At 61.4% G+C, this 109740-nt stretch carries 111 protein-coding genes, 1 tRNA gene and 1 pseudogene (1 of these 113 only partly in view); 52 read left to right on the top strand and 61 right to left on the bottom strand.

Going from position 1 to position 109740, the window contains the following annotated elements; translation table 11 throughout:
• Window positions 1–478: 478 nt before the first annotated feature.
• The 3 genes from erpA to clcA all read right to left on the bottom strand — a co-directional run bounded on the left by erpA (window position 479) and on the right by clcA (window position 3093).
• Entirely contained in the window at window positions 479–829 is a 351-nt protein-coding gene (erpA, locus tag AB5Y91_RS19840; RefSeq protein ID WP_025328177.1) for an iron-sulfur cluster insertion protein ErpA, read from the bottom strand.
• An 89-nt stretch (window positions 830–918) separates the two neighbouring features.
• On the bottom strand, window positions 919–1611 hold the full coding sequence (locus AB5Y91_RS19835; RefSeq protein ID WP_163147234.1) for a DUF6776 family protein: 693 nt from the start codon (window positions 1609–1611) through the stop codon (window positions 919–921).
• Window positions 1612–1698: 87 nt separating this feature from the next.
• Window positions 1699–3093 carry a H(+)/Cl(-) exchange transporter ClcA gene (clcA, locus tag AB5Y91_RS19830; protein WP_368170605.1) on the bottom strand — a complete coding sequence of 465 codons (1395 nt, stop codon included), beginning with the start codon at window positions 3091–3093 and terminating at the stop codon, window positions 1699–1701.
• Between the two features lie 222 nt (window positions 3094–3315).
• Here clcA and hemL point away from each other — a divergent pair, with 222 nt between their 5' ends.
• Both hemL and AB5Y91_RS19820 read left to right on the top strand, forming a co-directional pair.
• Window positions 3316–4602, top strand: coding sequence for a glutamate-1-semialdehyde 2,1-aminomutase (gene hemL, locus AB5Y91_RS19825; RefSeq protein WP_368170604.1), 1287 nt, complete (start codon window positions 3316–3318; stop codon window positions 4600–4602).
• A 210-nt stretch (window positions 4603–4812) separates the two neighbouring features.
• The gene (locus tag AB5Y91_RS19820) at window positions 4813–5628 is read left to right on the top strand and encodes a hypothetical protein (protein WP_368170612.1); all 816 of its coding nucleotides are present in this window, start codon (window positions 4813–4815) and stop codon (window positions 5626–5628) included.
• Between the two features lie 25 nt (window positions 5629–5653).
• Here AB5Y91_RS19820 and AB5Y91_RS19815 read toward each other — a convergent pair whose 3' ends face one another.
• Window positions 5654–6556 (bottom strand): sulfite exporter TauE/SafE family protein, encoded by a 903-nt coding sequence (locus AB5Y91_RS19815; protein WP_163147232.1) that lies wholly within the window; start codon window positions 6554–6556, stop codon window positions 5654–5656.
• A gap of 279 nt (window positions 6557–6835) precedes the next feature.
• On the bottom strand, window positions 6836–7519 hold the full coding sequence (locus AB5Y91_RS19810; protein WP_368170603.1) for a phosphatase PAP2 family protein: 684 nt from the start codon (window positions 7517–7519) through the stop codon (window positions 6836–6838).
• Window positions 7520–7730: 211 nt separating this feature from the next.
• On the opposite strand from AB5Y91_RS19810, the gene AB5Y91_RS19805 reads away from it, so the two are divergent.
• Window positions 7731–8246 (top strand): DUF2937 family protein, encoded by a 516-nt coding sequence (locus AB5Y91_RS19805; RefSeq protein ID WP_368170602.1) that lies wholly within the window; start codon window positions 7731–7733, stop codon window positions 8244–8246.
• 64 nt (window positions 8247–8310) lie between these two features.
• Here the strand turns inward: AB5Y91_RS19805 and AB5Y91_RS19800 are convergent, their stop codons facing one another.
• Window positions 8311–9192, bottom strand: a complete 882-nt coding sequence (locus AB5Y91_RS19800) for a LysR family transcriptional regulator (protein ID WP_163147229.1) — start codon at window positions 9190–9192, stop codon at window positions 8311–8313.
• Between the two features lie 158 nt (window positions 9193–9350).
• Between AB5Y91_RS19800 and AB5Y91_RS19795 the strand changes: the two genes are divergently transcribed.
• Both AB5Y91_RS19795 and AB5Y91_RS19790 read left to right on the top strand, forming a co-directional pair.
• Window positions 9351–9743: a multidrug efflux SMR transporter gene (locus AB5Y91_RS19795; RefSeq protein WP_262111704.1), complete on the top strand. Its 393-nt coding sequence runs from the start codon at window positions 9351–9353 to the stop codon at window positions 9741–9743.
• Window positions 9731–10051: an SMR family transporter gene (locus AB5Y91_RS19790; RefSeq protein ID WP_262111706.1), complete on the top strand. Its 321-nt coding sequence runs from the start codon at window positions 9731–9733 to the stop codon at window positions 10049–10051. The genes AB5Y91_RS19795 and AB5Y91_RS19790 overlap by 13 nt, the downstream gene beginning before the upstream one ends.
• A gap of 80 nt (window positions 10052–10131) precedes the next feature.
• Here the strand turns inward: AB5Y91_RS19790 and AB5Y91_RS19785 are convergent, their stop codons facing one another.
• From AB5Y91_RS19785 to hrpB, 3 genes are all read right to left on the bottom strand, one after another.
• Window positions 10132–10542, bottom strand: a complete 411-nt coding sequence (locus AB5Y91_RS19785; protein WP_234689796.1) for a VOC family protein — start codon at window positions 10540–10542, stop codon at window positions 10132–10134.
• A 41-nt stretch (window positions 10543–10583) separates the two neighbouring features.
• Window positions 10584–12905 (bottom strand): penicillin-binding protein 1B, encoded by a 2322-nt coding sequence (gene mrcB / locus AB5Y91_RS19780; protein WP_368170601.1) that lies wholly within the window; start codon window positions 12903–12905, stop codon window positions 10584–10586.
• 269 nt (window positions 12906–13174) lie between these two features.
• On the bottom strand, window positions 13175–15622 hold the full coding sequence (hrpB, locus tag AB5Y91_RS19775) for an ATP-dependent helicase HrpB (protein WP_368170600.1): 2448 nt from the start codon (window positions 15620–15622) through the stop codon (window positions 13175–13177).
• A 222-nt stretch (window positions 15623–15844) separates the two neighbouring features.
• Here hrpB and thpR point away from each other — a divergent pair, with 222 nt between their 5' ends.
• The 9 genes from thpR (at window position 15845) to AB5Y91_RS19730 (ending at window position 23106) form a co-directional block, all read left to right on the top strand.
• Window positions 15845–16390 (top strand): RNA 2',3'-cyclic phosphodiesterase, encoded by a 546-nt coding sequence (gene thpR, locus AB5Y91_RS19770; protein WP_368170599.1) that lies wholly within the window; start codon window positions 15845–15847, stop codon window positions 16388–16390.
• On the top strand, window positions 16387–17124 hold the full coding sequence (sfsA, locus tag AB5Y91_RS19765) for a DNA/RNA nuclease SfsA (RefSeq protein WP_368170598.1): 738 nt from the start codon (window positions 16387–16389) through the stop codon (window positions 17122–17124). Before thpR ends, sfsA begins: the two co-directional genes overlap by 4 nt.
• Before the next feature lie 125 nt (window positions 17125–17249).
• Window positions 17250–17699, top strand: a complete 450-nt coding sequence (gene dksA, locus AB5Y91_RS19760) for an RNA polymerase-binding protein DksA (protein ID WP_005329052.1) — start codon at window positions 17250–17252, stop codon at window positions 17697–17699.
• Window positions 17700–17806: 107 nt separating this feature from the next.
• A complete protein-coding gene (gene gluQRS / locus AB5Y91_RS19755; protein ID WP_368170611.1) occupies window positions 17807–18715 on the top strand; it encodes a tRNA glutamyl-Q(34) synthetase GluQRS in 909 nt (302 codons plus the stop codon).
• Between the two features lie 187 nt (window positions 18716–18902).
• On the top strand, window positions 18903–20375 hold the full coding sequence (gene pcnB / locus AB5Y91_RS19750; RefSeq protein ID WP_162627209.1) for a polynucleotide adenylyltransferase PcnB: 1473 nt from the start codon (window positions 18903–18905) through the stop codon (window positions 20373–20375).
• 10 nt (window positions 20376–20385) lie between these two features.
• Window positions 20386–20901, top strand: coding sequence for a 2-amino-4-hydroxy-6-hydroxymethyldihydropteridine diphosphokinase (gene folK, locus AB5Y91_RS19745; RefSeq protein ID WP_368170597.1), 516 nt, complete (start codon window positions 20386–20388; stop codon window positions 20899–20901).
• Complete coding sequence (panB, locus tag AB5Y91_RS19740; RefSeq protein ID WP_368170596.1) at window positions 20901–21695, top strand: 3-methyl-2-oxobutanoate hydroxymethyltransferase; 795 nt, start codon at window positions 20901–20903, stop codon at window positions 21693–21695. The genes folK and panB overlap by 1 nt, the downstream gene beginning before the upstream one ends.
• Window positions 21696–21883: 188 nt before the next feature.
• A complete protein-coding gene (gene panC, locus AB5Y91_RS19735) occupies window positions 21884–22738 on the top strand; it encodes a pantoate--beta-alanine ligase (protein ID WP_368170595.1) in 855 nt (284 codons plus the stop codon).
• A 20-nt stretch (window positions 22739–22758) separates the two neighbouring features.
• The gene (locus AB5Y91_RS19730; protein ID WP_368170594.1) at window positions 22759–23106 is read left to right on the top strand and encodes a putative quinol monooxygenase; all 348 of its coding nucleotides are present in this window, start codon (window positions 22759–22761) and stop codon (window positions 23104–23106) included.
• A 56-nt stretch (window positions 23107–23162) separates the two neighbouring features.
• Here the strand turns inward: AB5Y91_RS19730 and AB5Y91_RS19725 are convergent, their stop codons facing one another.
• The 3 genes from AB5Y91_RS19725 to hpt all read right to left on the bottom strand — a co-directional run bounded on the left by AB5Y91_RS19725 (window position 23163) and on the right by hpt (window position 25493).
• Window positions 23163–23936, bottom strand: coding sequence for an ABC transporter permease (locus AB5Y91_RS19725; RefSeq protein ID WP_139745436.1), 774 nt, complete (start codon window positions 23934–23936; stop codon window positions 23163–23165).
• Window positions 23933–24850, bottom strand: coding sequence for an ABC transporter ATP-binding protein (locus AB5Y91_RS19720; RefSeq protein ID WP_106885867.1), 918 nt, complete (start codon window positions 24848–24850; stop codon window positions 23933–23935). Before AB5Y91_RS19720 ends, AB5Y91_RS19725 begins: the two co-directional genes overlap by 4 nt.
• A gap of 112 nt (window positions 24851–24962) precedes the next feature.
• On the bottom strand, window positions 24963–25493 hold the full coding sequence (gene hpt, locus AB5Y91_RS19715; RefSeq protein WP_025328200.1) for a hypoxanthine phosphoribosyltransferase: 531 nt from the start codon (window positions 25491–25493) through the stop codon (window positions 24963–24965).
• A 201-nt stretch (window positions 25494–25694) separates the two neighbouring features.
• Here hpt and AB5Y91_RS19710 point away from each other — a divergent pair, with 201 nt between their 5' ends.
• On the top strand, window positions 25695–26309 hold the full coding sequence (locus AB5Y91_RS19710) for a TetR/AcrR family transcriptional regulator (protein ID WP_025328201.1): 615 nt from the start codon (window positions 25695–25697) through the stop codon (window positions 26307–26309).
• Between the two features lie 79 nt (window positions 26310–26388).
• Here the strand turns inward: AB5Y91_RS19710 and AB5Y91_RS19705 are convergent, their stop codons facing one another.
• Both AB5Y91_RS19705 and mpl read right to left on the bottom strand, forming a co-directional pair.
• A complete protein-coding gene (locus AB5Y91_RS19705; protein ID WP_368170593.1) occupies window positions 26389–27000 on the bottom strand; it encodes a flavin prenyltransferase UbiX in 612 nt (203 codons plus the stop codon).
• Window positions 26997–28361, bottom strand: coding sequence for a UDP-N-acetylmuramate:L-alanyl-gamma-D-glutamyl-meso-diaminopimelate ligase (mpl, locus tag AB5Y91_RS19700; RefSeq protein ID WP_368170592.1), 1365 nt, complete (start codon window positions 28359–28361; stop codon window positions 26997–26999). The genes AB5Y91_RS19705 and mpl overlap by 4 nt, the downstream gene beginning before the upstream one ends.
• 233 nt (window positions 28362–28594) lie before the next feature.
• On the opposite strand from mpl, the gene ppa reads away from it, so the two are divergent.
• A complete protein-coding gene (ppa, locus tag AB5Y91_RS19695; RefSeq protein WP_005329022.1) occupies window positions 28595–29125 on the top strand; it encodes an inorganic diphosphatase in 531 nt (176 codons plus the stop codon).
• Between the two features lie 26 nt (window positions 29126–29151).
• Here the strand turns inward: ppa and AB5Y91_RS19690 are convergent, their stop codons facing one another.
• A complete protein-coding gene (locus AB5Y91_RS19690; RefSeq protein ID WP_174218658.1) occupies window positions 29152–29502 on the bottom strand; it encodes a hypothetical protein in 351 nt (116 codons plus the stop codon).
• Window positions 29503–29625: 123 nt separating this feature from the next.
• On the opposite strand from AB5Y91_RS19690, the gene AB5Y91_RS19685 reads away from it, so the two are divergent.
• From AB5Y91_RS19685 to AB5Y91_RS19610, 16 genes are all read left to right on the top strand, one after another.
• A complete protein-coding gene (locus tag AB5Y91_RS19685; protein WP_111910454.1) occupies window positions 29626–30504 on the top strand; it encodes a hypothetical protein in 879 nt (292 codons plus the stop codon).
• A gap of 220 nt (window positions 30505–30724) precedes the next feature.
• On the top strand, window positions 30725–31267 hold the full coding sequence (locus AB5Y91_RS19680) for a YtfJ family protein (RefSeq protein WP_163147216.1): 543 nt from the start codon (window positions 30725–30727) through the stop codon (window positions 31265–31267).
• Between the two features lie 43 nt (window positions 31268–31310).
• Window positions 31311–31601 carry a hypothetical protein gene (locus AB5Y91_RS19675; RefSeq protein ID WP_368170591.1) on the top strand — a complete coding sequence of 97 codons (291 nt, stop codon included), beginning with the start codon at window positions 31311–31313 and terminating at the stop codon, window positions 31599–31601.
• A 35-nt stretch (window positions 31602–31636) separates the two neighbouring features.
• Window positions 31637–32245 (top strand): DUF2796 domain-containing protein, encoded by a 609-nt coding sequence (locus AB5Y91_RS19670; RefSeq protein WP_368170590.1) that lies wholly within the window; start codon window positions 31637–31639, stop codon window positions 32243–32245.
• 4 nt (window positions 32246–32249) lie between these two features.
• Complete coding sequence (locus AB5Y91_RS19665; protein ID WP_368170589.1) at window positions 32250–32936, top strand: ABC transporter ATP-binding protein; 687 nt, start codon at window positions 32250–32252, stop codon at window positions 32934–32936.
• Between the two features lie 79 nt (window positions 32937–33015).
• Window positions 33016–34263, top strand: coding sequence for an ABC transporter permease (locus tag AB5Y91_RS19660; protein WP_368170588.1), 1248 nt, complete (start codon window positions 33016–33018; stop codon window positions 34261–34263).
• A 33-nt stretch (window positions 34264–34296) separates the two neighbouring features.
• The gene (locus AB5Y91_RS19655; RefSeq protein WP_025328211.1) at window positions 34297–34770 is read left to right on the top strand and encodes a DUF3299 domain-containing protein; all 474 of its coding nucleotides are present in this window, start codon (window positions 34297–34299) and stop codon (window positions 34768–34770) included.
• A 137-nt stretch (window positions 34771–34907) separates the two neighbouring features.
• Complete coding sequence (locus AB5Y91_RS19650) at window positions 34908–35756, top strand: TIGR03899 family protein (protein ID WP_106885858.1); 849 nt, start codon at window positions 34908–34910, stop codon at window positions 35754–35756.
• 261 nt (window positions 35757–36017) lie between these two features.
• Window positions 36018–37646 carry a PAS domain-containing methyl-accepting chemotaxis protein gene (locus tag AB5Y91_RS19645; RefSeq protein WP_368170587.1) on the top strand — a complete coding sequence of 543 codons (1629 nt, stop codon included), beginning with the start codon at window positions 36018–36020 and terminating at the stop codon, window positions 37644–37646.
• 741 nt (window positions 37647–38387) lie between these two features.
• Entirely contained in the window at window positions 38388–38882 is a 495-nt protein-coding gene (locus AB5Y91_RS19640; RefSeq protein WP_368170586.1) for a hypothetical protein, read from the top strand.
• A gap of 86 nt (window positions 38883–38968) precedes the next feature.
• Window positions 38969–39361: a hypothetical protein gene (locus tag AB5Y91_RS19635; RefSeq protein WP_368170585.1), complete on the top strand. Its 393-nt coding sequence runs from the start codon at window positions 38969–38971 to the stop codon at window positions 39359–39361.
• Between the two features lie 332 nt (window positions 39362–39693).
• Window positions 39694–40191, top strand: coding sequence for a hypothetical protein (locus AB5Y91_RS19630; RefSeq protein ID WP_368170584.1), 498 nt, complete (start codon window positions 39694–39696; stop codon window positions 40189–40191).
• Window position 40192: 1 nt separating this feature from the next.
• Window positions 40193–40549 carry a hypothetical protein gene (locus AB5Y91_RS19625; RefSeq protein WP_368170583.1) on the top strand — a complete coding sequence of 119 codons (357 nt, stop codon included), beginning with the start codon at window positions 40193–40195 and terminating at the stop codon, window positions 40547–40549.
• 126 nt (window positions 40550–40675) lie between these two features.
• The gene (locus AB5Y91_RS19620) at window positions 40676–40933 is read left to right on the top strand and encodes a hypothetical protein (RefSeq protein ID WP_368170582.1); all 258 of its coding nucleotides are present in this window, start codon (window positions 40676–40678) and stop codon (window positions 40931–40933) included.
• Between the two features lie 278 nt (window positions 40934–41211).
• Window positions 41212–41559, top strand: a complete 348-nt coding sequence (locus tag AB5Y91_RS19615) for a YciI family protein (RefSeq protein WP_368170581.1) — start codon at window positions 41212–41214, stop codon at window positions 41557–41559.
• A gap of 417 nt (window positions 41560–41976) precedes the next feature.
• A complete protein-coding gene (locus AB5Y91_RS19610; RefSeq protein ID WP_368170580.1) occupies window positions 41977–42348 on the top strand; it encodes a GFA family protein in 372 nt (123 codons plus the stop codon).
• A 162-nt stretch (window positions 42349–42510) separates the two neighbouring features.
• On the opposite strand, the gene cysC is transcribed toward AB5Y91_RS19610, so the two are convergent.
• The 5 genes from cysC to cysG form a co-directional block, all read right to left on the bottom strand.
• A complete protein-coding gene (cysC, locus tag AB5Y91_RS19605; RefSeq protein WP_368170579.1) occupies window positions 42511–43104 on the bottom strand; it encodes an adenylyl-sulfate kinase in 594 nt (197 codons plus the stop codon).
• A gap of 159 nt (window positions 43105–43263) precedes the next feature.
• Window positions 43264–44988 carry an SLC13 family permease gene (locus tag AB5Y91_RS19600; RefSeq protein ID WP_368170578.1) on the bottom strand — a complete coding sequence of 575 codons (1725 nt, stop codon included), beginning with the start codon at window positions 44986–44988 and terminating at the stop codon, window positions 43264–43266.
• Window positions 44989–44992: 4 nt separating this feature from the next.
• Window positions 44993–46432, bottom strand: coding sequence for a sulfate adenylyltransferase subunit CysN (gene cysN, locus AB5Y91_RS19595; RefSeq protein ID WP_368170577.1), 1440 nt, complete (start codon window positions 46430–46432; stop codon window positions 44993–44995).
• A gap of 11 nt (window positions 46433–46443) precedes the next feature.
• On the bottom strand, window positions 46444–47352 hold the full coding sequence (gene cysD, locus AB5Y91_RS19590; protein WP_139745786.1) for a sulfate adenylyltransferase subunit CysD: 909 nt from the start codon (window positions 47350–47352) through the stop codon (window positions 46444–46446).
• Window positions 47353–47460: 108 nt separating this feature from the next.
• On the bottom strand, window positions 47461–48879 hold the full coding sequence (gene cysG, locus AB5Y91_RS19585) for a siroheme synthase CysG (RefSeq protein WP_368170576.1): 1419 nt from the start codon (window positions 48877–48879) through the stop codon (window positions 47461–47463).
• Window positions 48880–49077: 198 nt separating this feature from the next.
• On the opposite strand from cysG, the gene AB5Y91_RS19580 reads away from it, so the two are divergent.
• Window positions 49078–50001, top strand: coding sequence for an SPFH domain-containing protein (locus AB5Y91_RS19580; protein WP_025328220.1), 924 nt, complete (start codon window positions 49078–49080; stop codon window positions 49999–50001).
• Window positions 49998–50453 (top strand): NfeD family protein, encoded by a 456-nt coding sequence (locus tag AB5Y91_RS19575; protein ID WP_368170575.1) that lies wholly within the window; start codon window positions 49998–50000, stop codon window positions 50451–50453. Before AB5Y91_RS19580 ends, AB5Y91_RS19575 begins: the two co-directional genes overlap by 4 nt.
• An 84-nt stretch (window positions 50454–50537) precedes the next feature.
• Here AB5Y91_RS19575 and AB5Y91_RS19570 read toward each other — a convergent pair whose 3' ends face one another.
• The 3 genes from AB5Y91_RS19570 to AB5Y91_RS19560 form a co-directional block, all read right to left on the bottom strand.
• On the bottom strand, window positions 50538–50771 hold the full coding sequence (locus tag AB5Y91_RS19570; protein ID WP_025328222.1) for a hypothetical protein: 234 nt from the start codon (window positions 50769–50771) through the stop codon (window positions 50538–50540).
• Between the two features lie 309 nt (window positions 50772–51080).
• A complete protein-coding gene (locus AB5Y91_RS19565) occupies window positions 51081–52130 on the bottom strand; it encodes an oxidoreductase (protein ID WP_290070080.1) in 1050 nt (349 codons plus the stop codon).
• Between the two features lie 174 nt (window positions 52131–52304).
• Entirely contained in the window at window positions 52305–53471 is a 1167-nt protein-coding gene (locus tag AB5Y91_RS19560) for a multidrug effflux MFS transporter (RefSeq protein WP_162519103.1), read from the bottom strand.
• A gap of 236 nt (window positions 53472–53707) precedes the next feature.
• Here AB5Y91_RS19560 and rdgB point away from each other — a divergent pair, with 236 nt between their 5' ends.
• Window positions 53708–54304 carry an RdgB/HAM1 family non-canonical purine NTP pyrophosphatase gene (rdgB, locus tag AB5Y91_RS19555; protein WP_025328225.1) on the top strand — a complete coding sequence of 199 codons (597 nt, stop codon included), beginning with the start codon at window positions 53708–53710 and terminating at the stop codon, window positions 54302–54304.
• 161 nt (window positions 54305–54465) lie between these two features.
• A complete protein-coding gene (gene hemW / locus AB5Y91_RS19550) occupies window positions 54466–55611 on the top strand; it encodes a radical SAM family heme chaperone HemW (RefSeq protein WP_368170574.1) in 1146 nt (381 codons plus the stop codon).
• Between the two features lie 96 nt (window positions 55612–55707).
• Here hemW and AB5Y91_RS19545 read toward each other — a convergent pair whose 3' ends face one another.
• The 3 genes from AB5Y91_RS19545 to zntR form a co-directional block, all read right to left on the bottom strand.
• A complete protein-coding gene (locus AB5Y91_RS19545; protein WP_262111772.1) occupies window positions 55708–55923 on the bottom strand; it encodes a ribosome alternative rescue factor ArfA in 216 nt (71 codons plus the stop codon).
• 117 nt (window positions 55924–56040) lie between these two features.
• Window positions 56041–56583 (bottom strand): dihydrofolate reductase family protein, encoded by a 543-nt coding sequence (locus AB5Y91_RS19540; RefSeq protein WP_368170573.1) that lies wholly within the window; start codon window positions 56581–56583, stop codon window positions 56041–56043.
• A complete protein-coding gene (gene zntR, locus AB5Y91_RS19535; RefSeq protein ID WP_368170572.1) occupies window positions 56573–57019 on the bottom strand; it encodes a Zn(2+)-responsive transcriptional regulator in 447 nt (148 codons plus the stop codon). Before zntR ends, AB5Y91_RS19540 begins: the two co-directional genes overlap by 11 nt.
• Window positions 57020–57441: 422 nt before the next feature.
• Between zntR and purH the strand changes: the two genes are divergently transcribed.
• From purH to AB5Y91_RS19505, 6 genes are all read left to right on the top strand, one after another.
• Window positions 57442–59034: a bifunctional phosphoribosylaminoimidazolecarboxamide formyltransferase/IMP cyclohydrolase gene (gene purH, locus AB5Y91_RS19530; RefSeq protein WP_368170571.1), complete on the top strand. Its 1593-nt coding sequence runs from the start codon at window positions 57442–57444 to the stop codon at window positions 59032–59034.
• A 102-nt stretch (window positions 59035–59136) separates the two neighbouring features.
• Window positions 59137–60426, top strand: a complete 1290-nt coding sequence (gene purD, locus AB5Y91_RS19525; protein ID WP_163147195.1) for a phosphoribosylamine--glycine ligase — start codon at window positions 59137–59139, stop codon at window positions 60424–60426.
• A 368-nt stretch (window positions 60427–60794) separates the two neighbouring features.
• Window positions 60795–61169 (top strand): cytochrome b562, encoded by a 375-nt coding sequence (locus tag AB5Y91_RS19520; RefSeq protein WP_025328232.1) that lies wholly within the window; start codon window positions 60795–60797, stop codon window positions 61167–61169.
• Window positions 61150–61704, top strand: coding sequence for a cytochrome b/b6 domain-containing protein (locus AB5Y91_RS19515; protein ID WP_106885844.1), 555 nt, complete (start codon window positions 61150–61152; stop codon window positions 61702–61704). Before AB5Y91_RS19520 ends, AB5Y91_RS19515 begins: the two co-directional genes overlap by 20 nt.
• A gap of 290 nt (window positions 61705–61994) precedes the next feature.
• The gene (locus AB5Y91_RS19510; RefSeq protein WP_163137659.1) at window positions 61995–64571 is read left to right on the top strand and encodes an alpha amylase C-terminal domain-containing protein; all 2577 of its coding nucleotides are present in this window, start codon (window positions 61995–61997) and stop codon (window positions 64569–64571) included.
• 177 nt (window positions 64572–64748) lie between these two features.
• Window positions 64749–65219, top strand: coding sequence for a tetratricopeptide repeat protein (locus AB5Y91_RS19505; protein ID WP_163137658.1), 471 nt, complete (start codon window positions 64749–64751; stop codon window positions 65217–65219).
• 48 nt (window positions 65220–65267) lie between these two features.
• On the opposite strand, the gene AB5Y91_RS19500 is transcribed toward AB5Y91_RS19505, so the two are convergent.
• The 5 genes from AB5Y91_RS19500 to rpsU all read right to left on the bottom strand — a co-directional run bounded on the left by AB5Y91_RS19500 (window position 65268) and on the right by rpsU (window position 70154).
• Window positions 65268–65344, bottom strand: a tRNA-Ile gene (locus tag AB5Y91_RS19500).
• A gap of 179 nt (window positions 65345–65523) precedes the next feature.
• Complete coding sequence (gene rpoD, locus AB5Y91_RS19495) at window positions 65524–67419, bottom strand: RNA polymerase sigma factor RpoD (RefSeq protein WP_289976629.1); 1896 nt, start codon at window positions 67417–67419, stop codon at window positions 65524–65526.
• A 183-nt stretch (window positions 67420–67602) separates the two neighbouring features.
• Window positions 67603–69390 carry a DNA primase gene (dnaG, locus tag AB5Y91_RS19490; RefSeq protein ID WP_106885840.1) on the bottom strand — a complete coding sequence of 596 codons (1788 nt, stop codon included), beginning with the start codon at window positions 69388–69390 and terminating at the stop codon, window positions 67603–67605.
• A gap of 89 nt (window positions 69391–69479) precedes the next feature.
• The gene (locus AB5Y91_RS19485) at window positions 69480–69923 is read right to left on the bottom strand and encodes a GatB/YqeY domain-containing protein (protein ID WP_106885839.1); all 444 of its coding nucleotides are present in this window, start codon (window positions 69921–69923) and stop codon (window positions 69480–69482) included.
• 15 nt (window positions 69924–69938) lie between these two features.
• Window positions 69939–70154, bottom strand: coding sequence for a 30S ribosomal protein S21 (gene rpsU, locus AB5Y91_RS19480; protein ID WP_005309452.1), 216 nt, complete (start codon window positions 70152–70154; stop codon window positions 69939–69941).
• Between the two features lie 179 nt (window positions 70155–70333).
• Here rpsU and tsaD point away from each other — a divergent pair, with 179 nt between their 5' ends.
• Window positions 70334–71347, top strand: coding sequence for a tRNA (adenosine(37)-N6)-threonylcarbamoyltransferase complex transferase subunit TsaD (gene tsaD / locus AB5Y91_RS19475; RefSeq protein ID WP_368170570.1), 1014 nt, complete (start codon window positions 70334–70336; stop codon window positions 71345–71347).
• Between the two features lie 87 nt (window positions 71348–71434).
• Here tsaD and rpoS read toward each other — a convergent pair whose 3' ends face one another.
• The 14 genes from rpoS to rlmD all read right to left on the bottom strand — a co-directional run bounded on the left by rpoS (window position 71435) and on the right by rlmD (window position 86228).
• A complete protein-coding gene (gene rpoS, locus AB5Y91_RS19470; protein WP_043131996.1) occupies window positions 71435–72418 on the bottom strand; it encodes an RNA polymerase sigma factor RpoS in 984 nt (327 codons plus the stop codon).
• Between the two features lie 46 nt (window positions 72419–72464).
• Window positions 72465–73529 carry a LysM peptidoglycan-binding domain-containing protein gene (locus tag AB5Y91_RS19465; RefSeq protein ID WP_368170569.1) on the bottom strand — a complete coding sequence of 355 codons (1065 nt, stop codon included), beginning with the start codon at window positions 73527–73529 and terminating at the stop codon, window positions 72465–72467.
• 9 nt (window positions 73530–73538) lie between these two features.
• Window positions 73539–74120 (bottom strand): YqaA family protein, encoded by a 582-nt coding sequence (locus AB5Y91_RS19460; protein WP_025328241.1) that lies wholly within the window; start codon window positions 74118–74120, stop codon window positions 73539–73541.
• Entirely contained in the window at window positions 74117–74734 is a 618-nt protein-coding gene (locus AB5Y91_RS19455; RefSeq protein ID WP_005332743.1) for a protein-L-isoaspartate(D-aspartate) O-methyltransferase, read from the bottom strand. The genes AB5Y91_RS19460 and AB5Y91_RS19455 overlap by 4 nt, the downstream gene beginning before the upstream one ends.
• A gap of 4 nt (window positions 74735–74738) precedes the next feature.
• Window positions 74739–75500, bottom strand: coding sequence for a 5'/3'-nucleotidase SurE (gene surE / locus AB5Y91_RS19450; protein ID WP_139745771.1), 762 nt, complete (start codon window positions 75498–75500; stop codon window positions 74739–74741).
• Entirely contained in the window at window positions 75481–76539 is a 1059-nt protein-coding gene (gene truD, locus AB5Y91_RS19445) for a tRNA pseudouridine(13) synthase TruD (protein ID WP_368170610.1), read from the bottom strand. The genes surE and truD overlap by 20 nt, the downstream gene beginning before the upstream one ends.
• Window positions 76539–77015 (bottom strand): 2-C-methyl-D-erythritol 2,4-cyclodiphosphate synthase, encoded by a 477-nt coding sequence (ispF, locus tag AB5Y91_RS19440; RefSeq protein WP_025328244.1) that lies wholly within the window; start codon window positions 77013–77015, stop codon window positions 76539–76541. The genes truD and ispF overlap by 1 nt, the downstream gene beginning before the upstream one ends.
• Before the next feature lie 79 nt (window positions 77016–77094).
• On the bottom strand, window positions 77095–77805 hold the full coding sequence (gene ispD / locus AB5Y91_RS19435; protein ID WP_368170568.1) for a 2-C-methyl-D-erythritol 4-phosphate cytidylyltransferase: 711 nt from the start codon (window positions 77803–77805) through the stop codon (window positions 77095–77097).
• On the bottom strand, window positions 77798–78115 hold the full coding sequence (gene ftsB / locus AB5Y91_RS19430) for a cell division protein FtsB (protein ID WP_106885834.1): 318 nt from the start codon (window positions 78113–78115) through the stop codon (window positions 77798–77800). Before ftsB ends, ispD begins: the two co-directional genes overlap by 8 nt.
• 288 nt (window positions 78116–78403) lie before the next feature.
• Complete coding sequence (gene eno, locus AB5Y91_RS19425) at window positions 78404–79702, bottom strand: phosphopyruvate hydratase (protein WP_025328247.1); 1299 nt, start codon at window positions 79700–79702, stop codon at window positions 78404–78406.
• Between the two features lie 89 nt (window positions 79703–79791).
• Complete coding sequence (gene pyrG / locus AB5Y91_RS19420; RefSeq protein ID WP_025328248.1) at window positions 79792–81429, bottom strand: glutamine hydrolyzing CTP synthase; 1638 nt, start codon at window positions 81427–81429, stop codon at window positions 79792–79794.
• Between the two features lie 141 nt (window positions 81430–81570).
• On the bottom strand, window positions 81571–82368 hold the full coding sequence (mazG, locus tag AB5Y91_RS19415; protein WP_234677517.1) for a nucleoside triphosphate pyrophosphohydrolase: 798 nt from the start codon (window positions 82366–82368) through the stop codon (window positions 81571–81573).
• A 74-nt stretch (window positions 82369–82442) separates the two neighbouring features.
• Complete coding sequence (gene relA / locus AB5Y91_RS19410; RefSeq protein ID WP_163155815.1) at window positions 82443–84653, bottom strand: GTP diphosphokinase; 2211 nt, start codon at window positions 84651–84653, stop codon at window positions 82443–82445.
• A gap of 252 nt (window positions 84654–84905) precedes the next feature.
• On the bottom strand, window positions 84906–86228 hold the full coding sequence (gene rlmD, locus AB5Y91_RS19405) for a 23S rRNA (uracil(1939)-C(5))-methyltransferase RlmD (protein ID WP_368170567.1): 1323 nt from the start codon (window positions 86226–86228) through the stop codon (window positions 84906–84908).
• A gap of 272 nt (window positions 86229–86500) precedes the next feature.
• On the opposite strand from rlmD, the gene barA reads away from it, so the two are divergent.
• The 3 genes from barA to AB5Y91_RS19390 all read left to right on the top strand — a co-directional run bounded on the left by barA (window position 86501) and on the right by AB5Y91_RS19390 (window position 90726).
• Window positions 86501–89221: a two-component sensor histidine kinase BarA gene (gene barA / locus AB5Y91_RS19400; RefSeq protein ID WP_234567013.1), complete on the top strand. Its 2721-nt coding sequence runs from the start codon at window positions 86501–86503 to the stop codon at window positions 89219–89221.
• Between the two features lie 63 nt (window positions 89222–89284).
• Window positions 89285–89770, top strand: a complete 486-nt coding sequence (locus AB5Y91_RS19395) for a DUF1456 family protein (RefSeq protein WP_025328253.1) — start codon at window positions 89285–89287, stop codon at window positions 89768–89770.
• 137 nt (window positions 89771–89907) lie between these two features.
• On the top strand, window positions 89908–90726 hold the full coding sequence (locus AB5Y91_RS19390) for an N-acetylmuramoyl-L-alanine amidase (RefSeq protein ID WP_368170609.1): 819 nt from the start codon (window positions 89908–89910) through the stop codon (window positions 90724–90726).
• 65 nt (window positions 90727–90791) lie between these two features.
• Here AB5Y91_RS19390 and pdxJ read toward each other — a convergent pair whose 3' ends face one another.
• The 10 genes from pdxJ to rpoE all read right to left on the bottom strand — a co-directional run bounded on the left by pdxJ (window position 90792) and on the right by rpoE (window position 99668).
• Entirely contained in the window at window positions 90792–91529 is a 738-nt protein-coding gene (pdxJ, locus tag AB5Y91_RS19385) for a pyridoxine 5'-phosphate synthase (RefSeq protein WP_111910478.1), read from the bottom strand.
• A gap of 143 nt (window positions 91530–91672) precedes the next feature.
• Complete coding sequence (gene recO / locus AB5Y91_RS19380; protein WP_139745765.1) at window positions 91673–92380, bottom strand: DNA repair protein RecO; 708 nt, start codon at window positions 92378–92380, stop codon at window positions 91673–91675.
• Window positions 92381–92394: 14 nt separating this feature from the next.
• A complete protein-coding gene (gene era, locus AB5Y91_RS19375) occupies window positions 92395–93300 on the bottom strand; it encodes a GTPase Era (RefSeq protein ID WP_163137650.1) in 906 nt (301 codons plus the stop codon).
• A gap of 58 nt (window positions 93301–93358) precedes the next feature.
• A complete protein-coding gene (rnc, locus tag AB5Y91_RS19370; RefSeq protein ID WP_042648730.1) occupies window positions 93359–94030 on the bottom strand; it encodes a ribonuclease III in 672 nt (223 codons plus the stop codon).
• The gene (gene lepB, locus AB5Y91_RS19365; RefSeq protein ID WP_106885824.1) at window positions 94031–94954 is read right to left on the bottom strand and encodes a signal peptidase I; all 924 of its coding nucleotides are present in this window, start codon (window positions 94952–94954) and stop codon (window positions 94031–94033) included.
• A gap of 3 nt (window positions 94955–94957) precedes the next feature.
• Entirely contained in the window at window positions 94958–96751 is a 1794-nt protein-coding gene (gene lepA / locus AB5Y91_RS19360) for a translation elongation factor 4 (RefSeq protein WP_042648728.1), read from the bottom strand.
• A gap of 170 nt (window positions 96752–96921) precedes the next feature.
• Window positions 96922–97383, bottom strand: a complete 462-nt coding sequence (locus tag AB5Y91_RS19355; RefSeq protein ID WP_163137686.1) for a SoxR reducing system RseC family protein — start codon at window positions 97381–97383, stop codon at window positions 96922–96924.
• Between the two features lie 90 nt (window positions 97384–97473).
• Entirely contained in the window at window positions 97474–98454 is a 981-nt protein-coding gene (locus AB5Y91_RS19350; protein WP_025328262.1) for a MucB/RseB C-terminal domain-containing protein, read from the bottom strand.
• A 21-nt stretch (window positions 98455–98475) separates the two neighbouring features.
• Entirely contained in the window at window positions 98476–99063 is a 588-nt protein-coding gene (locus AB5Y91_RS19345) for a sigma-E factor negative regulatory protein (RefSeq protein ID WP_106885821.1), read from the bottom strand.
• A 23-nt stretch (window positions 99064–99086) separates the two neighbouring features.
• Window positions 99087–99668 carry an RNA polymerase sigma factor RpoE gene (rpoE, locus tag AB5Y91_RS19340; RefSeq protein ID WP_106885820.1) on the bottom strand — a complete coding sequence of 194 codons (582 nt, stop codon included), beginning with the start codon at window positions 99666–99668 and terminating at the stop codon, window positions 99087–99089.
• A gap of 181 nt (window positions 99669–99849) precedes the next feature.
• Here rpoE and nadB point away from each other — a divergent pair, with 181 nt between their 5' ends.
• On the top strand, window positions 99850–101457 hold the full coding sequence (gene nadB / locus AB5Y91_RS19335) for an L-aspartate oxidase (protein WP_106885819.1): 1608 nt from the start codon (window positions 99850–99852) through the stop codon (window positions 101455–101457).
• Between the two features lie 282 nt (window positions 101458–101739).
• Here nadB and AB5Y91_RS19330 read toward each other — a convergent pair whose 3' ends face one another.
• Window positions 101740–102114, bottom strand: coding sequence for a protein YgfX (locus tag AB5Y91_RS19330; protein WP_368170608.1), 375 nt, complete (start codon window positions 102112–102114; stop codon window positions 101740–101742).
• Between the two features lie 18 nt (window positions 102115–102132).
• Window positions 102133–102402: a succinate dehydrogenase assembly factor 2 gene (locus AB5Y91_RS19325; protein ID WP_025328266.1), complete on the bottom strand. Its 270-nt coding sequence runs from the start codon at window positions 102400–102402 to the stop codon at window positions 102133–102135.
• 113 nt (window positions 102403–102515) lie between these two features.
• Between AB5Y91_RS19325 and ygfZ the strand changes: the two genes are divergently transcribed.
• Window positions 102516–103427 (top strand): tRNA-modifying protein YgfZ, encoded by a 912-nt coding sequence (ygfZ, locus tag AB5Y91_RS19320; RefSeq protein ID WP_368170566.1) that lies wholly within the window; start codon window positions 102516–102518, stop codon window positions 103425–103427.
• 6 nt (window positions 103428–103433) lie between these two features.
• Here the strand turns inward: ygfZ and AB5Y91_RS19315 are convergent, their stop codons facing one another.
• Window positions 103434–104315: a LysR family transcriptional regulator gene (locus AB5Y91_RS19315; protein ID WP_368170565.1), complete on the bottom strand. Its 882-nt coding sequence runs from the start codon at window positions 104313–104315 to the stop codon at window positions 103434–103436.
• A gap of 131 nt (window positions 104316–104446) precedes the next feature.
• On the opposite strand from AB5Y91_RS19315, the gene AB5Y91_RS19310 reads away from it, so the two are divergent.
• Entirely contained in the window at window positions 104447–104884 is a 438-nt protein-coding gene (locus tag AB5Y91_RS19310) for a PACE efflux transporter (RefSeq protein WP_368170564.1), read from the top strand.
• A 77-nt stretch (window positions 104885–104961) separates the two neighbouring features.
• On the opposite strand, the gene AB5Y91_RS19305 is transcribed toward AB5Y91_RS19310, so the two are convergent.
• A complete protein-coding gene (locus AB5Y91_RS19305; protein WP_025328270.1) occupies window positions 104962–105303 on the bottom strand; it encodes a hypothetical protein in 342 nt (113 codons plus the stop codon).
• A gap of 194 nt (window positions 105304–105497) precedes the next feature.
• On the opposite strand from AB5Y91_RS19305, the gene cutA reads away from it, so the two are divergent.
• The 3 genes and pseudogenes from cutA to AB5Y91_RS19290 all read left to right on the top strand — a co-directional run bounded on the left by cutA (window position 105498) and on the right by AB5Y91_RS19290 (window position 108135).
• Window positions 105498–105815, top strand: a complete 318-nt coding sequence (gene cutA / locus AB5Y91_RS19300; RefSeq protein ID WP_111910485.1) for a divalent-cation tolerance protein CutA — start codon at window positions 105498–105500, stop codon at window positions 105813–105815.
• Window positions 105812–107587, top strand: coding sequence for a protein-disulfide reductase DsbD (locus tag AB5Y91_RS19295; protein ID WP_368170563.1), 1776 nt, complete (start codon window positions 105812–105814; stop codon window positions 107585–107587). The genes cutA and AB5Y91_RS19295 overlap by 4 nt, the downstream gene beginning before the upstream one ends.
• 130 nt (window positions 107588–107717) lie before the next feature.
• Window positions 107718–108135: pseudogene (locus AB5Y91_RS19290) on the top strand (hypothetical protein).
• Window positions 108136–108172: 37 nt separating this feature from the next.
• Here the strand turns inward: AB5Y91_RS19290 and AB5Y91_RS19285 are convergent.
• Window positions 108173–109477, bottom strand: coding sequence for an FAD-binding oxidoreductase (locus AB5Y91_RS19285; protein WP_262111840.1), 1305 nt, complete (start codon window positions 109475–109477; stop codon window positions 108173–108175).
• Between the two features lie 212 nt (window positions 109478–109689).
• Window positions 109690–109740: the final stretch of a class II fructose-bisphosphate aldolase gene (gene fbaA / locus AB5Y91_RS19280; protein ID WP_368170562.1), read on the bottom strand. Its footprint extends 1029 nt past the window's final position; the window shows 51 of its 1080 coding nt (coding positions 1030–1080); the start codon falls outside the window, past its right edge; it ends in the stop codon at window positions 109690–109692.

The raw sequence follows: 109740 nt of genomic DNA, 5'->3' as shown, positions 1-109740 counted from the left end.
TTCAGCGGCTCAATGAATTGCTGAAATAAACTGTGACAACCGAAGTTGTCTTGGTCACTTCACCAGACATTGAAAATCAACAAAATTGTTTGATGTTCGATGCTGTGAGTGCCCACACAGATTGCTTGATTCAAATTGTTAAAGAGCAGGGTCTGAAACTATAACCCTCACTGGTTTGCTTTGCAAGCCAGACCAGACGCGCACTGCGCCGTGCTGATGGAGGCGCATTATAGGGACTTGATTCTTTCTGACAAGCAAAAACTATGTGTTTTTTTGAGAAAAACGTTCAAGTGTTTAATCTGCAACCAGATCGTGCAAAATGCCATCATCAAGGGCTCATAAGAGGTCACTTCCGACTGCAACCGGGCCGATCAGGCCAGGCAGCCGACTCTATATAGAGAGGGTTCATATATAAGAGGGAGATGCACAAATAGAAAAGGGTCCTGCCGGACCCTTTCAAATGTGTGCCACTGACCAATCAGATGGAGAAGCTGGAGCCACAGCCACAGGTGGTCGAGGCGTTGGGGTTGGTCACGGTAAAGCGGGAGCCCTCCAGACCTTCGGTGTAGTCCACGCTACCCCCAACCAGATACTGCAGGCTCATAGGATCGATCACCATGGTCACGCCGCTCTTCTCGACCACGGTATCCCCGTCGTTGATCTTTTCGTCAAAGGTGAAACCGTACTGGAAACCGGAGCAGCCCCCCCCTGTGATGTAGACCCGCAACTTGAGCTCGGGATTTTCTTCTTCGGTAATCAAGGTCTTTACCTTGTTCGCCGCCGCATCCGTCATCTGGATTGGCAACGGGGCTTCTGCTACTGCACTCATTACTGACCTCACAACCATTAGATCCACAAACATGGAAACCGCGAAATTATCCAATACCCGACCATTTAGTTCAAGTATTCACCACTCTCTTACTGCACCACGGGCAAGGGGGCTGGTTGAGCCACCAGAGGCTTGAGTACCTCACTCCATTCCGCCAGCAACTCCTGGGCCGGCTGGCGCCCCTCCTTGGCGATGATGATCCTCACCCGATCCGGCACAAAGCCTGTCGGCAGTTGCCAGTTGCCTTCCAACAGCTGGAAGTAGCGCAGCGCATAGCGCCCCTCCCCGACCTTCATGCCAAGCTCACGCCCGCTGAGGATCTTGGGCTTGTCTGCCAGACTGCCTTCGACCCTGATCTGTACCTGGCCCCGAAACAGCTCCCGCTTCTTGGCGGGCTGGGTCAAGGCCAGACGATAGTGATAGCGACCCGGCACGCTGGTTTCCTGCAGGGTCAGGTTGTCGATGGTCACCCCCACCTGATCACCTGTTGGGCGCATGATCCGCTCGAAGAAGGCCAGCTGACGCTTCTGCTCCTGCACCTGGGCTTCCTGATCCTTGAGGGTCTTCTGCAACTGTTCGAAGGCCGCCTTCTGGGTCGCCAGCAAGGTATCCTTGACCCCCAGGTCCGTCTTGAGCTGACCTATGGCCTTGCTCTGCCGCTCCAGGGTCTCTTGCTGTACCGTCAGCAGACTGCTCTGGGCCAGTTCTTGCCGATTCCCGATGAAATAGCCGATGCAGGCCCCCACCGCCAGCACCACCAATACCTTCACGATTTGGGACATAGGGCCTCTTCTATTAGCACGCCATACCACGGCCTGTTTCCCTTCACTATACGCGACCTTGCCGGATTGATATGGATAAACAAGGAGTTAACTGGCAGCCACGCTGCCGTCTCCCCGCTTTTGACGCGCGGCGAGCCGTAAAGTTCGCTCCAGGATCTGGGAATAGATGGGGCGCCCTCCCAACCATTGCGCCACCAGGGTGGCCCCTATGGTGGTGATCATCATGGGCAGGATCAGCTGATAGTTGTCCGTCATCTCGGTCACCAGCACTATGCCGGTGATGGGAGCCCGCACAGTGGCGGCAAAGAGCGCCCCCATGCCGGCGATGGCGAAGGCGCCCGGCTCTATGCCCAGATCCGGGAAGGCCGCATGGAACAGGTGGCCGAAGATCACCCCGAACAGGGTGCCGAGTGCCAGAGTAGGGGCAAAGACGCCGCCGGGGGCGCCGGAACAAAAACAGATGAGGGTGGCGATCAGTCTCACCGAGAAGATGAGGAAGAGGGTCGCCATCGCATAGTCGCCCCCCACCAGGTGAGGGATCAGCTCGGTTCCCCCACCGGTCACCGAGGGGGCAAACAGCGAGAGCACGCCGAAGGTGCCTGCCACCAGCATGCCGATGGCGACGAAGCGGTGGCGTTTGTTCTGGTGCAGGGCCAGATAGCCGTCCTGACAGGCGAGCACCAGCTTGTTGAACACGAAGCCCAGCACGCCGAAACAGCCCCCCATGAAGAGGAAGAGCCAGAGCGCCTTCAGGGCCGGGGCATCGTAGTGGGGCAGGCTGATGACTGGCGCCTGCCCCTTCATGTTCTGCAGCATCAGGGTCGCCATGACGGCCGAGATCCCCACCGCCTTGATGGCGAGGAAGGAGTAACGAAACTGCGGCCGCATCTCCTCCATCACGAAGAGTATCCCCGCCAGCGGCGCATTGAAGGCGGCGGCCAGGCCCCCAGCTGCCCCCGCCGCCAGCAAGGCATGACCATGCTCCTTGGGAAGCCGGAAGATATCCGCCACCATCTTGCCGAGGTTGCCGCCAATCTGCACCGAGGGGCCCTCCCGCCCCAATACCATGCCGGAGCTCAGGGTACAGATGCCGCCGAAGAACTTGACCGGCAAGACCCGCCACCAACGCACCGGGCGCAGCTCGTCCATGGCCCCTTCTATCTCGGGAATGCCGGAGCCGCCCGCTTCCGGGGCGAAGGTATGAGTGAGGAAGTAGCCGACAAACCCCAGCAGGGCGCTGAAACCAAAGCCCAGCAGACAGAGTTGCCACCAGGGGCGGTCGGCCAGCAGCAGGACTCGCTGCTGAGCCAGCCAGTGCACACCGGATTCAAACAACCCGCAGACCAGTCCGGCCAAAACACCGACCAGGGCGGCCAGCAAGAGCACCAGCAGCGGCATCTTGTCCCGCTGGATCAGGCGCTGCAGGGCAGGTGGGCGACCTTGTGTGGTCGCCTCGCGAGGGGGGATAGCTTGTTGCACCATGGGTATTCACGCTCATCTAACGAGGGTCGGAAACACCCGGCCTCGGCTCGGCTGCCCAGCACAGGGCCTTTCTGCTATAGTCGGCCCGTTTCATTTATCACGGGTGCAGACCGGGAGTCCGGGTGGCGAGAGCGCAAAGCATACTCCTCCCACCGCAGCCTGCCGAGCCGCAATCGACCGCCTGCGCCCGGGTGACGACCAAAATCCCATTAAGGATGATCCATGTCAAAATCAGATCAGCTGTTTGAACAGGCCCGCCAGACCATTCCGGGCGGCGTCAACTCACCGGTCCGCGCCTTCAATGGGGTCGGCGGCACACCCCGCTTCATCGATCACGCCGATGGCGCCTACCTCTATGACGTGGATGGTCGGGCCTATGTAGACTACATCGGCTCCTGGGGCCCCATGCTGCTGGGTCACAACCATCCGGCCATCAAGGCCGCCGTCATCAAGGCCGTTGAGAAGGGGCTGAGCTACGGCGCCCCCACCGAGATCGAAGTGCTGATGGCCGAGAAGGTACGCCAGATAGTGCCTTCCATGGAGCAGGTGCGTATGGTCAACTCCGGCACCGAAGCCACCATGAGCGCCATCCGCCTCGCCCGTGGCTACACCGGCCGGGACAAGATCGTCAAATTCGAAGGTTGCTACCACGGCCACGCCGACTCCCTGCTGGTGAAGGCAGGTTCCGGCGCCCTGACCCTGGGCCAGCCCAACAGCCCGGGCGTACCGGCCGATTTTGCCAAACACACTCTCACCTGTGTGTTCAACGATCTGGACTCGGTGCGCGAAGCCTTCACCCAGTACGGCAGCGAGATCGCCTGCATCATAGTCGAGCCGGTGGCGGGCAACATGAACTGCATCCCGCCGGTGCCCGGCTTCCTGGAAGGGCTGCGCACCATCTGTGACGAGTTTGGCGCCCTGCTGATCCTGGACGAAGTGATGACCGGCTTCCGGGTCTCCCTGCGCGGCGCCCAGGGTTACTACAACATAGATCCCGACCTCACCACCCTCGGCAAGATCATCGGTGCCGGCATGCCGGTGGGCGCCTTCGGCGGCAAGAAGAAGGTGATGCAATACATAGCCCCGACCGGCCCCGTCTATCAGGCAGGCACCCTCTCCGGCAACCCTGTGGCCATGGCTGCGGGTCTGGCCATGCTGGACTTGCTGCTGGAGCCGGGTCTCTATGAGCAGTTGAGCGCCAAGACGGCCCGGGTGGCGGAAGGGCTGAAAGCCGCCGCTGCCAAGCATGGTATTCCGCTCGCCATCACCTATGTGGGCGGCATGTTCGGCTTCTTCTTCACCGAAGAGAGCGAGATCACCCGCTATGAACAGGTGACCCGCTGCGACATGGAACGCTTCAAGCGCTTCTACCATCTGATGCTGGAAGAGGGTGTCTATCTGGCGCCGAGCGCCTACGAGGCGGGCTTCCTGTCACTGGCCCACGGCGACAAGGAGATTGAACACACCCTGGCCGCCGCCGAGCGCAGCTTCGCCAAACTGGCGGGCTGAGCCCTGCCGGAATGAACCAAGGGCCCGTGAAGGGCCCTTTTTTGTTACCTCTGTCGTCTCGCCCTGCCAGAGCCCCCTTCTGGTGCAGACCCTTCTCTCTTCTCGCCGGTGTTTGCCACTTGCTGGTGCATCCGCCACCCCATTGGCTGTCATAAAGCTGGCCCACTATTTGCACTGCTTTATTCAGGAGCCCACTTGACCGAGGTCCATATGGCAGAGATGAGCCCCATCGATGTGCTGCGGCGCTATCAGGAGTACGAAACCGAGTTGACCCCCCTGTTGCTGGGGCTGCTCACCCTCCCCCAGGAGGCCCTCAAAGGCTATCCCTTCGTGCTGAGCGTGCAGATCCTGGGCCAGAGCCAGGCAAGAGCGGGGATCCTGCCCCCCATTCCGGCCCCGCAGGGGCAGCTGCGACTGAAGGTGCAGGGCCATGGCCGCGAGCTTGAGATCAATCTGCATCAACTGATCGCCTGGCTGATGGGGGACAGGGAGCGGCGCCGCGCCATCCCCTGGTTCAGGGCCGTCTACGTGATCCTGAGCCTGGCGCTGTTTCTCATCGTGGGAACCCTGATCTGGCATGGCCTAGAGCAGCTCTATCTGCTGCTGTGTGGCACCCAGCAGAACCGGCTCGGCGCCTTCAGCGCCATCATCTTCCTGACCCTGGCCCTAGCGGTGTTCGATCTGGGCAAGACCATACTGGAGGAGGAGGTGCTGCTGCATAAGGACATCTTCCGCCACAGCGCCATTCGCCGCACCATCACCCGCTTCATCGCCGCCATCCTGATCGCTGTCTCCATCGAGGGGCTCTTGCTGCTGTTCAAGGGATCCCTCGGCCAGAACGAACTGCTCTGGCCTGCGGTGGGGGTGATGGGCTGCGCCGTGGGATTGCTGCTGGCACTGGGGCTCTATGTCTTCCTCGGGGCCAAGGCCGAGGCCGCCCTGGTCGCCTCCAGTCAGCGGCCAGCGGCGGCCCCGCAGCAAGCGCCGCTCACCAGGCGGCATGGCAGGATCAGGCGGACCGGATAAGCCTTCGCCAGCCTCTGGCCGTCGACTAACTGGCGGCACCGGCCAGCTGAGACTCGGGCTGACGCCGCGCAGCCTGCCAGGAGGCGTACATGGTCCAGGAGGTGTAGATGACGATGAAGGCAACCAGCCATTTCAGCATCTCCATGTCCATGGACTGTACCAGCATGGCCGCCAGCACCACGCCGATGGGGCCGAAGAGTGCTACCGCCAGCACGGCCCTGGCATCGAAGGCCCCCTTGCGGATGAAGGTGCCCGCCGAGAAGACGCTGAGCACGGCGGTGGACCCCATCATGATGGGGAAGGCCGCCAGCGGGTTCATCCCCAGCAGATAGACCAGCGTCATGCAGGGGGCGAACAACCCTATGCCCACATTCATCAGCACCCCGAACAGGAAGTTGCCGAGCAGGGCTATTCCCAGCTTGTAGCCACTGAGCCCCATGGCCTCGCCGCCCAGGGGGAAGAGCCCCAGCAGCCCGGCGAAGATGAGCCCGGCCACCACCAGCAGGGAAACCGCCATCACCAGCCTGATGGTCTGGCGATCGAACGAGGCCACATGACGGGCACCCCAGGCGGCGCCCGCGGCGGCGGCGGCCATCATGCTGATGAGGGTGAGCGGATCCACCTTGACCACGCCGATGAAAATGAGGGACTGGGTCACGGTCGGCAGCACGCACTGACCGTTGAGGGTGCCCGGGAGCAGGCGATCGTCGATCAGCTTGAACTGCTTGTAGCAGGCGGTCTTGACCGCGAAGCTGCCGACCCCAAGGGTGTCGAGAAAGTTGGCGACGAAGCCGATGGCCGCCACCGGCCAGAAGGGGGTGGACTCCAGCTCGCCCCGGCGCCGCTTGTGCCACCAGGCGTGGACCAGCATGAAGATAAAGACCAGGGCGCAACCGATAAACAACAGGCGCAGAAAAGTGACTAGCATAGGGGGACCTCCAGCAACGGGCGGCGATTCTAAGGCAGCCCACAGAAAAAATCCTGGTCTGGATCACGCTTTTATCGGATGCAAACGTTTGGCCCCGTCAGTTTCTGATGGTAAAGCTCGAATGACTCTGCCAATACTTGTCGTTGAGGGCGCAAGCCCGCACTCATCGGGCGTAGTCCTGGTCATTTCGCGACGACCACAGCACCGATGGGCATAAGCAAAAGAAGGCGGTCACCCGCCTTCTTTTTATTGCCTTTCGTCACCTAGGCCGCCACGGCCTCAGGAGATCCAGCGCGGCAGCCTGGGAGCCAGGCGGTCGATCAGCCGATCCGACAATGGGGTCAGCAGCAAGGGCGGCAGGCAGATGAGGGCGAGGCAGAGGGCGCCGACATAGACGTCCGTCAGCCAGTGGGCACCGGCGAGGATGCGAGGGGCCGAGAACAGGGGCACCATCAGCACGGCGATCACGGCGACCCGGCGCGGCAGGTAACGCAGGGCAAAACCGGCGAAGATCATCAGGAACAGCGCATGATCTCCGGGGAAGCTGTCGCCGGCAGAGTCCTTGGTCGAGATGGTGCTGAGCTCGCTCAGCCGCAGCGCCCCGTCCACCATCAGGGTAGGGCTGGGACGGCTGACCGGCAGCAGGTGGCCGAGCTGATTGATCACCAGGGCCCCCAGCAACATGACGATCCCCATGGCCACCAGGCGACGGCGCGCCTCACCCTGGGCCCGGAAGAAGCAGGTGGCCAGGATCAGTCCCATGCAGCCCAGGGCGACCAGATCGAACAGGCGATTGTTGGTGATGGCCACCAGATCGGCCCAGCGGGCGGATTGGCCCAGCCAGCCATTGACCAGCTGGAAGGTGGCGAGATCCCAATGATCCCAGGGGCCATGACCCGGCAGGGCAGCCCAACTGAGGGCAATCAGGCCCCCGATCAGATAGAGAGGTATGAACTTGCTCATGCCGAGTCTTCCTTCAAAAAGCGGTGATTCTAGGTCAGCCTCCCGGTGACTTGAATCACAAAAATGTAAGAATTCATGTAACAAGTAATATCCTATTGAATCTTGTTTGAACCCGCTCTGCCACCCCCCGGATGCGGGAGCAACCAGCACCACCTTGGCGCGCCAGGGGCTTGCGGCTAGTATGAGACTCTTTTTACTCAGGATGATGGCTATGCGCAGCTACCTTCGCATGATGTTGTTTGCCCTCGGTTTGCTGGCGGGCGTGCAGATACCGGGGATCGTCGATCTCTACTACCAGCGGCTGGATGCGCGCCTGCAGCAGGCCAGCCTCAGCCTGGAACCCTTCCAGCGCACCGCGGATCAGCACTTTGGCGGCGATCTCGACGCCCTGATCGCCCATTACGGCGCCAGCCAGGATCCCGTCTTCACCCAGGATGCCACCAGCCTGCAGCAGCTGGTGAGCCAGCAGCGCCACCTGCAGCAGGAGCGCGCCTTCCAGGGTCAGCCCTGGTACCTGCAAGTCTCCCACCTGCTGTCGCAGGCGGACCCCATGCTCTGGCAGGACACCCTGCGCAACTACGGCTATGTGGTGCCCCTCAAGCAGGCCGCCATCTTCTGTGGTGTGGCGGTGGGACTGCTCGCCTCCCTGCTGGGGGATCTGCTGCTCAGCCTGCTCCTGCTGCCCTTTCGCCAGCGCCAGCCCTCCCCCCGTCACGCCCTGCGCTGATCTCCAGCCGTCTCAAACAACAGGGGCCAGCGGCCCCTGTTGTCGTTCTCCTCCCTGAAAGAGGCTACTCGAAGGGTTCGAGATAGGCCTCGATGGCCTTCTTCAGCCAGGCCAGCACCTTGCCGTGATGGGCGTTCTCCGACAGATAGACTCCGTAATCGCGCCACTGCAGGCTGAACTTGTGCTTCAGGGTCAGCAGCTCCCCCTGGCGCAGCTGGCTCTGGATCAGCGGTGAGGGCAACACAGCCCAGCCGAGGCCGTCCAGCACAGCATCCCGCATCAGTTCGAAGCTCGACAACCCTATGTGCTGACCGCCGATGGGGAGCAGGCTCTTGACCGAGAACTCGTCCACGTAGGAGAGGGTGACCTGGGTCTGATCGGTGAGATCCTGCTGCAGCACCCGCTTCAACCCCGCCAACGGGTGGCTTGGCGCCACCACCATCAAGGTGCGGATGGGGTTGAGCACCTCTATGTTGAGGCCGCTGCGCTCCTGATCCTCGGTGATGAGACCGAAGGCGGCATCCACGAACCCCTCCTCCACCAGGGAAGGCAGCTCGGGGGGCGAGGCCAGCACCAGGGAGATGCTGGTGCCGGGAAACTGGTGGCGCAGCGCCCCCAGCATCTCGCGCCAGACCGGCTCGGGGATGGCGTCATCCCGCGCCACCCTGAGCGCCACCTCGGCGCCCGAGGCGTAGTGCTCGCACTTGAGCTTGAGGCTGTTGGCCGCCTGCAGCAGTCGCCGGCAGTCGTCCAGCACCTGCTCCCCTATCTCGGTCAATCGGCTCTGGTTGGCCCCTCGTTCAAAAAGGTCGACGCCAAGCTCCACTTCCAGGGCGGCGATCGCCGTGCTGACGGCACTCCGGCTCTTGCCAAGGCGTCTGGCGGCATTGGCAATCGAACCACTGCCTGCTGATTCTACAAAGAGTTGTATCTGATAAAGCTTCATGATCGCGCTCTGGTGGCAGCTTGCTCCATCTTCACCTTACGCCGCGCCCCTCCCCCAAGGCAAACCGTCAGCGCCAGAATTATCGACGCTCAGCGATACCCGGACCTTGCCCAACCGCGGCTATCCTCTCCCTCGTCGTAGCAACAGAAGGAAACCCCATGTTATTCAGTCCCCTGCTTTTGGCCCGCCTCTTCCTGACGGGCGCCATCCTGACCGAGGTGGCAGGCACCTCCACCATGGCTCTGATCCCGGAGAGTGAGGCCGGCTGGCTCAACTACCTGCCGATGTGGCTCCTCATCGCCCTCTCCTACCTACTGCTGGCCAAGGCCGCCAAAACAATCTCCATTGGTATTGCATTCGCGCTCTGGGAAGGGCTGGGAATCGCCCTGATCACCGCCGTCTCAGTGCTGTTCCTTGGTTACGAGCTGAGTGTGCAGGAGTGGGTCGGGCTGGCGCTGGCAATAGTGGGCATTGTTATGGTGACCCTGGGGGAAACCCATGCCGAGCCGGTTGACGCCACCCCTGCCAAGGAGCTCCCATGCACCCGTTGATCATCGTCCTGAGCGCCGCCCTGCTGGATGTGGGGGCCAACATGGCCATCAACCGCTCCCTCGGTTTTCGTCACAAGGGCTGGGGCCTGCTCGGCATACTGCTGGTGCTCTGTGCCTTTACCCTGCTCAGTGAGGCGGTGAGCACAGGCAGGATAGATCTCGCCGTGGCCTATGCCACCTGGGGCGCCATCGGCATCCTGGGCACCGCCCTCGGCGGCCTGTTGCTGTTTGGGGAGCGTCTCAAGCCCGTCGGCTGGGTCGGCATCCTGATCATGGCCGTCGCCGTGGCGCTGCTGACCACGGCGTGATTAACACCTGACCCCCATGAAAAGCCGCCCGGTGTTCGCCGGGCGGCTTTTTTACGCACTCATGTTGCCGCAAAGCCCGCTCATGCCGACTCGGCATCGACCTCGTAAAGCTCCAGCGGCAGGCCGTCGGGATCTGCGAAGAAGGTGAAGCGACTGCCGGTCAGCTCGTCCACCCGCACCGGCTCCACGGCCACCCCGTGACGCTCCAGATGGGCGATGACGGGATCGAGCGCCTGCACCCGAAACGCCAGGTGCCGCAGACCGCAGGCCTCCGGCCTGGAAGGGCGCGCAGGGGGAGCGGGAAAGCTGAACAGCTCAAGCTGGCTGCCATCCGGCAGCGCCAGATCCAGCTTCCAGGAGTGGCGGGCCTCCCGCAGGGTCTCCGCCAGTATGGGCAGCCCCAGCACCTGGTGGTAGAAGTGGCGCGAGCGCTCATAGTCGCTGGCGATGATGGCCACGTGGTGAATGCCGCCGAGCAAGGGAAGTGTCATGGCAATCCTTGTAAAACGGGCAGCCAGGCTGCCCGTTCTCGTTAGTTGAAGAAGCCGCCGAACCACTGATCCAGCGCGTTGACCGGGTTGGAGACAGGGCTGGCGCAGCTCATGGGCTCCCCCAGCCCCGCCAGCTTGGCCGGCACCTGCAGGCTGCCGGGACAGTCGCTGGCGACACGGGCGCCGCTCGCGCGGGAGAAGCTGGCCCAGCTCACCCCTTCCGGCATCTTCAGCCCCAGGCTGTTGACGCCGCGCTGGCTCATGTAACCGCTGAACAGCTGCAAGGCACCGCTGGCACCGGTCAGCCCGGCGGGCTGGTTGTCATCCCGACCGACCCAGATGCTCACCAGCTCGTTGTTGTCCATACCGGCAAACCAGGAGTCCCGCAGCTCGTTGGTGGTCCCTGTCTTGGCGGCCATGGTGGCGCCGGGGAACTTGGCGCCGAGCGCCCGGGCCGTGCCCTGGCTCACCGTCTTGGTCATGGCGAACAGGGTCAGCCAGCTGGCCTGGGGATCCGTCACCCGCTTGGCGGTCTCGTCATGCTGATAGAGCTGGCTGCCATCGCTGTTTACCACGGCGCGAATGGCCGACAGCGGCTGGGTCAGCCCCTGGTTGGCGATGGGCAGGTACATCTGGTTCACCTCCATGGGCGAGAGCGCCACCGCCCCCAGCACCAGGGAAGGATAAGGCTGGATCTCCTGCTGGACCCCCAGCTTGTGCAGGGTGTCCACCACCTTGTCGAGCCCCACCTGCAGACCCAGGTTGACGGTCGGCACGTTGAGGGAGCTGGCGAGCGCCTCCATCAGCGGCACGCTCTGGCGGAACTTGCGATCGTAGTTCTGTGGCGTCCAGATCTGGCCATCCTGGCCGCGGATGCGGATCGGCTGATCCTTGAGCGGTGTGCCCAGGGTCAGGCCGTTGGAGAGACCGGTGAGATAGACAGCCGGTTTCACCAGGGAGCCTATCTGACGACGGGCATCCAGCGCACGGTTGAAGCCGGCGTAACGGGGATCCCGCCCCCCCACCATGGCGACCACCTCGCCCTTGTGCCAGTCGGAGACCACCATGGCCGCCTCCAGCTTCTTCTTGCCGCGCTGCTTCTCGATGGTGGCGAGGCCTGTCTCGACCGCCTGCTCGGCGGCGTGCTGGGCGATGGGATCCAGGCTGGTGAAGATCTTGAGGCCGGACTGCTTGAGCAGATCCGGGCCGAAGCGGTTCTGGATCTCCCGCTTGAGCAGCCCCATGAAGGCCGGGGTACGGCCGTAGCTCATCTGGCCCCGGGTGATGATGCCAAGGGGCTGCTTGCTGGCCAGCTCATACTCGGCCTGGGTCAGGCTGCCGTGCTCCATCAGCAGTTTCAGCACCAGATCCCGGCGCGCCTTGGCCCGCTCGGGGAAGCGCCAGGGATCGTAATAGGAAGGCCCCTTCACCATGCCCACCAGCAGGGCCACCTGATCGATGTCCAGCTCGTTGACCGGGATGCCGAAGTAGAAGTAGGAGGCGAGCCCGAAGCCATAGACCCCTTGCGAGAAGTTCTGCCCCAGGTAGACCTCGTTGAGGTAGGCCTCCAGGATCTCGTCCTTGCTGTAGCGGTAGTCGATGAGCACCGCCATATAGGCTTCCTGTGCCTTGCGCCACAGGCTGCGCTCCCGGGTCAGGAAGAAGTTCTTGGCGAGCTGCTGGGTGAGGGTGCTCCCCCCCTGCACTGTGCGACCCGCCAGCACATTGGCCACCATGGCACGCATGATGGCCACAGGCGAGACGCCGCCGTGCTGATAGAAATCGCGATCTTCGGTGGTCAGCAGGGTCACCAGCAGGCTGTCCGGCACCTCGGCGATGCGTACCAACAGGCGATCCTCCCTGTCCTCGGTGTTGAGGCGGTCCAGCAACACGGGGTCCATCTGGGCATAGCCTAGCTGACGCTGGTTCTCCAGAGACAGGATCCCCTCCAGCCGCGCACCGTTGAAGGTGAGACGCAGGCCACGGGCGCCGTCGGCGCCGTCATGGAACTCGAACGGACGGCGTACCAGCTCGATGCGATTGCCGTTGACCGCGTACTCCCCCGGGGTGTGGGGCTGACGCACCTGCTTGTAGCTCAGCATGTTGAGCTCGCGCAGCATCTGGGTCTGGGATAGACGCTGGCTGGGGTAGAGCTCCAGCGGGCGGCTATAGACCATCACGGGCAACTGCCACTTCTCGCCGTCGAAGCGCTCGCGCACCTTGGTATCCAGATAGATACCAAAGACCACCATAAAGGCCGCCACCACCAGGGAGAGCTTGAAGCCAAGCCAGAACAGCTTGCGCCAGATGGTGCGTTTGGGAGCTGCCTTCTTGGGAGGGCTCTTGCGTCGTTGGGTTGCCATAAATCCTCTTTGCTTTCCTTTCTACTTGTTATGCCGCATTCGCGAACGTCCGATCTGGCTTAACCAATCGAACCTGGATCCTGGGTTTCATTTCGCCAGACATTCGCCAGACAAATGGATGCCAACCCCTCATCCCCAACCCTTCTCCCATGCCTTTGAAAAAGGGAGAGGAGAAGGGAGCAAACACCAAGCTCGATCGGTTCCCTCTCCCTCTGGGAGAGGGCCAGGGCCGTCTGCTGGAGTTGGGCTTAGCTAGGCTCAGCACCAACCTAGATCCCCATCTTCTTCTTGGTGACCTTGGTCGGCATGGCCTCCAGGGGGTTGTCCGGCCAGTAGTGGCGGGGATAGCGCCCCTTCATCTCTTTCTTCACCTGCTCGTAGGATCCCGCCCAGAAGGCGGCGAGATCGGCGGTGATCTGCAGCGGTCGCTGGGCCGGAGAGAGCAGCTCCACCACCAGGGGCACCCGGCCATCGGCCACGCAGGGAGTCGTGCCCTGCCCGAACATCTCCTGAATGCGCACCGGGATCACCGGGGCCTGCCCCGGCTGATAGCGGATCCGCACCCGGCTGCCGGTCGGCGCGCTGAAGTGGCTCGGCAGCGCCTCGTCCAGCCGTTTTGGCAAGGGCCAGGGCAGGGACTGGCGCAGCAGATCGGAGAGGTTGATCCTCTTGAGCTGCTCCAGCCGGGTCATGCCGCTCAGGGCAGGCAAGAGCCACTCCTCCAGCCGGGCCAGCAGACTCTCGTCGTCCATGGCGGGCCAGCCCTCGTCGGGCAACCAGTCGCGGGCGCAGCGCAATCGGGCCAGCAAGCCTTCACTGCCCTCGTCCCAGGGCAGCACATGCAGCCCCTTGCGACGAATGCCCTGCAACAGGCAGCGCCCCTTCTGTTCGTCGGAGAGATCCGTCAGCGGTCGCTGGCCGAGCACCAGTTCGCCGATCACCTGCTGGCGCTCGGCGCGGACCCGCTCTTCCCGCTCGTCCCAGTCGAACCACTGGCGCTCGCTCACCAGCTCCGGCAGCTGGCGCACCAGCTCGTCCAGCGCCACCGGCTCGGCGATGAAGATGCGGCTGCCGCGATCGTTCTGCCCCATCTCTATGGCGATCAGGGCCCCTTGTCCCTGACATGGGTGACCTTCTACCAGATCGCAGCCGATCCCACCACTGAGTTGATAGCGGCTGCCACTGCGCAGCTTGCCGATCCGATCCGGCCAGGCGAGGGCGCACAGCAGCCCCAGCCACTGACCCTGGGCGGTCGCGGGCCTTGCGCCAAGGCGCTCGAACCAGCGGGCGGCCCCCTGACGCAGGGCCCCCAGACGACGATGGAAGAGCACGGAAAGGCGCTCGGATCCTCGCAGATCTTCTTCCAGCAACGCCACCAGGAAAGCCCCATCGGCGACAATCCCTGTCAGACCCTCGGCCTCCAGCTCCCGGGCCCGCAACAACATGCGCGCCAGACGGGGATGAGTGCCGAAGGCGGCCATGGTGCGGCCGGCCGGGGTGAGTTGTTGCTCACCCTCCGCCTTCATGGCCCCCAGGGCCACCAGCAGGCGCCGGGCGCTCGCCACCGCAGCCGCAGGCGGCATGTCGAGCAGCGGCAGGCTCTCCACCCTGGCGCCCCACTGGGCGGCGTCCAGCAGCAGACCGGTCAGCTCCTGGGTGAGGATGTCCGGCGGGCTCTGCTCGGCGAGGCGCTCCTGCACTTCGCTGCTCCAGAGCCGGTAGCAGACCCCGGGGCCGAGACGGCCGGCACGGCCTGCCCGCTGGGTGGCGGAGGCCCTGGCAATCTGACGGGTCTCCAGCCGGGTGACGCCGCTTCTCAGATCGAAGGTGGCGCGCCGCTCCAGCCCGCTGTCGATGACCACGGAGACCCCCTCTATGGTGAGGGAGGTCTCCGCCACATTGGTGGTGAGCACCAGCTTGCGACTCCCCGCCGGGGCAGGTTCTATGGCCGCCTGCTGGGCCGCCATGTCGAGGCGACCGTAGAGGGGGGCAAGGCGCACGTCATCCGGCAGGCGCCCCTCCAGCCACTGGGCGAGTCGCTCTATCTCCCCCTGTCCAGGCAGGAACACCAGGGCACTGCCCCCGTGGGCCGCCAGCGCCTCCAGCACCACGGCGCCCACCTGGGGCTCCAACCACTGCTGGCGATTGGCGGGGCGGTAGTGGTAGTCGATGGGAAAGCCGCGCCCCTCGGAGCGGATCACAGGGGCGTCTGGCAACAGGGCCTCCAGCGCCATGCCCTCCAGGGTGGCGGACATAATGAGCAGCTTGAGATCCTCCCTCAACCCCTGCTGGCTCTCGATGGCGAAGGCCAGGGCGGTATCGGCATGCAGGCTTCGCTCGTGGAATTCGTCGAAGATCACCAGGGAGACGCCGGTCAGCTCGGGGTCTTGCTGCAACATCCGGGTCAGCACCCCCTCGGTCACTATCTCGAGCCGGGTCACGGCACTGGTGCGACTCATCCCTCGCACTCGCAGCCCGATGCGCTCCCCCACCTTCTCCCCGAGCTGGCGCGCCAAGAAGCCCGCTATGTTGCGGGCCGCGAGGCGGCGGGGCTCCAGCATGATGATGCGGCCGGGCAGCCGGTTTAGGCGCACCAGCTCCAGGGGCAGCAGGGTCGACTTGCCCGCCCCCGGGGGGGCCTGCAGTATCACGCTGGCGTGGCTGTCGATGGCATCAAACAGCTCGGGCAGCACAGAGACGATGGGGAGTTGGGACAAAACGGCGAAGACCTTCTGTGATGATCAGGAAAACGGCGCCCATTCTGCCACAGCCAGCCGCCCACCGTCAGCAGCCGTGCCGGATGTACCCAACCGGTTGGGGCAGACCCGGGGAGCACTCAGCCCGCCCGGACAAGCGCGAGACGCGACCAGGAGACATCCGCAGACGAGCTGCCATAGAATGGCCCTTTCATGTGAGTACCACGAGGACCGACGCTGCGCATGCCCAGACTCTTCTTTGCCCTGCCCCTGCACCAGCTTGCCCCCGCCCTGATCGACTGGCGCGAACGGCGCCCCTGGCCCGGCCTGCCGGTGCCCGAGCGCAATCTGCATTTGACCCTGGCCTTTCTCGGTGAGGCCGACGAGGCCACTCGGGACAGGCTGATCGCCGCCGCCGCACAGCAGCGCTGCCCCCCTTTCAGCGTCCATCTGGATCAGACCGGCTGGTTTCAGCGTGCCAGGGCTGCCTGGGTGGGGCCCAGCGAGTGGCCAAACGAGCTGAACGTGCTGGCCAGGGCCCTGCGTCGCCACGGCGAGAAGCTGGGGCTTGGTAACGGGGAACAGGGCTACCGCCCCCATGTCACCCTGTCGCGCAAGGCCGGCGAGGCCCCGGAGGCGCTGCCCGCCCCCGATCTTGTGCTGCAGGCGGACAGCTTCTGCCTCTACCACTCCGTCAGCACCCCGCAGGGGGTCAGCTATGAACCCATCGCCTGCTGGCCCCTGCGTGCCCGCATCAAAGAGACCAACAGCGAGGAGCTGACCCCATGATCTTCGATCCCCCTTTGCAATCCGGTCTGCTCATCGCCCGCTACAAGCGCTTCCTCACCGATGTGCAGCTGGCCGATGGTGAGACCATCACCATCCACTGCGCCAATACCGGCGCCATGACGGGTTGTGCCGATCCGGGCACCCGGGTCTGGTACTCCACCTCGAACAACCCCAAGCGCAAGCTGGCCCACAGCTGGGAGATAGCCGAGAGCCCGGCGGGCCACTTCATCTGCGTCAACACGGCGCGGGCCAACCAGATCGCCCGGGAGCTCATCGAGCAAGGGGCGCTGGCGCCGCTGGCGGGTTATGCCAGGCTGCGCACCGAGGTGAAATACGGGGAGGAGAACAGCCGCATCGACCTGTTGCTGGAAGACGATCACAGGCCGAGTTGTTACATAGAGGTGAAATCCGTCACCCTGCTCGACGAGCGGGAACAAGCGGGCATGGGCTACTTTCCCGATGCGGTCACCGCCCGTGGCGCCAAGCACTTGCGTGAATTGATGGCCATGAAGGCGGCAGGGCACAGAGCCGTGCTGCTGTTCATGGTTTTGCACTCCGGCATCGCGAGAATGCGCCCTGCAGCCCATATAGATCCGCACTATAGTCAGCTTGTTGAGCAGGCGATGGCGGCAGGGGTTGAAATTTTATGCTATCGCCCCCATGTTGGGGTGCAGGGCATGGTGGCTCAAGATTTTATTCCATTTGAATCTGACCATCTGCTACCCGAGGGCTGAGAATAAATGCTGGAGTGGGTAACATTATTGACAAGGCTTGTTTGCCTCCCGTTGACCCTTCTGCTATAGATACCGCCCTCAATTTATGGATGGCACGGGTAGCGTGCTGAATTAGGAGACAGGGCATGCCAACAGGCGAAAACAGGAAATCTCTGGGCCCCCTGGCCATTGCGGGTGTAGAGCCTTACCAGGTAAAAGCCGGTGAGGAGTACATGAATGACCAACAAAAGGTACATTTTCGCAAGATCCTGGGAGCCTGGCGCAACCAACTGATGCAGGAAGTTGACCGCACCGTCGACCACATGAAGGATGAGGCTGCAAACTTCCCGGATCCGGTCGATCGCGCCGCGCAGGAAGAAGAGTTCGCACTCGAACTGCGCACCCGCGACCGTGAACGCAAGCTGATCAAGAAGATCGAAAAGACCTTGCTGCTGCTCGAAGAAGACGACTTTGGTTACTGCGAACATTGCGGTATCGAAATCGGTATTCGTCGTCTGGAAGCCCGTCCGACAGCCGACCTCTGTGTCGACTGCAAGACGCTGGCTGAAATCAAGGAAAAACAGATGGCTGGCTGATGCCGCCCATCGACATGGACAAAAAAAGGGAGCTCGCAGGCTCCCTTTTTTATTGAGCTTTTCCCACGACCATCCCAGAATGCAGCCTCAATGCATCGTCTACCCGAATTCCCATGGCCATGACTCCCTCCTCCCCTGTTCGACCCCATGTCGGTCGCTTCGCCCCCTCCCCGTCCGGTCCGCTCCACTTCGGCTCCCTGGTCGCCGCCCTTGGCAGCTTCTTGCAGGCGAGATCGCTGCAGGGGCGCTGGCTGGTGCGCATCGAGGACATAGATCCGCCGCGGGAGATGGCCGGGGCCAGCGGGCTCATCCTCCAGACCCTGGAGGCCCATGGCCTCGGCTGGGATGAGGAGGTGATGTATCAGAGCGCGCGCCACGGCCGTTATGACGAGATCATCGACCAGCTCTATCGGGCCGGGGATCTCTACTGGTGCCGCTGCACCCGGCGCGAGATCATGGCGGCGGGCGGCTTCTACAACGGCCACTGCCGCACCCTGGGGCTGACGGCAGAGGGCTGCGCCGCCCGCCTGCGCCAGCATAATCCCGTCTACCACTTCGAGGATGAGTTGCAGGGCCATATTGCGGTGCCTGCGGCGCTCGCCGAGGAGGACTTCATCGTGCGCCGCCGGGATGGCCTCTATGCCTACAACCTGGCGGTGGTGGTGGATGACATGGACAGCGGCATCACAGAGATAGTGCGCGGCGCCGATCTGCTGGAGCCCACTGTGCGCCAGATTGCCCTCTACCAGACCCTGGGGGCTGACGTCCCCGCCTGGGTGCACCTGCCGCTGGCAGTGCTGGCGGATGGCAACAAGCTGTCGAAGCAGAACCATGCGCCGGCGCTGGCACATGATGACGTCAGGCCCGCCCTGTGGCAGGCCCTCGCGTTCCTCGGCCAGTGCCCGCCGCCTTGCCTGAGAGAGAATACCGTCGACGAGATCATCGCCTGGGGCATTGCCCACTGGCAGCTGGCGCGGGTCCCCCGCCAGCAGAAGATAGTGCTGGGGGCCAGATAAGCAGGCCCCCGGAGCAAAAGCTGGCCGCCGCGCTTCTCATTTGAGCAGGCCAGAACCCGGGGAACTGAAAGCGTCGTTCCTTGTACGACCTGGCCCGAATCGGGGAAGCAGACCGCAGCGTTTCTCATTTGGTCGGGCCTGAGCTATGATAGGCCGCTATTTTTTGGCCTCCCGTCAATTTGAAGTCATGAAGAGGTGTACCATTTTTTCCCAGATCGCAAACTTTTGCCGCAAGGTGCTCGGCAAGGAAGACGGCGAGCAGTCGATGGAGTCTCCCATTCCAGCCCGTGTCGCCGGTCAACGCCGAACCTTGAGCCGTGACCAGCACCCCATCTCGCGCAAAGAGATCAGCGAGAATGCGCTCAAGGTGCTGTACCGCCTGAACAAGGGGGGCTACGAAGCCTACCTGGTGGGTGGTGGCGTCCGGGATATTCTGCTCGGGAGAACGCCAAAGGATTTCGACATCGCCACCGATGCCACGCCAGAGCAGATCAAGGCGTTGTTCAGCAACTGCCGCCTGATCGGCCGTCGTTTCCGCCTGGCCCACATCGTCTTTGGTCGTGACGTGATCGAAGTGGCTACCTTCCGTGGTCACCACCATCAGGTCAATACCAGCAAGCACGTGTCGGCCCAGTCTGATGAAGGCATGCTGCTGCGCGACAACGTCTACGGCACCATAGAAGAGGATGCCGAGCGCCGTGACTTTACCGTCAACGCCCTCTACTACAGCGCCAAGGATTTCACCCTGCACGACTTCGAGGGTGGCATCGAGGATCTTGCCGAGCGCAAGCTGGAGCTGATCGGTGACCCCGAGACCCGCTACCGGGAAGATCCGGTGCGCATGCTGCGCGCCGTGCGCTTCGCCGCCAAGCTGGAGATGACCATAAGCCCGCGCACCGCCGCCCCCATCCGGGAACTGGCGCCGCTGCTGCAGGACATTCCGGCCGCCCGTCTGTTCGAGGAGACCCTCAAGCTGTTCCTGGCCGGTGACGGTCTCGCCACCTACAAGCTGCTGCGCGAATACGGGCTGTTCCAGCCCCTGTTCCCCCAGGTCGCCGCCCTGTTTACGCCCAACGGCAACTCGCCCTACGAGCAGTTCATCGAACTGGCGTTGATGGACACCGATACCCGGGTCCGTGAAGACAAGCGTGTCACCCCTGCCTTCCTCTATGCCACCCTGCTGTGGGGCGCCGTCGAGGCCCGTGCCCGGGTGCTGGAAAACGAGAGCGGCCTACCCTGGCACGACGCCTTCATGCTGGCCATCAACGAGGTGCTGGATGCCCAGGTGCGGATCATCGCCGTGCCGCGCCGCTTCACCACGGACGTACGTGACATCTGGGCCCTGCAACAGCGCCTGACCCGTCGTCAGGGTCGTCACCCCGAGCGCGCCATGGAGCATCCGAAGTTCCGTGCAGCCTTTGACTTCCTGCTGCTGCGCAACCGGGTCGAGCGCGGCCTCGGCGAGCTGGCCAGCTGGTGGGAGCGCTATGTGGCCTCCAACCCGGATGTGCGTCCGCAACTGCAACGGGAAGCGACCCGCCGCCCGGCGAGCGGTGAGCGTGCCCCGGCGGCCGAGTCGCGCGGAGACGACGAGAAACGCAGCAGCAACAGCCGCAACCGCCGCCGCCCCCGTCGTCGCAAGCCGAAAGCGGCAGAATAAAGGCCACCCGATGATCGAGGTCTTCGTTGCCATCGGATCCAACCTGGGCAATCCCGTCGCCCAGGCCAGACAGGCCGTCGCCGCCCTGGGCAGGCTGCCGGAATCCGAATTGCAACAGGCCTCGCAGCTTTACGGCAGCCGCCCCATGGGCCCTGCGGATCAGCCGGACTACGTCAATGCCGTGGTGCGGCTTCATACCCGGCTAGGCCCTCTGGCTTTGCTGGATCAACTGCAGAAAATCGAGCGGGAACAGGGACGTGTGCGCAAGGACGAGCGTTGGGGTCCAAGAACCCTGGATCTGGATCTGCTGCTGTACGGCGAGCAAGTCATCCAGCATGAACGCCTGATCGTTCCCCACTACGGCATGAAGGAGCGGGAGTTCGTCCTGCTGCCCCTTGCCGAAATCGCCCCCGCCCTGGTGCTGCCCTGCGGCACCCCGCTCACCGAACTGGTTGCCCGCTGCCCGCGCAATGGTCTCGAGATCCTTGCCGCCCCACGGGTGAGTAGACGAGTAGGAGCAACGTAATGAGCAAGATCACCATCACCGACCTGCAGAAGATGAAGCAGGACGGACAAAAAATCACCGCTATCACCGCCTATGACGCCACCTTCGCCAAGCTGTTCGACGACGAAGGCGCCCAGGTGCTGCTCATCGGTGATTCCCTCGGCATGGTGCTGCAGGGAGGGGACGACACCCTGGCCGTCAGCATGGATGAGATGGTCTATCACACCCGCTGCGTGGTGCGTGGCACCAGCAAGGCGCTGGTCATCACGGATATGCCGTTCATGAGCTACGCCACTCCCGAGCAGACCTACCAGAACGCCGCCCGGCTGATGGCCGCCGGCGCCCGCATGGTGAAGATGGAAGGGGGCGACTGGTTGTGCGAGAGCATTCGCCACCTGACCCGCAACGGCGTGCCTGTCTGCGGTCACCTGGGGCTGACCCCGCAATCCGTCCACGTGTTTGGCGGCTTCAAGGTGCAGGGGCGCGACGAGTTCCACGCCCAGGAGATCTACCGTCAGGCCCTGGAGCTGCAAGCGGCCGGTATCCAGCTGCTGGTGCTCGAATGCGTGCCGGTCGCCCTGGCCGAGCGCATCAGCAAGGCGCTGCGCATCCCGGTGATCGGCATAGGCGCGGGCCCGGCCACCGATGGCCAGATCCTGGTGATGCACGACGCCTTTGGCATCACCTCCGGCTATGTGCCCAAGTTCACCAAGAACTTCCTGGCCGAGACGGGTGACATGCGCGCCGCCATCCGCCTCTATGTGAAGCAAGTCAGCGAGGGCACCTTCCCCGGTCCCGAGCACTGCTTCAACTGATCCAGGCCTCATGAACCGAAACGGGGGCTAAGCCCCCGTTTCGCATCCCTCTCTGGCCCTTTCAATCCCTGTTTCTTTGTTCTATCCGAAGGTGAACTGTTGGTGATGTTGCTCGTGAACTATCCCGTGCCATCCACGCTGGCCCTTTCAATCCCTGTTTCTTTGACCTATCCGAAGGTGAACTGTTGATGTTGGTTGTGAACAATCCTGCCGCTCTGCGTGAACAGATCGGCCAATGGCGCCGCGAAGGCCGCGCCATCGCATTCGTGCCCACCATGGGCAATCTGCACCAGGGCCATCTCACCCTGGTCGATGAGGCCCGCAGCCGCGGCGACAAGGTGGTGGTCAGCATCTTCGTGAACCCCTTGCAGTTCGACAAGGCCGAGGATCTCGCCAACTATCCCCGTACCCTGGAGCAGGACTGCGCCGCCCTGCAGGCCGCCGGCGTGGATCTGGTGTTCACCCCGACCCCGGAGCTGATGTATCCCCAGGGGCTTGCCAGCCAGACCTTCGTCGAGGTACCGGGTCTCTCCAGCCTGCTGGAAGGGGCGCTGCGCCCTGGCCACTTCCGTGGTGTCAGCACTGTCGTCACCAAGCTGTTCAACCTGGTGCAGCCCGACGTGGCCTGCTTCGGCCAGAAGGATTACCAGCAGCTGGCGCTCATTCGCAAGATGGTGGCCGACATGGCCATGCCGGTCGAGATAGTCGGCGTGCCCACTGTGCGGGCCGAGGACGGGCTGGCGCTCTCCTCGCGCAACGGCTACCTGACTGCCGCCGAGCGGGCCCTGGCCCCCGAGCTCGCGCGCACCATGAACTGGATTGCCGAGCAGATTGAGGCGGGGAACCACCACCTCCCCTCCCTGGTGGCCCAGGCCAGCCAGCGTCTCGACAACGCCGGCTTCAGGACGGATGCCATCGACATCGTCGACGCCGACACCCTGGAATCGGCCACCGCTGCCAGCAAGCGGCTGGTGATCCTGATGGCTGCCTATCTGGGCAAGGCCCGCCTTATCGACAATAGCGTCGTCACCCTTCAGGGTTGAGACACGGCAAGGAGAAACAGATGTCCAAGAAGGTTTATTGCATCGCCCAGTTCCAGCCCAAGCCGGGCAAGGAGCAGGCCCTGTTCCAGGTCTTGCAGGGGCTGGAGCCCAATACCCTGAGGGAAGATGGCTGCCTGCAGTACAGAGTCACCCGCCACATTGCCAGCCCCTTCGCCGAGGGGGAGAGCTTCCCCATCGTCTTCAACGAGATCTGGCAAGACATGGCCAGCTTCGAGGCCCACTGCCAGCGCGCCGAGATCAAGACCTTCTTCGAGCGTTACTGTCTGGCCGAAGAGGGTCTGGCGGCCAAGTGGAACGTCTGCGTCTACAGCGACGAGCCGGCGGACTATGACGCCCCTGCCCTCTGAGGCAGATCCTCAGCACATAAAAAGGCGCCCGAGGGCGCCTTTTTCATGGTTGCACCTCAGTGCCGCAGCCCTGTCCCGCGGGAGATCAGCCACCAGGCCAGCCCGTAGAGGGCGACGATGAAGCCGATGATGATGAGGTAGGCGGTGCCGAGCGGCACGTCGGAGATGCCGAGGAAGCCGTAGCGGAACGCGTTCACCATGTAGATGATGGGGTTCACCTGGGAGACCCCCTGCCAGAAGGGCGGCAGCAGGCTGATGGAGTAGAAGACTCCCCCCAGATAGGTGAGCGGCGTCAGGATGAAGGTCGGGATGATGCTGATGTCATCGAACGACTTCGCGAACACGGCGTTGATCAGCCCCCCCAGGGAGAACAGGATCGAGGTCAGCAGCACGGTGAAGCAGACGCTGAACAGATGGTGGATCTGCAGCGGCACGAAGAACAGCGAGACCAGGGTGACGATGAGACCGACACAGAGGCCCCGGGCCACGCCGCCGCCCACATAGCCGGCGATGATGATGTAGTTGGGCACTGGCGCCACCAGCAGCTCCTCCACGTTGCGCTGGAACTTGGCGCTGTAGAAGGAGGAGGCGACGTTGGAGTAGGAGTTGGTGATGACCGACATCATGATGAGGCCGGGCACGATGAACTCCATGTAGCTGAAGCCCCCCATGTCACCGATGCGCGACCCTATGAGGTTGCCGAAGATGACGAAGTAGAGGCTCATGGTGATGGCCGGCGGCACCAGGGTCTGGATCCAGATCCGGGTAAAGCGGCTCACTTCCTTGGCCAGTATGCTCTTGAAGGCGATGTAATAGGTCATGGGATTCATGCTTTGCGACCCTCCTCTACCAGGTTGACGAACAGCTCTTCCAGCCGGTTTGCCTTGTTGCGCATGCTCAGCACCTGCACCCCCTGGGCGGAGAGCTGCTCGAACAGGCTGTTGAGGGACTGGCTCTTGTCCAGCTCCACCTCCAGGGTGTGCTCATCCTGCATGCGGCCGTTGAATTCGGGCAGGGTCGGCACCTGACTGCCGGGCACCAGATCCAGCAGGAAGGTCTCCCGCCCCAGCTTGCCGAGCAGGTTCTTCATGCTGGTGTTCTCGATGAGGCGCCCCTTGTCGATGATGCCGATGTTGCGGCACAGCATCTCGGCCTCTTCCAGGTAATGGGTGGTGAGTATGATGGTGACACCCTGCTCGTTCAGATCCTTGAGGAAACTCCACATGGAACGACGGATCTCGATGTCCACCCCGGCGGTCGGCTCATCCAGGATCAGCAGCCTGGGCTCGTGCATCAGGGCGCGGGCTATCATCAACCGGCGCTTCATGCCGCCGGAGAGGGTACGGGCCGCCATGTCGCGCTTGTCCCACAGATCGAGCTGACGCAGGTATTTCTCGGCGCGCACCTTGGCCTCGGCACTTGGCACGCCGTAGAAACCGGCCTGGTGGGTGACAATCTGGCTCACCTTCTCGAACTGGCTGAAGTTGAACTCCTGGGGCACCAGCCCGAGCTGGGCCTTGGCCAGCTCCAGATCGGTGTCGATGTCGTAACCGAACACCTTGACCTTGCCGGCACTCTTGTTCACCAGCGAACTGATCACGCCGATGGTGGTGGACTTGCCCGCCCCGTTCGGGCCGAGCAGGGCGAAGAAATCTCCCTGCTTGACGGTGAGATCTATGCCCTTGAGGGCTTCGACGCCCCCCTGATAGGTCTTCTTCAGACCGCTGATTTCCAATGCGTTCATTGCAACCCCTGTGATGGATGAGCCCATCTCGAGACAGAAAAGGCGGCTTTAGCGCCGCCTGAAGACAGTCGATGGCGGGCGGCCAAGCAGCCCTGCCACGTCCGAGCCTTGCTTACTCTTGCGGAACTACCTTGCCGATGAAGGGCAGATTACGGTACTTCTGGGCGTAGTCGATGCCACAGCCCACCACGAACTCGTCCGGGATGGCGAAGCCAATCCAGTCCACCGGCACCTGGACCTCACGACGGGACGGCTTGTCCAGCAGGGTGCAGATGGCCAGGGATTTAGGTTCGCGCAGGGAGAGGATCTCGCGCACCTTGTTGAGGGTGTAACCGGTGTCGATGATGTCCTCGACGATCACCACGTCCTTGCCTTTGATGTCGTCATCCAGATCTTTGAGGATGCGCACGTCACGGGTGCTGTGCATGCCGGAGCCATAGCTGGAGGCAGTCATAAAATCCAGGGTGATGGGCAGCTGGCATTGACGGCAGAGATCGGCCAGGAAGACGCAGGAGCCGCGCAAGAGGCCAATCATCACGACTTCATCGGAGCCCTGGTAACGGGCGGTGATCTCTTCACCCAGTTTGGCGATCCGGGCGGCGACGTCAGCCTCGGAGATCATCACCTCGACGTTGTGTTTCATCACTTACTCCAATAATGGCCAAAGGGTTATTGGCCGTTCATTAACATCAAAACCGATGATTCTACCACTCCAACCGGAAGGCGTCAGGCATACGTGATGCTTTTATCGGCTTATTTTAATTGATAGAGTTAGCAAGCCTTCGGGCATTATCGGTGACAATACTATAAACACCATAATCAATAACTATTAGATGAAAAAACTATGGAACCACGCGCAGAAATAAGACGTCGGACCCGGCTGTCGCCGGAGGCTCGTCGTGATCAATTGATGGAATGTGCCATCGAGGTATTTTCCCGTCGCGGCATAGGCCGTGCGGGACATGCCGAAATTGCCGAGCAGGCCAAAGTCTCGGTTGCCACCGTGTTCAACTATTTCAACACCCGTGAAGATCTGGTCGATGAAGTGCTGGCCGAGATTGAAGGCTTTGTGCAGCAGATCCTCGAGCAGGCGTACAACGGCCAGGGCTCGGTCAGGGACAGCATCCACCGCCACGTGAAGCTGTTCGTTGACGCCGCCTATGACAAACCGGACCACGCCAGTATCTGGCTGGAATGGAGCTCGTCGGTACGGGAAGAGGTCTGGCCCCGTTACACCCGCCTGCTGGACAAGGCGCTGGAGCGCATCGCCCCCCACCTGCAAGCAGCCATGGACAGTGGCGAGATCCAGAGCGTGCTGTCGGCGCAGGATCTGGCCCGCTCCCTGACCGGGTTCGGCTACGTCATGATGCAGATGATCAATCAGCCACAGCGCCCAAGCCGGGAAGAAGTGACCGATTTTCTGTTCAAGTACGTGACGGCCCCCCTCCAGGTGGTCTGATCCTCCCTGCCAATGAAAAGCGGCGCCGGACTGTTCAGGTCGGCGCCGCTTTTGTTTGTCTCTCTTTCGTCTCACAGACTCAGGGCTTGGCATAGCCCCAGCGCTCGGTCAGCGCATGCTCGACGCCCAGATGATCCAGGATGCGGGCGACCATGAAGTCCACCAGATCCTCGATGCTTTTCGGCTCATGATAGAACCCCGGTGCGGCGGGCATTATGGTCACCCCGAGCCGCGCCAGTTTCAGCATGTTTTCCAGATGGATCGCCGAGAAGGGGCTCTCGCGGGGCACCAGAATGAGCTGGCCGCGCTCCTTGATCACCACATCCGCCGCCCGCTCCAGCAGGTTGTCAGAGGCGCCGTTGGCAATGGCCGAGACGGTGCCCATGGAGCAGGGACAGACCACCATCTGCCTGGGCGCCGCCGAGCCGGAGGCCACAGGCGAGAACCACTCCTCCTTGCCGCAGGCCAGTATCTGACCCTCTCTGGCGCCATATTGGCGACAGAGATAGGCCGACAGCTCTTTCGGCGAGCCCGGCCACTCCTGCTGCTGCTCGGTCTTGAGCACCACCCGGGCGGCCGAAGAGGCGAGCAGATAAACCTTGTAGTCCGCCTGCACCAGACACTGGAGCAGGCGCAGGGCATAGGGAGCGCCGGAGGCACCGGTCAGCGCCAGGGTGATCTGCTTGTTCATGATGTGCCTTGCCTGAGGCGGGCTATCAGCTTGTCGTGAATGCCGCCGAAGCCGCCGTTGCTCATGATCAGAATATGATCCCCAGCGCGGCTCTCGGCCACCAGCCGGTTGATCAGGGCCTCCAGATCGTCAAACACCTGAGCCGGACGGCTCATGTGGGCGGTCACCTCGCCAAGGTCCCAGCCAATGTTCGCCGGCTGGAAGAAGAACACCTCGTCGGCGCCGTCGAAGCCGCCAGCCAGCTCCTCCTTGTGCACCCCCAGTTTCATGGTGTTGGAGCGGGGCTCCAGCACCGCCAGAATGCGGGCCTTACCCACCTTGGCACGCAGGCCGCCGAGGGTGGTCTCGATGGCGGTGGGATGGTGGGCAAAGTCGTCATAGACGCTGATGCCCGCCACCTCGCCCTTGAGCTCCATCCGCCGCTTGGGGGATTTGAACTGGCAGAGGGCGGCTATGCCGTGCTCCACCATGACACCGGCATGGCGGGCAGCGGCGATGGCCATCAGGCCGTTGTTGACGTTGTGCTCGCCTATGCACTCCCAGTGCACCTCGCCCTGCTTGACCCCATCCAGCCACACCTCGAAGACGGAGCCGTCATCGGCCAGCTTGACCGCCTTCCACTTGGCGTCGTCCTGACCCACCAGCTCCACCTCGCTCCAGCAGCCCATCTTGCGCACGGCGGTGAGGTTGTCATCGCCCTGGGGGAAGAGCACCCGGCCGTTGCTCGGTACTGTGCGCATCAGGTGATGGAACTGGCGCTGGATGGCGGCGAGATCCGGGAATATGTCCGCGTGGTCGAACTCCAGGTTGTTCATCACCAGGGTACGCGGATGGTAGTGAACGAACTTGGAGCGCTTGTCGAAGAAGGCGCAGTCATACTCGTCCGCCTCGATGACGAAGAAGGGGGCTGAGCCCAGGCGGGCGGAGACCGGGAAGTTGCCGGGTACGCCACCGATGAGGAAGCCGGGCTCGAGCTTGGCGTATTCCAGCACCCAGGCCAGCATGCTGGCGGTGGTGGTCTTGCCATGGGTGCCCGCCACGGCCAGCACCCAGCGATCCTGCAGCACATGCTCCAGCAGCCACTGGGGGCCGGAGATGTAGGGCAGATTGCGATCCAGCACATACTCCACGCAAGGGTTGCCACGGCTCATGGCGTTGCCTATCACCACCAAGTCCGGCGCCGGATCGAGCTGGGAGGGGTCATAGCCCTCGGTCAACTCGATACCTTGCTGCTCGAGCTGGGTGCTCATGGGGGGATAGACGTTGGCATCCGAGCCGGTGACTCGATAGCCCAGCTGTTTCGCCAACACCGCCAGACCACCCATGAAGGTGCCGCAGATCCCGAGAATGTGAATGTGCATACCGCTGCCTTTTCCAGTAAGGGAGTGCGCATTCTAGGGTCTCTTGACCCGGTGGCACAAGCCGCGACCATGACCAGAGCGCAGCCAGGCCCGGCAAGGCGACAGAAATCGGACGGCCTCAGGCGACGCGGCATCCACCAGCACGCTCCCCTGCCTGCGAAATATGGTCATTTGACGGGACATCGCTATAATGTCGGCCTGCAAACTTGACTCCAACACTCAAAGGAAACGTCATGAGCCTGAACCTGGTACCGGCTGGCAAGAGCCTGCCTGACGACATCTACGTCATCATCGAAATCCCGCAGAATGCCGACCCGATCAAATACGAAGTCGACAAGGACAGCGGTGCCATCTTCGTTGATCGCTTCATGTCCACCCCTATGTTCTACCCGTGCAACTACGGTTACGTGAACGCCACCCTGTCTCTGGACGGGGATCCCGTCGACGTGCTGGTGCCGACTCCCTACCCGCTGCTGGCCGGCTCCGTCATTCGCTGCCGTCCGGTTGGCGTGCTGAAGATGACCGACGAATCTGGCGAAGATGCCAAGATCGTGGCCGTGCCGCACTCCAAGCTGACCAAGCAGTACGATCACATCCAGGATGTGAACGACCTGCCCGAGCTGCTGAAAGCCCAGATCCAGCACTTCTTCGAGCGCTACAAAGAGCTGGAAGCGGGCAAGTGGGTCAAGGTGGAAGGTTGGGGCGACAAGGCCGCTGCCGAAGCCGAAATCCTGACTTCTGCCGAGCGTTACGCTGCCAAGTAAGCGTCTCCCTCGCAAAAAAAGGCGCCTTATGGCGCCTTTTTTATTGGCCGTTGCGGGGACTGGCCGGGGGGATCCCCCTGGATATAGAGGTCGCGTCCGTTCTGTCGATAGGGGCGGTAATAGTTGTCACCACAGCGATATTCCTGCCCGGCGCCCCCCACCAGATCGCAGTTTACCGGCAGCACCTCCAGCCACTTGACGGCCTGCTGGAACCGCAACCACTCCTGCCATTCATGTTCCCGCGCCAGCTGATCCCGCAGGGCGAAGGTATCTGCCGTGGACATGCCCTGATTGACGATCACCTGACCCGCCAGTGCCGGCAGAGAGAGCAATATCAGCAAACACATTGAAACAGGCTTCATGGTTATTTCCCGCATGACTTATTTCCCTGATTAAATTTAAAGCTGGATCAGATAATTACCAATATTGTCATCACTAGACCAATCCAAATTCCGTCGGCTCACCTAGTTGTTTAGTATCACCCAAGCAGGATGCACACCATGAAACTGGCACAAGGCCTGATGTGGAGTCTACTCTTCGGCTCCGCGGCTATGGCCAACGAGGTCAACCTGAGCTGGCAGTGGCAATCAGCCGACGGTCAACGCAAGCACCTGCAACTGAGCACGGACGAGCGGGTCCTCTCGGCCAGCCGCCACGAGATGACGCTGCTCGATGCCTCCCTCAACTATCCGCTGGAGACCCTCTACTCCTACATCAGCCCCAGGCTCTACAACAGCATCAACCAGATCAACCAGAACAGCCCGGAGACGGCGACCAAGTTTCGCAATCTGGAGCAGGCCTTCACCCTGCATGACGACAGCCTCGAATCCACCCAGTTCTGGCAGGCCTATGAGCAGTATCAGGAAGATGCCTTCTACGAGATGCGGGTGCTGCCCTGTGTGCACCCGGCCAATCGCCAGCTCCCCTGCGTGAGGCCCAACTACTCCCAGCTGTTCTACCAGTTCAAGGGGGATCTCAAGCCCCTGGCCAGGCAGTTCTCGGCCAAGGATCTGGCCACCAGCGTCAACCTGTTGCAGGAGTGGTTAAGCGCCATCCCCACCCCGCCCGAACAGATGGATCACTTCGCCCCTCCCCTGCAGGCCCTGCAGGACAACAAGGCCGACAGCGACGAGAAGGCGCTGCTGATGGCCAGCCTGCTGGCCGAGCTGGCACCGCAATACAACCTCAGCATCATCTATCCGGGCATCAGCATCGGCAGCGTCTCGCCGGCCTGGCTCGCCATCACAGCCGACAGCGGGCTGGAAGGGGATACCCTGGTGATAGACAACCAGCGCCACGTGCTGCTGACCGGCTCCCCCCTGCTGGCCCAACAGATGACCATGGCCCAGATCCCCCTGATCAGTGAGCCACTCTATTGAGTCCACTGCCAGAGTGTATGGGCAAGCGGTTGATTTTTATCGACTCCATGCCATCCTTGCCGCCCCCATTCGCAAGTTAAGGGGCAGATTGCTTCTGCGACCGGGTTAACTCTCGTTTTTATTTAACACTTTTTAAACAGATCCGATCAGTTTAGGATGTGGGTTGTCCCATTCCCTCGATTCCAAAATCGTTATAACATAACAAAGGAGTGTCATACGGATGAAACATCTCGTACTTACCCTGGCGCTGCTGCCAACCCTGGTTCTGGCCCACAACATCAAGGAGTCGGCCCAGGTGCCGCTGGTCAACATCGGCGACAAGGGCGAGCTTGTGCTGAAAGAGAAAGAGATCAGCTACCAGCCCTGGCAAAGCAAGGTACTGACCGGCAAGGTCTTTCTGATCCAGCATATCGCGGGCCGCTCCAGCGCCAAGGAGCTAAATGCCCCCATGATAGAGGCGATCAAGGCGGCCAAGCTGCCCCATGACAAGTACCAGACAGTCACCATCATCAACAGCAATGACGCCATCTGGGGCACCTCCGCTTTTGTGAAGAGCAGCGCCGAAGACAGCAAGAAGGAGTTCCCCTGGTCCGCCATGGTGCTGGATGCCAAGGGCATGGCTCGCAACGCCTGGGATCTGGCGCCGGAGAGTTCGGCCATCATAGTGCTGGATAAAGAGGGCAAGGTGCTGTTTGCCAAAGATGGCCAGCTCGATGCCACCGAGATAACCAAGGTGATGGGGCTCATCCAGTCCCATCTCTGAATCAGAGAGAAGGGCGCTGATGGCGCCCTTTCCATAAGGGTCTATGGGTCGTTCCACGTTGACAATCTGGGTGTTGCTGCTGGGCTGGTTGTGGATGCAACCGGCGCTGGCACAGCACCCGCTTGAAGCCGACCTGCCCGACCATAGCCATGCCTGCACCCTCTGCGCCCTGCATCTGGATGGCAAGCTGGCACTGACCCCGACCCCCTTCGTCCCCACCCCGTCCTCTGCCATAGCGCTGTTTATCGGCGCCACCTTGCCGAACGTCACCCCCACCACAGCAGGTCATAGCCGCATCAGAGCACCGCCGCACCTTCATTGTTTCTTCCGTTGAATCAGTTTCTTATCAATTTTTCAAAAGGATTAACGATGAAAGCAGTCACCCTGTTGCTGGCCGCCGCCGCCTTCGGCGCCCAGGCAAATCACGACGAACACGAAAGTCACAGCCATGGCGCCCACGAGCACGGCCACGGCCACCTCAATCTGGTGGTCGATGGCGACCAGCTGATGATCGAGTTGCAGGCCCCCGCCGCCGATCTGGTGGGTTTCGAGCACACCGCCAAGAGCGATGAAGAGAAGGCGCAATACGCCAAGGCAGTCGCCCGCCTCCAGCAGCCTGACGCCCTGTTCCGCCTGGACCCGGCCGCCGGCTGCAAGCTGACCCAGCAGGAGCTGCAGGCCGCCAAAGAGGATCACGACCATGAGCACGATCATGATCATGATCATGACCATGACCATGACCATGACCATGACAAGGCTGCCAGCGACGAGCATGAACACCATCATGACGAAGCGGGTCACGCCGATCTCGGAGCCATGTATACCTACACCTGCGCCACCCCGGCCAAGCTCAATGGCCTGGAGGCCACCCTGTTCAGCCTCTACCCGAGCCTGGAGAAGCTGAGCGTGCAGGGGATACTGCCCACCGGCCAGACCGCGGCCGAACTGACCCCGTCCGCCAACAAGCTGAGCTGGTAACGCCATGAAAAACGCCGTGGTTGAGATCCGCGATCTGGCCTTTGCCTGGCCAGGTGGCGAGGCTGTACTCGATCTGCCCGCCCTGCGCATCAGCGAGGGGGAACGGGTGTTTATCAAGGGGCCGTCGGGCTCCGGCAAGTCCACCCTGCTCGGCTTGCTGGCCGGGATCCAGACCGCCAACCACGGCACCCTGGAGGTGCTGGGCCAGCCATTGGCCCGGCTCTCCGGCCGTGCCCGTGACCACTTCCGGGCGGCCAATCTGGGGTACATCTTCCAGCAGTTCAATCTGCTGCCATTTCTCTCGGTGCTGGACAACGTCACCGCCGCCCTCACCTTCTCCCCCAAGAAGCGCGCCCGCCTGCAGGGGAGCCCGGAACAGGAGGCGCGCCGCCTGCTAGGGGAGCTGCAACTGCCGGACGAGGCGCTGCATCGTCCCGTTCACGCCCTCAGCATCGGCCAGCAGCAGCGGGTCGCCGCCGCCCGGGCGCTGATCGGCTCGCCGCCCCTGGTGATCGCCGACGAGCCCACCTCGGCCCTGGATACCGACAACAGGGCCGCCTTTATCAAGCTGTTGTTCGAGGAGTGCGACAAACAGGGCTCGACCCTGATCTTCGTGAGCCACGACCCCTATCTGGAGCCCCTCTTCCCCCGGGTGGAGAACCTGCAACTGCTCAACCGGAGGGCCGCATGATGACAGCCGCAAACCAGCGCCTCTGCCCGGTCAGCCCTGCAAGGTTGGGTAAGCCACAAGCTAAAAAACGGAGGGCATCATGCTGAAACTTGCCCTGCAAAGTCTCTGGGCCCGCCGCCTCACCGCCGGGCTCACCCTGCTGGCCGTTGCCATCAGCGTCACCCTGCTGCTCGGGGTGGAACGGGTGCGAATGCAAGCCCGAGAGAGCTTCTCCAACACTGTCTCGGGTACCGATCTCATCGTCGGCGCCCGCTCCGGTCAGGTGAACCTGCTGCTCTACTCGGTGTTTCGCATCGGCAACCCCACCAACAACGTGGGCTGGGATTCCTATCAGGCCATCAAGACAAAACCTGGCGTCGCCTGGACCATCCCCCTCTCTCTGGGTGACTCCCACAAGGGGTTCAGGGTGCTCGGCACCAACGGCGACTACTTCACCCATCTGAAGTACGGCCAGCAGCAGTCGTTGCAACTGCGCGAGGGGCGGCCGTTCGACACGCCGTTCGAGGCTGTGCTCGGCGCCCAGGTGGCACAGAAGCTCGGCTACAAGCTGGGTCAGTCGATCGTCATCGCCCACGGCGCCGGCAACACCTCCTTCAGCCAGCACGACAACCTGCCGTTCAAGGTGGTGGGAATACTGGCACCGACCGGTACCCCCATAGATCGCACCATACATGTGCCGCTGGCGGGGATAGAGGCGATCCACCTCGGCTGGGACACCGGCCGCCACAGCAAGAATGTGACCCCGGAGCAGGCGCTGGCACTGGATCTCACCCCCAAGACCATCACCGCCTTTATGGTGGGCTTAAGTAACCGGATTCTGGCGTTCCAGCTGCAGCGCAGCATCAACACCTACTCCAGGGAACCGCTGATGGCTATCCTGCCCGGGGCCGCCCTGCAGGAGCTCTGGAGCCTGATGAGCGTGGCGGAGACGGCGCTCTCGGTGATCGCCGGCTTCGTGGTGGTGGCGGGCCTCATCGGCATGCTGACCACCCTGCTGGCGGGGCTCAACGAGCGGCGCCGCGAGCTCGCCATATTGAGATCCCTGGGCGCGGGTCCCTCCCACCTCTTCCTGCTGCTGGCACTGGAGGCGATGGCGCTGACCACCCTCGGCATCGCCCTCGGGGTGGCCGTGCTCTATCTCGGCCAGGGGCTTGCCACCCCCTGGCTGCTCAGCCACTATGGCCTGCAACTGAGCCTGGGGCTGCCGAGCGCCTACGAGTGGCAACTGCTGGGGCTGGTGTGGCTGGCGGGCATGGTGATAGGCCTGCTTCCCGCCGCCCGCGCTTACCGCTACAGCCTGAGCGATGGCATGAGCATCCGCGTCTAACGCCTCGGCCCCTGACAAAATAGAGAAGGACAGATGATGAAGTGGAAGATAGTGGCGCTGCTGGCCAGCCTGCTGGTGCTGCCTGCCATGGCTGCCGATTACAAGACCATCGACTGGGATGTGCTGATCCCGGAGGGGGAGAAGCTGCTGCCACCGCCCCAGGTCAATCACGAAGACCCCATGTCGGTGCCGCAGCCGGTGGGGGGCGTCAACAAGAAGCTGGACAATCAGGAGGTGCGGATCCCCGGCTTCGTGGTGCCCCTTGAGGGGGATGCCAAGACCATCACAGCCTTCCTGCTGGTGCCCTACTTCGGTGCCTGCATCCATGTGCCGCCGCCCCCCACCAACCAGGTGATCTACGTGAGCTACCCCAAGGGGGCACCGGTGGATGATCTCTGGGACGCCATCTGGGTCAAGGGCAAGATGCACACCGTCAGCTCCAGCCACGAGATGGCCACCGCCTCCTACTCCATGGAGGCGGTAGAGGTCAGCGTCTACGAAGAGTAAGCCACACCGATGGCCTCCTGCGGGAGGCCATTTTTTTATCCTGTGACAGCCCGGTGACGCCGCCCCCGCCTGAGGGATTGTTCATGGGCCAGGTTGGAGTAACATTCAACACCAGACCCTGCGATCACGGAGCCAGCATGGCTGACCTGCCCCCCAAGAAAGAGAGTGCCATCCTGAGCAGCCAGGAGCAGACCCTGCGCCTGGCCCGCAGTCGCGGCATAGACGGCATGCTGACCCGTAACAGCGACAGCACCTTCGAACAACGCGCCACCTTCCGCCATCTGGCGGATCAGGCCGCCCGCCAGCGCAATCTGGAGGCCATCATGGTGATGGCCGCCCGCCACTGCGAAGAGACGGCGGCAGGCGGCGAGATGGACAGCGACTGGCTGACCCGCTTCCTGCAACTGGCCGAAGACATCAGCATGGTGCCCATGCAGCAGTTGTGGGGGCGGATCTTCGCCCTGGAGGTGGCGACCCCAGGCCGCTTCTCCATCCGGGCCCTCAACACCCTCAAGGAGATGACCCAGCGCGAAGCCCAGCTGTTCCAGCGCATCTGCGCCCTCTCCTGTCACTACGAGGGCAGCGACGAGCAGCGCCTGCTGCTGGGCATGCACAAGGGGGCTGGCCTACTCAGCCGCGCCAAGGTCACCCGCATGGGACTTGGCAAATACCGGGTCCCCTACAGCGCCCTGCTGCTGCTGTGCGATCTCGGCCTGATGCACCGCGGCGAATTGGAATCCGGCCCCCTGCCTGCGGACGGGGTCGAGCTGGCCTTCGGCAACCAGCGCTGGCGCCTGCGCCAGCGCCAGAGCAACCTCACCCTGCTCTATTACCGCCTCACCCCCATCGGCAACGAACTTGCCCTGCTGCTGGAAGAGCCCCCCCTGGAGGAGTACCTGCAGGACTTGAAGACACTGCTCTCGACCAACCTGCAGATAGAGACTCTGATGCTGGCCCCGGCCGGCGAGCCTGATCTCCCCAGCTGATCCCGGCGGGCGCCCCGGCCCCGCCTTGCCAAATTGCGAAACCCGTCACGCCGTTGCCAAAACGGCTCCCAAAAAGCGAATCGATTCAGCAGGCGGAGACGCCAGGCCGGGCCGTTTTCGTCAATCTCCGGATTTTGAGCAAATAAGATTCATTTTGAACGCAATTTAAGCGTCCTCTGGCACTCTGGTGCACGGCTTGCAATGGGACTACTAGTCCCAAATTGTCGGGACTCATCATCCCCTCCACAGCCGGAAGCCGCCATGAGAGTCAATCAACCCGTTACCCAGCGTGAGCGCCTCTACCCGGAGCATCAGAACCTGATCTCCACCACGGATCTGGAGAGTCGCATCACCTATGCCAACGACGAGTTCTGCCAGATCGCCGGCTTCACCCTGGAGGAGCTGCAGGGCTCGCCGCACAACCTGGTCCGCCACCCCGACATGCCGCCCCAGGCCTTCGCCGACATGTGGGCCCACCTGCGCCAGAAGAAGAGCTGGATGGGCCCGGTCAAGAACCGCTGCAAGAACGGGGATCACTACTGGGTCAACGCCTTCGTCACCCCCATCCAGGACGCGAGCGGCAAGGTGGTGGAGTACCAGTCGGTGCGCACTGCGCCGGACGACACTGTCAAGCAGCGGGCGGAGCGAGTCTATGAGGGGATACGCAGCGGCAAGACACCACTGGCCCTGCGCCTGCCCCCCTGCTCCCACACGCTCGCGCTCAATCTCTGCCTGCTGCCTTGCCTGGCAGCCCTGGTTGCCCTCGGCTATCAGCAGGGCCCTGGCTGGCCCCTTCTGCTCAGCGCCCTCTCCTTGATGCTGGCGCTCGTCATCAACCAGGCCCTCTCCCGCCGTCTCGCGAGACTGGAGGCCCTGGCCCGCAGCCGCTTCGACAACCCGCTGATGCAGCTGCTCTACACAGGACGGGTCGATCGCCTCGCCGCCGTCGAGCTCGCCATGCAGATTAACCAGGCGGAGTTCAATGCGGTGCTGGCCCGTACCCAGCAGACCTGCCAGCAGATCCTGACATCCGCCCAGACGGATCTGCACAACGCCGAGACCATCACCGACAACCTGCAGCAGCAACAGGCCCAGACCAACCAGGTGGCGACTGCCATCACCCAGATGGCGGAATCCATCCGCGAGGTCTCCCACAGCTCGACCGCCGCCTCCGATCGGCTCGATGAGACCGCCGGCCTGTTCAGGGAGGGCAATCTGCGCGTGCAGGAGACCATCGAAGAGGTGGAAGGGATGCACGGCGAGCTGATGACCTCCAAGGGGGTGATCACCAGCCTCGCCACCCAGTGCCGGGCCATAGACGGCATCCTGGACGTCATCAACAACATAGCCAACCAGACCAACCTGCTGGCCCTCAACGCCGCCATCGAGGCGGCACGGGCTGGCGAGGCGGGTCGCGGCTTCTCGGTGGTGGCGGACGAGATCCGCACCCTGGCCATCAAGACCCAATCCTCCACCGGCGAGATCCAGAAGATGATCAGCCTGCTGCAGGCCAGTGCCGGGGATGCGGAGCAGGCCATGGCGCAGGGGGAGCGGCTCTCCGCCAGCTGCCGCCTCAAGGCCGCTGCCACCGGCGACGTGCTGCAACAGATCAGCGATCGCCTGCTGCAGGTGGCCGCCGGCAGCAACCAGATAGCCCAGGCGGTGCAGGAGCAATCCCAGGTCACCGCCGACATAGACCGCAGCGTGCTCAGCATCAAGACCCTGGCCGACGACTCCAGCCTGGGCAGCCGCCACGCCGTGCAGGGCATAGTCCAGCTGGTGCGCCAACTCGGCGAGCTGGAGAGGCTGGTACGCCAGTTCCAGCAGCATCCCGCCGCCCATACCGTCAGTACGTCCTTGCCTGACGGCCAGCCCCTGCTGGCCCGCTAAGCCTTCACGGAGCAAACCAGACCTAAAGACCGTGCGCTAATACAAAAAAGCATGGGCCCGTCTCTCACGAGACGGGCCCATCGACATTATAAGGCTGGGGCAGTAACCCTAGATCAGGCCTCGACGGCGCAAGGTAGCCAGCTGCTTATCCGCCCGCCCTCACCCCCACCCCAGTGACCGCTCAATTTATTGATCTTGCTCGATAAACTACCATCTCTTTCTTCCCTATCTGGCTTCGTTCGGTAACATGACCATCAGGACCAACTCGTGTCGGAGTCAGTCATGAACCAGACCAGAGCAGCACCGCAGGTAAACACCAGCAGACTGGAGGCTGTAATTCAGGGGCGGTAGCATTGCCGATGCTTTCCACGCCCCACCACCTTACTGTTTCTTTATTCGGTGGTAATGGTTGCGCAAAAAGAGGACGTCAAGCGAACACGTTCAGCTTCAAAATCAAGAATGTAAGCCATTGATTTAAAATATCATTTCTTATGCCCTGTATCAGGGTGGAGCGGAGTTAGATGGAAGGCGGTATTAACGTGTTAGTACCGCCTTCCATCTAATCACTGTTAGCTTTTTAAGAAAAATTTATGATAGAACCTAAAACCAATGATTGGCCAATCGTATATAGAGAAATACATCTATTGGGTGGAGCTTTCTTAGTTAATGATCCAGAAGACTCAAAGTCTGTAATACTACATCCGCATACGCTCGATAAAAAACAAGCCGTCTTCAAAATAGATGATTTTAAAAAAACTATATCGTGTAGTCGATAAGTACAATCTTGGAAAAATTGTTGGTGTTGATTTTATTCATCATGCTCACCAAATAGAAGGAAAAATGCCTATCGAGTGGATATTTAGTAACACTAATAACAACATATCTTGGGCAAACATTGAAGCATGTTGGACATGGAGCAATATCGGTAATGAGGCTTATACTCAACAAAACGGACATTTGTGGGACTTATCGAAGAGAATATCACATCAGGCAACACTACTAAATAAAACCCTTAGAGATCTATCTTTAGCATATAGAAATCAATTATTCTCTATTGTTGAGAGTTTTAAACCAGATAATAAGTTCATCAATGGTTTTTCCGATGATATATATGCCAAATTCCAACATTTTTTATACGATGCGTGTGTATTAAGAGATTATATTTCTGAATTTGTTTTTCATTATGTAGTCCCCTCTCATTTGAAAGGTGACATTTTAAACATGAATACAACATAAAAATATTTAATAAATTTTTTAAAGAAAGAACCGAGTTAACAGATTATGAGTTGTTTTATAAAGAAATTTGTAACGAAAATGGTTGGATGAACAAGCTCGGCATATATCGAGATTTAGTAATGCACGCATGCCCAATCGCCATATCAAACAAACGAAATTATATCCGAACAACTACACTACTACTTCCTAACGACCAGTTTTTACCATTAGTAGTTGCGCCAATACCAAAATCACCAGAATTTATTAAGATCGATAGAAATAACTTTAAATATTTTAGTGATTTTAAAAAGCAAACCGACTCATTTTTTGATCTTTCGAATGATGAATCATCATCTGTTGATATTTTAACTTATGCAATATTTGCGATGAGTGACTTTACCGAACTGTTATGGAGAACTATTTCTCAATCACCATTGCAAGGCAAAATTTTGACGTTTGGGCCTCACAACATCAAAGGTTCTGTGATAATAAAAAGCTAACAATAACTTGGTGTGGGACCGCTACGCGGCCCCACAAGTAAAAGTTATGTGGCAAGGAGCCATCTTGAACTTTCTTAGTGTTCTTAAATATTCGTTGATTCTCTTTGTAATCCAAACTGCAGTAAGTACTGCTTCAACGATATTAAATGGCGTAGATAACTTGGCGAGCCAATCTCCGTCCAATTTGTTGATGTACCAATACATCCCGACAATTCCAGTAATGGCGTTAACCAAATGGCCACATAACAAGTCAAGCAACACGGATGCGGCAAGCCGCCCAGATTCTTGAAGCGTTAAGAGTTTCGTGTATCAATTTATCAAAGGAGTTTTAGGTGTCATTAAAAGATATTAGTCATCCAATTCTATACTCAGCAATGACTACTCTTGCATTTAATATTAATAAGCAATATTACGGAGACAAGCATTACATGTGGTGCACTCCTTATTTCGGTTCTGATTTCGACTCACCTCATTTCACTGTACCACCAAGCTCATCTCCACTTGAAATATATAAATTGTTGAAAAAGGAAGTCGACGGAGCTGATTTGCATAATACAAAAATAGATTACAACAGAAGGGGGATTCGAAAAGGGGCATCTGTGATGCTTAAGCTAGGTAAAATTACTCAAGAAGCGCACGACGAGATAGTAACTATTACCAAAGTAGCAAAAGATCAACAGTTTAAACCTTTGTTGTGTGTTATTTCTAGGCTAGAGGCTGTACCGTTTTATCAAAAAATTGACGTTAAAGATAAGGCTAACCCATTATCGCATGAGTACATACTATCAGGTTTACCGCAGTCAGCATTTGATATAATTAGGATTGGTTAATATGAAAGAATTTATTGAACTAATAAATGGGGTAGAAACTTCGGATGCAAGAGCTGCGTTCTACTACCTTGGTCGTTATTTAAAACAAGCTGAACATTATTGGAGATATGAGAAAGATTTCTTTGAAGATGATTACCAAAGTAAACCTTCTGAAGTAGCAAAATCTTTAACTTTTTCACTAATTGATTTCATAGAAAAATATGAAGGTAGAAAAGCTGATGATTTTACTGATGAACAGTATATCTTTTGGGTTGATAAATTGAATGAAGTTGAATCAAAGCTTGATCCAGAGCCAACTAAAGAACAAATTGAAGTGGCAAGAGCCTTCATGTCTGACGATGACGATATCCCGTTTTAATGTAAAAAACTCCTAACAAGGCCTTTAAGTCGGAACAAAAACAGTTGGCTTTGTTGCGTTCCTCAACAAGTGTAGCTAACTATTTTTGTCCGCTTAAGGCGGCGTTAGGAAAAAAGGAGAACCTGAATGCCACTAAATAGCGAAGAAATCAACGAACTCAAGAACCTCATAAAAAAACGCGTAGAGAATTATCCAGATCTAGCTCAAATGGTTGCAGACGAAAAATTGAAATACAAATCCGGCTGGTATGAAGTAACGGACAAAGCATCCTATGAGGCAGTAGTACATTACGCAACTGCAATGAAAATTAATAACGACGGAAAAGCACAAGTAAAAATTTCAAAAATGAGTAAAAAACTAAAGAGCCTTGCAGAAAAAATCTGATCAATGTGCATCGCCTTACAAGACGTTCTAGTTCGCACGCTGTGCGTGCTGGACGATTTGTAAGTAGCCGTTTTTGCGCATTGGCTGCGCTAATTATTCGCGCAAAACCGTCAACTTACAAACCGCACTAAACTTGGCGCTCGGCTACTTATCAGATAAATCACGCAATATTGCTGTTTATATGCGTTCCAATATGGCGCAGTGCTGCCCGGACATATACGTATGGTGTTGGCGTTGTCACTGGTGCTCGTCACATCCTTCTGGATTAAAACAAGAGGTTGTCCTATGTAGTCTGTCACCCATTATCTGTACAAAATCCAACCCACGCGGCCGGAGATGCTGAGCCATGGTCCCCCCCCGAAGAGGCAGCAATCGTCTCCCAGCACTTTGCCTACCTGAAGCAGCTCACCGAGCAGGGGGTGGTCGTACTCGCGGGACGCTCGCTGAATACAGATGCGAGTAGCTTTGGGATCGTGATCTTGCAGGCCCATTCTGAGGAGGCGGCGCGTGACATCATGCACAATGACCCTGCGGTGCAACACCAGGTGATGCGCGCAGAGTTCTATCCATATCGCATTGCGTTAGCGGCCAAGGCGCCAGATGCAGCGGCCGAGGGTGCACCCTGAGGGCAACTTGCAGGGTCAGCGGGTAGCGTTATGTTGCCCCATCAGAGGGCGCTGGGCAGGCGCGGCGAGTGAGCCATGCGGTTGAGAGGGATGGGCCATCATCTTGCCAACTCCTGCGCCGAACCAAGACGTGCAGCACTCTCAGCCGGGGCCCAACCCGGCAGTCAACCGAACCTGCGCGAAAAGCCGCGCAGGCCGGCGAATTCAAACGCCGGGCGTCAGCGCACGATAGCGCGGTATTGAAAAGGGGTGATGGCGATAAGGGCGGCTGTCGATCAGGGCGTCTCAGTTCGGGATCAAGCTCCGTCTCGCTCCTGGGGCTATGGGTATGCCGACAACCGCGCCCAACAAGGCGCTCAGGCCGACTCGCTGCGTCGGCGTCAGGTAACACAACGTCAGGTAACACAAGGAGGTTATATGTTGAAGCACAGAGGAAGCTGCCATTGCGGCGCAATAAAATTTCAGTTCCAAGGCCTAGCCATTGAAAGCGGCTTGCGCTGCAACTGCTCCATTTGTCAAAGAAAAGGGGCATTGATGAGCTCATTCACACTGGCGCCCTCCGAGCTAGTTATCACCGCCGCCGCTGGCACGCTAAAAACCTATGAACTCGGCAGCTGCATTGCAAAGCACCACTTCTGCAGCCAGTGCGGCATCTACCCATTCCACCAAACGATGAGAAAGCCAGGTCACTACCGCATCAACCTTGGCTGCCTGGAAGGCATAGATACCTCCTCGCTATCGTTTGAGGTATTGAATGGCGCAGCCATCGAGGTGCAACCCGACCATTGATTCGCGTCGTTCGCCGCGATCTGGACGTCCAACAGCTGCGCTTTTGAGCGTCACACTGCGGCCTCCTTTGTGGTGAGCAACAGACTGGAAATGGTTGGCAGGAAATTAACGAGGGGGCACTTGCCCCCCTCTGATATCAATCCTCGGTATCTGCAATCAACCTCAGTCGATCAAACCCCGCAGCCTTAGAGCAGTAATCAACTCATCCACCAGCGCCGCCACCGGTTTGCCGGCGTTCAGCAGATGGATTTCTGGCTGTTCGGGGGCCTCGTAGGCGGAGTCGATACCGGTGAAGTTACGGATTTCACCCGCTCGCGCCTTCTTGTAGAGCCCCTTGGGATCGCGCTCTTCGCACACGCTAAGGGGAGCATCCACAAACACCTCGACAAACTCGTCGGCGCCCAGCAAATTGCGCACCAGATCCCGCTCGGCACGGAACGGTGAGATAAAGGCGGTGAGCACGATAAGGCCCGCATCCACCATGAGTTTCGCCACCTCGCCGACCCGGCGGATATTCTCCTGGCGGGCGGCGTCATCAAAGCCCAGATCCCCGCACAGGCCGTGGCGCACGTTGTCCCCATCCAGCAGATAGGTGTGCTTGCCCGAGGCGGCCAGCGCCTGCTCCAGTGCCCCCGCCAGGGTGGATTTACCCGCCCCCGACAGCCCGGTGAACCAGATCACCAGCGGCTTTTGTCCCTTCAGCTCGGCCCGGCTCTGTTTGTCGACGGCATGGGCATGCCACACGATATTGCTCATCCAACACTCCTTGATTGGCGCTCACGCCTCAACACTGAAACTGTCCACAACAACGGGGAGCCGATTCGGACTGTCAGCCGATAACTTGCTGATGCCATGGTATTGCTCATTCAAACTCCTTGCGAGGCATCAGGGCCCCAAAACGAAGAGGGTTGCGCCTTAAAACGGAAACAGCAGGGGCACCATGACGATCACCCCCAGGCTGTAAGCCAGGGAGACAGGCACCGCCAGCTTGAGGTAATCCGGCATCTTGTAGTTGCCCGCCGCATAGACCATCAGATTGGTCTGGTAGCCGTAGGGCAGTATGAAGCTGGAGCTGGCCCCGAACAGCACAGCCAGGATGAACGGCATGGTGGAGACATCCATGCTGAGGGCCAGCTGGTAGCCCATGGGGAAGGCCAAGGCCGCGGCGGCGTTGTTGCTCATCAGCTCGGTCAGCACCAGGGTAAACAGATAGATACCGATAAAGGCGATGATGGGGCTGGAGCCGTTGAACTCCCCCATCAGCCAGTCGGCAATCAACCTGGCCAACCCGCTCTTCTCCAGCTGATCGGCGATGGCCAGCGCCCCGCCCACCACCAGCCAGATGTCCAGCGGAAAGCGGCGGCGGATCTCGTCCAGGGTCAGGATGCGGGAGAAGAGCAGCACCACCAGCATCACCAGCAGCCCCTTGAAGAGCGGCACCAGATCGAACACCGACAGCGCCAGCACCCCGAGAAAGCCCAGCACCACGGCGGCGCTGCGCTTGCCATCGAGCCGGGTGGAGGCCTCCAGCCCGCTCACCACCACGAACTCCCGAGAGAGGGACTTGTTGCCCGCAAACTTGGGGCCCGGCGCCAGCAGCAGGGTGTCGCCGGCGTGCAGCTCAATCTGGCCCAGGCCGCCGGTGAGCTGGGTCTCGCCACGGCGCACCGCCAGCACCACCGCATCGAAGTGGGTGCGAAACTCCGCATCCTTGATGGATTGCCCCACCAGTCGAGAGCTGTGGCTGACGATCACCTCCACCAGGTGCTGGCCGTTAAGGCGGTGCTGGCCGTAGAGATCCAGCCCCTTGAGCTCCTGCAGCACGCCGACACTCTCCACATCGCCGCAAAACAGCAGCATGTCCCCCTCGTGCAACTCGTGTTCCGGCTGCACCGGGCAGATCACCTGGTTGCCCCGGATGATCTCGGCCAGATAGAGGCTTTTCAGGCTGCGCAGGCCGTTCTCCTTGACGCTGCGCCCAGCCATGGGGGAACCGGCCCCCACCTTTGCCTCGAGAAAGTAGCCGGACTCGCGGCTCATTTCTGTGTCCTGCTCCGGCAGGTGGCGGGCAAACAGCAGCACGGCGACCAGGCCGGTCAGCAGGGTACCCGCCCCCACCATAAAGAAGTCGAACATGCCCAGCGGCGGCGCCCCCATCTTGATGAGGAAGCTGTTGACGATGAGGTTGGTGGAGGTGCCGATCAGGGTCAGCACGCCGCCAAAGGTCGCCGCGAAGCACATGGGCAGCAGCAACCGAGACGGGGCATGGTTGGGGTTGCGCTTGACCGCCCCCAGCATGGAGGCCACCACGGCGGTGTTGTTGACGAAGGCCGACAGGAAGGCGGTAGAGAACCACACCTTGACCAGCACCTTGTTGAAGGAGCCGGTGCCCACCAGGTTGGCGAACCAGCTCATGATCCGGGTCTTCTCCACCGCCAAGGAGACCAGCAGCAGCAACACCAGGGTCAGCAGGGCGCTGTTGGTGTAGCCAGCCACCACGGCGTTGATGTCCGCCAGGCCGCTCAGATAGGTGATGAGCACGGCGCCCGAGAAGAGCAGCGCCGGCCGGAGTTTGCCCTGGATCAGCAGGGCGACGAGGGCAGCCAGCAGACCCAGCACCAGGGATTGTTGCCAGGTCATGGGCTTACTCCTTGCCGGAATCGTTGCTGATGGTCAGCGCCTGCCAGTGGGGGAAGTGCTTGCGCACCAGGGCGTTGAGCTCGATCTCGAACTCGCTGTACTGCCCTGCCACCGCTTTTGCGGCCAGCCCTTCCACTATCATGCCCGCCCCCACTGTGACGTTGGTCAGCCGGTCGATCAGGATGAAGCTGCCGGTGTCGCGGATATCCGCATAGGGGTCGAACGCCACCGGGTCGGTCAGGCTGAATTCGCACAGGCCGATCTCGTTGAGCTTGAGCTCGGAAGCGGGCAGCTCGTCCAGCTTGTTGATCTCGATGCGGTGGCGAATGACCTCCACCTGGCCACGGCTCTTCTTGGTGGCCAGCTTGACGTCATAGACCCGGCCCGGTTGCAGGGACTCTTCCCCCATCCAGACGATATGAGCCAGCAGGTTCTGGGTCACCTGGGGCTTTTTCGCCGCATCCACCAGCAGGTCACCCCGGCTGATGTCGATTTCGTCCGCGAAGGTGACAGTGATGGCCTGACCCGGCAGGGCGTACTCCAGATCCCCGTCGAAGGTGACGATGCGGGTCACAGTGCTCTCCTTGCCGGACGGCAGCACAGCAAGCCGGTCGCCGACCCGCAGGATGCCGGAGGCCAGTGTGCCCGCGAAGCCGCGAAAATCGAGGTTGGGGCGGTTCACGTACTGGACCGGCAGGCGCACCGGTTGGCGTTCCAGCTCGCGCTCCGCATTTTGTATCACATCGGCGCTCTCCAGCAGGGCGAGCAGGGTCTCGCCCTGATACCAGGCCAGCTTGTCGCTCTGGTTGACCACGTTGTCACCGTCCAGTGCCGAGACAGGCACTATGTGGATGGTGTCGACGCCGAGCTTCTTGGCGAACTCGCGGTACTCCAAGCTGATGCGATCGAACACCTCCTGGCTGAACTCCACCAGATCCATCTTGTTGACCGCCACCACGAACTGCTTGATGCCGAGCAGGCTGGCGATAAAGCTGTGGCGACGGGTCTGATCCAGCACCCCTTTGCGGGCGTCGATTAGGATGATGGCGAGATGGCAGGTGGAGGCGCCGGTGGCCATGTTGCGGGTGTACTGCTCGTGGCCCGGGGTGTCCGAGATGATAAATTTGCGCTTGGCGGTGGAGAAATAGCGGTAGGCCACATCTATGGTGATGCCCTGCTCGCGTTCGGCCTGCAGGCCGTCCACCAGCAGTGCCAGGTCCAGCTTCTCGCCTGTGGTGCCGAGCTTCTGGCTGTCGGACTCCAGCGCTTTGAGCTGATCTTCATAGATCTGCTGGGAGTCGTGCAGCAGGCGACCGATGAGGGTGCTCTTGCCGTCGTCCACGCTGCCGCAGGTGAGAAAGCGCAGCAGGCTCTTGTGTTGCTGGGCGTGCAGGTAGGCTTCAATGCCCTGTTCGCTGATGGCGGTCTGAATATGGTTGTTCATGATGCGATTCCTTAGAAATATCCCTGACGCTTCTTCTGCTCCATGGAGCCGGCCTGATCGTGGTCGATGAGCCGCCCTTGCCGTTCGCTCGAGGTGGTGAGCAGCATCTCTTCGATGATCTCGGGCAAGGTGGTGGCATTGGATTCGATGGCCCCGGTCAGCGGGTAGCAGCCCAGGGTGCGGAAGCGCACCAGCTCCTGCTTCACCTCGTCTTCCGGGCCTATGGGCATGCGCTCGTCATCCACCATGATCTTGATGCCGCTGCGCTCCACCACTGGGCGCATGGCCGCGAAATAGAGCGGCACTATGTCGATGTTCTCGAGATAGATGTATTGCCAGATGTCCAGCTCGGTCCAGTTGGAGAGCGGGAAGACACGGATGCTCTCCCCCTTGTTGACCTGGCTGTTGTAGACCCGCCACAGCTCGGGGCGCTGGTTTTTCGGATCCCAGCGGTGGGACTTGTCACGGAAGGAGTAGACCCGCTCCTTGGCCCGGGACTTCTCCTCGTCCCGGCGCGCACCGCCGAAGGCGGCATCGAAGCCGTACTTGTTGAGCGCCTGCTTGAGCCCCTCCGTCTTCATGATATCGGTGTGCTTGCCACTGCCGTGCACGAAGGGGTTGATGTCCATGGCGAGGCCATCCGGGTTCTTGTGGACGATAAGATCCAGCCCGTACTTCTTGGCGGTCTCGTCCCGGAATTTGATCATCTCCTTGAACTTCCAGTTGGTGTCCACGTGCAGCAGGGGGAAGGGGATCTTGCCCGGGTAGAAGGCCTTGCGGGCCAGGTGCAGCATGACGGAGGAGTCCTTGCCGATGGAGTACATCATCACCGGGTTTTCAAATTCGGCAGCCACCTCGCGGATGATGTGGATGCTCTCGGCTTCCAGCTGTTGCAGGTGTGTCAGTCTTTCACGGTCCATGTCTGGGTCCTCGGTTCATTGCTATCGCGCCTGCTCGGGGCGCAGTTCTGGTTCAGTTCGGTGCCGCCTTGGCCGCACCGTCAAATCGGTTGCTGTCGCGGCCTGCCCTCAGGCCAGGCTCACCAGTTTCAGTTCGTGGCGGCTCGCCTCTGTTTCGGCCTGTTCGCCAAACCAGGCAAGCTGCTTGCGCAGAGCCACCACCTCGCCGATGACGATGAGCGACGGGCTCACTGCCTGCTCGGCCAATACGGCCAGGTCAGCCAGGGTGCCGGTCAGCACGCGCTGACGGGCGGTGGTGCCCCGCTCTATGATGGCGATGGGGGTGCCCAGGCCTCGGCCATGGCTCACCAGCTGTTGCTGGATATGCTCGGAGCGCATCAGCCCCATGTAGATGACCAGGGTCTGGTTGGTCGCCGCGAGCTGCTGCCAGTCGGGCTCCTTGCCCTCTTTCTGGCAGTGGCCTGTGATGAAGACGGCGCTCTGGGCATGGTCACGGTGGGTGAGCGGTATGCCCGCATAGGCGGTGGCGCCGGCGGCGGCCGTGATGCCGGGCACCACTGAGAAGGGGATGCCCTCCTCGGCCAGCACTTCCAGCTCCTCGCCGCCGCGGCCGAACATGAAGGGATCCCCTCCCTTGAGCCGCACCACACGATTGCCCGCCCTGGCGTATTGCACCAGCAGACGATTGGTCTCCTCCTGGGGCACGCTGTGGGCACCGGCCTTCTTGCCGACCGACACCAGGGTGGCGTCACGGCGCACCAGATCCAGGATCTCCGGGGAGACCAGCTGGTCATAGAGCACCACTTCGGCTTGTTGAATCTGTTGCAGCGCCTTGAGGGTCAGCAGGCCAGGATCCCCTGGGCCCGCCCCCACCAGTACCACCTCGCCCACTTCGCTTTGGGCTTTGTCCAGCCCCTCATTGAGCCAGCCCTCTGCCCCCTGCCAATCCTCTTTCTCAATCAGACCGGCGAGGGTGTTGGAGGCAAATGCACGCTCCCAGAAGCGGCGGCGATCGGAGAGAGAAGCGAGCACCCGCTTGGCCTTGACCCGCACCCGGCCCGAGAGCTCGGCCAGTCCGCCCAGATGGCGGGGCAGCAGGCTCTCCAGTCGCTCGCGCAGCAGGCGCACCAGCACAGGGGCCTTGCCGCCACTGGAGACGGCCACCATCAGGGGCGAGCGGTCGATGATGGAGGGGAAGATAAAGCTGGATCGCTCGGGGTCGTCCACCACATTCACAAAGAGCCCGAGCTGGTTGGCGCTCTGATAGACGAGGGCGTTGACCTCGAGGCTGTCGGTGGCAGCCACCACCAGGATCTGGCCGGCCAGATGGGCCGGGTCGAAGCGTGCCGCCACATGGGTGAAGCGACCGGCAAACTCATGGAAGTCGGGCTCGAGCTCGGGGGAGACCAGGGTCAGCCGGGCACCTGCCGCCAGCAGCAGGCGCGCCTTGCGCAGGGCAACCTCGCCCCCGCCCACCAGCAATACCGGGCGGCCTTCCAACCTGGCAAACATAGGTAAATAATCCATCAGGGCCCACTCCTCGGCATACGACGACATCTGGGGCGACTATAGGCAGGAGTCCTTATCCCTCAAAATAATAAAAAATGCTCTTTAATGCGTTTTAGTAATTAGCAAAACCATGTTGTGGCAAAGGGGAGCGAATGTCCTTGTGGTGGTTCGCACCAGACCCTAGGCTAGTGAAAGTGTTTCATAAGGAGCTTTACCATGAATGAGTCATTGATTGTGCTGGGGATCTTCGTGTTCCTGGTGCTGGCCACCCTGAGCGCGGGCATCAAGATAGTGCCCCAGGGTTTCAACTGGACTGTGGAGCGCTTCGGTCGCTACACCCGTACCCTCTCCCCCGGACTCAACCTGCTGATCCCCTATGTGGACAGAGTCGGCCACAAGATCATCATGATGGAGCAGGTGCTGGACATCCCGGCCCAGGAGGTGATCTCCCGGGACAACGCCAACGTCACCATAGACGCCATCAGCTTCGTGCAGGTGGTGGATGCCCGCAAAGGGGCTTATGAGGTCAACGATCTCACCAGCGCCATCCGCAATCTGACCATGACCAACATGCGGACAGTGCTGGGCGCCATGGAGCTGGATGAGATGCTCTCCCAGCGCGACACCATCAACGAGAAGCTGCTGCGCACCATGGATGCGGCCACCGCCCCCTGGGGCATCAAGGTGACCCGGATCGAGATCAAGGATGTGCGCCCGCCGCTGGCCCTGGTGGAAGCCATGAACGCCCAGATGAAGGCCGAGCGGCAGAAACGGGCCGAGGTGCTGGAAGCCGAGGGGGTGCGCCAGTCCAAGATCCTGAAAGCGGAAGGGGAGAAGCAGTCCCAGATCCTCAAGGCCGAGGGGGAACGCCAGGCCGCCTTCCTCGCCGCCGAAGCGCGGGAGCGGGCCGCCGAGGCGGAAGCCAAGGCGACCCATATGGTCTCCAAGGCCATCGCCGAGGGGGATATGCAGGCCATCAACTACTTCGTGGCCCAGAAATACACAGAGGCGCTGGCCCGCATAGGTGAGGGGCCCAACAGCAAGATCATCATGATGCCGCTGGAGGCGGGCAGCCTGATTGGCTCCGTGGCCGGCATGGCCGAGCTGTTCAACAAAGATGGCAAGGTCGGCAAGTCATGACAGCCCTGTTCGAGGCGCTGACCCACTGGCACTGGCTGGGGCTCGGTTTCGTGCTGCTGGCCATCGAGGTGCTGGGGTCGGTGGGCTTTCTGCTCTGGACCGGCATAGCCGCGCTAGAAGTCGGGCTGATCCTGCTGCTCTGGCCCTTCGGCTGGCAGGCCCAGCTGCTGCTGTTTGCGGCGCAGTCCCTGGTGACCACCTGGGCCTGGTGGCGCTGGCAGCACAAGCGCGACCGCTCGAGCCGCGATGCGGCCGCCCCCATCAACGAGCGGATGCAGAGCTATCTGGGGCGGGAGCTGACCCTGCTCGATGAGGTGAGCCAGGGAACAAGCCGGGTGCATCTGGATGACACCGTCTGGACTGTGCGCTGCCCTGTGCCGCTGCCGGCGGGCAGCCGGGTCAAGGTGGTGGGGGCCGACTCCCATATCCTGCTGGTGGAGCCGCGGCCCTGACTTGGCAGTATCTGCCCCCCCCAGTGGCCATAAAAAAACGGGCCCGGCGTTACCGCCGGGCCCGTTTTTTTATGAGGTGCAGGCTTAGTTGGCCTTGGCATCGCTCACAGCAGCTTCTGCCTTGGTGGCCACGTCAGCAGCAGCCTTCTCGACGGTAGCAGACGCTTCGGAAGCAGCCTTCTCTACGGTAGAGGCAGCTTCGCTAACAGTTGCAGCAACGTCGGCGGCCGGAGTAGCAGCCGGAGCGGCGGCTTCTTCTTTCTGACCACAGGCGGTCAACATCAGACCCAGGATACCGGCTACCAGTACTTTGTTCATGTGCATACCCTCAAAAAAAGATGGAGAGATGGTGTCAATAACCATCACTGTGCGTCTTCGCTCCCGGTAAAACAGCGAGCCACCGGGAGTCAGGAGGCGCGCGAAATATATCCCCATATGCGGCCAATGAAAACGCGTATCACAATGATATTTTCTCGTTGGCTAGATAAAAAGAACTACTGCAACGACAAATATTAATACAATACGCCTTTATTGACGCAAGACAGCACAATTAAACACCAACAAGAGAACGATTGTCAGTCAATCGTTGCCATTTCGGCAGCCATCACCCAGATAGTGAAAGTGACCTCAATCAGACAGCTTCTGACAAATCAGCCGCCGCCCCTGGCTGTCGCTCTCTCTGGCCAGATCCAGCAGCGCCATCACCGCCAGGGCCTCCACCGCGGGCACAGGGTTGCTCGCCTCCCCCCTGATGGCGGCGCAGACACCGCGGTAGTAAGCGCCGTAATCCCCGGCCTCCCCGCTCACCGCCTGCACCAGGGGCTGCCCCTCCACCATGCGGCTGAGCTGGCCGGGTTCGGGATCCAGGCCCCAGTTCGCCGCGGGCGGGCGCAGGCCGAGCTTGAGCTGCTCCTCCTGCACATCCATGCCGAACTTGATAAAGGATCCTTCGCTGCCGTGGATGACGAAGCGCGGCATGGTGGCAGAGACCAGACAGCTGCCATGCAGTATCACCCGAAGCGCGCCGTAGCCCAGCACCACGTGGAAGTAGTCATCGCTCAGTGCCCCAGGGCGCTGGGCGGCCAAATCCGCCTGGATCCAGTCAGGCTGGCCGAAAAGCTGCAACGCCTGGTCCAGGATGTGGGGACCGAGATCGAACCAGAGCCCGGAACCCGGGCCGCCCGCCTCCCGCCAGCGCTGACGCACCTCGGGACGATAGCGATCGAAATGGGATTCAAATTGGGCGATCTTGCCCAGCGCCCCTTCCGCCACCAGGCGGCGTACCGTGAGGAAGTCCCCGTCCCAGCGTCTGTTGTGGAAGATGCTGAGCAGCCGCTGCTGCTTCTCGGCCAGCTCGACGAGCGCCTCGGCTTCGGCCAGATCCAGCGCGAACGGCTTGTCGATCACCACATGCTTGCCCGCCAGCAGTGCCTGACGGGCGATGGGGGCATGGGTATCGTTGGGGGTCGCTATCACCACCAGATCGACAGTGCTGTCGGCCAGCACCTCGTCCAGCGAGCCGACGCGGCAGCCGGGCAGCTCGGCCTGCACCTTGGCGGCATCCCGACTCACTACCCAGCGCAGGGCAAGCCCCGGGGTGCTGGTCAGGAAGGGGGCGTGGAAGGTCTGTCCTGCAAAGCCGTAGCCCACCAGGGCGGCGTTGATTGTCTGACTCATGGGATTCTCCGCTGAACTGTCCAATATGATAGGCACCTGATGATAGGCTCCTGGCGAGGTTGCGCCCAAAAAAAGAAGGGGGCCTAAAGCCCCCGTTTCGTTCATCAGAGCACAGGATTTATTGCCTGTGCAAGCGACGTTATCCATCAATGCCGGGGGTTGTGCCCCCGCGCATCAAGGCTGCAGGCAGAGGCGACGACCCTGCCGCGTCATCAGCATCAGCAAGGGGGGCAGCAGCAGCCACATGTGCAGTGCCAACTGGCTCAGGGGATCCGGCATCAGCCATCCGGTGATCCCCACCAGGGCGCCGGAGCCGCTCATCTGGAACAGCCCGAGCAGGGCGGCGGCGGTGCCGGCGCAGTGGCCGAAGGGGGCCAGCGCCATGCCGGCTGCTGCACCCAGTATCATGGCGAAGCCGATGCTGGAGAGGAACACGGGCCCCATCATCGCCAGCGGATGAGCCAGGTGCATGGTCAGCGTCAGCAGGATGGCCGACAGCAGCAACACCAGCAGGCCGATACGCAGGGTGCGCCTCGGTCCCACTCTTGCGATGAAGCGCGGCGCCAGGAAGCAGGCCAGGATATTGAGCGCCGCATTGGCGGTGAACCAGTAGCTGAAGCCGTTCATGTCCAGCCCCAGCTTCACCATCAGCTGTACCGGCGCCGCCGTGACATAGGCCAGGATCACCGCCATCGCCAGCATGCAGAGCGCCGCATTGAACAGGAAGCTCGGGGAGCGCAGCACAGGGCTGTAGCGGGACCAGCTGATGAGCGGGCCGCTGCTGCTGGTCTCCTCCGGGCGAGTCTCCGGCATGCGCCACAGCAGCCAGCTGCCGACCACAACGGCGTACCCGGCCATAAACCAGAAGTTGGCCGACCAGCCCGCCTTGGCGGTGAGCCAGCCACCGAGCAGGGGGGCCAGGGCGGGGATGAAGCAGATGGCGCCATTCAGGTAGGAGATCATCTGACCGCTCTTCTTGGGGCCATAGCTGTCACGCACCACCGAGAAGGCGGCGACCGAAGTGGCACAGGCACCGAAGCCTTGCAGCACCCGCGCCAGCATCAGCTCACCCAGGCTGGCGGCAAAACCGGCGGCCAGGGCGCTCAGCCCGTAGAGCAGCACACCGCCAAGGGCGATGGGCTTGCGGCCGTAGCGGTCGGCGAGCGGCCCCACCAGCAGCTGACCCAGCCCCATGCTGAACAGGAACCAGGTGATGGTGCCCTGCATCAGGGTCACCTCGGCCCCCAGCTGCTCGGCCATCTGCGGGATGGCGGGCAGATAGATGTCGATGGCCAGCGGGCTGAACAGCACCAGGAGTACAAGCAGAAGAATCAATGGCATCAGTCACCTCAAGCCCTAGGGGGAAAATCGATTGGTGCGCGAGTCTACTGACTCAGAGTAATGAATTGAAATGGTATTTAATCACTTTGGTTATTCCTATGAGGAAAGATGTATTTTATCTGCCTCTCAGCACGATCAGGGCAGCCCTCATCCGGTGCCGGATTGCAGGCAATTGGCGCTTTTACTAAACCCCTGCCCCGCATAGAATGCGCAGATTATTTTTGCGGAGGTGTGCGATGAACAAGCTTGTCCTGGCAACAGGGAACCAGAAAAAGGTGAAGGAATTGGCCGCCATGCTGGCCGATATGAAGATCCAGGTGATCCCACAGAGCGAGTTTGCGGTCTCCGATGCCGACGAGACCGGCACCACCTTCGTCGAGAATGCCATCATCAAGGCACGCCACGCCGCCCGCATCACGGGCCTGCCCGCCGTCGCTGACGACTCCGGCCTCGAAGTGGACCTGCTGCACGGTCGCCCCGGCGTCTACTCCGCCCGCTTTGCCGGTGCCGGTGCCAGCGACAAGGAGAACATCGACAAGCTGCTGGCCGAGCTGCAAGGTGCCCCCGACTACCTCAAGAGCGCCCGCTTCTGGTGCGTGCTGGTCTATATGCGCCACGCCGACGATCCCACCCCCATCATCTGCCAGGCGAGCTGGGAGGGGATGATCATCGACGAGCCCCGTGGTCAGCACGGCTTTGGCTATGATCCCGTGTTCTTCGTGCCGGATCACGACTGCACCTCGGCCCAGATGCCGGCAGAGCTCAAAAACCAGCTCAGTCACCGTGGCCAGGCCCTGGCCAAGCTCAAGGCTGCGCTGGCAGCAGCGCACTGAGACCCGACCGGGCTCCGGGATACGCCGGCCAGCATTTCATCTACAATGGGGGCCGTCGGCCCCCGTGTTGCTTATGGCCCCCGGCTCAACGAGCGCAGGCCCTCATTGACCATGGGGAGCCAACCAGGCCCCCGTTTTGATTTTTGATTATTGGAAACCCCATGCTGCAACTGCCGCCCCTTTCCCTCTATATCCATGTGCCCTGGTGCGTCCAGAAGTGCCCCTACTGCGACTTCAACTCCCACGCCCAGAAGGGGGAGCTACCCCACCTCGAGTACGTGGCCGCCCTGCTGGAGGATCTGAGCCAGGATCTGCACTGGGCCCAGGGGCGTCCGCTCTCCTCCATCTTTATCGGCGGTGGTACGCCGAGTCTGCTCTCCGTGGAAGCCATGCAGGCGCTGCTGGACGGGGTGCGTGGGCGCATCGCCCTGACCCCGGATTGCGAGATCACCATGGAGGCCAACCCCGGCACTGTGGAGGCGGACAAGTTCGCCGGCTTCCAGCGGGCCGGCATCAACCGCATCTCCATCGGGGTGCAGAGCTTCCAGCAAGAAAAATTGACCCGCCTCGGCCGCATCCACGGCCCGGAGGAGGCACGCAAGGCCGCCGAACTGGCCCATGCCATCAAGTTGCCCACCTTCAACCTGGATCTGATGCACGGCCTGCCGGATCAGAGCCTGGAGGACGCCCTCTATGATCTGCAGCAGGCCATGGACTGCGCGCCGCCGCACCTCTCCTGGTATCAGCTCACCATAGAGCCGAACACGGCGTTCGCCTCCAAGCCGCCCAAGCTGCCGGAGGATGACACCCTGTGGGACATCTATGAGCAGGGTCACGCCATGCTCACCGCCCAGGGTTATCAGCAGTACGAGATCTCGGCCTACGCCAAGGCTGGCTATCAGTGCCGCCACAACCTCAACTACTGGCGCTTTGGCGACTATCTGGGCATAGGCTGCGGCGCCCACGGCAAGGTGACGGATCTCGCGAACCAGCAGATCCTGCGCACCGCCAAGGTGAAGCACCCCAAGGGTTATCTGGACCCTGCCCGCCCCTATCTGGACAGCCAGTGGCAGGTGAGCGCGGACGATCTGCCGCTGGAGTACTTCATGAACAGGTTCAGGTTGTTCGAGCCCGCCCCCAAGGCGGAGTTCGAGGCCTATACCGGGCTGCCGCTGGAGCGGGTGGAAACCATGCTGGCTGTTGCCCAGACCAAGGAGCTTATCGAAGACTTGGGAGAGTGCTGGCAGCTGACGTCTCTCGGCCATCGCTATCTCAACGTGCTGCTCGAGCTCTTTATGGACGAATAAGCCAACTGGGCATCAAGGTCTGGCTTCACCGCCAAAACAGAGAGGGTGCCCATGGCACCCTCTCTGTTTCAGTCATGCCTCGCGGCAGAAACCCGCTCAGCAGCAGACGCGTACCATCCGCTGTTGACCGGGCTCCCACCGCTGGCCGTGCTTGGCCTTGCGCTGATAGCTCCCCTTGCCCTTCTTGCTTGGTTCGACCCTGGCCTGAAACAGTGGCGAGGTCACCAATGCCTTGAGGTGGTTGTCCTGGATGACGCCCCGCCCATGATCGTGGGCCTGATCGATGATATCGACCCGCTTCTTCTTGGCCATATTGGCTCCTGTCTGTGTGGTTGAAACTGGCTAAAAATACGCCAGTGTAAATAAAAACGCGCCGATTGTGCGCCTCCCGGCCCCCGAGTGCAAGAGGCCGGGGCGGATTGCCCAGGCTCAGGGAGCGGGCCGGTAGATCACCCGCACCAGGCCGCTCGGCAGCACTGCAGTGGAGAGCGGGACAAGCTGCTCTGGCAGCGGCTCGCCGCCAAACAGCGAGACTCCCTTGCCCAGCACCACCGGCACCCAGAACAGGGTCAGCTCATCCACCAGCCCAGCCTGCAGGCCCTGCCTCACGACCTCGCCACCGTCCAGATAGATGTGGCGCGCCCCCTCCTGCCACAGCTCGCTCAGCACCTGCGCCAGCGCTCCCTGCCGGAAAGAGACATGGGCACGGGGCGTGGCGGGCCTGTGGGTCAGCACGGTCACAGGTTTGTCGCCGTAGGGCCACTCGGGGAAGGCGCGCACGGTTTCGTAGCTGTTGCGCCCCATCAGCAGCAGATCGGCGCTGGCCATCAGGGCGCCGTAGCCGGTCTCCTCCTGGAAGTCGCCGTTATAGGGTTCCAGCCAGGCGAGATCGTTCCCCTCCCCCGCGATAAAACCGTCGAGGGAGAGGGCGAGAAAGGCAGAGACCCGGGGGCGATGGCGCTCAGTGCTCATGGTCGTGATGTTCGTGATGTTCGTGACGGGAAGGGGTGCCGGACTCCAGGGTCTCCAGGATGGCGCAGTGCTCCGCCGAGCGAGGGCCGCCGCAGCAGATGTCGGAGAGTGCCTTCAGGTTCTCCCGAAAGCGGGTCAGCTCGACAATCTTCTGCTCCACCTGTTCAAGCTTGGTGTCGGCCACCGCCTTCACCTCCTGACAGGTGACTCTGGCCTTGTTGGTGTCGAGGGCGAGCAGCTCCCCTATGTCCGCCAGGGAGAAGCCCACCGACTTGGCGCGGATGATGAACTCCAGCCGCCGCCTGTCCTGCTCCCCATAGAGGCGGTAACCCGACTCGTTGCGGATCCCCGGCGAGATGAGTCCGTTCTTCTCGTAAAAGCGCAGGGTGTCCGCCTTCACCCCGCACGCCTTGGCCAGTTCCCCGATCCGATACATCCTTCCTCTCCCGCCAAACATGGTACTCAATATAAACCGGCTTCCACTATCGCCCCTTTGCCCGGCGATTGCCAGCCAAAGGCAGGAAAGCGGCAGCCAACCCCGGCCTTCCCGGCTCTTTACCCTCAAAACACTGAAAAGACAAACGTTTCACAAAAAATCACCAGAAAACGTTTAACACCGCACCACACAAGGCTTTGTCTCTTTAAAAAATCCACCACAGCTCACATTTTTTGTGTAGAATACGCGCCCACAAGAGAGCGTCGCGTCAAGCGGGCATTTCCTAAAACGCGTTTGCCAACAGCAGGTCTTTTTGGCGAGAGTGGTTTGCGAAATCCCCCACTTCCATTTATTTGGGGACTCTCTGTGTTGAGCCTCGCCTCCCATGGAACGGTCCCCGTTATGCTGAGGACGATAGTGTGATGGAACAAGCTCGACCCATTCGCCGTGCGCTGCTGAGTGTGTCTGACAAGACTGGCATCCTGGAATTTGCCAAGGCACTCAACGAGCGTGGCGTGGCCCTGCTCTCCACCGGCGGTACCGCCAAGCTGCTGGCCGATGCGGGCCTGCCGGTGACCGAGGTCTCCGACTACACCGGCTTCCCCGAGATGATGGATGGCCGGGTCAAGACCCTGCATCCCAAGGTGCACGGTGGCATCCTCGGCCGCCGCGACCGGGATGACGCCATCATGGCCCAGCACGCTATCTCCCCCATCGACATGGTTGTCGTCAACCTCTATCCCTTCGCCGCCACCGTGGCCAAGCCAGGTTGCACCCTGGAAGACGCCGTCGAGAACATCGACATCGGCGGCCCGACCATGGTCCGCTCCGCCGCCAAGAACCACAAGGATGTCACCATAGTCGTCAAGGCGGCCGATTACGGCCGGGTGATCGCCGAAATGGATGGCAACGGCAACAGCCTGACCCTGGCTACCCGCTTCGATCTCGCCATCGCCGCTTTCGAGCACACCGCAGCCTACGACGGCATGATAGCCAACTACTTCGGCACCCTGGTCCCCTCCTACGGTGACAACAAGGAAGGCGATGAGGAGTCCCGCTTCCCGCGCACCTTCAACGCCCAGTTCATCAAGAAGCAGGACATGCGCTACGGCGAGAACAGCCACCAGGCTGCCGCCTTCTACGCCGAAGAGCAGGCAGCACCTGGCTCGGTGGCAAGCGCCATCCAGCTGCAGGGCAAGGCGCTCTCCTACAACAACATCGCCGACACAGACGCGGCGCTGGAGTGCGTGAAGGAGTTCGCCGAGCCGGCCTGCGTCATCGTCAAGCACGCCAATCCGTGCGGTGTCGCCATAGGTGAGGATCTGCTGGGTGCCTATGATCGCGCCTACCAGACCGACCCCACCTCCGCCTTTGGCGGCATCATCGCCTTCAACCGCGAGCTGGATGGTGCCACCGCGGCGGCCATAGTCGCCCGTCAGTTCGTCGAGGTGATCATAGCCCCCAGCATCAGCCAGGCAGCCCGCGACGCTGTCGCCGCCAAGCAGAACGTGCGCCTGCTCGAATGCGGCCAGTGGACTGCCCCGGCCCAAGGCTTTGACCTCAAGCGTGTCAACGGCGGTCTGCTGGTGCAGGAGCGGGATCACGGCATGGTCACCCTGGGGGATCTGACCGTGGTCAGCCAGCGTCAGCCGACCGAGGCCGAGCTCAAGGACCTGCTGTTCTGCTGGAAGGTCGCCAAGTTCGTCAAATCCAACGCCATCGTCTATGCCAAAGACGGCCAGACCATAGGCGTCGGCGCCGGCCAGATGAGCCGGGTCTACTCCGCCAAGATCGCCGGCATCAAGGCCGAGGATGAAGGGCTGACTGTGGCGGGCTCCGTCATGGCCTCAGACGCCTTCTTCCCGTTCCGCGACGGCATAGATGCCGCCGCCGCCGCGGGCATCTCCTGCGTCATCCAGCCAGGTGGCTCCATGCGCGACAACGAGGTGATCGAGGCCGCCAACGAGCACGGCATGTGCATGGTGTTCACCAACATGCGCCATTTCCGTCACTGATGAGTCAGGGCCGCCACTGGCGGCCCTTTTGTTGTCTCTTTTCAACTGACTATTTTCAACCGCAGCCCCAGGCGGTTATCACAAATAGAAGCGAGCGATACGATGAAAGTACTGATCATTGGCAACGGCGGCCGTGAGCACGCCCTGGCCTGGAAGGCCAAGCAATCCCCCATGGTGACCCGGGTGTTCGTCGCCCCCGGCAATGCCGGCACCGCCCACGAGGGCAGCATAGAGAACGTCGCCATAGAGGCGACCGACATCCAGGCCCTGCTGGCCTTCGCCAAGGCCCAGCAGATAGGTCTCACTATCGTCGGGCCGGAAGCGCCCCTGGTGAAAGGGGTGGTGGATGCCTTCCGTGCCGAAGGGCTCGCCATCTTCGGCCCGACCGCCGCCGCCGCCCAGCTGGAGGGCTCCAAGGCCTTCGCCAAGGACTTCCTGGCGCGCCACGCCATCCCCACTGCCGACTACCAGAACTTCACCGAGGTGGAGCCTGCTCTGGCCTACCTGCGCGAGAAGGGTGCCCCCATCGTCATCAAGGCTGACGGTCTGGCCGCCGGCAAAGGCGTCATCGTCGCCATGACCCTCGAAGAGGCGGAAGCGGCGGTGCGCGACATGCTCTCCGGCAATGCCTTCGGCGACGCCGGCGCCCGTGTGGTGATCGAGGAGTTCCTGGACGGGGAAGAGGCGAGCTTCATCGTCATGGTGGATGGCGAGCACGTGCTGCCCATGGCCACCAGCCAGGATCACAAGCGGGTCGGCGACGGCGACACCGGCCTCAACACCGGCGGCATGGGGGCCTACTCCCCGGCGCCCGTGGTGACAGATGCGGTGCATCAACGCGTGATGGAGCAGGTGATCATGCCGACGGTGCGCGGCATGGCGGCCGAGGGCAACGTCTACACCGGCTTCCTCTACGCCGGCCTGATGATAGACCCCCAGGGCAACCCCAAGGTGATCGAGTTCAACTGCCGCTTCGGCGACCCCGAGACCCAGCCCATCATGCTGCGGATGCGCTCCGATCTGGTGGAGCTGTGCCTGGCCGCCTGTGCCGGCAAGCTGGACCAGGTCGAAGCCATCTATGATCCCCGCGTCGCCATCGGCGTGGTGCTGGCGGCGGGCGGTTACCCCGGTGACTACCAGCAGGGCAAGCCCATCAGCGGCCTGCCGGTGGAAGAGGCGAGCGGCGAGAAGGTATTCCATGCCGGCTCCCAGCTGGCGGGAGACACCATAGTCACCGCCGGTGGCCGCGTGCTGTGCGCCACCGCGCTGGGCCACACCGTCGCCGAGGCGCAGCAACGCGCCTACCAGCTGGCGGCTCGGATCCAGTGGGACGGTGTCTTCTACCGCAAGGACATCGGCTGGCGCGCCATCGAGCGCGAGCAGGCCAAGTAAAGGCTGCCTCCCCCATCGAACACAAGGGCCTGCGGGCCCTTTTTGCTGCCCGGGCCATCGGGGGCGCGGATAACCGCCCAGCCAGCCCCAGACTTCCCCCTAAGCCCGATGTGGTGGTGGCAAGGAGGCATTCATCCCCTTGGCACCTCTCTCCGCCTCGGGCGCATGACCCCGGGTTGCCGCCCTTTTTCCGCCCCCGGCTCACCCCCTTCTGACTACATATGTACAGCACAATGCACACATTTCGTCACAATTGGTCGCACTTTCCCCATACAATTGCCCCGCTTTCATGGCATCATGCTGTATGATACCGCACTCAAATGAGTGCCATAAGAACCTGCAATATCGTCGTCTCATAAGGAAATCCCATGTTGAAAACTGTGCGTCCCCTGCTGCTGCCCCTGATGTTTGGCCTGATGACCCTGCCCGCCATGGCCGGCGATCTGGAGCAGCCGATGAAGAAGATCGGCTTCAACTACAAGCAGGCCGTCAAGGCAGATGATGCGGCCACCATGGAGAAACACATCAAGGAGATGAAGGCCCAGCTCGATGTGGCCAAGGAGAGAAACATGCCGGCTGCCAAGAAGGAGAAGTTCCTCGAGGGCATGAACAAGGTGCAGAGCGAGCTGGATGCCAGCCTGGCGGCCCTGCAGGCCGGTGATCAGGAGAAGGCCCAGGCCCATCTGGCCAAGGTCAACGACCTGAAGAAGGAGTACCACCAATATGCCAAGCAGAAAGGCTGATCCCTTCCACTGGGATGGTCTGGTCCGCCTCACCCACTGGGGTGTGGCAGCGGTCTGCATCGGCAACCTCTGGCTCAACGAGGCGGGCGAGGAGTGGCATGAATGGCTGGGCTATGGCGCCATGGCTCTGATCGGGTTGCGCCTGCTGTGGGGGCTCACCCTGGCACGGGGCCATGCCCGCCTTGGCGCCCTCATCCCGAGCCGGGACGATTTCCGCCAGCAGGCGGTGGCGCTGCGCGAGCGCGCACCGGCGGCGCCCGGCCATCACGGCAGCGGCAAGCTGGCGGTCTGGGCACTCTGGCTGCTGGTGCTGGCGACCGCCGGCAGCGGCTGGTTCCAGAACACCGAGACTGGCTTCGAGCTGGGGGCCGACGACTGGCATCTCTGGTGTACCTGGGCACTGCAGGCCATGATAGCCCTGCACCTGTGCGCCATCGTCTACACCTCCTGGCGTCAGCGCAGCAACCTGGTGACCCGGATGCTGCCCCGGCGCAGGCGCCGGGTGCCAGAGCGTCAGCAGGAACCCCACTCTTGAAGCAGACGGGCACCTCGGTGCCCGTCTTCCTTTCCCTGCTTGTCCGACTGCAAGGCCACCTCTGCAAGGCGGCAGCATCGGCTTTACCCCCTCAATGGCGCGACGCCCCTCCCCCTCTTTTGCCCGGCCACCATGAAAGCATTTTCATTCACACTTCTTAACTAATCCCGGCTGTACGATTTTCAATCTCCTCAATTTCATCAATGCTACAGAGCCGAACGAGGTTGTTTGTGGTCCGTTCGACATGATGACAGTGACACGTCAATAACAAGATCGAAGGGAAAATCGTCATGCACAACACAGTGTTTCGAACCGCCATGCTCGCCGCGGTGCTGGGCTCATTCAGCCACACAGCCGCCGCCGAAGGGGTCATGGTCCACCTGTTCCAATGGAAGTTCAACGACATCGCCAACGAGTGCGAGACAGTGCTCGGTCCCAAGGGGTTCGGGGGCGTCCAGATCACGCCGCCCGCCGAGCACAAGCAGGGGAGCCAGGTCTGGTGGACCGTCTACCAGCCCGTCAGCTTCAAGAACTTCAACAGCTTCGGCGGCAGCGAGGCAGAGCTCAGGAGCATGATCACCCGCTGCAATGCGGCCGGGGTCAAGGTCTATGCCGACGCCGTCTTCAACCAGCTGGCCTCGGGCACCGGAACAGCCACCGGCGGCGGCAGCTACAACTCGGGGCAATATCAGTATCCCCAGTTCGGCTACAACGACTTCCACCACAGCGGTGACATCACCAACTACGGCGACAGCAACAACGTCTGGAACGGCGCCCTCTACGGCATGCCGGATCTCAATACCGGCTCTCCCTACGTGCAGGATCAGATAGCCAGCTACATGAAGACCCTGCTGGGTTGGGGCGTGGCGGGCTTTCGCATCGATGCGGCCAAGCACATGGCCCCCGGCGAGGTGAAGGCCATACTCGACAAGGCGGGCAGCCCCAAAGCCTACCTGGAAGTGATAGGTGCAGGGGGAGAGTCGGCAGACATCCAGCCGGGTCGCTACACCTACATAGACACAGTCACCGACTTCAAATACGGCACGGATCTCGCCGCCAACTTCAACGGCCAGATCAAGAACCTCAAGACCCTCGGCGAGAGCTGGGGCCTGCTCCCCTCCAACAAGGCCTTCGTCTTCGTGGTCAACCACGACCGCGAGCGCGGCCACGGGGGCGGCGGCATGCTCACCTTCATGAGCGGAGCCCGCTATGAGCTGGCCAACACCTTCATGATGGCCTGGCCCTATGGCTGGAAACAGGTGATGTCGGGCTATCGCTTCGAGAACATGGGCACCTATGAAACCGACAAGGGGGCGCCGGGCAGCACGCCCTGCACCGATGGCCAGTGGAACTGCGAGCAACGTCGCCCGACCATCATGAACATGGCCCTGTTCCACAACAGAACCGAGGGGCAGGCTGTCAGTCACTGGTGGGACAACGGCAACAACCAGATAGCCTTCGGTCGGGGAGACAAGGGCTTCGTCGCCATCAACAACGAGAGCGGCAGCCTGGTGGCCTCGGTGCAGACCGGCCTGCCGGCGGGCGAGTACTGCAACCTCCTGGGTGGCAATGACTACTGCAGCGGGGGCTATGTCACCGTCGACGGCAGCGGCAAGGCCAGCCTGAACGTGCCGGCCATGAAGGCCGCCGCCATCATCGCTGGCTGCACCAAGGCCAGCACCTGCGGCGGCACCGCCCTGCCTGGCAACAAGTTCAGCAGCATGAACCTGCGCGGCACCCACAACGCCTGGGGCAACACCCCCATGACAGTCGATGCCAACCGCGTCTGGTCCGCCACCCTGACCCTGACCGGCAGCGGTGACGCCACCGGCGCCCAGCGCTTCAAGTTCGACGTCTTCGGCAACTGGACCGAGAGCTACGGCGACAACGAAGGGGACGGCATCGCCGACAAGGGCAGCAGCAAGGATATCCTGGTCAGCGGGGCGGGCAGCTACCGCATCACCCTGAGCGAAGGCGATCTGCGCTATACGGTCATCCCTCTCACCAGCAACCAGGCACCGGTCGCCGCCCTCTCGCCCAAGGTCCTCAGCGTCAAGACGGGGGAGAGCGTGGTGTTCGATGGCTCCGCCTCCACCGACGATGAAGGCGTGGCAAGCTACAGCTGGTCTACCGGCGGCAGCGCCCCCACTGAGACAGTCCAGTTCGATACCCCGGGCACCCATATTGTCACCCTGACAGTCACCGATGCCGAGGGGCTGACCGCCAGTGCCAGCGCAACTGTGACGGTCACCGACAGCAACGGCGCCTACAACAGCGTGCTGCCGACCCTGCACCTGCGTGGCACCCCCAATGCCTGGGGCTCGCTCGCCATGACGCTGGTTGCCGACAACCAATGGGAGGCCTTGGCCACCTTCAACGGCCAGGCCAACCAGCGCTTCAAGTTCGACGTCAAGGGAGACTGGACCCAGAACTATGGCGACACCAACAAGGATGGCGTGGCCGAACAGGGGGGGGCCGACATACTGACCCCGGTCAGCGGCCAGTACCGGGTACGCTTCAACGACCAGACCCTGCAATACAGCCTGACCCCGGTCAGCGTCGGCTATGCCAAGAACATCGCCAGCCTGAACATCCGTGGCACCACCAATGGCTGGGGCACCACTCCCATGACGCTGGTGGGGGATCACCAGTGGCAGGCCGGCGTCACCTTCACGGGGGCCGGTGATGGCAGCGGCGGCCAGCGCTTCAAGTTCGACGTCAAGGGTGACTGGACCCAGAACTACGGCGACACCAACAAGGACGGCGTGGCCGAGCTGGCCGGAGCCGACATCACCACCGCAGTGGTCGGTGCCTATGTGGTGCGCTTCAACGACCAGACCCTGACCTACAGCCTGAGCGCCCAGTAAGCCCCAGGGGCGTAACGCCCTTGTGACCTTCGGGCATCCCATGGCCTCCTTCCCACAGGGCTGGAGGCCTTTTCATGGGCCCGATGGCGCCATCACGCTCCCCCTCTGCCAGCCCCCCCGTTCCCAGTTCGCCGACGGGCAGGCATACTGCCTTCACATCCCCATGCAGGAGCGCATATGAAACTATTGGAAACCCTCAAGGCCGAGGGACGGATCGAAGAAGCCCGCCAGCACGGCCTGCTGCAACTCATCGAGCACCCGCAACACGCCGAACTGCATTATGAAGTGGCCAGCCTGCACGACATGCAGGGGCGCGAGGCCCAGGCCATTCCCCTCTACCAGAAGGCCATAGCGCTGGGACTGGGCGAGGCCTCCTTGCGCGGCGCCTGGCTCGGCCTTGGCAGCTCTTTTCGCTGCACCGGGCAATATGCCGAAGCCCTTGCCGCCTTCGACCAGGGGTTGGCCCGCTTTCCGGACGCCACCGAGTTCAGGGTGTTCCGTGCCATGGCCTGCTACAGCCTGGGGCACCACAAAGAGGGGATGGAGACGCTGCTGGCGGTGCTGGCCGAGACGACCACAGATCCTGCCCTCGTCCCCTACAGGCGAGCCATGGCACTCTACGCCGGGGATCTCGACAGGCGCTGGTGAACGCCAGAAACGACAAAGCCGCTCATGATGAGCGGCTTTGTCTGAATGTGGTGGCCCCTGCCCGACTTGAACGGGCGACCAATCGATTATGAGTCGACTGCTCTAACCAACTGAGCTAAGGGGCCAGAATCTTGGTTTTGCGGCGTGGATTATAGGGGATGTGAGATAAGCCGTCCATAGGCAGATCAACCACTTGGCGAGTTTTTGTCCACTATTCCGCTAATCTTTTGCACCCAGGCTTCCGGATAAAACAAAGCCCCGCATGGCGGGGCTTTTGAGACAGGGCTCAGGCAGTGCCTCAGGACTATTCGTCCAGGAAGCTGCGCAGCACTTCCGAGCGGCTCGGGTGGCGCAGTTTGCGCAGTGCCTTGGCTTCGATCTGACGAATACGCTCACGGGTGACGTCGAACTGCTTGCCCACTTCCTCGAGGGTGTGGTCAGTGTTCATGTCGATCCCGAAACGCATCCGCAGCACCTTGGCTTCGCGGGCAGTCAGGCCAGCCAGCACTTCGCGGGTGGCGTTGCGCAGGCTCTCGCTGGTCGCCGCATCCGCCGGCAGGGCCAAGGTGGTATCTTCGATGAAGTCGCCCAAGTGGGAATCTTCATCATCACCGATGGGCGTCTCCATGGAGATGGGCTCCTTGGCGATTTTCAGTACCTTGCGGATCTTGTCTTCCGGCATGCCCATGCGCATGGCCAGCTCTTCCGGGTTCGGTTCACGACCCATCTCCTGCAGCATCTGGCGGGAGATACGGTTGAGCTTGTTGATGGTCTCGATCATGTGCACCGGGATACGGATGGTACGGGCCTGATCCGCGATGGAGCGGGTAATGGCCTGACGGATCCACCAGGTGGCATAGGTCGAGAACTTGTAGCCACGACGGTATTCAAACTTGTCCACCGCCTTCATCAGACCTATGTTGCCCTCCTGGATCAGATCCAGGAACTGCAGACCACGGTTGGTGTACTTCTTGGCGATGGAGATAACCAGACGCAAGTTGGCCTCGACCATCTCTTTCTTCGCACGGCGAGCCTTGGCCTCACCAATGCTCATGCGACGGTTGATGTCCTTGATCTGGGCGATCGACAGACCGGTCTCTTCTTCGATCTGCTGCAGCTTGCCGATGGAACGCAGCACTTCTTCGTCCATCTCGAGCAGACGGGGAGACCAGGCCTTGCCAGCCTGCTTCTGGTATTCAAACCAGGCAGTCTCGCACTCGTTGTTGGTGAAGGCAGCGACGAAGGTCTTCTTCGGCATCTTGGCCTGCTCAACGCAGAGCTTCATGATGATGCGTTCCTGCACGCGAACCCGCTCCATCATCTCCCGCATGTTGTTGACCAGGCGATCGAACTGCTTGGGCATCAGGCGGAATTGACGGAACACATCGGCCAGCTGGGCGATGGCAGCCTGGGTGTCGTCGTGGGCGCGACCATTCTTCTGGATGGAGAGACGGGTGACTTCGTACTGGGCACGCAGTTCACCGAACTTCTCGCGGGCGACTTCCGGATCCGGACCACCGTCCCCATCGTCGTCGGAGCTGTCGCCGTCTTCGTCTTCATCCTCGTCTTCATCTTCGTCTTCGTCAGCGAGATCGTCTTCACTGAGTTCAGAACCGATGTGAGTGGCGGTCGGCGCCACGTCGTCCGCTTCGTTCGGATCGATAAAGCCGGAGATGATGTCGGACAGACGCAGTTGCTCGGCTTCGTACTTGTCGTACTGTTCGAGCAGGTAAGTGATGGCTTCAGGGTACTCGGCAACGGAGCTTTGTACCTGATTGATACCGTCCTCGATCCGTTTGGCGATGTCGATTTCGCCTTCACGGGTCAGCAGTTCGACGGTACCCATTTCCCGCATGTACATGCGGACAGGATCGGTCGTGCGACCAATCTCAGATTCAACAGATGCCAGAGCCTGGGCCGCTGCTTCGGCAGCGTCCTCATCGGCAGTACCACCTTCGGCCATGATCAGATCATCGGCGTCCGGGGCGTTTTCCACTACCTGGATACCCATATCGTTGATCATCTGGATGATGTCTTCGATCTGGTCAGAGTCGACAATGTCTTGCGGGAGGTGATCGTTCACCTCGGCATAGGTCAGGTAGCCCTGTTCTTTACCTTTGGCAACGAGGAGTTTAAGCTGAGACTGCGGGGTTTGCTCCATAGAACTCATCCGGTTGGTGTTGCTAGGTTGCGCGTACAGTGCGCTGCTGCGCAAATAGCCAATTCTAATAGAAAACCGCCAGACATGCTATGTCTGGTTGCGGCGTCGGTCATGAGAAACCCCTGCCCGCAGTATTGTCGGGGCCAGGCGGTTATAAAATGTTTGCTTTTAATCCCGTCGATTCGGGCAACGGTATTTATATTGGGGCCAATCACTCAAATATCAAGCCCCGCTCTCATTTCTTTTCTCAATCTGTACCTCTCTGATCAGCATCATCAGCTCCTGTGTTTCCTCAGAGCTTAGCCCTTCCTGGGCCACCTTGGCCTGCAATTCTTCGATTCGTTGCTTCAGAAACTGGTTGATGAAACCGACGAAGGTATCCTGCAATTCTCCCAGAATATCCGGCTCCTGGTCGAGTTTGATCTCTTCAAACAGGTCGTGCATGGCCAGCTGAGCCAGGATCTCCCCCTCCTTGGTGCCGCGCCAGTGCTCCAGCAAGATGCCGGTGGTGATCCCTGGCTGAGTCAGGATCTGCTGATGCAGCTGCAACAGGAATTTGATGCCCTGCACCCGCAGCCCAGCCAGTTCCGGCATGGCCGGCAGCTCGGCCGTCACCGCCGGATATTGCACCATCAAAGCCAGTGCCCGGCGAATGGGGGTCAGTTTGGCGGCCTTGGGCTTGCTGACTTCACCCTTGGGCTGGCTATTGCGGGCAAACAGCTCGGCGATCCGCTGCTTGTTCTCCCCCCAACGCATCATGCTGGAGAGCCGGGTGATCAGCCCCTCGCGGGTGAAGCCTTCCGGCACGCGGCGGATCAGTTCGGCGGCCTTGTTGGCCACTTCAAACTTGCCCGCCTCGCCAGAGAGGGCGGCATCACGCCCGAGACGCTCGAACATGAAATCGGCGAAGGGCTGAGCCTCGTCCAGCAAGGCCTCAAACCCCTCCTTGCCGATCTGACGGACCAGAGAGTCGGGATCCTCGCCATCCGGTAGGAACACGAACTTCAGCTCGCGGCCATCCTGCAGATGGGAGAGTGCATTATCCAGCGCCCGCCAGGCCGCCTCACGGCCGGCGTTGTCGCCATCGTAGCAGCAGACCACCTCCGCCGTGGTACGAAACAGGGTGTGGATATGGTCGCTGGTGGTAGCCGTCCCCAGCGCGGCCACCGCATAGTCGATGTCGTACTGACCGAGCGCCACCACGTCCATATAGCCTTCCACCACCAGGATCCGACGAGGATCCTTGTGTGCCTGCTTCACCTCGTAGAGGCCGAACAGTTCACGCCCCTTGTGGAAGATGGGGGTCTCCGGCGAGTTGAGGTACTTGGGCGTGCCATCCCCCAGCACCCGGCCACCGAAGCCGATGACCCGACCCCGCTTGTCACGGATGGGGAACATGATGCGATCACGGAAGCGATCATAGCTGCCAGGACCGCTGTCGCGGGGGATCAGCATGCCGCCGGAGATGAGCAGCTGTTCGTGATCCCGACTGGATCCAAAGCGCCGCCGGACCTGATCCCAGTCACCCGGGGCATAGCCAATATTGAAGCGTTTGACCACTTCCCCGGTCAGACCGCGCCCCTTCAGGTATTCCACCGCCTGAGGAGCCCCCTTGAGGTTGCTCTCGTAGAAGCGGGCAATCTGGCTCATCAGCTCATAGAGATCCTTGCTGACGGCAGGTTGGGAACTGGCCGAGCCCCCCAGGCTCTGCTCGCGAGGCACCTGCATGCCTTGCATGCTGGCGAGCTCTTCGATGGCGTCGGGGAATTCGAGTCCGTCGTACTCCATGACAAAGCCGATGGCGTTGCCGTGGGCGCCACAGCCGAAGCAGTGGTAGAACTGCTTCTCCTGGCTGACGGTGAAAGAGGGGCTTTTTTCGTTATGAAAAGGACAGCAAGCCTGATAGTTCTTGCCGGCCTTCTTCAGCCGCACCCGCGAGTCGATCAACTCGACGATATCGGTACGTACGAGCAGATCATCGATAAAGGATTGTGGGATCCTGCCTGCCATAACCGTCCTGTTTCATTACTCGGAAAAATAAAAAAGCCGCGCATTCACAGGGAAGCACGGCTTCTTTCGACTAACAAGAGAAATGCCTGTTACGCCAAGCGGGTTTTCACCTGAGCACTGACGGCGCCGACATCGGCACGCCCCTGAATCTTCGGCTTCAAGACAGCCATGACCTTGCCCATATCAGCCATGACGGCAGCACCACTTTCAGTGATGGCTTGCTCGATCAGTGCGGCAATTTCGTCTGCGGTCAGCTGTTGCGGCAGGAATTCCTGCAGCACCAAGATCTCTGCGGACTCTTTGTCGGCAAGATCCTGACGACCGGCAGCTTCAAATTGGCTGATGGAATCGCGGCGCTGTTTGACCATCTTGGTCACGACAGCGAGGATATCCTCATCATTGAGCTCGATACGGGTATCAACTTCACGCTGCTTGATTTCTGCCATCAACAAACGGATCGCCCCCAAGCGAGCCTTATCTCTGGCAAGCATGGCGAGTTTTTGTTGATCCTTGAGTTGATCCTTCAGAGACACGGCATGATCCCCCGATTAGTACAGGCGGATACGACGTGCGTTTTCGCGGGACAGCTTCTTGGCGTGACGCTTAACGGCAGACGCTTTGGCGCGCTTACGGATGGTAGTCGGCTTCTCGTAGAACTCACGGCTACGAACTTCAGACAGGATACCGGCCTTTTCGCAAGAACGCTTGAAGCGACGCAGAGCAACGTCAAACGGCTCATTTTCACGGACTTTGATTACTGGCATGTGCCTTTCACCTCAGTGATATATTGTTAGCTGACCATCAGTCGATCAGCATGTCTTAAAATGGTGCGAAATTATACTCTGGACAGGGAATGAAAGTAAACCCGCAGAGATCGCTCTGGTTTAAAAAACCCGCGAAGGTTACCATAGCCGTCTCATTTTAGCAGTGAAATTTTTTAGCAATGCGTGTATTGGGCATAGAGACATCCTGTGACGAAACCGGGATCGCGATCTTCGACGATCAAAAAGGGATCCTTTCCCATCAGTTATACAGCCAGGTCAAGCTGCATGCGGACTACGGTGGCGTCGTCCCCGAGCTCGCCAGCCGGGATCACGTCCGCAAGACGATCCCCTTGATCCAGGCCGCATTGCAAGAGGCGGGACTGGGTAAAGATGACATCGACGGCATCGCCTACACTGCGGGACCGGGTCTGGTTGGTGCCATTCTGGTGGGGGCGACCATAGGCCGCTCCCTCGCCATGGCCTGGGGTAAACCCGCCGTGGCGGTACACCATATGGAGGGCCATCTACTGGCTCCCATGCTGGAGGAGCGGGCCCCCGAATTCCCCTTCGTGGCGCTGCTGGTCTCCGGCGGTCACTCCATGCTGGTGCGGGTCGACGGCATCGGCAGCTATCAACTGCTGGGGGAATCCATCGACGATGCCGCCGGCGAGGCCTTCGACAAGACCGCCAAGCTGATGGGACTGGACTACCCGGGCGGCCCCCTGCTCTCCCGCCTTGCCGAGAAAGGCACCACGGGACGCTTCACCTTCCCCCGCCCCATGACGGACAGACCCGGGCTCGATATGAGCTTCTCCGGTCTCAAGACCTTTGCCGCCAACACCATAGCCGCCAATGCCGACGATGAGCAGACCCGTGCCGACATCGCCCGCGCCTTTGAAGATGCGGTAGTCGATACCCTGGCCATCAAGTGTCGTCGCGCCTTGAAGGAGACAGGGCTCAAGCGCCTGGTGGTGGCCGGTGGCGTCAGCGCCAACCGTCACCTGCGTGCCCAGCTGGCCGAGCTGATGGAGAGCCTCAAGGGCGAGGTGTTCTATCCGCGTACCGAATATTGCACCGACAATGGCGCCATGATCGCCTATGCCGGCATGCAGCGCCTGAAAGCGGGTGTGTTCGAGCCGCTGGTCGTCAAGGCGGTGCCGCGCTGGCCGCTGGATACCCTGGATCCCGTGTGATCCCAAGGATCCTCTCGCAATGAAAAAGGGGCCTCTGGCCCCTTTGTTGTATCTGTCCTCGGCATAATAGCCGTCCGTTGGTTAGGATTAATTGGTTCTAAACAGGGCCTCAATGGAGAGCCCCTGCCCCAGCAGTATCTCCCGCAGGCGGCGCAGCCCCTCGACCTGGATCTGGCGCACCCGCTCCCGGGTCAGACCAATCTCGGCCCCCACGTCTTCGAGCGTTGCCGGCTCGTAACCGAGCAAGCCGAAGCGGCGAGCCAGCACCTCACGTTGCTTGGGATTCAGCTCTTCCAGCCAGTGGACTATGCTGCTGCGCATGTCATCTTCCTGAGACTCCAGCTCTGGCCCCATGCCGCGCTCATCGGACAGGACGTCGAGCAGTGCCTTGTCGCGATCGCCGCCGATGGGGGTATCCACCGAGGTGATCTTTTCGTTGAGCTTGAGCATGCGGTTCACATCGTCGACCGAACGATCCAGCGCGAAGGCTATGTCTTCTGCGGTGGGTTCATGGTCTAGGCGGTGGGAGAGTTCACGCGCGGTGCGCAGGTAGACATTCAGCTCCTTCACCACATGGATCGGCAGCCGTATGGTACGGGTCTGGTTCATGATGGCCCGCTCTATGGTCTGGCGGATCCACCAGGTGGCATAGGTAGAGAAACGGAAACCCCGTTCGGGGTCGAACTTCTCGACCGCCCGGATGAGACCGAGGTTCCCCTCTTCGATGAGATCCAGCAGCACCAGGCCGCGGTTGTTGTAGCGCCGGGCAATCTTGACCACCAGGCGCAGGTTGGATTCGATCATGCGCTTGCGCGCGGCTTTGTCACCGCGCAGGGCACGACGGGCGTAATAGACTTCCTCTTCGGCCGTGAGCAGGGGGGAGAAGCCGATCTCCCCCAGATAGAGCTGGGTGGCGTCCATCACCTTGTTCAGTTCCGGCACCATGAGCTCATCGGAGATAGTCTCCTCAGCCTCGGCGGCAACCTCCTGAACCTCTTCTTCCTCCTGGGCCTCCAGCTCTTCGTCGAACTCTAACTCTGCATCCTGCATTACCAGTTGTTCTTGGCTCATGATATGTCTCCCTGACCTGAACCAGAGTAAGACCTAGCTCTCTGGGTTAACGCTTTGGCAAATAGCCCATCGGGTTGATTGACTTGCCTTTGTACCGGATTTCAAAGTGCAGGCGCACATCCGGCGCATCCGTGCTACCCATGTTGGCGATGACGGCTCCGCCTTTGACGGAGTCTCCCTCCCTGACCCTCAACTCGTCGTTGTGGGCGTAAGCAGAGAGGTAGTCATCGTTGTGCTTGAGAATAATCAGCTTGCCGTAACCCCTGAGTGCACTGCCCGCGTAGACCACTTTGCCGCCGCTGGCGGCGTAAACGGGTTGGCCCTTCTGGCCGGAGATGTCGATGCCCTTGTTGCCCTGTTCCGCAACGGAGAAGCCTTCGACTATCCGTCCCTTAGCTGGCCAATGCCAGGAGAGAGTTGACTGGGAACTGACGTTTTTTTGTTCTTTCGCCTGAGCGTATGCTGTTGACGGTGCAGGAGCAATCGTTTTCTGAGCAATAAACGGGGTGGTCGTACCTGCCGGAGCCGTCGCCATGGGTTTGGGCCCGGAGCTGGTCACCGACGGTGTGGTCGCCGCCACCATCTGGCCGCCTGCCGCCGCACTCGAGCCCACGTTGAGCACCTGGCCAACATGGAGCGAATAGGGGGCCTGCAGGTTGTTGCGCTGTGCCAGAGTCTGATTGGAGACATTGAACTGGCGACCTATGCTGCTCAGGGTATCCCCACGACGCACCTCATAGGTGCCGTTGCCGCTTGTGACAGGGCGGCTCATCGCCATGCCGGTGCTGACCACGGCGCCGGAAGAGCCATCCAGCCTGAGCTGCTGGCCCGGATAGATGTTGTAGGGAGGGCTGATCCCGTTGAGGCTGACCAGGGATGCGACATCCATGCCCGAGCGGAATGCGATGGAGTACAGGGTATCCCCCTTCACCACTGTGTAACTGCCACCCTGCATGCCCGAATTGGCCATGTTTTGACGAGTCGGGATGGTCGAGGCAATGGGGTCATTGCCCAGACTCTGTACCGGGGCAGCAGTCTTGCTGGAAGAGCAGGCAAGCAGTAGCCATGACAACACGACGACACTGCTTCCTTGCCAAACACGCGAACGCATAGTGGATCCTTAACGACTAAACCAGAAATAGGCCGCAATGGCCAAACCAATACAGAGCCAGCCGAGCACATCCACATAGTGCATCAGCTTGCGCTCCATCTTCTCACCCCCCCACCGCATCAGGCCCGCGACCAGGAAAAAGCGCATGCCACGACCGATGAGGGAGGTCACGATAAATGGCAGTAGCGCCATATGAAGCAAGCCCGCCGTGACGGTAAACACCTTGTAGGGGATCGGCGTGAAACTGGCAATAAAAATCACCCAGATCCCCCACTGCGTGAACCACTGCTCGGCCAGCGCAATCTTGTCTTCATAGCCGACAGAGACCACCAGCGGCTGGACCACGGGCTCCCACAGGGCATAGCCCAGGGCATAACCAAACAGCGCCCCCAGCACAGAGAAGAAGGTTGCCAACCCGGCGTAGTGCCACGCCTTGTGCGGCTTGGCGAGCGCCATGGGGGCCAGCATCACGTCCACCGGGATCGGCCAGAACACCGACTCGATAAAAGCGGTGATGGAGAGATACCAAGGGGCGTGCTTGTGGCGGGCCCACTGCATCACCAGTACGTACAAACGGGAAAACAGCTTCACTCCACATCTCCGTCAATCAGGGGGACAAAACGCACCGGCTCCAGGATCCGGCTGGTCAGCTGGGAGCCGGATCGCTCGATCAGCTGCAAAGTTTGCTGACTATCCCCCACCGGCAGCACCAGACGCCCGCCTTCGGCCAGCTGGTCGGTCAGGGCCTTGGGTACCTCGCTCGCCGCCGCCGTCACCAAAATGGCATCGAACGGCCCCTTGTTGGGCCAGCCCAGCCAGCCGTTGCCGTGCTTGGCCGAGACATTGTGCAAGTCGAGCTGGCGCAGCCGGCGCCGGGCCTGGAACTGCAGAGACTTGATCCGCTCCACCGTGTAGACATGCTCCACCAGATGGGCCAGCACTGCGGTCTGATAACCGGATCCAGTGCCGATCTCCAGCACATGGGCCGGATCGTTCTGGATCAGCAGCTCCGTCATCCGCGCCACTATGTAGGGCTGGGAGATGGTCTGACCGTGGCCGATGGGCAGGGCCGTATTGTCCCAGGCCTTGTGAGCCATGGCTTCATCCACAAACAGCTGGCGCGGCACTTTCGCAATCGCCGCGAGCACGCGGAAATCACGAATGTCCTGGGCAATCAGTTGATTCAACAGGCGCTGTACTATCACAACGTCATCCCTGCAGATCCAGCCAGGCACCCAGACTCGCCAGACTGTCATAGGCAGTCATGTCGATGGTCAACGGGGTGATGGAGACATAACCCTGCTCGATGGCGGCGAAATCTGTGCCATCTCCCGCATCTTGCTGGCTGCCGGGGGGGCCTATCCAGTAGATGGGCTGACCACGGGGATCCTCGCTGCGGATCACCGACTCGGCGGGATGGCGGTTGCCAAGGCGGGTCACCCTGATCCCCTTGATCTGCTCAAGGGGCAGGTCCGGCACATTGACGTTGAGGATCTGATCGGCAGGCAGGGGGTGTTTCATCAGCCCCTTCACCAGCAGGACCGCATGGTGGGCCGCCGTGGCGAAGTGGGTCTTGCCTACCAGGGAGATGGCGATGGAGGGGAAGCCGAGGTGGCGCCCCTCGGTGGCCGCCGCGACAGTGCCAGAGTAGATGACATCATCCCCCAGGTTGGCGCCGTGGTTGATCCCGGCCACCACCATGTCCGGTTCCGGGCGTACCAGCTCGTTGACCGCCAGGTGCACGCAGTCAGTCGGGGTGCCCTTCACCGCATAGCTCTCGCTGCCATTAAAGCCGGTTTCGCCAAGGCGCGTAACCCGCAGCGGCACTTCCAGCGTCAGGGAGTGACTCGCACCGCTGCGGTTGCGATCCGGCGCCACCACAATGACTTCGCCGCAGGCAGTCAGCGCCTCGCTGAGGGCACGAATGCCCTCGGCATGTACTCCATCGTCATTACTGACCAGAATTCGCATCGGTTGGGTTCCTGAAACCGTGATCGGCCTCTTCGGCCTGCATTAACTCGCGCACCACGCTGGTGGCAAAGGCACCGGCCGGCAGGAAGAAGGAGAGGGTCAGCACCTCGCCATCCTGCTGCCAGCTCATCTGCTCCGGCTTGAGCAGCAGCGGACGCCTGTCCTGATCCAGCCCTGCCTTCTCCAGCCCGTCACACCATTCGGCGTAAGGGGCCAGCGCCGCCTGTTCAAACTCGGCGGCGGCACCCTGGCTCGCCAGTCGGCCACGGCCCCACTGGGGGGCGGTGAGCTGCACATCGCCGGAGGCGAGGCGCGCCTCCAGCTCCGGGGTCAGCACCTCTTCACTGAAGATGGAGTGGCTGCCCTTCAGCATCACGCAGTCACCGGCCAGCAGCTGGTGTGCCAGCCCCTGCTCGATGCGGGCGCTGACGATGGCGTTGAACAGCATGCTGCGGGCTGCGGAGAGATAGAGGGAGCGCTTGTTGCGATCCTTGATCCGCTTGCCGGCAAACATCGCCTTGGCCGCGTCCAGGTTGTTGCCATCCCGGCCAAAGCGCTGCTCGCCGTAGTAGTTGGGCACCCCCTGACTGGCGATGGCCTGCAGCCGGGCTTCCAGATCGCCTGCCTGCTCCAGACCGGTGAGGCGCAGGGTGAAGTGGTTGCCCTTGAGGTAACCAACCCGCAACTTCTTGTTGTGGCGCTTGGCCTGCAGGATCTGGATGCTGTCGCTCTGGATGACAGAGAGATCCGGTTCGCCCTTGCCCGGCAGATGAATGCCGAACCACTGCTCGGTCACCGCGTGGCGATCCTTCAAGCCCGCCCAGGTCACCGCATTGCGATTGACGCCAGCCGCATCGGCCAGCAGGCCCGCCACCCAGGCGGTGTTCTCGCCGGTTTTGCGCACCCGCACGAAGATGTGCTCCCCTTCCCCGCAAGGTTCGAAGCCGAGATCTTCATTCACCACGAAGTCGGCGGCCTCGGCCTTGAGGATGCCGCGGGCGACAGGCGCCCCGTGCAGATAGCTCAGCTGTTCCAGCATCATTGTTTCACCAGTAAGACGACGGCTTCGGTGGCGATCCCTTCCTTGCGCCCCGTAAACCCGAGTTGTTCTGTGGTGGTCGCCTTGACATTCACCCGGTTCAAATCACATTGCAGATCGGCCGCCAGCACGGCGCACATGGCCGCGATATGGGGCGCCATCTTGGGGGCCTGGGCGATGATGGTCACATCCAGATTGCCGATGGCATAGCCCGCCTGCTGTACCCGGGCAAAGACGTCCCGCAGCAGGATGCGGCTGTCGATCCCCTTGAATTGCGCTGCGGTATCGGGGAAGTGGCGACCTATGTCGCCGGCGCCTATGGCCCCCAGCAGGGCATCGCTCACCGCATGCAGCACGACGTCACCATCGGAATGGGCCAGCAGGCCCTGCTCATAGGGTACCGGGACGCCACCCAGCATGCAGGGGCCAACCCCGCCAAACTTGTGCACGTCAAAACCATGTCCAATTCGCATCATGCCTGATCCCCCCTCAATACACAGAAATCTGTCTCGTCAAAACCATGTCCAATGCGGATCATGCGGGCCCCTCTGCGGGTCAATCGGGTCGCGCCTGCTGGCGCGCACTCTGTTGTTGTAAAAAGAGCTCGGCCAGGGAGAGATCTTCCGGTCGGGTCACCTTGATGTTGTCGGCACGCCCCTCCACCATCTTCACGGTAAAACCGGCGCGCTCCATGGCGGAGGCTTCGTCTGTGATGAGGGCCCCCAGTGCCAGCCCCTCCTCCAGCGCCCGTTTCAGGGTGCCGGCGGGGAACATCTGCGGCGTCAGGGCATGCCAGAGTTGTTCGCGCTCGACGGTGGCCACTATGTTGCCTGCCCCGTCGGTGCGTTTCATGGTGTCCCGCACCCGGCTGCCGAGGATGGCTCCATCGCACGCCATGGCTGTCGTGATCAGCTTGTCGAGATCGCCGTGGCAGAGGCAGGGACGGGCGGCGTCGTGTACCAGCACCCACTTCCCCTGTGCCACATGCAGGGCGTTGAGCACCGAATAGGCGCGCTCGATTCCTCCCTCGACCCGCAGAATGCGCGGGTCGGCCGCCACGGTCAGTTGTTCGAACCACCCATCGTGCGGCGCCAGCGCCACTATCACCCGGGCTATGGCCGGATGGGACAGCAAACAGCCGAGCGTATGCTCCAGGATGGTCTTCCCTGCCAGTGTCAGGTACTGCTTGGGGCAGTCGGCCCCCATGCGGCTGCCGATACCGGCGGCCGGAACTATGGCGGTCAGCCCGCTGTGGCAATCAGTCATCGTAGGGGACGCCGTCCGGCTCCGTTACTTGGTCTTTGTCTTTGGGAATGATCCGGTAGAAGGTCTCGCCCTGCTTGATGTAGCCAAGATCGTTGCGCGACAGCTCCTCGATGGCCTCAAGGCCCGAGGTCAGATCGTCGATCTCCCGGTAAATCAGGTTGTTGCGGTCCTTGAGAACCAGATTGTCCTGCTGTTGCCGCTCGATGGCATTGGAGAGCTCCCGATAATCGGATAGGCCGTTTTTCCCCAGCCAGAAGTCATATTGCAGCCCTCCCAAGAGGAGGAGCAGGATAAGAGTGAGTAGCCGCATGCACTGAGTCTCCTTCAAGCGGCCTAGTTTCCCATATTCGCAGGCAAGACAAAAGAAAGCCGGTGTGCCAGACGGGCCGGGGGAATAAAAAAGATGGCGGGGCCCCGCAGACGAGAGTCAAAAACCCGCGCTATCCCCAGGAAAGACGGCCTTGGCGCCAGGTTGGCGGCAACCACACGAAAACCGCCGCCGATCAGGGGCTGGCCTGACAATTGGGGGGCGACGGATATAAAAAAGCCCCGCCAGCGTGGCGGGGCTTTTCAACAGCTTAAGAATTGCAGGCAGTAATTACTGGCCTTTTACTTCTTTCAGGCCGCGGAACGGAGCCTTGGCACCCAGGGCTTCTTCGATACGGATCAGCTGGTTGTACTTGGCAACACGGTCAGAACGGCTCATGGAACCGGTCTTGATCTGGCCAGCAGCGGTACCCACGGCCAGGTCGGCGATGGTCGCGTCTTCGGTCTCACCGGAGCGGTGGGAGATGACGGCGGTGTAGCCAGCGTCCTTGGCCATCTTGATGGCAGCCAGAGTTTCGGTCAGGGAACCGATCTGGTTGAACTTGATCAGGATGGAGTTGGCGATGCCGTTGTCGATGCCGCGCTTCAGGATCTTGGTGTTGGTTACGAACAGGTCGTCACCCACGATCTGGATTTTCTTGCCCAGTTCAGCAGTCTGGTAGGCGAAGCCTTCCCAGTCAGATTCGTCCAGGCCATCTTCGATGGAGACGATCGGGAACTTGGTGGTCAGGTCGGCCAGGTAGTCGGAGAACTCGTTGGAGGTGAAGATACGACCTTCGCCCTTCAGGTTGTACTCTTTCTTCTCTGCGTCGTAGAACTCGGAAGCAGCGCAGTCCATGGCCAGGGTGATGTCGGTGCCCAGCTTGTAACCGGCAGCGGCAACGGCTTCGGCGATCACTTCCAGCGCTTCGGCGTTGGACTTCAGGTTAGGTGCGAAACCGCCTTCGTCGCCCACTGCAGTGGCGTAGCCCTTGGACTTCAGTACCTTGGCCAGGTTGTGGAAGACCTCGGCCCCCATGCGGATGGCTTCTTTCAGGGTCTTGGCGCCAACCGGCTGGATCATGAACTCCTGGATGTCGACGTTGTTGTCGGCGTGCTCACCACCGTTGATGATGTTCATCATCGGCAGCGGCATGGAGTAGACACCCGGGGTGCCGTTCAGCTCGGCGATGTGGGCGTACAGCGGCAGGCCCTTGGCAGCAGCAGCGGCTTTGGCGTTAGCCAGGGAAACGGCCAGGATGGCATTGGCGCCGAACTTGGATTTGTTCTCGGTACCGTCGAGGTCGATCATGATCTGGTCAATAGCGGCCTGGTCCTTGGCATCTTTACCCAGCAGAGCCTGAGCGATCGGGCCGTTAACGGCTTCGATGGCTTTCAGCACGCCTTTACCCAGGAAACGGCTCTTGTCGCCGTCACGCAGTTCCAGCGCTTCGCGGGAACCGGTGGACGCGCCAGACGGAGCGGCTGCCATACCAACAAAACCACCTTCCAGGTGAACTTCGGCCTCAACGGTCGGGTTACCACGGGAGTCGATGATTTCACGACCGATCACTTTAACGATCTTGGACATGTGTATTTCCTCAGGTTTCGTAAAAAAACAACAAAAATATGCCAAAAAAAGCGGCTGCGGCACAGAGCCCCAACCGCATTTATTTTCAATTACTTCAAATTACGCTTCTGATACTCGCCTGCCGCCTTCACAAAACCGGCGAACAGGGCGTGGCCATCACGGGGAGTCGAGGTGAACTCCGGGTGGAACTGCGCCGCCACGAACCAAGGGTGATCCGGAATCTCGATAATTTCCACCAGCTTCTTGTCGGCGGAGAGACCGGTCACCTTCAAGCCTGCCGCTTCGATCTGCGGCAGCAGCTTGTTGTTCACCTCATAACGGTGACGGTGACGCTCGTAAATGGTCGGGCTGCCGTACATCTGACGCACCTTGGAACCTTCCACCAGGTGGCAGAGCTGAGAGCCCAGACGCATGGTGCCACCCAGATCGGATTTCTCGGTGCGGGTTTCGACGTTGCCTTCTTCATCCACCCATTCTGTGATGAGGCCGACAACCGGGTAGGCGCAATCTTTCTTGAATTCGGAGGAGTGAGCCCCTGTCATGCCAGCCACGTTGCGAGCGAACTCGATCATGGCAACCTGCATCCCCAGGCAGATACCCAGGTAAGGGATCTTGTTCTCACGGGCATACTGGGCGGCCAGGATCTTGCCTTCCACGCCACGCTCACCGAAGCCACCCGGGACCAGGATGGCGTCCAGACCTTCCAGCAGCTCGGAGCCACGGGTCTCGATGTCCTGGGAGTCGATGAACTTGATGTTGACGGAGAGACGCGTCTTCAGGCCACCGTGCTTGAGCGCCTCGTTGACGGACTTGTAGGCGTCCGGCAGGGAAACATACTTGCCGACCATGCCGATGGTCACTTCTGCGGTCGGGTTGGCCTCTTCATAGACCACCTGTTCCCACTCGGACAAGTCAGCTTCCTTGCACTCCAGGCCGAAACGGGCGATGAAGTAGTCATCCAGATTCTGGGACTTCAGCAGCGCCGGGATCTTGTAGATGGAGTCGACGTCCTTCATGGAGATGACGGCGCGCTCCGGCACGTTGCAGAACAGGGCGATCTTGGCACGCTCGTTGGCCGGAATGGCGCGATCGGAGCGGCAGATCAGCACGTCCGGCTGGATCCCGATGGAGAGCAGCTCTTTGACGGAGTGCTGGGTCGGCTTGGTCTTCACTTCACCGGCAGCGGCCAGGTAAGGAACCAGGGTCAGGTGCATGAACATGGCATTGTCGCGGCTCACTTCGGCAGCCAGCTGACGAATGGCTTCGAGGAACGGCAGGGACTCGATATCGCCCACTGTGCCGCCCACTTCGACTATGGCCACCTGGTGGCCTTCGGCGCCGGCAATCACCCGCTCTTTGATGGCGTTGGTGATGTGCGGGATGACCTGGATGGTGGCGCCCAGATAGTCACCACGACGCTCTTTGCGCAGCACGTCGGCATAGATGCGGCCGGTGGTGAAGTTGTTGCGACGGGTCATCTTGGTGCGGATGAAACGCTCGTAATGGCCCAGATCCAGATCGGTCTCGGCCCCGTCCTCGGTTACGAACACTTCACCGTGCTGGGTCGGGCTCATGGTGCCCGGATCCACGTTGATATAGGGGTCCAGTTTCATGATGGTCACATCCAGACCACGGGCTTCCAGAATGGCTGCCAGAGAAGCTGCGGCAATGCCTTTGCCGAGGGATGAAACAACGCCACCAGTTACAAAAATATATTTTGTCGTCATGCTGAACCTGAAAGAAGTTTAGGGAATTTTAAGGGGTGCTTCGGGGATGAAGCAGGACGGGGAAACAGTATACCAAAACCCCCTCTCCCAAACAATGAACAAAAATCTATCAGGCTCGCCGCCCCCTCGTCTTGCGCCAAATCAACTTTGCTCGGTTTCCTTGGCCCGACCCCATGCTGCATCCAGCTTCTCCAGGGTGCAATCGGTCATTTTCAGCCCTTCCGCGGCAATAAACTGCTCAACCTGACGAAAACGGCGTTCGAACTTGGCGTTGGCGCCCCGCAGCACCTGCTCCGGATCCTTGCCCAGATGGCGCACCAGATTGACGGTGGCAAACAGCAGATCGCCGAGCTCGTCGCTTACCCGCGCCTCGTCCACGTCGACCATCAGCGCCTCTTCCATCACCTCCTCGATCTCCTCGTGGATCTTGTCCACCACAGGGCCGAGGGTCTTCCAGTCGAAGCCGACGGTGGCGCAGCGCTTCTGGATCTTGGCGGCCCGGGTCAGGGCCGGCAGCGAGAGGGGGATGTCGTCCAGCACGCTCTCCTTGTCCAGCGCAGCCCGCTCCTTGGCCTTCTCCGCCTCCCAGTTCACCTTGACCGCCTGCTCGTCACCGAGGTCCGCATCGGAGAACACATGAGGATGGCGGCGAATGAGCTTCTCGCTCACCGCATCGACTATGTCGGCAAAATCGAACAGTCCCTGCTCCTTGCCAAGCTGGGCGTAGAAGACCACCTGGAACAGCAGATCCCCCAGTTCACCCTTCAATCCTTCCCAATCCTGGGTCTCGATGGCATCGGCCACTTCGTAGGCCTCCTCCAGGGTGTGGGGCACTATGGTCTGGAAGCTCTGCTTGAGATCCCAGGGGCAGCCCCCGTCCGGGGAGCGCAGCTGAGCCATGATGTCGAGCAATTGAGGGAGGTCGTAACGTTGGGACATGAGAGGGTCGCTTCACTTCGTTGAAAGGGTTAAAACAGGACCGGCCACGGGGGCCGGTCACTTTTTATGGGGTATCAGAGGCGCTTGGCGCTGATCACGTCGTTGAGCTGGCTGAGCTTGGCCAAGGCCCGGTTGAAGGCGTTGATGTTGTAGATCTCCAGCTCCATGTCGATCTCGGCGGTCTGCTCGCGCACGTTGGAGCGCGAGCGCACCCCCATGACGTTGATCTTCTCGTTGGCCAGCACTGTGGTGATGTCTCGCAGCAGGCCGGATCTGTCGTTGGAGAGGATGCGAATGGTGAGACCATAGCCGCCGGAGTAGTTCTCCCCCCAGACCGCATCGATCAGTCGCTCCGGGTTGCGACGTGACAGCTCTTTCAACTGCTCGCAATCTTCCCGGTGAATGGAGACGCCGCGGCCCATGGTGATGAAGCCCTGGATGGAGTCCCCCGGGATGGGCTGACAGCAGCGGGCAATGTGGGTCATCAGATTGCCGACCCCTTCCACTACGATGTGATCCTTGGCCTTGGGGCGGAAGGGCGCATTGGCCTTCTGCTCCAGCTTTTCCAGCAGGCGGCGGTCTTCTTCCTCCGCCGTCGGCTTGTTGTAACGGGTGTCGAGGTAGTTGAGCAGCTGGTTGATGCGGATGTCGCCGCTGCCGATCCCGGCCAGCAGATCCTCCAGCTCCTCCGCATGGAAGCGTTCCAGCACCACCTTGTCCACCTTGGAGAGCGTCAGGTTGTGCCTGTCCAGCTCCTTCTCCAGCAGCTCCTTGCCGGCGGCAATGTTCTTGTCCCGATCCAGCTTTCTGAACCAGGTCGCCACCTTGGCCCGCGCCCGGCTGGAGCGCAGGAAACCCGCATTGGGGTTCATCCAGTCCCGGCTCGGGTTCGGTTCCTTCTGGGTGATCACCTCCACCTGATCACCGGTCTGCAGCGTGTAGGTAAAGGGCACTATGCGGCCATCCACCTTGGTCCCGATGCAGCGGTGGCCGATCATGCTGTGAACGTGATAGGCGAAATCGAGCGGGGTAGCCCCCGCCGGCAGGTCGATGACGTCCCCCTTGGGGGTGAACACATAGACTCTGTCCTCGAACACCTGACTGCGCAGGTCGTCCAGCAGGGAGCCGCTCTCGGAGAGATCCTCCTGCCAGGCGAGGAGCTTGCGCAGCCACTCGATCTTGTCTTCGAAGGTACTGGTCTTGGCGGCGGCCTGAGCCCCTTCCTTGTAGCGCCAGTGAGCCGCGACGCCGAGTTCGGCATCCTGATGCATCTGCTCGGTGCGGATCTGGATCTCCACCGTCTTCCCCTCCTCCCCCACCACCACTGTGTGGATGGACTGGTAGCCGTTGGGCTTGGGGTTGGCGACATAGTCGTCAAACTCGCGGGGAATATGGTGGAAATGGGTGTGAACTATGCCAAGCGCCGCATAGCAATCCTGCAGCCGCTTGGTGATCACCCGCACCGCACGCACGTCGAACAACTCGTTGAATTCGAGGTGCTTCTTCTGCATCTTGCGCCAGATGCTGTAGATGTGTTTCGGGCGGCCGTAGACTTCGGCCTCGACCCCGGCCTCCGCCAGCGCATCGCGCAGGGACTGCACGAACTCGCGGATGTAGCGCTCCCGATCGAGTCGTTTCTCGTCGAGCTGCTTGGCGATCTGCTTGTAGGTATCCGGGTGCAGGTAACGGAAGGCGAGATCTTCGAGCTCCCACTTGAGCTGACCTATGCCGAGGCGGTTGGCAAGGGGCGCATAGATGTTGGTGATCTCCTGGGCCATCAGCACCCGGGTCTCCTCATCCGCCAGCTTGGCCTCCCGCAGGCAGGCGATCCGCTCCGCCAGCTTGATGACGACGGCGCGCACATCCTCCACCATGGCGAGCAACATGCGGCGCACATTGTCCACCTGCTCCGGCGAGGTCTCGCTGCGGTGCAGGGTCTGCAGGGAGCGGATGGCCTCCATCTCCAACACCCCTTCCACCAGCTTGGCGATCTTGGGGCCGAAGTCCTCGTTCACCTTCTCCTGCTTGATGAGACCGGCTTCGACGAAGGGATAGAGAATGGCCGACTTGAGGGTGGCGAGATCCATGCTGAGCATCAGCAGTATGCCCACCATCTCGACCCCACGCACCAGCAAGCGGCTGGTGAGCGCCTCGTCGCCAAGCGTCAGACAATACTGGTAGACGGTTCGCAGTTGATTCTTGTCACTTTCACTTAAGGAGAGGGAGCTGACCCACTCATCCAGGGTGAAATTGTCTTTCAAATGAATTTCGCGCACCGCAACCATGGTATCAATCCTTAAAATTGTGGGGCCGGAAAGCCGATGCTTTCTGCCATCCCCTCATCAGCTGATGACTGCCTCAAATGGGGATGCGCGAAAGAGTTTTCAAGGCATGTTGCCGATCCCGGCAACAGGTTTCTCTCGCACATCAGGTCCATTTTTGCAGATCTAGATTACCCTAATCACCCCTGCTCAAACAGCGCTACCGGCATCGGAAGGCCGACAAAACGCAGCCCCGGCAATCTGAAAACAGCCTGCTCAATCCCGTTCAAACAGCGCCATGGACTCCAGATGGCCGGTGTGGGGGAACATGTCCAGCATCCCCAGACGGGCCAGTCGATAACCCCCCTTCACCAGCACCTGGCTGTCCCGGGCCAGGGTGACAGGGTTACAGGAAACATAGACCACCCGCTTGGGCGAAAGTGCCGCCACGTGGCTCATGACTTCCAGCGCCCCTGGCCGGGCCGGATCCAGCAGCACCAGATCGAAGCCTTCCCGCGCCCAGGACATGCCGACTATGTCACCGCTCAAATCCGCCTTGTAGAAACGGGCGTTGTCGATGCCGTTGCGCCTGGCATTCTCCTCGGCACGGGCCACCATGGCGAGCTCCCCCTCGACCCCCACCACTTCACGGGCCTGACGGGCCAGCGGCAGGGTGAAGTTGCCGATGCCGCAGAAGAGATCCAGCACCTTGTCGTCCTTGGTCGCCCCCAGCCACGCCAGCGCCTGGGTCACCATGCTCTGGTTGATGGGGCCGTTGACCTGAATGAAGTCGCCAGGGGCGAATGCAAGAGACAGGCCATCGAGGGTGTAGCTCGGCTGAAATTGTTGGCGCAGGGGTTCGATGCGCTCATCCGCCGCCTGAAGGTAGAGGTCTATCCCCTGGGCTTCGGCAAACGCCACCAGCAGGGCGCGATCCGCCTCGTTGGGGCGACCTGTGTGGCGCAGCAGCATCATGATGCCCTGTTCTGCCTGGATGAGCTCCGCATGCCCCAGCTCGCGCTGGCTCTTCAAGCGATTGAGGCACTCGCGCAGGGGGGGGATGAGGGCAGATAGGGGATCGGCCAGCACGGGGCAGCCCGCCACCTCCACCAGGTCATTGGATTGACGGCGACGGAAGCCCACCCGGGTGCAGCGACCGTTCTTGTCAAACTTGATGGCGAGACGGCAGACCCGGCGGTAGGCGTGGGACTCCCCCTTGAGCACGGGCTCGAGCGCCGGCGCCTTGATGTTGCCAAGGCGCTCGAACAGGCTGACCAGCCCGGCCTCCTTGACCGCCTGCTGATCCGCTTCGCCGAGGTGCTGGGCACTGCAACCGCCGCACTCGCGATAATGGGGGCAGAAGGGATCGATGCGATTGGCCGCCGGGGTCACTATCTGTTGCAGGGCGGCGTGGGCATAGTGCTTCTTGTCATCGAGGATGCGAGCCTTGATCAGCTCACCGGGGAGTGCCCCTTCGACGAAGATGGCCTTGCCCTGATGACGGCCGACACCGACACAGTGGTGGTCCAGACTGTCTATCGTAAATTCAATACGTTGGGGCTGGATGGATTTCTTTTGGGGCTTGAAAAACTGGGCCATAAAACTTGGTGCCTATAGGTGGCTATGTCATGATTGTGGAATCTGCAGCAGGCCATTGTCCCACAAGAATAATAGTATGACCAAATGCGGCCTGAGGGCCCGAGCTGCGGCCTCTGCCCCATTGCCCAATCTGACCATAAGTGGCCCATTGATATGACAGGATACGGCCTGAGCGCCCTTACGGTGACATCGACTGTATTGCCAGCCCTCCCCCTGCGCCCACAGGCCCCAGAGGCTATGGTCTTCATCATGTTTGCCGGCGGTTTATCAGCATGACCAAGTACGGCCTCAGAGCCCGTGTACTGGCATTTACCATATTGCCAACCCTGATCATCGGCGGCCTGATCGCCGGTTACTTCACCTTCCACCGCTACCATCAGCTGGAAAACAACCTGATCGATCAGGGCATCAACATCATAGAGCCCCTGGCCATCGCCAGTGAATACGGCATGACCCAGCACAGTCGCGAATCCCTAAAGCGGCTGATAGGGCTGACCCATCGCAAGAACTCCCCCTTCATCAAGTCCATCGCCGTCTTCACCCAGGACAACCAGCTGTTCGTCACCTCCAACTACCACAGGGACTTCAGCCAGCTGCGCCTGCCGGACGGCAGCGCCATCCCGGCGCTGACCAGCGTCACCTTCAACGGCGATGACATCATATTGCGCACCCCCATCCAGGCCGAGACCAGCCTGGACGGCTTCCCCCTGCCGAGCGACCTGGAGCCGCCGGTCATCGGCTACATCTCCATGCAGCTCGCCACCGACAGGGCCATAGTCCTGCAATATCGCGACGCCTTCTTCGCGGTGATCATAGTGCTCATCGGCCTCGCCATCAGTACCCTGTTCGGCTTCCGTCTGGTCAAGAGCGTGACCCAGCCCATCACCGATATGGTGCAGGCGGTGCACAGGATCAGGGAGGGGCGCCTCGATACCCGGGTCAGCGGTCAGCTCACCGGCGAGCTGGACATGCTGAAGAACGGCATCAACGCCATGGCCAAGGCGCTCTCCGAATACCATGAGGAGATGCAGCAGAACATCGATCAAGCGACCTCGGATCTGCGAGAGACGCTTGAACAAATAGAGATCCAGAACGTCGAGCTCGACATGGCGAAGAAGCGGGCGCAAGAGGCGGCACGGGTCAAATCCGAGTTTCTGGCCAACATGTCCCACGAGCTGCGCACCCCGCTCAACGGCGTCATCGGCTTCACCCGCCAGCTGCTCAAGACCAGCCTGACCCCGAGCCAGACCGACTACATGCAGACCATAGAGAAGTCGGCGCGCAACCTGCTTGGCATCATCAACGACATCCTCGACTTCTCCAAGCTGGAGGCGGGCAAGCTGCAGCTCGAGCATATACCGTTCAGCCTGCGGGACACCCTCAACGAAACCATGCACCTGCTGGGGCCGAGTGCCCACGACAAGCAACTCGAGCTCTCCTTGCAGGTGGACGCCGCCGTGCCGGACTACCTCACCGGCGACCCCATGCGCCTGCAACAGGTGCTGACCAACCTCGCCGGCAACGCCATCAAGTTCACCGAACGGGGCAACGTCGATGTGCGCGTCGAGCAGACCGGGGCCCCCAACGGCAGCAAGGTACGCCTGCGGGTCCTCATCCGGGATACAGGCATCGGCATCTCGGAAGAGCAGCAACGCCAGCTGTTCCAGGCCTTCAATCAGGCCGACTCCTCCATCTCCCGCCGCTATGGCGGCACCGGGCTTGGCCTCGTCATCACCCAGAAACTGGTGCAGCAGATGGGAGGCCAGATCCGCTTCGAATCCGAACTTGGCAAGGGCTCCGTCTTCTCCTTCAACCTGGAGCTGGATGTCTCCCCCCTGCCCCAGACCGAGCGGCTGCCGCTGGATCGCATCCTGGGCAAGCGGGTCTGGCTGCTGGAGCCGGATCCCTTCACTCACGCCTCCCTGCTCGCCCTGCTGGCCGAATGGCAGCTGGACGTGCAGTCCCTGACCATGACCGACGACTGGCCGGAGATGGGCAGCCAGGACATGGTGATCATCGGCAGCAGCACACTGCACACCCCGCAGCAGGTGATCACCCGCCTCGATGGCCTCAGCGGGCAACAGAACACCATAGTGCTGCTCAGCAGCCACGAGCCGGCGCTCTATGACGCCATGCTGGCCCATGGCGCCGCCCATTGCCTCTCCAAGCCCATCAACCACCGCAAGCTGCTGCACGCCCTGCTCTCCCCCGAGGCGGCCAGGCGCACGCCGCTGCCCGCGCCAACACCCCACAGGGTACAGGCCGTCAAGGTGCTGGCGGTAGATGACAACGCTGCCAACCTCAAGCTCATCGCCGCCATGCTCAAGGAGATGGTGACCGAGGTGGTGGTGTGCAAGAACGGCAAGGAGGCGGTCAACCTGGCCCAGAGCCAGCCGTTCGACATCATCTTCATGGATATACAGATGCCCGTCATGGATGGCATCAGCGCCACCCAGGCGATCCGCCATCACTCCCTCAACACCGAGACCCCCATAGTCGCGGTCACCGCCCATGCCATCCCGGGCGAGCGGGAGCGGCTGATCCGCCAGGGCATGGACGACTACCTGGCCAAGCCCATCGACGAGGGCATGCTGGCGCAGCTCATCACCGACTTCGCCCACAGACGCCACCAGAACCAGGGGGATCAGCAGATAGACTGGACCCTGGCGGTGCGCCAGGCGGCGGGCAAACCGGAACTCGCCAAGGAGATGCTGACCATGCTGCTGGCCAGTTTCGACGAGGTGGAACCCATGCTGGACGAAGCGCTGGCGGGCGGAGTGGAGGATGCCGAGGTGCTGGCCCAGCTCCATCGCCTCAACGGCGGCTGTGCCTACTCGGGGGTGCCCGGCCTGCAACGCCTGCTCTCCCAGCTCGAGCAGCAGTTGCGCGACGGCGTACCGGTCAGCGAGCTCGAACCCGAGCTGCTGGAGCTGCAAGATGCCCTGGAGCAGGTGCGGCGGGAGGCCCCTCGCTACCTCTCCCTGGCCGAGTGAGGCGCTTTTTCTGACTGCGGGGCCCGCAGATGGTAAAATCGCGCCGTTTCCACAGGAGTCAACATGACCAACAACGATATTCTGCGCCGCCTGCGCTACGCCCTCACCATCAGCAACGATCAGATGGTCGAGATGTTTGCCAAGGGCAACCTGACCGTCGATCACGCCCAGCTCCACAGCTGGTTGCTGAAAGAGGCAGCGGAAGGGGAAGAGCAGGAAGCAGGCTATGCCGCCTGCCCGGACTCGGCCCTGAGCCAGTTCCTCGACGGCTTCATCGCCGTGCGTCGCGGTGTGCGGGAAAATGCCCCGCCCCAGGTGATCCCGAACCGGATCAACAACAACCTGATCCTGCGCAAGCTGCGCATCGGCCTCGACTACAAGGAAGAAGACATGCTGGGCACCCTCAAGCTCGCCAACTTCAACCTCTCCAAGTCCGAGCTGAGCGCCCTGTTCCGCGCCAAGGATCACAAGCACTACCAGGATTGCGGGGATCAGATCCTGCGCAACTTCCTCATCGGCCTCACCGCCAAGTACAGGTCAGAGCCATGAGCCCGCGCGCGCACGTCACCCTCAGACAGCGCGCCTGAGCCATGGGCCAGCGCACCTGCCCCCCGCCATTCCGCCTGGGCGGCAGGCCGCGCTGGCCATCCCTTGTTTCCCCCTGGCCAAACAGATGCCGCACCATACTGCTGTCACTCTGCCTGCTGCTGGGGCTCGGCGCCTGCCAACCGGCACCTTATCAGCTCTCCACCCGTCATGTCAGTGCCAACCAGAATGAGCGCATCGCTTTTCTGATCCTCCACTACACCGACGAGGAGGACGCCCGCTCCCTGCGCCTGCTGACCAAACCCGAACACAAGGTGAGTGCCCACTACCTGATCCCCCGCGACACCGAGCAACGCCCGCTCCCCGTTTACCAGCTGGTGCCCGACAGCCAACGCGCCTGGCACGCCGGTCGCAGCCGCTGGCATCAGTATGCCGGGCTCAACGCCAGCTCGCTGGGCATTGAGATAGTCAATCTGGGTTATCCCACGGAAGACGAATCCCTGCCTGCCCACCTGAGGCGCTGGCAACCCTATACCCGGGCCCAGATCGCCGCTCTCGGCGCTCTGGCCCGGGATCTGGTCGATCGCTACCAGATCCCCCCCACCCAGGTGCTGGCCCACAGCGACATAGCCCCCGAACGCAAGCAGGATCCCGGCCCCCACTTCCCCTGGCGCGAGCTGGCCCTGCACCATGGCGTCGGCGCCTGGCCAGACGAGGCCAGAGTAGCCGAACTGCGCCAGGCGCCACTCCCCCTCTGGGATGCGCAGCAATGGCAGCAACAACTCGCCCGCTACGGCTATGGGGTAGCGCCAAGCGGCGCCTGGGATGAGCAGAGCCGCGCCGTCCTGCGCGCATTCCAGCTCCATTTCCGCCCTGCGCTGATCACCGGGGAGCCGGATACCGAGAGCCAGGCCATCCTTATGGCCCTGCTGGAGCGCTATTTCCCCGAGCCGGGCTGAGCCCCCCCGAAAACAACAAGGGACGCCGAGGCGTCCCTTGTTTGTGCGATGCAGGCAGACCGGCATCAGATCCCCTGACGGGCTTCCTGCATCAGCAGGCGCATGTCACTGACCGCCTTGGCCAGACCGTCGAAGGCGGCACGGCCTATGATGGCGTGGCCGATATTGAGCTCATAGAGCTCGGGAATAGCGGCGATGGCCTTGACGTTGTGGTAGTGCAGGCCGTGGCCGGCATTGACCTTAAGCCCCTTGCCGGCGGCATAGGAGGCGCCGGCGGCGATGCGCTTGAACTCGGCGTTGCGCTCCGCATCCGTGGTGGCATCGGCATAGCGACCGGTGTGGATCTCGATAAAGGGGGCGCCACTCTCGGCGGCCGCATCTATCTGGATGGGGTCGGCGTCGATGAAGAGCGACACCTGGGCGCCGACGGCGGCGAGGCGGGTCACCGCATCGGTGATCTTGTCGAGCTGACCGGCCACATCCAGGCCGCCCTCTGTGGTCACCTCGGTGCGCTTCTCCGGCACCAGGCAGACGAACTGGGGCTGGATACGGCAGGCGATGCCGATCATCTCCTCGGTCACCGCCATCTCCAGGTTCATCCTGGTCTGGATGGTCTGGCGCAGTATCTCCACGTCGCGGTCGGTGATGTGGCGGCGATCTTCGCGCAGGTGAACCGTGATGCCATCGGCACCGGCCTGCTCGGCCACGAAGGCGGCCTGGACAGGATCGGGATACTGGGTGCCGCGGGCGTTGCGCAGAGTGGCGATATGGTCGATGTTCACACCCAGGTAGATTTCACTCATTGAGGACTCCTTGAAACTCTTCATCTGTTGACTGCGCGGTCAGCGAAATCACGCCCGCGCCGATATCCGTTCGTAGGTTCGATTAGCGCAGCGTAATCGGACGTCGGTAACATAGTTACCCATTGGATCACGCCGCAAAAGGGTTAGCCCAGACTGCTTCGTCGCTTCAAAAACAACTCCCGGCTCTTTAACTGGCGTTTACCCAGATAGGGCTGCAGCGCCAGCCGGCTGAAACGCTTGGCCGCCTGCAGCAAGGGAGGGGTATCGAAGCGCCCCTCGGCGAAGGCCAGCAGGTGGGCGCCGAGGAACAGGGTACGGGGATCCGGCGCCCGCTCGCAAGCGACAAAGCCTAGCTCCCGCTCGAAGCCGTAGAGCAGCTCGGGCTGGATCGGGGAGTCGTCGTCGGCGGCATATTCGAAGTCCACCGCATAGCCGAGCGCCTGCAACAGCAGAAACTCGAAGCGGCGCAGGGGCAGCTCTGGCGTCTCGCCGTCCGCCAGCGCCATCAGGGCACGGGCATAGGCATCAAACACCTCGGGAAAGGGGGTATGGGCTTCGAGCAGGTAGTAGACCAGCTCGTTGAGATAGAGACCGTAGAAGAGGCGATCGCCACCGAGTCGCAGGGAGTGATCCGGGCATTCGACCTGGGCGAGGTTCTTGAGATCCCCCTTGCCACGCCAGCTCATGGTGAGCAGGGTGAAGGGTTGCAGCAGCCCCTTCAGAGGGGAGCGTGGCCCGCGAGAACCGCGAGCCACCAGGGTAAATCGGCCGCTATCCTGGGTGAAGACCTCGACCAGCTGACTGGTCTCCCGATAGGGCCGACTGTGGATGACGAAAGCCGGGTTCAGCAATCAGTCAGCGCCACTTAGTCATCACCGTAGCCAAGACTGCGCAGGGCGCGCTCGTCATCGGCCCAGCCGGACTTGACCTTGACCCAGAGCTCCAGGTGCACCTTGTTCTGGAACAGGCGTTCCATGTCGAGGCGAGCTTCGGTACCTATGGTCTTGATCTTCTCGCCCTTGTTGCCAATGACCATCTTCTTCTGGCCATCGCGCTCCACCAGGATGAGGCCGTGGATGTGGTAGAGACCGTTCTCTTCCACCTTGAAGCGCTCGATCTCCACCGTCACCGAGTAGGGCAATTCCTCGCCGGTGAAACGCATCAGCTTCTCGCGGATGATCTCGGAGGCCATGAAGCGGGACGAGCGGTCGGTCACGTAATCTTCCGGGAAGAAGAAGTTGTTCTCCGGCAGCAGATCCTTGGCCCACTCGCGGATCTTCTCCACGTTGGTGCCCTTCTCGGCACTGATGGGCAGTATGTGGGCAAAGTTCATCTGCTGACCCAGCCACTCCAGGTGGGGCAGCAAGTCTTCTTTCTCTTTGACGTTGTCTACCTTGTTGACCGCCAGCACCACGGGGCAAGGCAGATGGCGCAACTTGCCGAGCACCATCTCGTCGTCCTTGGTCCAGTGGGTACCGTCGACCATGAAGACCACCATGGCCACATCACCCAGGGAACTGGTGGCGGCACGGTTCATCAGGCGGTTGATGGCCCGCTTCTCTTCGATGTGCAGACCCGGGGTATCCACATAGATGGTCTGATAGTTCTCCTCGGTGTCTATCCCCAAAATCCGGTGACGGGTGGTCTGGGGTTTCTTCGAGGTGATGCTGACCTTCTGGCCAAGCAGCTTGTTGAGCAGGGTGGACTTGCCCACATTGGGGCGGCCCACTATGGCGACAAAGCCGCAGTAAGTGGTATCTGTATCCGTCATGACAGTTTTTCCAGTGCCTGTTGTGTTGAAAGACCGCGGCCTCTTGCATCAATAGCAGTCATGACAGTCTTTCCAGTGCTTGCTGCGCCGCGGCCTGTTCGGCCTTGCGGCGGCTGGTGCCGACCCCGACCAGCGGACCATCCAGGCCATCCACGTCACACTGGACGGTGAACTCCTGGTTGTGGGCTTCGCCCTTGACGTTGGTCACTGTGTAGGTCGGCAGGGATTTGCGGCTTCCCTGCAAAATTTCCTGCAGCCGGGTCTTGGGATCCTTCTGCTCTATGCCTGGTTTTATCTCGTCCAGGCGGCTGGCGTACCAGCCGAGCAACAGAGTCCGCACCCGCTCCAGATCGGTATCCAGATAGACGGCGCCGATCACCGCCTCGACAGTGTCGGCCAGGATAGACTCGCGACGGAACCCGCCGCTTTTCAGCTCGCCGGGCCCCAGGATCAGGTGATCCCCGAGGTCGAACTCCCGGCCGAGTTCGGCCAGGGTCTTCTCCCGCACCAGGGTGGCGCGCATCCGGCTGAGATCCCCTTCCGCCGCTTGCGGGAAGCGGTGGAAGAGGTCATCGGCAATCACCAGACTCAGGATGGAGTCCCCCAGAAATTCCAGTCGCTCGTTGTGACGGGAACCGGCGCTGCGGTGGGTCAGCGCCCGGGTCAGCAGCTCTTGATCCTGAAAGACATGCCCGAGACGGGACTGCAGTCTGTTCATCTTGATATTCATTTACTTGATTCCGCCAATGCGGTTGAAGCGCACACCGGTCGGCACCCAGCTTGGCAAGCTGGATCCTTCCTCGCGCTCAAATTCGAAACTGATCCAGATGGCAACCGCCTTGCCCACCAGGTTCTGCTCGGGCACGAAGCCCCAGAAACGACTGTCGGTACTGTTGTCACGGTTGTCACCCATCACGAAATAGTGGCCTTCCGGCACCACCCACTCATCCGGGTAGGTACCGGGCTGACGATAGTAACGATCCACCAGGTCCGGCATCAGGGGGTTACGCAGGGTCTCGTGAGAAACTGTGCCCAGCTGCTCGGTGTAGCGATCCAGCGGGATCCCCATCTGGCTGAACTCCCCCCGTTGCTCGAACTTGACGTCGAGCTTCTTGAAGCCCGGGCACGTTTTCCCTTCCTGCTCCTCGCACTTGGGCCGGATCATCAGCTCCTTGTTGCGATAGATCACCCGATCGCCGGGCATGCCGACCACCCGCTTGATGTAGTCCACCCGGGTATCCAGCGGATACTTGAACACCACCACATCGCCACGCTCGGGAGAACCCGTCTCGAGGAACTTGGTGTTGGTCACGGGATCACGCAGGCCGTAGGCGAACTTCTCCACCAGGATGAAGTCGCCCACCAGCAGGGTGGGCATCATGGAACCAGAGGGGATCTGGAACGGCTCGAAGATGAAGGAACGCAGGATCAGCACCAGCGCTATGACCGGGAAGACACCACCGGTCTGTTCGATCCAGACCGGCATGGGAGCCACCTTGGCCAGCGTCTTCTCATCGATGTTCGGGCCGGCGTTGGCACGGGCAGCCGCAATCTTGGCCGCCCGTTGCTTGGACCAGACCAGCTTGTCGACTGTCCAGATGATGCCGGTCAGCAGAGTGACTATGGCCAGGATCAGGGAAAAGGTGCTTGCCATCTATTAATCCTTTCCGACGTGGAGAATGGCGAGGAAGGCCTCTTGCGGCACGTCGACACGGCCCAGGGACTTCATCCGCTTCTTGCCTTCTTTCTGCTTGTTCAGCAGCTTCTTCTTCCGGCTCACGTCACCGCCGTAGCACTTGGCGGTCACGTCCTTGCGCAGGGCCTTGACCGTGCTGCGGGCGATGATCTGGTTGCCGATGGACGCCTGAATGGCGATGTCGAACATCTGGCGCGGGATCAGCTCGCGCATCTTCTCAACCACCTGGCGACCGCGATACTGGGCGTTCTCCTTGTGGGTGATGATGGCCAGGGCATCGACGCGCTCACCGTTGATCATGATGTCGAGGCGCACCATCTCGGAGGTTTCGAAGCGCTTGAAGCCGTAATCCAGGGAGGCATAGCCGCGACTGGTGGATTTCAGGCGGTCGAAGAAATCGAGCACCACTTCCGCCATCGGGATCTCGTAGGTCAGCGCCACCTGCTTGCCGTGATAGACCATGTTGGTCTGCACGCCACGCTTCTCGATACAGAGGGTGATCACGTTGCCCATGTACTCCTGCGGCAACAAGATGTTGCACTCGGCGATGGGCTCGCGCATCTCTTTGATATTGTTCACCGGAGGCATGGCCGCCGGGCTGTCGATGTGGATGGTCTCGCCGTTGTTCAGCTCGATTTCATACACTACGGTCGGTGCCGTGGTGATGAGATCCAGATCGTATTCCCGCTCCAGACGCTCCTGGATGATCTCCATGTGCAGCATGCCGAGGAAGCCACAACGGAAGCCGAAGCCCAGTGCGGTGGAGCTTTCCGGCTCGAAGAACAGGGAGGCATCGTTCAGGGAGAGCTTGTCCAGCGCATCGCGGAACGACTCGTAGTCATCGCTGGAGATGGGGAACAGACCCGCATAGACCTGCGGCTTCACCTTCTTGAAGCCGGCCAGCGCCTTGTCGGCACCGTTCTTGGCTTGCGTCAGGGTATCGCCCACAGGGGCGCCGTGGATGTCCTTGATACCGCAGACGACCCAACCTACCTCGCCACAACCCAGGCCCATGGTGTCCACCTGCTTGGGGGTGAAGATACCGATGCGATCCACGCCCCACACCTGACCGGTGCTCATCACCTTGATCTTGTCGTTCTTCTTGAGCGAACCGTTCTTGATACGCACCAGGGAGACGACGCCAAGGTAGGAGTCGAACCAGGAGTCGATGATCAGCGCCTGCAGCGGGGCATCCGGATCACCTTCCGGTGACGGGATACGGGCCACTATCTCTTCCAGCACAAGGTCAACGCCCAGACCGGTCTTGGCGGAGCAACGCACCGCATCGATGGCGTCTATGCCGACTATGTCCTCGATCTCTTCCGCAACCCGCTCGGGTTCTGCGGCAGGCAGATCGATCTTGTTCAGGATGGGCACCACCTCCAGCTCCATCTCCATGGCGGTGTAGCAGTTGGCCAGAGTCTGTGCCTCAACCCCCTGACCGGCATCCACCACCAGCAGAGCCCCTTCACAGGCCGCCAGGGAGCGAGAAACCTCGTAGGAGAAATCCACGTGGCCCGGGGTGTCGATAAAGTTCAGCTGATAGGTGTTACCGTCTTGTGCCTGGTAGTTCAGGGTCACACTCTGTGCTTTGATGGTAATGCCGCGCTCGCGCTCCAGATCCATGGAGTCAAGCACCTGAGCCTGCATCTCGCGGTCGGACAGGCCGCCACAAGTCTGGATCAGACGGTCCGACAGGGTCGATTTACCGTGGTCGATGTGCGCAATAATCGAAAAGTTACGAATGTGTTTCATCGAGCAAGAATCACTCAAAATTAAGTTAGGGTCGGATATGAGGGCAGGATTTTACTGGATAACCAGGTCGACGGCCAATCTTTAGTCGGCGGGCACCAGAAATAGCGCCTTGTCTGGCGGGCCCTCGGCACCAAAACGGCGGCGACGGGGCCAGAAAAGGGTAGCGCCGCTCAGGAGAGGTGGCGGGTATTGAGTACCACACCGAGCATGCGGGGACCATATTCCCCTTGCTCGAGCCGGGCAGAAAAGTAACGAACCAGTAAAAATCCGACTGTGCCCCCCAGCAGGCAGCTGAGGATGGTGACGCCCTCCCCCGCCGACAACAGCGGCGCCAGCCAGAGCTGACCGAGCAGGGCACCGAGCAGCAGGCAGAACAGCGGCAGCACATAGACCAGGGCGGCCCCCCGCAGGATGCTCGCCTGGGGAATACCAAGGCGGATCTGCTGGCCAACCAGGACCTCGGCGGTCAGCGCCACCCGCAGTCGCTGCGACTTCAGGGGAAAGGCCTTGGCGACTGTGCCGGTACCACAGTTGGACTGCTGATGGCAGCCGCTGCAGGCGGAGCGCCGTTCGCACTCCACCCAGGCATAGGCCCCCTCGACGGCCACCACTGTTGCCAGCTCTTCGCTCATGTTACTCACAGGATGACTCCAGACGAACGGCTATGGATTTACCCGATCTCAGCACGGTCGTCCCGGTTCGGCAAGTGGCAGCATGCCGCCTCACTGTACCGCCTCGTTGCGGGCCAGCGGCTGCACCGACTCGGCGATGCGCTTGGCCGTCTCGGTGGGGACTTCCCCGACCACGGTGATCTCCACCCCGACCTCGTTGACGAAACTCACCAGCGAGGTGGCTCCCTGGCGGATCAACTGCTGGCGCACCGCCTGCTTGGGATCGACCCGGGAGACATAGACGGAGAGATCCACCACGCCGTCCGACAACATCATGTAGTCCACCGGCAGACTGGTGCTGACCAACTGGTGCCTGTCCTGAGAGAGCACCTTGAATCCACCCGGCAGCCAGGTCAGGTGCCAGTTCAGGGTCTGCTGGGGGGCGGGATAGGCGTCTTCCAATGCCAGCGCATCGGGCAGCTTGCTGCGGGCCAGGGTGACAAGCCAGGGCGCGGGCGCCGGCTGCCTGTCAAGATCCACACCCAGCACCTGTTCGACCAGGTTGCCCTCCTTGTCCACCATGTCCACCCGCAGCAGCAGGTGACTCTGCTCGTCGACCCAGAGCACAAAGCCGTACTTGTCCGCCTCCTTGGGCACCAGTCTCACGACCTGGGCCACCAGGCCGGCTACCCGGCTGCGACCGGCCAGCACGGGATCATAGCTCTCCAGCACCCGGGGCAGCGGCATCTTCACCAGGCTCGACCAGACGCCCGGGAAACGCGCCCCCTTGAGGGTGTAAGGTTCGTGGGTGTTTTCGAAGAAGGTGTATTCGTTCTGGCGTTGCAGGTACTCCACCGCCTTGCCGTCGAGATAACTCAGATGAGCGACCTCCTTGCCATCGATCACCCCGTGGCTGAAGCGAATGGGCTCGAGGCGTCCCTGACGGGCCTTGACCATGGACAACTCAAAATTTTGTTGCGAAACGGCACTCTGCATCTGCTGCAACAAGGCCTCGGCCGACAGATCGTCGGCCGAGGCCTTGGCACAAATCAGCAGGAGAGAGGCCAGCAGAATGAGGCTGGACTGGCGCACGGTCTGATCCCTAAAGATGCGTTATTCCTGAATCTGCTTGTCTTGCAGCAGACGCTGTTGCAATTGATGGTCTCGCAGGAAGGCGTTGATACGCTCGCGCTGCTCCTGCATCTGTTGCTCGTTCAAGCCTTGCTGGCGAGGAGTGGCACGGTTGCCCTCCTGGGGATAGTGCACGCTCACTGGCGTCGCACTGCCACCGACCGGTATGGTGTTGAGCACAGGGTTGGCCGGCATGCCGTCGTTGCCCTGATACTGCTGCACCCCGAAGATGACGGCGGCAGCCACAGAGGCAGCAATGGCATACTGCCCCATTTGCTGGCCAAAGCGACGGATCAGAGGCACCACCTTGCCAGCAGGCTTCACCTGGGGCGCAACAGGTTGCACCGGCTTGGGCGCCAGTATGACGGGTTCGTCTTCCAGTGCCAGCATGATGCTGTCACTGAGATCCAGTTGCAGATTGACCGGCAGGTCTCCCCGCATGGCATCACCGATCAGATGGTAACGAGCCCAGGTATCTTGCAGAGCGGGATCCGTTCCCAGCTCGTTCAGAACCTCCATGTCGCTGAGGTCACCATCCATCAGGGCTGAAAGTTGCTCTTTATTTGCCATAAGTTTGCCTGTCTTTCCCCAGTTTAATTCTCGATCAGAGGTTGCAGCTTTTTGTCGATTGCTTCCCTCGCCCGAAAGATACGGGATCTCACCGTACCCACAGGGCAATCCATGATCTCCGCAATCTCTTCGTAGCTCAGCCCTTCCATTTCACGAAGGGTGATCGCTGTTCTCAAGTCTTCTGGCAAGGCTTCTATGGCGGCAAACACAGTGCGCTTGATCTCGTCGGTCAGCGCCAGGTTTTCGGGGGTGGCCACTTCTTGCAGGGCTTCACCACCACCATAATATTCAGCCTCGTCCGCTTCGACATCACTGCTGGGCGGTCTGCGCCCCTGTGAGGTCAGGTAATTTTTGGCCGTGTTCACGGCGATCCGATACAACCAGGTGTAAAACGCGCTCTCGCCACGGAATGTCGGCAACGCACGGTAAGCCTTGATAAAGGCCTCCTGCGCCACATCCGGCACATCGCCCGGATTGTTGACATACCTGGCCACCAGGTTGACCACCTTATGCTGGTATTTTTTTACCAACAGGTTGAATGCATTTTTATCGCCACGCTGGACCCGTTCAACCAGCTGTTCGTCCAGTAGATTCTGGTCGCTCATCAGAGCCGTAAAACCCCCATCAGGTTATCGTTCTTCTTTTCCGGCCCCTTCTAAGCGCACAAGTTCAGACAGGGAGAATCAGAGAAAGTTCGCTTGCATTGAAAAAAATGTGATGCGGGCTGCATCACAACCCCCCTTGGGCTACCATGGGGCCAGTTCTTAATCCAGGCCAATGATACTTATGAAAGCAAGTGTTGAATACCTTTGCGACGTACTGATCATTGGCAGCGGTGCCGCCGGTCTGTCCCTCGCGTTGCGATTGGCAGACCAGGCCAAAGTCCTGGTTCTGAGCAAGGGGCCCATCAGTGAGGGGGCCACTCTCTATGCGCAAGGAGGCATCGCTGCCGTGTTCGACGAGACCGACAGCATCGAATCCCACGTGAGCGACACGCTCAACGCCGGCGCCGGGTTGTGTGACCCGGCGGTGGTGGAGTTCACCGCTCGCAACGCCCGCGACTCCATCCAGTGGCTGATCCAGCAGGGCGTTCCCTTCGATCAGGAAGAGGATGCCGAGGGGGAATCCCACTATCACCTGACCCGGGAAGGGGGTCACAGCCATCGCCGCATCTTCCACGCGGCGGACGCCACCGGCAAGGCGGTGCAGCTCACCCTGATCGATCAGGTCCGCTCCCACCCCAATATCCAGCTGATGGAGCGCTTCAACGCGGTCGACCTCATCACCACCCGCAAGCTGGATCTGCCGGGCAACAGGGTGCTCGGCGCCTACGTCTGGAACCGCAATGTCGAGCAGGTCGAGGTGATCCGCGCCCGCTTCGTGGCGCTGGCCACCGGCGGTGCCTCCAAGGTGTATCAGTACACCTCCAACCCGGACGTGAGCTCGGGGGACGGCATCGCCATGGCGTGGCGTGCCGGCTGCAGGGTGGCAAACCTGGAGTTCAACCAGTTCCACCCCACCAGCCTGTTCCACCCCGATGACCCCAACTTCCTGCTGACCGAAGCCCTGCGTGGCGAGGGTGCCTATCTGCGCCGTCCCGACGGCAGCCGCTTCATGCCAGACTTCGACGAGCGGGCCGAACTGGCGCCGCGGGATATAGTCGCCCGCGCCATCGACCACGAGATGAAACGCCTCGGCGCCGACTGCATGTATCTGGACATCAGCCACAAGCCGGCGGATTTCATCATCAAGCACTTCCCGACCATCTTTGAGCGCTGCCTCGCGGTCGGCATCGACATCACCAAGGAGGCCATGCCCATCGTCCCGGCGGCGCACTACACCTGTGGCGGCGTGATGATAGACAACAACGGCCAGACCGACATCCCGGGTCTCTACGCCATCGGCGAGGTGACCTACACCGGGCTGCACGGCGCCAACCGCATGGCGTCCAACTCCCTGCTCGAATGCGTGGTCTATGCCCATCAGGCGGGGGCCGACATCCTGGCCAAGCTGCCCATGAGCGTGGAGCCGCCGAGCCTGCCCGCCTGGGACGAGAGCCAGGTGGATGACTCGGACGAACAGGTGGTGATCCAGCACAACTGGCACGAGCTGCGGCTGATGATGTGGGATTACGTGGGGATAGTGCGCACCAACAAGCGCCTGGCCCGCGCCAAGCGCCGCATCGACCTGCTCAAGCAGGAGGTCCAGGAGTACTATGCGAACTTCCGCGTCTCCAACAACCTGCTGGAGCTGCGCAACCTGTTGCAGGTGGCCGAGCTCATCGTCAACTGTGCCCTGGAGCGCAAGGAGTCCCGCGGACTGCACTATAACCTCGACTACCCGGACATGCAGCCGAACCCCAAGCCGACAGTGCTGACACCGGATCGGGAGTGATCCGGCACAAGCCAGAGGCGTGCTGCGGATTGCACTGCCTGCACCCGGACTACCCGGACAAGCAGCCGAACCTTAGGCAGACAGTGCTGACACCGGATCGGGAGTGATCCGGCGCAAGCCAGAGGCGTGCTGCGGACTCCACTGCCTGCACCCGGACTACCCGGACAGGCAGCCGAACCTCAGGCAGACAGTGCTGACGCCGGATCGGGAGTAAACAACCCCACCACAGTCCATCAGATGACCCCGCTTCGGCGGGGTCATTTATTGGGGGGCAAGATGGGGTCAGCGAGGAACGGTCAGGTGAATGGCCCGGGCCAGGGTGCGGTAGTGCTCGGGTGCCAGGGCGTCGGAGAAGAGCCAGAGGTGGCACTCGGCGCCCTCGTCTGCCACCAGCCGCAGCCAGAGCACCCCGGGCAGGATGCGGCTGCGGTCATCCAGTCGATGGCGCCGGCCCTGCCACTCCAGCCACTCTCCGTCCCAGAGCAGCGCCTGGCACCCTTGCGTGACGGGGCGCCAGGCCAGCCAGAGCCCCAACAACCAGCAGGGGAGAAACAGCCCCCATTGCCAGCCCTGGATCAGGCTGGCGGTGGGCCAGAGCAACAGCCCAAACAGGGCAAGCAGCAGCAGGCGCTGCCGCCGGGAGGGGATGACGGGCATCAGGACCCGCATCGGGGATCAGCTCAGGCGATCATGACGGGCCTGATTGCGCTCCAGGATCAGGGGGATCATGGCGGCGAAATCGGGGTCGCTCGGCACACCGTGGCCCATGCTCCAGCGGAACAGCTCGGGATCCTCGCACTCCAGCAGACGGATGAAGGTCTGCTGCTCGGCCTCGCTCAGGGAGTCGAACTCGTGCTCGAAAAAGGGCATAAAGATCACATCCAGCTCGAGCATGCCGCGACGGCAGGCCCACTTCAGGCGGGACTTTTCAATTGGGCTCAACATGGAACTCTCCTTACAAAGACCCGGGGATGGTAGCAGCTGGATTTTCCGGCTGACAAACATTCCTTACGTCTTTACCATGCAGGTCACATACTTTCTGTCTCTGGAATACCATCGTGAGCCTGCCGACCCCTGTTCTTCCTGCCGAGCCAACCCTGTTTTCCCTGACCGATCTGGCCATCACCCGCCTCACCGGCAATGATCGCGTGAAATATCTGCAAGGCCAGGTCACCTGTGACGTCAACGCCCTGCAACCTGGCCAGAGCACCCTCGGCGGCCATTGCGATCCCAAGGGCAAGCTGTGGAGCGATTTTCGCCTGCTCTGCCTCGATGAGAGCCTGCTGCTGCTGACCAAGCCGTCAGTGCTGGCGCGCCAGCTGCCCGAACTCAAGAAGTTTGCGGTATTCGCCAAGGTGGAGATCGGCGAGTTCCAGGGCCAGGCGGTCGGCCTGGCCGGTCAGGGCACGGATGCCTGGGTAGCACAGCACTTCGAGCTGACCGGGACCGGCCTTGTCGAGGGCGGCATGGCGGTCAGGGTGGAAGCCGATCGCTGGCTGCTGGCAAGCGAGTCGCCGCTGGCGCTGAGCTTGCCTGCCGGCGACGAAGCGCTCTGGTGGGGTCTGGACATCAAGGCGGGCATCCCGCACCTGGAGGCGGTCCATCAGGGGGAGTACATTCCCCAGATGCTGAACCTGCAGGCCCTGGACGGTATCAGCTTCACCAAGGGCTGCTACATGGGGCAGGAGATAGTGGCCCGCGCCAAGTACCGCGGCGCCAACAACCGCGCCCTCTTCGTGCTGGCCGGGCAGGCCAGTGGCCCCGTGGCCAGCGGCGATACCCTGGAGATCCAGCTCGGTGACAACTGGCGGCGCAGCGGCATGGTGCTGAACGCCTGGCAGCAGGATGGCCAGGTGTGGCTCACCGCCGTGCTGCCCAAGGACACCGAGGCCGACGCCAGCTTCCGCCTCAAGCAGGAGGAAGGCTCCCGCCTCGCCCTGCAACCCCTGCCCTACTCCCTGACCGACTAAGGTCCGCTAACGAGGCACCCGCGCCAGCAGGGCCTCCTTCAGCCAGCGCCCCGCCTGCCCGAGCGGGCGGGCGCGATACCACTGCAACTCCAGCTCCAGTTCGGCCAGGGGAAGGAAATCCGGCTTGAGTACCACCAGCTCACCCCGCGCCAGCGGCCGGTGCAGCAGAAACTCGGGTACCGCAGACCACCCCAGCCCCAGCTTGACCAGCTCCAGGATCCCGAGGTCCCCCTCGACCCACCACACCTGGGACGAGAGGCGGAAGCGATGGCGCTCCGTGCCCTCTCGCCGTCCCGTCACCATCAGCTGGCGGGCCCCTTGCAGGTCGCTCTCGTGCAGCGGCGTCTTGTGGGCCAGGGGGTGATCCGGGGAGACCACCAGGGGCATGGCGACGCTCCCCAGGGAGCGGGAGACCAGCTCCCGCTCGGGGTGTGCCTTCTGGTAGCTGATGCCGAGCTGGGCCCGCCCGCTCTTGAGCAGCTCGGTCACATCCTCCATCAGCGGGAACAGCAGCTCCAGCTCCACAGTCGGATAGCGGCCGGCGAACTCCTCCAGCAGGGCGCCGAGCCAGGGCAGATGGGAGTCATCGTCGATGGCGAGGGTGAGGCGCGACTCTATGCCGCTGGCCAGCTCCCCGGCGATGGCTTGCAGCCGCTCGCTCTGGGCCAGCAGCACCCCCGCCTCCTGACTGATGCGGGCCCCCGCCTCGGTCAGCACAGGGTAGCGACCGCTGCGATCAAACAGCTCGAGGCCGAGATCTATCTCCAGGTTGGCGATGGCGGTGCTCACCACCGACTGCGCCTTGCCCAGGCGGCGCGCCGCCGCCGAGAAGGATCCCGTTTCGGCGGCCGCCAGCAACGCCTTGAATTGTTCCAGTGAGGGGGTCATCCGCCTGCTCCTGCCCTGTTATTGCACCCAGATCCATCTATTTTAGCGATAGATACCAACGTGAACCTATCGAAAAATAGCGATAAATTGGCCGCCATACACACCCGAAAAGAGCAATAGAGAGACAGACCATGCGTAATACCCGTGATCGCCTGCGCCACGCCATCGGCTTCGAATTGATTGGCCTGCTGATCGCCGCCCCCCTGGCAAGCTGGGTCACCGGCGTCGGTCTCAACCACATGGGGCCCCTGGCCCTGTTCTTCTCGGTGGTCGCCACCGTCTGGAACTATGTCTACAACATAGGGGTGGACAGGCTGCTGCTGCGGCTGCAGGGCCACACCCACAAGACGCTCTGGAAACGGGTGCTGCATACCTTGGGTTTCGAGGGGGGCTTGCTGATCGTCGCCCTGCCGGTAATGTCCTGGTGGCTCGACATCGGCCTGCTGGAGGCGCTGGTGCTGGATCTGGGCTTCGTGCTGTTCTACCTGGTCTATGCCTTCGTCTACAACTGGAGCTATGACAAGGTGTTCCCCATCCCGGGCCAGGGGGCGCAGCGGGTCACGGGGTGACAAGAGAAGGGATAAAACGAGGCACCATCATGCGACTGGCATGATGGTGCTGATCTGGATCCTCGAGGGGCAGGTATTCAGGCTTGCGCCTTCACCTCGTCGGCAGGGGCCTCGGTCTGGGCCGCTTCCTGGTTCAGCATGGCCTCGAGGTCGCTCTGATACTGGTTCAGCATGCGCTGGGCCGCGACCATGTCTCCCTTGTGCAGACGCTCGAACAGATGGTGTTGCACCACGCCGTTGAGGTACTCCACCGTAATGGGTTGCTCCAGGGCAGACAGCAACTCTTCTTTTTCCAGCTCCGCATTGATTTCATCGACACTGGTACGCAGCAGACCGGCCAGTTGCACCAACATGCGGCGCTCGCCTTCACGCAACAGGCTCAACATGCGGTTTCTCTGCTGCTCATTCTGTTGGGTCATACATTTCCTTACGTAGAGTGGGAACAAGCCCGCTCATTCTGCCCTGTCCTTTTCACAGCGTCTATCTCGGGCGCATCACTAATTGAGAGAGCCGCCAGCAGGGCGCGGGCCGGGTGCTATTTGCCCCTTTGCCCGGTATAGTAACCGCTGTTCCAGAGGGCCCTTGCGCCCCCGCTGACGAGACTGCCAACCCCATGACCGACGCCATTCTGGTGCTCTGCACCTGCCCTGATGAAGCCAGTGCCGACCACCTCTGCGAGCAACTGCTCAACCAGCGCCTCGCCGCCTGCATCAATCAGTTGCCGGGGCTCACCTCCGTCTATCGCTGGCAGGGGAAGATAGAGCGGGCACGGGAGATCCAGCTCATCATCAAATCCCGCCAGCCGCTCTTTGCCGAGCTAGAGCGGTGCATCCTGGCTCACCACCCCTACCAGGTGCCGGAGATCCTGGCGATCCCCGCCAGCCAGGGTCATCAAGCCTACCTCGACTGGTTGACACAGGAGACCTCATGACTCTGCGATCCCTGCTTTCCCCCCTGTTGCTCCTGCTGAGCCTGCTCGCGGCCCCCGCCCAGGCCAACAGCCAGGATCTGCTGAGCAGCCTCGGCATCGAGGCCAGTGCCCAGCCCAAGTTTCTGAAAGTGGACGAGGCCTTCGTCCTCGAGAGCGAGCAGCAGGGAAACAAGCTGCTGCTGACCCTGCGCCTCGCCGACGGTTACTACCTCTATCGCCACAGCATCAGCGTCAAGGGGGACAACCTCGCCTTCGAGCCCCTCGCGCTGCCTGCGGGCACCGAGCATGAGGATGACTTCTTCGGCAAGACCCGGGTCTTCTATCAGGAGCTGCAGATCCCCGTCACCTTGACCCAGGTGGGGGACTCCGCCAGCCTGCAGATAAGCTATCAGGGGTGCACCGATGGCCTCTGCTATCCCCCCACCGACAAGCGGATCCCGGTGCAGCCCCTCGCGGCCACCGGCGACGCCGGGCAGACAGACCCCGCTGATGCCACAGAGGCGCCGACCGGCAGCCAGCAGGATCGACTGGCGGCCGCCCTCGGCAGCCAGGGCTTCTGGCTCAGCATCGCCGCCTTCTTTGCGCTGGGGCTGGGGCTCGCCTTCACCCCCTGCGTCTTCCCCATGTACCCCATTTTGACCGGCATCATCGCCGGTGCCGGCCAGCACCTCTCCACCCGCCGCGCCTTCCTGCTCTCCTTCGTCTATGTGCAGGGGATGGCGGTCACCTATACCCTGCTCGGGCTGGTGGTCGCCTCGGCGGGCCTGAAGTTCCAGGCGGCGCTGCAGCACCCCTATGTGCTAATCGGCCTCTCGGTGATGTTCGTGCTGCTGGCCCTCTCCATGTTCGGGCTCTATACCCTGCAACTGCCGAGCAGCCTGCAAACCCGGCTGTCAGGCCTCTCCAACCGCCAGCAGGGCGGCTCAGTGGTCGGGGTCACCATCATGGGGATGATCTCCGGCCTGGTCTGCTCCCCCTGCACCACGGCGCCGCTCTCCGGCGCCCTCATCTACGTGGCCCAGAGCGGCGATCTCTGGCTCGGCGGGGCGGCCCTCTATGCCCTGTCGCTGGGCATGGGGCTACCGCTGCTGCTGCTCGGCACCTCGGGGGGCAAGCTGCTGCCCAAGGCGGGCGCCTGGATGGATGTGATCAAGCAACTCTTTGGCTTTGCGCTGCTGGCGGTGCCGATCCTGCTGCTGTCACGGCTCTTGAGCGACCAGGTCGCCACCCTGCTCTGGCTCGGCTGGGCACTGCTGCTGTGTGGCTATCTCTATCATCACAACCAGCATCGCCCCCACTCGGTGGGCAAGAGCCTCGGCGGCTTCGTGCTGCTGCTGGCGATGATGAGCCTGGTGGTGGTGGGCAAGGATCTGCTGCTGCCCGAGCCTGGCGTCAAGGCCAGCACCGGGGCCGAGGCCCCCCGGTTTATCCGCATCAAGACCCTGGATGACCTCAAGACCCGGCTCGAGGCCGCTCGCGGCAAGCCGGTGCTGCTGGATCTCTACGCCGACTGGTGCGTGGCCTGTAAGGAGTTCGAACACAAGACCTTCAGCGATCCCGCCGTGCGGGCGCGCTTTGCTGACATGGTGCTGCTGCAGGCTGACGTCACCGCCAACGACGATGCCGACGTGGATCTGCTCAACGGCCTGAACGTGCTGGGGCTGCCGACCCTGATCTTCTTCGATGCCGCAGGCAACGAGGTGAGCGGGCAGCGGGTGACCGGCTTCATGGGGCCCGCCGAGTTCCTCGGCCAGCTGGACAAGCTGCGCTGAACCATGGCGGCCCGCCTTGCCGCGCGGGCCGTCCTCTCCTCTGCGCGCTGATTTTTCTGGCCATCCCTTGTATATGACAGGCGCCATGGCAGAATTTGCCCTTTCCCGTCTCGCATCGTCCGGAGTTTTGATGAAAAAGTGGTTCATCCCCCTGCTGGCTCTATGGCTGCAACTCAGGTCCAGGTGAAGAGGCGATCCAGAGCCAGGTCACCGCCAGGCTGCAGGCCGACACGGATCCCGCCCTGTTCGAGATCAGCGACTTCGCCATTCTCGGCAAGGAGGAGCGGATGGAGGGGGTCTATCTGGTCAAGGTGAGCTACCGGCTCCACTTCAAGCAGGGGCTGGATCAGTTGCAGGTGCTGCACGACGAGGATCTGGTCTATGACAGGGTCGGCCCCTTCCAGCAGGAGATGGCCCTGATGGAGCTGGAGCGCAAATACGGCGAATTCGAGGCAGGCCAGGCACTGGCGCAGGAGAGCCAGGTCTGGATGATGAAGACAGAGCAGGGCTGGCGCCTGGCAGAGCCGGATCCGGCGCAGCAGGGATGAGCCTTCTCCTCCCTGCCGCCAGCCACCGAAATACCCCTTAGAGCAGATCCTTCATTCTGTGCCACAGCATCCCGAGCGCCAGCAAGGGAGAGCGCAGGGCAGGCCCGCCTGGGAAGGTCATGTGAGGCACGCGACTGAAGAGATCGAAGCCACGGCTCTCCCCCCTGATCGCCTCGGCCACCAGCTTGCCCGCCATATGAGTGGCGTTGAGGCCGTGCCCCGAGTAAGCCTGGGCATAGAACACGTTGGGGTACTCTTTGAGGCGCCCTATCTGCGGCAGCCGGTTGGCGCCTATGCCTATCATGCCCCCCCACTGAAACTCGATGGCAGTACCCGCCAGCTCAGGGAAGACCCGCAGCAGCTTGGGCAGCATAAACGCCTTGATGTCCTTGGGATCGCGCCCCGAGTAGTTGCAGGCCCCGCCAAACAGCAGGCGACCATCGGCCGATAGCCGGTAGTAGTCGAGCGCCACGTTCTGATCGCACACCGCCATGTTTTGCGGCAGCAGCCGCTGGCGCAGCCGTTTCTCCAGCACCTGGGTGGCGAGTATGTAGGAGCCCGCCGGCAGCACCTTGCCCCCGAGTTCGGGATTGAGCTCATTGAGGTAGGCGTTGCAGCCGATCACCAGGTAGCTGGCGCGACAACGGCCGTGGGCCGTGGTCACTTCGACCCGATCGCCATACTCGATGTGAGTCACCCTGGACTGCTCGAACAGGGCGACGCCCAGGCTGGCCGCCGCACGCGCCTCACCCAGGGCCAGGTTGAGGGGATGCAGGTGGCCTGAGCCCATGTCGATCATGCCGCCGATATAGCGATCCGACCCCACCACTGACCTTATCTCCCCCTTGGGGACCAGCTTGAGTTCGTGCCTGTATCCCAGGCTGGCCAAGTGCTCGGCATCCTCCTCAAACCCCTTGAGGTGGCGCGGCTTGGTGGCGAGATCGCAGTAGCCCCAGGTCAGGTCGCAGTCGATGTTGAACCGCGCGACCCGCTCGCGCACCAGCTGCACCGCCTCCAGCCCCATCAGGTCCAGCTCACGTACCCCTTGCTCGCCTATCCAGCGGGCAAACTGGCTGGTGTCGTGACCTATGCCGCGAATGAGCTGGCCGCCGTTGCGGCCAGAGGCGCCCCAGCCGATGCGGTTGGCCTCAAGCAAGACCACCTTGTACCCGGCCTCGGCCAGGTTGATGGCGGTATTGAGGCCGGTGAAGCCGCCGCCTATGATGCAGACGTCGGCATCCAGCTCACCGCTGAGCTCGGGCCACTGCTGATGATCGTTGCGGGTGGCCGCGTAATAGGAGGCCACGTGCTCCTGGTGTCCGTTGTGTCTTCCTGTCTGCATGCTCAGCGTCCTGCCTTGGTTGCACTTGTTTACTAAATTAAACGGAGTGTCATCGATAATACCCAGCCCAGGGTCACCAATCCAGCCTGTCAGGATCACAGAAATGCAAAAGGTGTCCCGAAGGACACCTTTTGAGAGGCCAGCCGAGGCGGCCTCAATGAAAGAGGCGCCCCGCAGGGCGCCTCTTCAGGCAATCAAGATACGGTAACGAATTACAGTACGTTGATGGCGTTCAGGTCGGAGAAGGCTTTCTCCAGACGGGC

Source organism: Aeromonas sp. R4-3 (genome assembly GCF_040908275.1).
Lineage (GTDB): Bacteria > Pseudomonadota > Gammaproteobacteria > Enterobacterales > Aeromonadaceae > Aeromonas > Aeromonas rivipollensis.
The sequence above is the reverse complement of the archived record's forward strand: the minus strand, read 5'-3'. Positions and strand labels throughout refer to the sequence as shown.

Coding starts and splice junctions, on each gene's coding strand:
- erpA (WP_025328177.1), bottom strand. CDS start 829: ATGAGTGCAGTAGCAGAAGCCCCGTTGCCAATCCAGATGACGGATGCG.
- AB5Y91_RS19835 (WP_163147234.1), bottom strand. CDS start 1,611: ATGTCCCAAATCGTGAAGGTATTGGTGGTGCTGGCGGTGGGGGCCTGC.
- clcA (WP_368170605.1), bottom strand. CDS start 3,093: ATGGTGCAACAAGCTATCCCCCCTCGCGAGGCGACCACACAAGGTCGC.
- hemL (WP_368170604.1), top strand. CDS start 3,316: ATGTCAAAATCAGATCAGCTGTTTGAACAGGCCCGCCAGACCATTCCG.
- AB5Y91_RS19820 (WP_368170612.1), top strand. CDS start 4,813: ATGGCAGAGATGAGCCCCATCGATGTGCTGCGGCGCTATCAGGAGTAC.
- AB5Y91_RS19815 (WP_163147232.1), bottom strand. CDS start 6,556: ATGCTAGTCACTTTTCTGCGCCTGTTGTTTATCGGTTGCGCCCTGGTC.
- AB5Y91_RS19810 (WP_368170603.1), bottom strand. CDS start 7,519: ATGAGCAAGTTCATACCTCTCTATCTGATCGGGGGCCTGATTGCCCTC.
- AB5Y91_RS19805 (WP_368170602.1), top strand. CDS start 7,731: ATGCGCAGCTACCTTCGCATGATGTTGTTTGCCCTCGGTTTGCTGGCG.
- AB5Y91_RS19800 (WP_163147229.1), bottom strand. CDS start 9,192: ATGAAGCTTTATCAGATACAACTCTTTGTAGAATCAGCAGGCAGTGGT.
- AB5Y91_RS19795 (WP_262111704.1), top strand. CDS start 9,351: ATGTTATTCAGTCCCCTGCTTTTGGCCCGCCTCTTCCTGACGGGCGCC.
- AB5Y91_RS19790 (WP_262111706.1), top strand. CDS start 9,731: ATGCACCCGTTGATCATCGTCCTGAGCGCCGCCCTGCTGGATGTGGGG.
- AB5Y91_RS19785 (WP_234689796.1), bottom strand. CDS start 10,542: ATGACACTTCCCTTGCTCGGCGGCATTCACCACGTGGCCATCATCGCC.
- mrcB (WP_368170601.1), bottom strand. CDS start 12,905: ATGGCAACCCAACGACGCAAGAGCCCTCCCAAGAAGGCAGCTCCCAAA.
- thpR (WP_368170599.1), top strand. CDS start 15,845: ATGCCCAGACTCTTCTTTGCCCTGCCCCTGCACCAGCTTGCCCCCGCC.
- sfsA (WP_368170598.1), top strand. CDS start 16,387: ATGATCTTCGATCCCCCTTTGCAATCCGGTCTGCTCATCGCCCGCTAC.
- dksA (WP_005329052.1), top strand. CDS start 17,250: ATGCCAACAGGCGAAAACAGGAAATCTCTGGGCCCCCTGGCCATTGCG.
- pcnB (WP_162627209.1), top strand. CDS start 18,903: ATGAAGAGGTGTACCATTTTTTCCCAGATCGCAAACTTTTGCCGCAAG.
- folK (WP_368170597.1), top strand. CDS start 20,386: ATGATCGAGGTCTTCGTTGCCATCGGATCCAACCTGGGCAATCCCGTC.
- panB (WP_368170596.1), top strand. CDS start 20,901: ATGAGCAAGATCACCATCACCGACCTGCAGAAGATGAAGCAGGACGGA.
- panC (WP_368170595.1), top strand. CDS start 21,884: ATGTTGGTTGTGAACAATCCTGCCGCTCTGCGTGAACAGATCGGCCAA.
- AB5Y91_RS19730 (WP_368170594.1), top strand. CDS start 22,759: ATGTCCAAGAAGGTTTATTGCATCGCCCAGTTCCAGCCCAAGCCGGGC.
- AB5Y91_RS19725 (WP_139745436.1), bottom strand. CDS start 23,936: ATGAATCCCATGACCTATTACATCGCCTTCAAGAGCATACTGGCCAAG.
- AB5Y91_RS19720 (WP_106885867.1), bottom strand. CDS start 24,850: ATGAACGCATTGGAAATCAGCGGTCTGAAGAAGACCTATCAGGGGGGC.
- hpt (WP_025328200.1), bottom strand. CDS start 25,493: ATGAAACACAACGTCGAGGTGATGATCTCCGAGGCTGACGTCGCCGCC.
- AB5Y91_RS19710 (WP_025328201.1), top strand. CDS start 25,695: ATGGAACCACGCGCAGAAATAAGACGTCGGACCCGGCTGTCGCCGGAG.
- AB5Y91_RS19705 (WP_368170593.1), bottom strand. CDS start 27,000: ATGAACAAGCAGATCACCCTGGCGCTGACCGGTGCCTCCGGCGCTCCC.
- mpl (WP_368170592.1), bottom strand. CDS start 28,361: ATGCACATTCACATTCTCGGGATCTGCGGCACCTTCATGGGTGGTCTG.
- ppa (WP_005329022.1), top strand. CDS start 28,595: ATGAGCCTGAACCTGGTACCGGCTGGCAAGAGCCTGCCTGACGACATC.
- AB5Y91_RS19690 (WP_174218658.1), bottom strand. CDS start 29,502: ATGCGGGAAATAACCATGAAGCCTGTTTCAATGTGTTTGCTGATATTG.
- AB5Y91_RS19685 (WP_111910454.1), top strand. CDS start 29,626: ATGAAACTGGCACAAGGCCTGATGTGGAGTCTACTCTTCGGCTCCGCG.
- AB5Y91_RS19680 (WP_163147216.1), top strand. CDS start 30,725: ATGAAACATCTCGTACTTACCCTGGCGCTGCTGCCAACCCTGGTTCTG.
- AB5Y91_RS19675 (WP_368170591.1), top strand. CDS start 31,311: ATGGGTCGTTCCACGTTGACAATCTGGGTGTTGCTGCTGGGCTGGTTG.
- AB5Y91_RS19670 (WP_368170590.1), top strand. CDS start 31,637: ATGAAAGCAGTCACCCTGTTGCTGGCCGCCGCCGCCTTCGGCGCCCAG.
- AB5Y91_RS19665 (WP_368170589.1), top strand. CDS start 32,250: ATGAAAAACGCCGTGGTTGAGATCCGCGATCTGGCCTTTGCCTGGCCA.
- AB5Y91_RS19660 (WP_368170588.1), top strand. CDS start 33,016: ATGCTGAAACTTGCCCTGCAAAGTCTCTGGGCCCGCCGCCTCACCGCC.
- AB5Y91_RS19655 (WP_025328211.1), top strand. CDS start 34,297: ATGATGAAGTGGAAGATAGTGGCGCTGCTGGCCAGCCTGCTGGTGCTG.
- AB5Y91_RS19650 (WP_106885858.1), top strand. CDS start 34,908: ATGGCTGACCTGCCCCCCAAGAAAGAGAGTGCCATCCTGAGCAGCCAG.
- AB5Y91_RS19645 (WP_368170587.1), top strand. CDS start 36,018: ATGAGAGTCAATCAACCCGTTACCCAGCGTGAGCGCCTCTACCCGGAG.
- AB5Y91_RS19640 (WP_368170586.1), top strand. CDS start 38,388: ATGATTTTAAAAAAACTATATCGTGTAGTCGATAAGTACAATCTTGGA.
- AB5Y91_RS19635 (WP_368170585.1), top strand. CDS start 38,969: ATGAACAAGCTCGGCATATATCGAGATTTAGTAATGCACGCATGCCCA.
- AB5Y91_RS19625 (WP_368170583.1), top strand. CDS start 40,193: ATGAAAGAATTTATTGAACTAATAAATGGGGTAGAAACTTCGGATGCA.
- AB5Y91_RS19620 (WP_368170582.1), top strand. CDS start 40,676: ATGCCACTAAATAGCGAAGAAATCAACGAACTCAAGAACCTCATAAAA.
- AB5Y91_RS19610 (WP_368170580.1), top strand. CDS start 41,977: ATGTTGAAGCACAGAGGAAGCTGCCATTGCGGCGCAATAAAATTTCAG.
- cysC (WP_368170579.1), bottom strand. CDS start 43,104: ATGAGCAATATCGTGTGGCATGCCCATGCCGTCGACAAACAGAGCCGG.
- AB5Y91_RS19600 (WP_368170578.1), bottom strand. CDS start 44,988: ATGACCTGGCAACAATCCCTGGTGCTGGGTCTGCTGGCTGCCCTCGTC.
- cysN (WP_368170577.1), bottom strand. CDS start 46,432: ATGAACAACCATATTCAGACCGCCATCAGCGAACAGGGCATTGAAGCC.
- cysD (WP_139745786.1), bottom strand. CDS start 47,352: ATGGACCGTGAAAGACTGACACACCTGCAACAGCTGGAAGCCGAGAGC.
- cysG (WP_368170576.1), bottom strand. CDS start 48,879: ATGGATTATTTACCTATGTTTGCCAGGTTGGAAGGCCGCCCGGTATTG.
- AB5Y91_RS19580 (WP_025328220.1), top strand. CDS start 49,078: ATGAATGAGTCATTGATTGTGCTGGGGATCTTCGTGTTCCTGGTGCTG.
- AB5Y91_RS19575 (WP_368170575.1), top strand. CDS start 49,998: ATGACAGCCCTGTTCGAGGCGCTGACCCACTGGCACTGGCTGGGGCTC.
- AB5Y91_RS19570 (WP_025328222.1), bottom strand. CDS start 50,771: ATGAACAAAGTACTGGTAGCCGGTATCCTGGGTCTGATGTTGACCGCC.
- AB5Y91_RS19565 (WP_290070080.1), bottom strand. CDS start 52,130: ATGAGTCAGACAATCAACGCCGCCCTGGTGGGCTACGGCTTTGCAGGA.
- AB5Y91_RS19560 (WP_162519103.1), bottom strand. CDS start 53,471: ATGCCATTGATTCTTCTGCTTGTACTCCTGGTGCTGTTCAGCCCGCTG.
- rdgB (WP_025328225.1), top strand. CDS start 53,708: ATGAACAAGCTTGTCCTGGCAACAGGGAACCAGAAAAAGGTGAAGGAA.
- hemW (WP_368170574.1), top strand. CDS start 54,466: ATGCTGCAACTGCCGCCCCTTTCCCTCTATATCCATGTGCCCTGGTGC.
- AB5Y91_RS19545 (WP_262111772.1), bottom strand. CDS start 55,923: ATGGCCAAGAAGAAGCGGGTCGATATCATCGATCAGGCCCACGATCAT.
- AB5Y91_RS19540 (WP_368170573.1), bottom strand. CDS start 56,583: ATGAGCACTGAGCGCCATCGCCCCCGGGTCTCTGCCTTTCTCGCCCTC.
- zntR (WP_368170572.1), bottom strand. CDS start 57,019: ATGTATCGGATCGGGGAACTGGCCAAGGCGTGCGGGGTGAAGGCGGAC.
- purH (WP_368170571.1), top strand. CDS start 57,442: ATGGAACAAGCTCGACCCATTCGCCGTGCGCTGCTGAGTGTGTCTGAC.
- purD (WP_163147195.1), top strand. CDS start 59,137: ATGAAAGTACTGATCATTGGCAACGGCGGCCGTGAGCACGCCCTGGCC.
- AB5Y91_RS19520 (WP_025328232.1), top strand. CDS start 60,795: ATGTTGAAAACTGTGCGTCCCCTGCTGCTGCCCCTGATGTTTGGCCTG.
- AB5Y91_RS19515 (WP_106885844.1), top strand. CDS start 61,150: ATGCCAAGCAGAAAGGCTGATCCCTTCCACTGGGATGGTCTGGTCCGC.
- AB5Y91_RS19510 (WP_163137659.1), top strand. CDS start 61,995: ATGCACAACACAGTGTTTCGAACCGCCATGCTCGCCGCGGTGCTGGGC.
- AB5Y91_RS19505 (WP_163137658.1), top strand. CDS start 64,749: ATGAAACTATTGGAAACCCTCAAGGCCGAGGGACGGATCGAAGAAGCC.
- dnaG (WP_106885840.1), bottom strand. CDS start 69,390: ATGGCAGGCAGGATCCCACAATCCTTTATCGATGATCTGCTCGTACGT.
- rpsU (WP_005309452.1), bottom strand. CDS start 70,154: ATGCCAGTAATCAAAGTCCGTGAAAATGAGCCGTTTGACGTTGCTCTG.
- tsaD (WP_368170570.1), top strand. CDS start 70,334: ATGCGTGTATTGGGCATAGAGACATCCTGTGACGAAACCGGGATCGCG.
- rpoS (WP_043131996.1), bottom strand. CDS start 72,418: ATGAGCCAAGAACAACTGGTAATGCAGGATGCAGAGTTAGAGTTCGAC.
- AB5Y91_RS19465 (WP_368170569.1), bottom strand. CDS start 73,529: ATGCGTTCGCGTGTTTGGCAAGGAAGCAGTGTCGTCGTGTTGTCATGG.
- surE (WP_139745771.1), bottom strand. CDS start 75,500: ATGCGAATTCTGGTCAGTAATGACGATGGAGTACATGCCGAGGGCATT.
- truD (WP_368170610.1), bottom strand. CDS start 76,539: ATGCTGGAACAGCTGAGCTATCTGCACGGGGCGCCTGTCGCCCGCGGC.
- ispF (WP_025328244.1), bottom strand. CDS start 77,015: ATGATGCGAATTGGACATGGTTTTGACGTGCACAAGTTTGGCGGGGTT.
- ispD (WP_368170568.1), bottom strand. CDS start 77,805: ATGACTGATTGCCACAGCGGGCTGACCGCCATAGTTCCGGCCGCCGGT.
- ftsB (WP_106885834.1), bottom strand. CDS start 78,115: ATGCGGCTACTCACTCTTATCCTGCTCCTCCTCTTGGGAGGGCTGCAA.
- eno (WP_025328247.1), bottom strand. CDS start 79,702: ATGTCCAAGATCGTTAAAGTGATCGGTCGTGAAATCATCGACTCCCGT.
- pyrG (WP_025328248.1), bottom strand. CDS start 81,429: ATGACGACAAAATATATTTTTGTAACTGGTGGCGTTGTTTCATCCCTC.
- mazG (WP_234677517.1), bottom strand. CDS start 82,368: ATGTCCCAACGTTACGACCTCCCTCAATTGCTCGACATCATGGCTCAG.
- relA (WP_163155815.1), bottom strand. CDS start 84,653: ATGGTTGCGGTGCGCGAAATTCATTTGAAAGACAATTTCACCCTGGAT.
- rlmD (WP_368170567.1), bottom strand. CDS start 86,228: ATGGCCCAGTTTTTCAAGCCCCAAAAGAAATCCATCCAGCCCCAACGT.
- barA (WP_234567013.1), top strand. CDS start 86,501: ATGACCAAGTACGGCCTCAGAGCCCGTGTACTGGCATTTACCATATTG.
- AB5Y91_RS19395 (WP_025328253.1), top strand. CDS start 89,285: ATGACCAACAACGATATTCTGCGCCGCCTGCGCTACGCCCTCACCATC.
- pdxJ (WP_111910478.1), bottom strand. CDS start 91,529: ATGAGTGAAATCTACCTGGGTGTGAACATCGACCATATCGCCACTCTG.
- era (WP_163137650.1), bottom strand. CDS start 93,300: ATGACGGATACAGATACCACTTACTGCGGCTTTGTCGCCATAGTGGGC.
- rnc (WP_042648730.1), bottom strand. CDS start 94,030: ATGAATATCAAGATGAACAGACTGCAGTCCCGTCTCGGGCATGTCTTT.
- lepB (WP_106885824.1), bottom strand. CDS start 94,954: ATGGCAAGCACCTTTTCCCTGATCCTGGCCATAGTCACTCTGCTGACC.
- lepA (WP_042648728.1), bottom strand. CDS start 96,751: ATGAAACACATTCGTAACTTTTCGATTATTGCGCACATCGACCACGGT.
- AB5Y91_RS19355 (WP_163137686.1), bottom strand. CDS start 97,383: ATGAGCGAAGAGCTGGCAACAGTGGTGGCCGTCGAGGGGGCCTATGCC.
- AB5Y91_RS19345 (WP_106885821.1), bottom strand. CDS start 99,063: ATGGCAAATAAAGAGCAACTTTCAGCCCTGATGGATGGTGACCTCAGC.
- rpoE (WP_106885820.1), bottom strand. CDS start 99,668: ATGAGCGACCAGAATCTACTGGACGAACAGCTGGTTGAACGGGTCCAG.
- nadB (WP_106885819.1), top strand. CDS start 99,850: ATGAAAGCAAGTGTTGAATACCTTTGCGACGTACTGATCATTGGCAGC.
- AB5Y91_RS19330 (WP_368170608.1), bottom strand. CDS start 102,114: ATGCCCGTCATCCCCTCCCGGCGGCAGCGCCTGCTGCTGCTTGCCCTG.
- AB5Y91_RS19325 (WP_025328266.1), bottom strand. CDS start 102,402: ATGTTGAGCCCAATTGAAAAGTCCCGCCTGAAGTGGGCCTGCCGTCGC.
- AB5Y91_RS19315 (WP_368170565.1), bottom strand. CDS start 104,315: ATGACCCCCTCACTGGAACAATTCAAGGCGTTGCTGGCGGCCGCCGAA.
- AB5Y91_RS19310 (WP_368170564.1), top strand. CDS start 104,447: ATGCGTAATACCCGTGATCGCCTGCGCCACGCCATCGGCTTCGAATTG.
- AB5Y91_RS19305 (WP_025328270.1), bottom strand. CDS start 105,303: ATGACCCAACAGAATGAGCAGCAGAGAAACCGCATGTTGAGCCTGTTG.
- cutA (WP_111910485.1), top strand. CDS start 105,498: ATGACCGACGCCATTCTGGTGCTCTGCACCTGCCCTGATGAAGCCAGT.
- AB5Y91_RS19295 (WP_368170563.1), top strand. CDS start 105,812: ATGACTCTGCGATCCCTGCTTTCCCCCCTGTTGCTCCTGCTGAGCCTG.
- AB5Y91_RS19285 (WP_262111840.1), bottom strand. CDS start 109,477: ATGCAGACAGGAAGACACAACGGACACCAGGAGCACGTGGCCTCCTAT.